Origin of the sequence: Bacillus sp. FSL L8-0099 (assembly GCF_038006385.1) — a bacterium.
GTDB lineage: Bacteria > Bacillota > Bacilli > Bacillales > Bacillaceae_G > Bacillus_A > Bacillus_A toyonensis.
Genome location: NZ_JBBOVC010000001.1, coordinates 3,678,274 through 3,793,616, shown reverse-complemented (window position 1 = coordinate 3,793,616; position 115,343 = coordinate 3,678,274). Strand labels below are relative to the sequence as shown.

Annotated in this window: 104 protein-coding genes, 6 pseudogenes and 1 riboswitch (1 of these 111 running past the window's edge); of the genes and pseudogenes, 91 read left to right on the top strand and 19 right to left on the bottom strand. The window is 35.0% G+C overall.

What is annotated here, in order from left to right; translation table 11 throughout:
- Positions 1-89 precede the first annotated feature (89 nt).
- From MHH42_RS19055 to MHH42_RS18950, 22 genes are all read left to right on the top strand, one after another.
- A complete protein-coding gene (locus MHH42_RS19055; protein WP_000512143.1) occupies positions 90-605 on the top strand; it encodes a DUF3231 family protein in 516 nt (171 codons plus the stop codon).
- A 563-nt stretch (positions 606-1,168) separates the two neighbouring features.
- Positions 1,169-1,342 (top strand): hypothetical protein, encoded by a 174-nt coding sequence (locus MHH42_RS19050; protein ID WP_340893870.1) that lies wholly within the window; start codon positions 1,169-1,171, stop codon positions 1,340-1,342.
- 57 nt (positions 1,343-1,399) lie between these two features.
- Positions 1,400-1,663: a hydrolase gene (locus tag MHH42_RS19045; RefSeq protein ID WP_097855439.1), complete on the top strand. Its 264-nt coding sequence runs from the start codon at positions 1,400-1,402 to the stop codon at positions 1,661-1,663.
- Positions 1,650-1,985: an HNH endonuclease gene (locus MHH42_RS19040; protein WP_340893867.1), complete on the top strand. Its 336-nt coding sequence runs from the start codon at positions 1,650-1,652 to the stop codon at positions 1,983-1,985. The genes MHH42_RS19045 and MHH42_RS19040 overlap by 14 nt, the downstream gene beginning before the upstream one ends.
- A gap of 123 nt (positions 1,986-2,108) precedes the next feature.
- Positions 2,109-2,420, top strand: coding sequence for a P27 family phage terminase small subunit (locus tag MHH42_RS19035; RefSeq protein ID WP_099003545.1), 312 nt, complete (start codon positions 2,109-2,111; stop codon positions 2,418-2,420).
- Entirely contained in the window at positions 2,417-4,084 is a 1,668-nt protein-coding gene (locus MHH42_RS19030; RefSeq protein ID WP_340893863.1) for a terminase TerL endonuclease subunit, read from the top strand. Before MHH42_RS19035 ends, MHH42_RS19030 begins: the two co-directional genes overlap by 4 nt.
- An 8-nt stretch (positions 4,085-4,092) precedes the next feature.
- The gene (locus MHH42_RS19025; protein ID WP_340893861.1) at positions 4,093-5,238 is read left to right on the top strand and encodes a phage portal protein; all 1,146 of its coding nucleotides are present in this window, start codon (positions 4,093-4,095) and stop codon (positions 5,236-5,238) included.
- Entirely contained in the window at positions 5,238-5,981 is a 744-nt protein-coding gene (locus MHH42_RS19020) for a head maturation protease, ClpP-related (protein ID WP_340893857.1), read from the top strand. The genes MHH42_RS19025 and MHH42_RS19020 overlap by 1 nt, the downstream gene beginning before the upstream one ends.
- Positions 5,982-5,984: 3 nt before the next feature.
- On the top strand, positions 5,985-7,139 hold the full coding sequence (locus MHH42_RS19015) for a phage major capsid protein (RefSeq protein WP_340893856.1): 1,155 nt from the start codon (positions 5,985-5,987) through the stop codon (positions 7,137-7,139).
- Between the two features lie 5 nt (positions 7,140-7,144).
- Positions 7,145-7,438, top strand: a complete 294-nt coding sequence (locus tag MHH42_RS19010) for a hypothetical protein (RefSeq protein ID WP_327944141.1) — start codon at positions 7,145-7,147, stop codon at positions 7,436-7,438.
- A gap of 1 nt (position 7,439) precedes the next feature.
- Positions 7,440-7,790: a phage head closure protein gene (locus tag MHH42_RS19005; RefSeq protein ID WP_340893853.1), complete on the top strand. Its 351-nt coding sequence runs from the start codon at positions 7,440-7,442 to the stop codon at positions 7,788-7,790.
- Between the two features lies 1 nt (position 7,791).
- Positions 7,792-8,136, top strand: coding sequence for an HK97 gp10 family phage protein (locus MHH42_RS19000; protein ID WP_340893851.1), 345 nt, complete (start codon positions 7,792-7,794; stop codon positions 8,134-8,136).
- The gene (locus MHH42_RS18995) at positions 8,133-8,462 is read left to right on the top strand and encodes a hypothetical protein (protein WP_340893850.1); all 330 of its coding nucleotides are present in this window, start codon (positions 8,133-8,135) and stop codon (positions 8,460-8,462) included. Before MHH42_RS19000 ends, MHH42_RS18995 begins: the two co-directional genes overlap by 4 nt.
- Positions 8,463-9,050 (top strand): major tail protein, encoded by a 588-nt coding sequence (locus MHH42_RS18990; protein ID WP_098100431.1) that lies wholly within the window; start codon positions 8,463-8,465, stop codon positions 9,048-9,050.
- Positions 9,051-9,054: 4 nt separating this feature from the next.
- Positions 9,055-9,417, top strand: a complete 363-nt coding sequence (locus tag MHH42_RS18985; protein WP_000415915.1) for a hypothetical protein — start codon at positions 9,055-9,057, stop codon at positions 9,415-9,417.
- Positions 9,418-9,648: 231 nt separating this feature from the next.
- Positions 9,649-13,269: a DUF2207 domain-containing protein gene (locus MHH42_RS18980; RefSeq protein ID WP_340893841.1), complete on the top strand. Its 3,621-nt coding sequence runs from the start codon at positions 9,649-9,651 to the stop codon at positions 13,267-13,269.
- 40 nt (positions 13,270-13,309) lie between these two features.
- Positions 13,310-14,767 carry a distal tail protein Dit gene (locus MHH42_RS18975; protein ID WP_340893838.1) on the top strand — a complete coding sequence of 486 codons (1,458 nt, stop codon included), beginning with the start codon at positions 13,310-13,312 and terminating at the stop codon, positions 14,765-14,767.
- Positions 14,764-19,230: a phage tail spike protein gene (locus MHH42_RS18970; RefSeq protein WP_340893837.1), complete on the top strand. Its 4,467-nt coding sequence runs from the start codon at positions 14,764-14,766 to the stop codon at positions 19,228-19,230. The genes MHH42_RS18975 and MHH42_RS18970 overlap by 4 nt, the downstream gene beginning before the upstream one ends.
- 14 nt (positions 19,231-19,244) lie before the next feature.
- A complete protein-coding gene (locus MHH42_RS18965) occupies positions 19,245-19,643 on the top strand; it encodes a hypothetical protein (protein WP_340893835.1) in 399 nt (132 codons plus the stop codon).
- A gap of 121 nt (positions 19,644-19,764) precedes the next feature.
- Positions 19,765-20,001: a hemolysin XhlA family protein gene (locus MHH42_RS18960; RefSeq protein WP_000398737.1), complete on the top strand. Its 237-nt coding sequence runs from the start codon at positions 19,765-19,767 to the stop codon at positions 19,999-20,001.
- Positions 20,001-20,240 carry a hypothetical protein gene (locus MHH42_RS18955; RefSeq protein WP_000461731.1) on the top strand — a complete coding sequence of 80 codons (240 nt, stop codon included), beginning with the start codon at positions 20,001-20,003 and terminating at the stop codon, positions 20,238-20,240. Before MHH42_RS18960 ends, MHH42_RS18955 begins: the two co-directional genes overlap by 1 nt.
- Entirely contained in the window at positions 20,237-21,301 is a 1,065-nt protein-coding gene (locus MHH42_RS18950; protein WP_340893827.1) for an N-acetylmuramoyl-L-alanine amidase, read from the top strand. The genes MHH42_RS18955 and MHH42_RS18950 overlap by 4 nt, the downstream gene beginning before the upstream one ends.
- Before the next feature lie 51 nt (positions 21,302-21,352).
- Here MHH42_RS18950 and MHH42_RS18945 read toward each other — a convergent pair whose 3' ends face one another.
- The 4 genes from MHH42_RS18945 to MHH42_RS18930 form a co-directional block, all read right to left on the bottom strand.
- Positions 21,353-21,853, bottom strand: a complete 501-nt coding sequence (locus MHH42_RS18945; RefSeq protein ID WP_060487547.1) for a hypothetical protein — start codon at positions 21,851-21,853, stop codon at positions 21,353-21,355.
- A gap of 264 nt (positions 21,854-22,117) precedes the next feature.
- Positions 22,118-22,615: a hypothetical protein gene (locus MHH42_RS18940; protein WP_000913819.1), complete on the bottom strand. Its 498-nt coding sequence runs from the start codon at positions 22,613-22,615 to the stop codon at positions 22,118-22,120.
- A gap of 649 nt (positions 22,616-23,264) precedes the next feature.
- A complete protein-coding gene (locus MHH42_RS18935) occupies positions 23,265-23,753 on the bottom strand; it encodes a hypothetical protein (protein WP_070173673.1) in 489 nt (162 codons plus the stop codon).
- A gap of 14 nt (positions 23,754-23,767) precedes the next feature.
- Positions 23,768-25,504 (bottom strand): zincin-like metallopeptidase toxin domain-containing protein, encoded by a 1,737-nt coding sequence (locus MHH42_RS18930; protein WP_070173672.1) that lies wholly within the window; start codon positions 25,502-25,504, stop codon positions 23,768-23,770.
- 237 nt (positions 25,505-25,741) lie between these two features.
- Between MHH42_RS18930 and spoVFB the strand changes: the two are divergent.
- The 35 genes and pseudogenes from spoVFB to mutL form a co-directional block, all read left to right on the top strand.
- Positions 25,742-25,930: pseudogene (spoVFB, locus tag MHH42_RS18925) on the top strand (dipicolinate synthase subunit B); the annotation flags it as partial.
- Between the two features lie 150 nt (positions 25,931-26,080).
- On the top strand, positions 26,081-27,127 hold the full coding sequence (gene asd, locus MHH42_RS18920; protein WP_000414844.1) for an aspartate-semialdehyde dehydrogenase: 1,047 nt from the start codon (positions 26,081-26,083) through the stop codon (positions 27,125-27,127).
- A 23-nt stretch (positions 27,128-27,150) separates the two neighbouring features.
- Entirely contained in the window at positions 27,151-28,383 is a 1,233-nt protein-coding gene (gene dapG, locus MHH42_RS18915) for an aspartate kinase (protein WP_000692465.1), read from the top strand.
- An 11-nt stretch (positions 28,384-28,394) separates the two neighbouring features.
- Positions 28,395-29,273, top strand: a complete 879-nt coding sequence (gene dapA / locus MHH42_RS18910; RefSeq protein ID WP_000564770.1) for a 4-hydroxy-tetrahydrodipicolinate synthase — start codon at positions 28,395-28,397, stop codon at positions 29,271-29,273.
- A gap of 604 nt (positions 29,274-29,877) precedes the next feature.
- Entirely contained in the window at positions 29,878-31,548 is a 1,671-nt protein-coding gene (locus tag MHH42_RS18905) for a ribonuclease J (protein ID WP_000823093.1), read from the top strand.
- A gap of 103 nt (positions 31,549-31,651) precedes the next feature.
- Positions 31,652-32,401, top strand: a complete 750-nt coding sequence (gene tepA, locus MHH42_RS18900) for a translocation-enhancing protein TepA (RefSeq protein ID WP_000139820.1) — start codon at positions 31,652-31,654, stop codon at positions 32,399-32,401.
- Positions 32,398-32,601: a YlzJ-like family protein gene (locus MHH42_RS18895; RefSeq protein ID WP_000605018.1), complete on the top strand. Its 204-nt coding sequence runs from the start codon at positions 32,398-32,400 to the stop codon at positions 32,599-32,601. The genes tepA and MHH42_RS18895 overlap by 4 nt, the downstream gene beginning before the upstream one ends.
- A 217-nt stretch (positions 32,602-32,818) precedes the next feature.
- Positions 32,819-35,203: a DNA translocase FtsK gene (locus MHH42_RS18890; protein WP_001118767.1), complete on the top strand. Its 2,385-nt coding sequence runs from the start codon at positions 32,819-32,821 to the stop codon at positions 35,201-35,203.
- Positions 35,204-35,407: 204 nt separating this feature from the next.
- Positions 35,408-35,509: riboswitch (purine riboswitch) on the top strand.
- 233 nt (positions 35,510-35,742) lie between these two features.
- A complete protein-coding gene (locus MHH42_RS18885) occupies positions 35,743-36,468 on the top strand; it encodes a GntR family transcriptional regulator (protein WP_000114182.1) in 726 nt (241 codons plus the stop codon).
- 90 nt (positions 36,469-36,558) lie between these two features.
- A complete protein-coding gene (locus tag MHH42_RS18880; RefSeq protein WP_000725766.1) occupies positions 36,559-37,644 on the top strand; it encodes a BMP family lipoprotein in 1,086 nt (361 codons plus the stop codon).
- 118 nt (positions 37,645-37,762) lie between these two features.
- Entirely contained in the window at positions 37,763-39,295 is a 1,533-nt protein-coding gene (locus tag MHH42_RS18875) for an ABC transporter ATP-binding protein (RefSeq protein ID WP_000456934.1), read from the top strand.
- Complete coding sequence (locus MHH42_RS18870) at positions 39,288-40,346, top strand: ABC transporter permease (protein ID WP_001085263.1); 1,059 nt, start codon at positions 39,288-39,290, stop codon at positions 40,344-40,346. Before MHH42_RS18875 ends, MHH42_RS18870 begins: the two co-directional genes overlap by 8 nt.
- Complete coding sequence (locus MHH42_RS18865) at positions 40,347-41,306, top strand: ABC transporter permease (protein WP_000008852.1); 960 nt, start codon at positions 40,347-40,349, stop codon at positions 41,304-41,306.
- A 209-nt stretch (positions 41,307-41,515) separates the two neighbouring features.
- Positions 41,516-42,790 (top strand): EF-P 5-aminopentanol modification-associated protein YfmF, encoded by a 1,275-nt coding sequence (gene yfmF, locus MHH42_RS18860; protein ID WP_000772425.1) that lies wholly within the window; start codon positions 41,516-41,518, stop codon positions 42,788-42,790.
- Positions 42,791-44,077 carry an EF-P 5-aminopentanol modification-associated protein YfmH gene (gene yfmH, locus MHH42_RS18855; protein WP_000411962.1) on the top strand — a complete coding sequence of 429 codons (1,287 nt, stop codon included), beginning with the start codon at positions 42,791-42,793 and terminating at the stop codon, positions 44,075-44,077.
- Positions 44,078-44,177: 100 nt separating this feature from the next.
- Positions 44,178-44,891, top strand: a complete 714-nt coding sequence (gene ymfI, locus MHH42_RS18850) for an elongation factor P 5-aminopentanone reductase (RefSeq protein ID WP_000759613.1) — start codon at positions 44,178-44,180, stop codon at positions 44,889-44,891.
- 75 nt (positions 44,892-44,966) lie between these two features.
- A complete protein-coding gene (locus tag MHH42_RS18845) occupies positions 44,967-45,215 on the top strand; it encodes a DUF3243 domain-containing protein (protein ID WP_000114447.1) in 249 nt (82 codons plus the stop codon).
- A 138-nt stretch (positions 45,216-45,353) separates the two neighbouring features.
- On the top strand, positions 45,354-46,139 hold the full coding sequence (locus MHH42_RS18840) for a DUF3388 domain-containing protein (RefSeq protein WP_000574107.1): 786 nt from the start codon (positions 45,354-45,356) through the stop codon (positions 46,137-46,139).
- 21 nt (positions 46,140-46,160) lie between these two features.
- Positions 46,161-47,075, top strand: coding sequence for a helix-turn-helix domain-containing protein (locus tag MHH42_RS18835; RefSeq protein ID WP_340893815.1), 915 nt, complete (start codon positions 46,161-46,163; stop codon positions 47,073-47,075).
- A 63-nt stretch (positions 47,076-47,138) separates the two neighbouring features.
- Positions 47,139-47,717 carry a CDP-diacylglycerol--glycerol-3-phosphate 3-phosphatidyltransferase gene (pgsA, locus tag MHH42_RS18830; protein ID WP_001052980.1) on the top strand — a complete coding sequence of 193 codons (579 nt, stop codon included), beginning with the start codon at positions 47,139-47,141 and terminating at the stop codon, positions 47,715-47,717.
- A gap of 20 nt (positions 47,718-47,737) precedes the next feature.
- Positions 47,738-48,976, top strand: a complete 1,239-nt coding sequence (gene cinA, locus MHH42_RS18825) for a competence/damage-inducible protein CinA (protein WP_097953975.1) — start codon at positions 47,738-47,740, stop codon at positions 48,974-48,976.
- 143 nt (positions 48,977-49,119) lie between these two features.
- Positions 49,120-49,728 (top strand): annotated as a pseudogene (recA, locus tag MHH42_RS18820) (recombinase RecA); the annotation flags it as partial.
- Positions 49,729-49,825: 97 nt separating this feature from the next.
- The gene (locus MHH42_RS18815; protein ID WP_340893812.1) at positions 49,826-50,449 is read left to right on the top strand and encodes a topoisomerase I; all 624 of its coding nucleotides are present in this window, start codon (positions 49,826-49,828) and stop codon (positions 50,447-50,449) included.
- A 268-nt stretch (positions 50,450-50,717) separates the two neighbouring features.
- A pseudogene (locus MHH42_RS18810) lies at positions 50,718-51,140 on the top strand (recombinase RecA); the annotation flags it as partial.
- Positions 51,141-51,622: 482 nt separating this feature from the next.
- Positions 51,623-53,185 (top strand): ribonuclease Y, encoded by a 1,563-nt coding sequence (gene rny, locus MHH42_RS18805; RefSeq protein ID WP_000204910.1) that lies wholly within the window; start codon positions 51,623-51,625, stop codon positions 53,183-53,185.
- Positions 53,186-53,332: 147 nt separating this feature from the next.
- Positions 53,333-54,127 carry a TIGR00282 family metallophosphoesterase gene (locus tag MHH42_RS18800; RefSeq protein ID WP_001221099.1) on the top strand — a complete coding sequence of 265 codons (795 nt, stop codon included), beginning with the start codon at positions 53,333-53,335 and terminating at the stop codon, positions 54,125-54,127.
- Between the two features lie 149 nt (positions 54,128-54,276).
- Complete coding sequence (gene spoVS, locus MHH42_RS18795) at positions 54,277-54,537, top strand: stage V sporulation protein SpoVS (protein ID WP_000404341.1); 261 nt, start codon at positions 54,277-54,279, stop codon at positions 54,535-54,537.
- Between the two features lie 58 nt (positions 54,538-54,595).
- Complete coding sequence (locus MHH42_RS18790; protein WP_340893811.1) at positions 54,596-55,519, top strand: dipeptidase; 924 nt, start codon at positions 54,596-54,598, stop codon at positions 55,517-55,519.
- A gap of 227 nt (positions 55,520-55,746) precedes the next feature.
- A complete protein-coding gene (locus tag MHH42_RS18785; RefSeq protein ID WP_000625412.1) occupies positions 55,747-57,504 on the top strand; it encodes a 2-oxoacid:acceptor oxidoreductase subunit alpha in 1,758 nt (585 codons plus the stop codon).
- Positions 57,491-58,357, top strand: a complete 867-nt coding sequence (locus MHH42_RS18780; RefSeq protein ID WP_000190161.1) for a 2-oxoacid:ferredoxin oxidoreductase subunit beta — start codon at positions 57,491-57,493, stop codon at positions 58,355-58,357. The genes MHH42_RS18785 and MHH42_RS18780 overlap by 14 nt, the downstream gene beginning before the upstream one ends.
- 431 nt (positions 58,358-58,788) lie before the next feature.
- Entirely contained in the window at positions 58,789-60,318 is a 1,530-nt protein-coding gene (gene miaB / locus MHH42_RS18775) for a tRNA (N6-isopentenyl adenosine(37)-C2)-methylthiotransferase MiaB (protein WP_001005380.1), read from the top strand.
- Positions 60,319-60,321: 3 nt separating this feature from the next.
- Positions 60,322-60,753, top strand: a complete 432-nt coding sequence (locus tag MHH42_RS18770; protein WP_000870465.1) for a RicAFT regulatory complex protein RicA family protein — start codon at positions 60,322-60,324, stop codon at positions 60,751-60,753.
- 127 nt (positions 60,754-60,880) lie between these two features.
- Positions 60,881-61,423 carry an outer spore coat protein CotE gene (gene cotE / locus MHH42_RS18765; RefSeq protein ID WP_001288802.1) on the top strand — a complete coding sequence of 181 codons (543 nt, stop codon included), beginning with the start codon at positions 60,881-60,883 and terminating at the stop codon, positions 61,421-61,423.
- 324 nt (positions 61,424-61,747) lie between these two features.
- The gene (mutS, locus tag MHH42_RS18760; RefSeq protein WP_016108974.1) at positions 61,748-64,420 is read left to right on the top strand and encodes a DNA mismatch repair protein MutS; all 2,673 of its coding nucleotides are present in this window, start codon (positions 61,748-61,750) and stop codon (positions 64,418-64,420) included.
- A gap of 8 nt (positions 64,421-64,428) precedes the next feature.
- Positions 64,429-66,372, top strand: coding sequence for a DNA mismatch repair endonuclease MutL (gene mutL / locus MHH42_RS18755; RefSeq protein WP_340893807.1), 1,944 nt, complete (start codon positions 64,429-64,431; stop codon positions 66,370-66,372).
- 278 nt (positions 66,373-66,650) lie between these two features.
- Here the strand turns inward: mutL and MHH42_RS18750 are convergent, their stop codons facing one another.
- The gene (locus MHH42_RS18750) at positions 66,651-66,842 is read right to left on the bottom strand and encodes a hypothetical protein (RefSeq protein ID WP_000461140.1); all 192 of its coding nucleotides are present in this window, start codon (positions 66,840-66,842) and stop codon (positions 66,651-66,653) included.
- 113 nt (positions 66,843-66,955) lie between these two features.
- Between MHH42_RS18750 and MHH42_RS18745 the strand changes: the two are divergent.
- Together MHH42_RS18745 and MHH42_RS18740 are read left to right on the top strand one after the other, a co-directional pair.
- Positions 66,956-67,093 (top strand): annotated as a pseudogene (locus tag MHH42_RS18745) (IS6 family transposase); the annotation flags it as partial.
- A gap of 331 nt (positions 67,094-67,424) precedes the next feature.
- On the top strand, positions 67,425-70,208 hold the full coding sequence (locus tag MHH42_RS18740; protein WP_340893806.1) for a dynamin family protein: 2,784 nt from the start codon (positions 67,425-67,427) through the stop codon (positions 70,206-70,208).
- 113 nt (positions 70,209-70,321) lie between these two features.
- Here MHH42_RS18740 and MHH42_RS18735 read toward each other — a convergent pair whose 3' ends face one another.
- The 3 genes from MHH42_RS18735 to MHH42_RS18725 form a co-directional block, all read right to left on the bottom strand.
- Positions 70,322-72,241 carry an LTA synthase family protein gene (locus MHH42_RS18735; protein WP_000791017.1) on the bottom strand — a complete coding sequence of 640 codons (1,920 nt, stop codon included), beginning with the start codon at positions 72,239-72,241 and terminating at the stop codon, positions 70,322-70,324.
- Positions 72,242-72,704: 463 nt separating this feature from the next.
- Complete coding sequence (locus MHH42_RS18730) at positions 72,705-74,042, bottom strand: NAD(FAD)-utilizing dehydrogenase (RefSeq protein WP_000272423.1); 1,338 nt, start codon at positions 74,040-74,042, stop codon at positions 72,705-72,707.
- 303 nt (positions 74,043-74,345) lie between these two features.
- The gene (locus MHH42_RS18725; protein ID WP_340893804.1) at positions 74,346-75,143 is read right to left on the bottom strand and encodes a cell wall hydrolase; all 798 of its coding nucleotides are present in this window, start codon (positions 75,141-75,143) and stop codon (positions 74,346-74,348) included.
- Positions 75,144-75,438: 295 nt separating this feature from the next.
- Between MHH42_RS18725 and MHH42_RS18720 the strand changes: the two genes are divergently transcribed.
- From MHH42_RS18720 to MHH42_RS18675, 10 genes and pseudogenes are all read left to right on the top strand, one after another.
- Positions 75,439-77,280, top strand: coding sequence for a S8 family peptidase (locus MHH42_RS18720; protein WP_098054473.1), 1,842 nt, complete (start codon positions 75,439-75,441; stop codon positions 77,278-77,280).
- 236 nt (positions 77,281-77,516) lie between these two features.
- Positions 77,517-78,503, top strand: coding sequence for a phosphatidylinositol-specific phospholipase C (locus MHH42_RS18715; protein WP_340893802.1), 987 nt, complete (start codon positions 77,517-77,519; stop codon positions 78,501-78,503).
- 34 nt (positions 78,504-78,537) lie between these two features.
- A pseudogene (locus MHH42_RS18710) lies at positions 78,538-78,651 on the top strand (GntR family transcriptional regulator); the annotation flags it as partial.
- A 224-nt stretch (positions 78,652-78,875) separates the two neighbouring features.
- Positions 78,876-79,067 (top strand): hypothetical protein, encoded by a 192-nt coding sequence (locus MHH42_RS18705; protein WP_000006467.1) that lies wholly within the window; start codon positions 78,876-78,878, stop codon positions 79,065-79,067.
- Between the two features lie 54 nt (positions 79,068-79,121).
- The gene (gene bshB2, locus MHH42_RS18700) at positions 79,122-79,802 is read left to right on the top strand and encodes a bacillithiol biosynthesis deacetylase BshB2 (protein WP_340894769.1); all 681 of its coding nucleotides are present in this window, start codon (positions 79,122-79,124) and stop codon (positions 79,800-79,802) included.
- 23 nt (positions 79,803-79,825) lie between these two features.
- On the top strand, positions 79,826-80,545 hold the full coding sequence (locus MHH42_RS18695) for an alpha/beta fold hydrolase (RefSeq protein WP_340893800.1): 720 nt from the start codon (positions 79,826-79,828) through the stop codon (positions 80,543-80,545).
- Between the two features lie 122 nt (positions 80,546-80,667).
- Positions 80,668-82,101 (top strand): MocR-like pyridoxine biosynthesis transcription factor PdxR, encoded by a 1,434-nt coding sequence (gene pdxR, locus MHH42_RS18690; RefSeq protein WP_000454969.1) that lies wholly within the window; start codon positions 80,668-80,670, stop codon positions 82,099-82,101.
- Between the two features lie 33 nt (positions 82,102-82,134).
- On the top strand, positions 82,135-82,491 hold the full coding sequence (locus tag MHH42_RS18685; protein WP_000878478.1) for a CidA/LrgA family holin-like protein: 357 nt from the start codon (positions 82,135-82,137) through the stop codon (positions 82,489-82,491).
- Between the two features lie 23 nt (positions 82,492-82,514).
- Positions 82,515-83,186, top strand: a complete 672-nt coding sequence (locus MHH42_RS18680; RefSeq protein WP_340893798.1) for an LrgB family protein — start codon at positions 82,515-82,517, stop codon at positions 83,184-83,186.
- Positions 83,187-83,242: 56 nt separating this feature from the next.
- Positions 83,243-83,668: a YfmQ family protein gene (locus MHH42_RS18675; RefSeq protein WP_000214609.1), complete on the top strand. Its 426-nt coding sequence runs from the start codon at positions 83,243-83,245 to the stop codon at positions 83,666-83,668.
- Between the two features lie 22 nt (positions 83,669-83,690).
- On the opposite strand, the gene MHH42_RS18670 is transcribed toward MHH42_RS18675, so the two are convergent.
- Together MHH42_RS18670 and MHH42_RS18665 are read right to left on the bottom strand one after the other, a co-directional pair.
- The gene (locus MHH42_RS18670; protein WP_131202366.1) at positions 83,691-84,092 is read right to left on the bottom strand and encodes a CBO0543 family protein; all 402 of its coding nucleotides are present in this window, start codon (positions 84,090-84,092) and stop codon (positions 83,691-83,693) included.
- On the bottom strand, positions 84,067-85,245 hold the full coding sequence (locus MHH42_RS18665) for a DUF2515 domain-containing protein (protein WP_000376156.1): 1,179 nt from the start codon (positions 85,243-85,245) through the stop codon (positions 84,067-84,069). The genes MHH42_RS18670 and MHH42_RS18665 overlap by 26 nt, the downstream gene beginning before the upstream one ends.
- A gap of 464 nt (positions 85,246-85,709) precedes the next feature.
- Between MHH42_RS18665 and MHH42_RS18660 the strand changes: the two genes are divergently transcribed.
- The 4 genes from MHH42_RS18660 to MHH42_RS18645 all read left to right on the top strand — a co-directional run bounded on the left by MHH42_RS18660 (position 85,710) and on the right by MHH42_RS18645 (position 89,059).
- On the top strand, positions 85,710-86,696 hold the full coding sequence (locus MHH42_RS18660) for a UDP-N-acetylglucosamine 4,6-dehydratase family protein (protein ID WP_016108964.1): 987 nt from the start codon (positions 85,710-85,712) through the stop codon (positions 86,694-86,696).
- Positions 86,693-87,604: an NAD-dependent epimerase/dehydratase family protein gene (locus MHH42_RS18655; RefSeq protein ID WP_016108963.1), complete on the top strand. Its 912-nt coding sequence runs from the start codon at positions 86,693-86,695 to the stop codon at positions 87,602-87,604. The genes MHH42_RS18660 and MHH42_RS18655 overlap by 4 nt, the downstream gene beginning before the upstream one ends.
- Positions 87,601-87,927 carry a DUF6572 domain-containing protein gene (locus tag MHH42_RS18650; protein ID WP_097854958.1) on the top strand — a complete coding sequence of 109 codons (327 nt, stop codon included), beginning with the start codon at positions 87,601-87,603 and terminating at the stop codon, positions 87,925-87,927. The genes MHH42_RS18655 and MHH42_RS18650 overlap by 4 nt, the downstream gene beginning before the upstream one ends.
- Before the next feature lie 67 nt (positions 87,928-87,994).
- Positions 87,995-89,059 (top strand): undecaprenyldiphospho-muramoylpentapeptide beta-N-acetylglucosaminyltransferase, encoded by a 1,065-nt coding sequence (locus MHH42_RS18645; protein ID WP_016108961.1) that lies wholly within the window; start codon positions 87,995-87,997, stop codon positions 89,057-89,059.
- A gap of 104 nt (positions 89,060-89,163) precedes the next feature.
- Here the strand turns inward: MHH42_RS18645 and MHH42_RS18640 are convergent, their stop codons facing one another.
- A complete protein-coding gene (locus tag MHH42_RS18640) occupies positions 89,164-91,884 on the bottom strand; it encodes a GGDEF domain-containing phosphodiesterase (protein ID WP_016108960.1) in 2,721 nt (906 codons plus the stop codon).
- A gap of 435 nt (positions 91,885-92,319) precedes the next feature.
- Here MHH42_RS18640 and MHH42_RS18635 point away from each other — a divergent pair, with 435 nt between their 5' ends.
- The 3 genes from MHH42_RS18635 to MHH42_RS18625 all read left to right on the top strand — a co-directional run bounded on the left by MHH42_RS18635 (position 92,320) and on the right by MHH42_RS18625 (position 94,450).
- Entirely contained in the window at positions 92,320-93,123 is an 804-nt protein-coding gene (locus MHH42_RS18635) for an alpha/beta fold hydrolase (RefSeq protein ID WP_016108959.1), read from the top strand.
- Positions 93,124-93,231: 108 nt separating this feature from the next.
- Entirely contained in the window at positions 93,232-93,807 is a 576-nt protein-coding gene (locus MHH42_RS18630; RefSeq protein WP_098226448.1) for a histidine phosphatase family protein, read from the top strand.
- Between the two features lie 325 nt (positions 93,808-94,132).
- The gene (locus MHH42_RS18625) at positions 94,133-94,450 is read left to right on the top strand and encodes a hypothetical protein (protein WP_016108957.1); all 318 of its coding nucleotides are present in this window, start codon (positions 94,133-94,135) and stop codon (positions 94,448-94,450) included.
- Between the two features lie 119 nt (positions 94,451-94,569).
- On the opposite strand, the gene MHH42_RS18620 is transcribed toward MHH42_RS18625, so the two are convergent.
- Positions 94,570-95,214 carry a YczE/YyaS/YitT family protein gene (locus MHH42_RS18620; protein ID WP_340893792.1) on the bottom strand — a complete coding sequence of 215 codons (645 nt, stop codon included), beginning with the start codon at positions 95,212-95,214 and terminating at the stop codon, positions 94,570-94,572.
- A gap of 196 nt (positions 95,215-95,410) precedes the next feature.
- On the opposite strand from MHH42_RS18620, the gene pepT reads away from it, so the two are divergent.
- Positions 95,411-96,643 carry a peptidase T gene (gene pepT, locus MHH42_RS18615; RefSeq protein WP_097854955.1) on the top strand — a complete coding sequence of 411 codons (1,233 nt, stop codon included), beginning with the start codon at positions 95,411-95,413 and terminating at the stop codon, positions 96,641-96,643.
- Between the two features lie 39 nt (positions 96,644-96,682).
- Here pepT and MHH42_RS18610 read toward each other — a convergent pair whose 3' ends face one another.
- The 3 genes from MHH42_RS18610 to MHH42_RS18600 are packed head-to-tail and all read right to left on the bottom strand — an operon-like array spanning position 96,683 to position 98,698.
- Entirely contained in the window at positions 96,683-97,594 is a 912-nt protein-coding gene (locus MHH42_RS18610; RefSeq protein ID WP_016108955.1) for a DNA-3-methyladenine glycosylase 2, read from the bottom strand.
- Complete coding sequence (locus tag MHH42_RS18605) at positions 97,591-98,121, bottom strand: methylated-DNA--[protein]-cysteine S-methyltransferase (RefSeq protein ID WP_001089819.1); 531 nt, start codon at positions 98,119-98,121, stop codon at positions 97,591-97,593. The genes MHH42_RS18610 and MHH42_RS18605 overlap by 4 nt, the downstream gene beginning before the upstream one ends.
- Positions 98,102-98,698 (bottom strand): bifunctional transcriptional activator/DNA repair enzyme AdaA, encoded by a 597-nt coding sequence (locus tag MHH42_RS18600; RefSeq protein ID WP_000551292.1) that lies wholly within the window; start codon positions 98,696-98,698, stop codon positions 98,102-98,104. The genes MHH42_RS18605 and MHH42_RS18600 overlap by 20 nt, the downstream gene beginning before the upstream one ends.
- Positions 98,699-98,852: 154 nt before the next feature.
- Here MHH42_RS18600 and MHH42_RS18595 point away from each other — a divergent pair, with 154 nt between their 5' ends.
- The 6 genes from MHH42_RS18595 to MHH42_RS18570 all read left to right on the top strand — a co-directional run bounded on the left by MHH42_RS18595 (position 98,853) and on the right by MHH42_RS18570 (position 104,599).
- On the top strand, positions 98,853-99,611 hold the full coding sequence (locus tag MHH42_RS18595) for an exodeoxyribonuclease III (protein ID WP_000767610.1): 759 nt from the start codon (positions 98,853-98,855) through the stop codon (positions 99,609-99,611).
- A gap of 303 nt (positions 99,612-99,914) precedes the next feature.
- Positions 99,915-100,880 (top strand): iron-hydroxamate ABC transporter substrate-binding protein, encoded by a 966-nt coding sequence (locus MHH42_RS18590; protein ID WP_001035500.1) that lies wholly within the window; start codon positions 99,915-99,917, stop codon positions 100,878-100,880.
- 27 nt (positions 100,881-100,907) lie between these two features.
- Entirely contained in the window at positions 100,908-101,915 is a 1,008-nt protein-coding gene (locus MHH42_RS18585; RefSeq protein WP_016108954.1) for a FecCD family ABC transporter permease, read from the top strand.
- Complete coding sequence (locus tag MHH42_RS18580; protein WP_016108953.1) at positions 101,908-102,930, top strand: FecCD family ABC transporter permease; 1,023 nt, start codon at positions 101,908-101,910, stop codon at positions 102,928-102,930. Before MHH42_RS18585 ends, MHH42_RS18580 begins: the two co-directional genes overlap by 8 nt.
- Positions 102,931-102,944: 14 nt before the next feature.
- Positions 102,945-103,766 carry an ABC transporter ATP-binding protein gene (locus MHH42_RS18575; RefSeq protein WP_340893788.1) on the top strand — a complete coding sequence of 274 codons (822 nt, stop codon included), beginning with the start codon at positions 102,945-102,947 and terminating at the stop codon, positions 103,764-103,766.
- A 14-nt stretch (positions 103,767-103,780) separates the two neighbouring features.
- Positions 103,781-104,599, top strand: coding sequence for an alpha/beta hydrolase (locus tag MHH42_RS18570; protein ID WP_001098325.1), 819 nt, complete (start codon positions 103,781-103,783; stop codon positions 104,597-104,599).
- A gap of 44 nt (positions 104,600-104,643) precedes the next feature.
- Here the strand turns inward: MHH42_RS18570 and MHH42_RS18565 are convergent, their stop codons facing one another.
- Complete coding sequence (locus MHH42_RS18565; protein ID WP_016108951.1) at positions 104,644-105,333, bottom strand: class I SAM-dependent methyltransferase; 690 nt, start codon at positions 105,331-105,333, stop codon at positions 104,644-104,646.
- A gap of 87 nt (positions 105,334-105,420) precedes the next feature.
- On the opposite strand from MHH42_RS18565, the gene MHH42_RS18560 reads away from it, so the two are divergent.
- The 6 genes from MHH42_RS18560 (at position 105,421) to MHH42_RS18535 (ending at position 111,290) form a co-directional block, all read left to right on the top strand.
- Entirely contained in the window at positions 105,421-106,491 is a 1,071-nt protein-coding gene (locus MHH42_RS18560; protein ID WP_340893785.1) for a helix-turn-helix transcriptional regulator, read from the top strand.
- Between the two features lie 308 nt (positions 106,492-106,799).
- Positions 106,800-107,027: a hypothetical protein gene (locus MHH42_RS18555; RefSeq protein ID WP_000849103.1), complete on the top strand. Its 228-nt coding sequence runs from the start codon at positions 106,800-106,802 to the stop codon at positions 107,025-107,027.
- A gap of 397 nt (positions 107,028-107,424) precedes the next feature.
- On the top strand, positions 107,425-107,727 hold the full coding sequence (locus MHH42_RS18550) for a metal-sensing transcriptional repressor (protein ID WP_000349642.1): 303 nt from the start codon (positions 107,425-107,427) through the stop codon (positions 107,725-107,727).
- Between the two features lie 204 nt (positions 107,728-107,931).
- Positions 107,932-108,138 (top strand): copper chaperone CopZ, encoded by a 207-nt coding sequence (gene copZ, locus MHH42_RS18545; RefSeq protein WP_000436968.1) that lies wholly within the window; start codon positions 107,932-107,934, stop codon positions 108,136-108,138.
- A gap of 95 nt (positions 108,139-108,233) precedes the next feature.
- Positions 108,234-110,651: a heavy metal translocating P-type ATPase gene (locus tag MHH42_RS18540; protein ID WP_016108949.1), complete on the top strand. Its 2,418-nt coding sequence runs from the start codon at positions 108,234-108,236 to the stop codon at positions 110,649-110,651.
- 171 nt (positions 110,652-110,822) lie between these two features.
- Positions 110,823-111,290: a GNAT family N-acetyltransferase gene (locus tag MHH42_RS18535; RefSeq protein WP_016108948.1), complete on the top strand. Its 468-nt coding sequence runs from the start codon at positions 110,823-110,825 to the stop codon at positions 111,288-111,290.
- A gap of 31 nt (positions 111,291-111,321) precedes the next feature.
- Here the strand turns inward: MHH42_RS18535 and MHH42_RS18530 are convergent, their stop codons facing one another.
- A complete protein-coding gene (locus MHH42_RS18530; RefSeq protein ID WP_001043903.1) occupies positions 111,322-111,594 on the bottom strand; it encodes an HU family DNA-binding protein in 273 nt (90 codons plus the stop codon).
- A 141-nt stretch (positions 111,595-111,735) separates the two neighbouring features.
- Positions 111,736-111,953, bottom strand: a pseudogene (locus MHH42_RS18525) (formate/nitrite transporter family protein); the annotation flags it as partial.
- 66 nt (positions 111,954-112,019) lie between these two features.
- On the opposite strand from MHH42_RS18525, the gene MHH42_RS18520 reads away from it, so the two are divergent.
- Positions 112,020-112,913, top strand: coding sequence for a metallophosphoesterase (locus tag MHH42_RS18520; RefSeq protein ID WP_001091710.1), 894 nt, complete (start codon positions 112,020-112,022; stop codon positions 112,911-112,913).
- Positions 112,914-113,025: 112 nt separating this feature from the next.
- Entirely contained in the window at positions 113,026-114,243 is a 1,218-nt protein-coding gene (locus tag MHH42_RS18515) for a M20 metallopeptidase family protein (RefSeq protein ID WP_016108947.1), read from the top strand.
- 57 nt (positions 114,244-114,300) lie between these two features.
- Here MHH42_RS18515 and MHH42_RS18510 read toward each other — a convergent pair whose 3' ends face one another.
- Positions 114,301-115,343, bottom strand: the 3' portion of a protein-coding gene (locus MHH42_RS18510; protein WP_340893781.1) for a chitinase. The gene runs 40 nt beyond the window's last position; 1,043 of the gene's 1,083 nt are visible here — the last part of the coding sequence; its start codon lies off the right edge, out of view; its stop codon occupies positions 114,301-114,303.

Here is a 115,343-nt window from a genome sequence, read left to right as displayed (position 1 = left end):
TTTCTTTAATCAAGAACATGATTGGGAAAATTTTTTCTATAGTAAGTATTGTTGCTAAAAGTCTAATTTCTTTAAGGAGGAATATTTTTATGGGTATTTTAAGTGGAAATCCACAAAATGAACCAATGCACTACGGAGAAGTCTTTGGGATTTGGAGTTATCTTGCAGCGGCACAAGGCGCGATTGCTGGATATCAAGTTCTTATTAACCATACAGGAGACGAGGATTTAAAGAAATTTTTAGAGAATCTTGTAGAGAATGATATTCAATCAGAAGTTGAAGAATTAAAAAATATCTTGAAATTGAATGGTGTTGCATTACCACCAGCACCTCCAGAAAGACCAGTTGCATCTATTGAAACGATTCCTCCTGGTGCTCGTATTAATGATGCAGAAATTGCAGCTAAAGTTTCTATGGATCTTGCTGCTGGGTTAGTAGCATGTAGTCAAGCTATGGGACAATCTCTTCGAGAAGATGTTGGAATGATGTTTGGTCAATTTCATATGAAAAAAGCACAAGCTGGAGCTATATTACTTCGTCTGAATAAGAAAAAAGGTTGGATTATTCCACCTCCATTACATGTTCTACAATCAGATCAAGCATAATAACTAAATGAAAATTCAATCTATTCTTTATGGCTGTTCAGTGAGGTAGTCTAGGAAAATAAATGTTATTAGTGAATTAAAATAAGTGGCAGAGTTATGACCGCTTTTTGGCAGTAAATGTGCCGGTTGTTTTGGATTTAGCATGTTATAGTTGTATTGTGAGTAGTGGCGGAAAACATTGCTCACAAAATTCCAGATAACTGAAAATGGATCGTCATGACCGGTGACGATGGTTGCAGATTGGATGACCAGTTGTTTCTTGATTCCACATGCAATTGCAATTTACGTTGTGTAAACGGAGAAGGGCTTTTGCTCTTCTTCCAGTTACTTAATATTGTGGGAAAGAATGAATGTAACGGTATTAAGTGATTGGAACAAGAATAAATACCGTATTTAAATAGTAATAACAAAAGATTTTGACGAAAGGGCAACTGGTGCACGGTTGCTCTTTCATTATGCAAAAATTGCATGAGTAGTGTCAGGATTGAAAGAATAGTATATTATCCTTCTCAATGTACATATTAAGTAAAGTATTTAATATCATACATAAAAGGCGGGGTAATATGAGTGAAAATAAGAAAAATGAAGAATTGAATAAGGTGAAGAAGTATTATTTTAATGAGGATAATCAGCCAGTAGCTGGCATAGAGTTAACTTTGCCGCCTGATATAGGAAGCATGTTAGACCCGAAATCAGATGATGATGATGATGAAAGTAGAGAAAGTAATAATGAATAAGTTAAATCTAAGCATCCATTCGGGTGCTTTTTATTTTGGTTAAGGAGTGAGGGGTAATTGGATAGCGTTTTAAACGATAGGATTGCTGCACTTGGTCTTATACCCATTGATAAGAAAGCATACATCAAATACCTTAAGCCTGATGAGAAGGCGTACAAGAAGGTTGGGATTGATGTTAATCGATTTAATTATTATAAGCTGTATGAACAGAAGCCAATGTTTTACTCTGTAGAATATCTCACGCAAACACCAATAAAAGATTTATTGGAAAGAGATAGAGAGAATCAAACACGCTGGGTAAAGACAGATGAAAGAATATAAAACCAAACAACAGAAGCGTAAGTTCTATGACAGTAGTGATTGGAAGAATACACGTGAACAAGTAAAGAAGCGTGACAACTATGAATGCCAGGAATGCAAGCGCAACGGCCGTGTTCAAACAGATATCAATGAGTACAGTGAGAGTGCAAAGCGTAAGAAGATACAGTTAGTTGTCCATCATATAAAAGAACTAGAATATTATCCAGAGCTTGCATTAGACATAGATAATCTCGAAACAGTCTGTGTGAATTGTCATAACAAAGAACATGGAAGAGTGTATGAAAAGAAACAAAATAAATGGGAACATGATGAGAAATGGTGAAAATAAAACAAAAATAACACCCCCCCTTAAAATATTTCAACAAAAATTCGTCTTAGGGGCACCGGAGGAGGGGGTTAACTGTCAGGTTTTTTTCGATTTTACGCACGTAAGGGGGGTGGGTAGATGGCTGTTAGTATCGTAAAGTTAAAAGAACAGCTTATGAATAGTATTGATATTGCGGATTTAGTTGAAGTTGAAAAGGTAGAAAGATACATTGATCTTGTAAAAGCATTTAGAAAAATAAATAAAACTATTAACAAAGAAGGCGAGTCCGTAACGATAAAAAACGGTTCCCAGGTTTTTGTTAAAGCCCACCCTCTTATAAGTGAGAGGAATAAAATTAACAGTTCTTTAATTGCGTTAGGAAGAGATATAAAGTTTATTGTTAAGACTGATGTGCCTAGTGGTGGCTATCGTAAAAGTGATCTAACATGATTAAACAGAAGTATGTGGATGGATATATTGAGCTTTATCGGAGTGGGAAAGTAAAGTTCAACAAAGAAAGAGAACTGTTAATTGATTATCTAGAAAAATATGTTTTAAACAGAGACGATTTGTATTTTGATGATGAAATGATCCAGGATTGTATCAACTTCGGTGAGAAGTGGTATTTTCCTTTGCAGCCATTTCAAAAATTTTTAATAGCATTCGTTTTTTTACTTTATAAGAAAAATGGTCGTGTATTTTATCGCAAGTTCCTGTGGATGTTAGGACGCGGTGGCGGTAAAAACGGTTTAATATCGGTTATTGCTCATTTTTTAATTAGTGAATTACATGGAATACCTGAATATAACATTTCCGTTGTTGCAAATAGTGAAGAACAAGCGAAAACAAGTCCTGATGAAGTAAAGAAAACTGTTCGCAGACATGAAACTTTAAGAAAGGCTTTTAAAGCAACCGAAACACAAACTACTTCAAGAGCTACTGCAAGTGTATTGAAGTTTAGAACATCAAACGGAGATACCAAAGATGGTTTACGAGATGGTGCGGTTGTTTTCGATGAAATACATCGATATGAAAGCAATAAAGATGTTCGCGTCCACATCAGCGGCTTGGGAAAAAGAAAGAATCCGCGTGAGTTTTATATTGGTACAGATGGATATGTACGTGATGGTTTCTTAGATAAATTAAAAGAAAAAGCAATGAAAGTTTTAAGAGGTGAAGCACGTCCAAACGCTGTTTTCCCCTTTATTTGTAAGCTTAATGATGAAAGAGAAGTTGATGATTTAGATAAATGGGAACTTGCGAATCCTATGTTGTCGAAGCCGTTAAGCGAATATGCTGAAGGCTTATTTGAAACTATGAAGGAAGAATATGAAGATTTAGAAGACGATCCAGACAACCGAATTGAATTCATGACAAAAAGAATGAATTTACCCGTTTCGGATTTAGAGCGTTCGGTTGCAAAGTGGGAAGAAATTGTTGCTACAAATCGTCCATTCCCTGATTTATATAGCCGCGAATGTATTGGAGCTTTAGATTTTGCAAGTATTAGAGATTTCGCTGCTTGTGGTCTTTTATTTAGGGTAGATGGTGAATATATTTTCAAAACTCATTCGTTTGTCCGAAAAGAGTTTGTCGATATTTACTATGGCTACTCTAAAAAAGCAAAGGAATTTAAAAAAGAGAAATATGCACCAATTAGAGAATGGGAAGAACAAGGTTTATTAACTGTTGTGGATGAACCAACGATTAATCCTCAACATATTGTCGATTGGTTTGTTGAAATGCGTGACTCTTACGGATTGAAAAAAATTATTGCCGATAATTTCCGTATGGAAGCAATAAGACCGTTATTAGAAGCGGAAGGATTTGAAATAGAAGTTATAAGAAATCCTAGAGCAATTCATAGTTTATTAGCTCCACGTATTGAAATGGCATTTGCAAATAAACAAATTGTTTTTGAGGATAATCCACTAATGCGTTGGTATACGCAAAATGTGTTGGTTGTCATCAAAGCTGATGGAAATAAAATATACGAAAAGAAAGAGCCTGTTCGTCGAAAAACAGATGGGTTTCAGTGTTTTGTTCATGCTCTTTATCGGGCGGATGAGATACAAGAAGCTACTGATTTTGTTATAGGCAATATTAAATTCTAATAAAGGGGGTGATAACCATTGGATGGTTAGGTTCAGTATTTAAAAGAAATAAAGAACTAGAATTCATGTTGGATCTGGACATAATAACTGATACAGCAAACAGGCTTCATATGAAACGATTGGCAATTGATACATGCGTTTCATTTTTAGGAAGGACGATTAGTCAATCTGAATTTAGAATAAGAAATGGTAAAGCATTTAAGAAGGATGAGCTTTATTATCGATTAAACGTAAGACCAAACAAGAATATGACCGCAAGTACCTTTTGGGAACGGTTTGTTCGAAAACTTATTTATGATAATGAGTGTTTAGTTATACAAGCAGATGATGGTGATTTACTTATTGCAGATGGATTTCAACATAATGAATACGCTGTGTTTGAAGATACTTTTACGGATGTAAGGGTAAAAGATTATACGTTTAAGAGAAGTTTTAAACAAAGCGAAGTTATTCATTTGAAGTATCGGAATGATAAATTAACCCCACTTATTGATGGGTTATTTGCAGATTATGGGGATTTGTTCGGCAGAATATTAAACTCTCAAAAACGTAAAAATCAAGTTCGCGGAACAGTTAATATGGATATGATTGGTGCTAAAACTGAGGAACAAATAGCAAAGTTACAAGAGTTTATAGATAACATGTATAAGTCAATTGGTTCGAAAGATATAGCTATTGTTCCACAGCAAAAAGGTATTAATTATAACGAGATATACAATGGTGTTGCAAATGGCCCAAGTGTGGAAGAAATCAATAAAGTAACAAATGGTTTCTTAAATCAAGTAGCTATGGCGATCGGTATTCCTATAGCTTTGATATATGGAGAAATGGCTGATGTAGAAAAGCAAACGAAAAATTATATGCTTTTCACAGTACGACCATTATTAAAAAAACTATCTGACGAAGCGAATGTTAAATTCTTCGAAATGAGTGAATATCTTTTGGGACAAAAAATTGAGGTTAAGGCTGTTTCCTATCAAAGTATATTCGATCTTGCCACAAGTATTGATAAACTCATTTCTTCAAGTGCATTTACAGGGAATGAAATTCGTTCAGAAGTAGATTATGAAGAGTCGGATGATCCAAACCTAAATATCCATCATATTACGAAGAACTATACAAAATTAAATGAATCTGAAGGGGGTGAAAAATAATGGATCATGTGAATATGAATAAGCTTTTGAATTTAAAACGAGATATTCGTTTTGAAGCTAAAGGTGAAAATGAATACAAATTAACTGTTTATGGGTCAATTGGTGGATGGTTTAGTGAAAATAATGCTGAAGCAGTAAGAAGAAAAATTCAAGATGTTAAAGCAGAAAAAATTCACGTTCATATTAATTCGGGTGGAGGTTCCGCGTTCGATGGTGTAGCAATTTGTAATCAGCTAAAGCAGCATAGTGCAGAAATTATAGTTCATATTGATGGTTGGGCAGCTAGTGCCGCATCTGTAATTGCAATGGCAGGAGACAGAATTATTATGCCTAGTAATACTATGATGATGATTCACCAAGCAAGTACCTTTGAATATGGGAATGCAGATCTTTTTGAAAAAACAGCACGAGATTTACGAAAGATTGATTCAGCTTTAGCAGGATCTTATAAGAAACGTTTTGTTGGAACAGATGAAGAATTAAAACAACTTTTAAAAGATGAAACTTGGCTAACAGCAGAGGAAGCGGTTGCTCTTGGTTTAGCTGATGAAATTGTGGATGAAATTGAAATTGATGATACGCAAGAAGATGAAGAAGTAGAAGTAGTAGAAAATTTCAAAGAGGATTTAGTAGCAAAGTACACGAAACAACCAAATAATCAAAATCCAAAAGAGCCTATTCAAAAGCCTGTTAATACAAAACAGAATTTGAGTACGCTCTTTTTAAATTTAGGGGGAAAATAGAATATGGTTATTAAGTTTAATAATTTTGAAGAGAAAAAACTAGCTTTTGCAAAAGCGACACAGGAAGGGACTCCAGAAGAACAAACAGCAGCATTAAATTCTATGATTGGAGCACTTGCCACAGATGTACGAGCAGATATATTAAATCAAGTGAGTGAATCAATGGTAGATCGTTCTATTATGCAATCTCGCGGTGCTAATGTACTAACAAGTGAAGAAATGAAGTTCTTTAATGCCGTTGTTGAAGAGGGTGGCTTTAAATCTACTGAAACTTTACCTAAAACGACTCAAGAACGTATTTTTGACGACTTAGTTCAAGGTCATCCGTTGCTAGAGCATATCGGTTTAGAGAACTTAGGAGCTGTGACGGAATTTATTTACGGAGATCCAGAGGGTGCAGCTGTATGGGGACCATTATTTGGTGATATTAAAGGGCAATTAAATGCTACATTCCGAAAAGAATCAATCACTCAACTGAAATTAACAGCATTTATTCCATTAGCAAATGATATGTTGAAGCTTGGTCCAGTATGGGTGGAACGATATGTTCGTACTATGATTACAGAAGCGATGTCAGTAGGTTTAGAACGTGGTTTTGTAGTAGGGACAGGTAAAGAAGAGCCTATTGGCTTATTAAAAGATCCTAGCGGAAGTGTAGTGAATGGAGTATATCCAGATAAAAAACCAGCAGGAACTTTAACGTTTGAACCAGGTCGTAAAACAATTAATGAATTAAAAGGCGTAGTTAAATTATTGGCTAAAAAATTAAATCCTGATGGTAAAACAGATGCAGATAGACCTAAAAATATTGCTGGGAAAGTAGTTATGGTAACAAATCCATTCGATACTTTTGACATTCAAGCAAATGCTACAATTCAAAATGCGGCAGGTGTATATGTAACGAGCTTACCTTTTAATCCAATCCCAACAGAATCTGTATTTGTACCTCAAGGACAAGTGGTGTTCTTTGTTAAAGGGGAGTACATTGCAGCAATGGGTGGAACAGAGCCAATCAAGAAGTATGAAGAAACATTAGCTTTAGAAGATGCAACACTTTATATTGCTAAACAACATGCTACAGGTAAACCAAAGGATAAATATACTTCACAAGTTTATACATTGAAACTTGGAGAAGTAACACCACCGACACAAGGATGATGTGAATGGATACAGTAATTTCAAATGAAATATTACAGCAATTCAAAGATAGGATGCACTTAGGTGACGATGAAGACGATAACTTAAAGCGCATTCTATCAACGTCTAATAAAGCATTATTAAGAGTTTGTGGTGATTATGATATTGACAATGACGAGGAGTTCAAAGAATTAGTCTTTGAACGTTCTCGTTATGTTTATAATGATGCCCTAGAGTATTTTGATAAGAATTTTTTAAGTCAGATTAATAGTTTAGGCATTGATAAAGCGTTAGAAGAAATCAAATTGGACGGTGATTAATATGCGTCCCTTTCAGTACAAAAAGCCACTGAATACAGGTGATTGTAGGAATCGAATTATTATTGAGCAATCTGTAGAAATAAAGGATGAATTAAATCAGCCAATCGCAACGGATTGGCAAGAAGTTAAAAAAGCATGGGCGATGATAAAAACGGTAAAAGGTTCGGAGTATATTGAAGCTTCAGCTTCACAGTCTACACGAATTTACCGGTTTGTAATTCCTTATACAGCAGGCGTTACAGAATTAATGCGAATCAATATGAAAGGTCGTATCTTTGACATTATCGAACCGCCAATGAATGATGATGAAATGCATCAAACATTAACTATTATCGCAAAGGAGCATACTTGATATGAATGATTTTGCGAGCGATCTTGCTAGAGAATTACAAAGATATGCGAATGTTGTGGAAGAAGAATTGTTAACCGCGCAAGAAGAAGTAGCCGATCTTGCTGTAAGTAAATTAAGACAAAGTGGTCCTAAAAAAACAGGTGCTTATCGCAAAGGATGGCGTAAGAAAAAAGAAGGTAATAGCGTTGTCGTCCACAATTCAAAAGGGCAATTAACACATCTTTTAGAAAAAGGACATGCAAAAGCTGGTGGCGGACGTGTTCCAGCTAAAGTGCATATTCGACCAGTGGAAGAGTATGTAATTGACGAATTGCCAAGACGTATCGAAAGGGCGGTTCAACAATGATATTAGGAGAATTAACAAAAATCCTTGAAGCTACAGGTTATCCTGTGGCTTATTCGCATTTCACAGCAACGCCAACTAATCCAGTTCCAGCGCCACCTTATATTTGCTTTCTTGTGGATGGATCAGCAAATTTAATGGCTGATAACAAAGTCTATCACAAGATAAATGATTTAAATATAGAGCTTTATACAACTAAAAAAGACTTAGTTGCAGAAGCCAAACTTGAACAAGTCCTAGACAATCATGAAATTCCTTATGACTCGTATGGGACTTTTATTGAATCTGAAAATATGTATCAAAAATTATATGAAACGAGGTTGATATAAATGAATGAAAACAAAGTAGCTTTTGGTTTAAAAAATGTCCATTATGCACTTTTCGATATTAAAGATGGTGTAGTTACATTTAGCGCACCGATTCCATTACCAGGTGCAGTTGAATTAACATTTGATCCACGAGGGGATCTAATTGAATTCTACGCGGATGACATGCTTTACTATGCAGCAAGTAATAACCAAGGTTACGATGGAACGCTATCTATTGCGACTATTCCAGAGCAATTTGCTGTTGATGCATTAGGAGAGGAATTAGACGAAGAAGACGGTGTGTTAAACGAATTAGCTGATGCAAAAGGGAAACCATTTGCATTATTATTTGAATTTGATGGTGATGTACGAGCAACACGCCACGTTATGTTTAACTGTTCAGCAAGTCGTCCGACACTTGCATCTAAAACGAAAACAAATTCAGCAGAGCCTAACACAAATGAACTTAAATTTGTATCAAGTCCTATTGATATTAACGGAAAACGTATGGTTAAAACGAAAACTACAACTAAATCAAAACAAGCCATTTATGATAATTGGTACAAAAAAGTATATACAAAAGTACCTGCATTACCAAAAGGAGCGTAAGTAGATGGAAAAGACGATTACAATAGACGGAAAACAAGTCAAGTTAAAAAGTACAGCGGCAACGGTTAAACGATATAAAGCACAATTCAGACGTAATTTATTTGCAGATATGATGGGGTTAGGAGCAATTAGTACTTTAACTTCACCAAATGGATCAGAACAACCAATCGATACATCTAATCTTGATTTAAGTAAAGTGGATTTTGAGCTTGTTTATGATTTGACCTGGTTATTTGCTAAAACGGCGGATTCAAATATTCCTGATCCTATGACGTGGCTGGATGGGTTTGAAGAATTCCCAATTGAAGAAATCATGCCAGACATAATGGAACTAGTTCAAGTTACTATGGGAGCAAAAAAAAAATAAAAGAAAACAATGGAGAGCAAGGGACATTCAGTGATGAAGAATTAACCACTGATTTGTTCCTTGCTCTTTGTTATAAAGCAAAATTAACGCATTGGGATTTAGAAACCATGACAATCGGTGATTGTTTTGATTACATTGCTGAGTTTGCTGAAATGGAGAATCCAGACAAAGAAAAAATTCGAAAAGCGAGTCAAAAAGACTTTGATTCATTCTAAGAAATGAGGTGAGAAAATGGCAGGAAGAATTAAAGGGATTACGATAGAAATCGGCGGGAATACTCAACCGTTACAAAATGCTTTAAAAGATGTAAATAAACAAAGTGATGCTTTGGCTAAAGAATTAAAAGATGTTGAGCGCTTATTAAAGTTTGATCCTGGTAATGTGGAAGCATTAGCGCAAAAACAAAAATTACTTACACAACAAATTGAAAATACAACACAGAAGTTAGATAAATTAAAAGCAGCAGAACAACAAGTACAAGCTCAATTCCAAAACGGAAAAATTTCCGAAGAACAATATCGTGCATTTAGGCGTGAAATTGAATTTACACAAGGTTCACTTGATGGTCTGAAAAATAAACTTGGAAATATGAAAGCTGAACAAGAAAATGTAGCGAGTTCAACAAGACAATTAGAAACGTTGTTTAGTGCTACAGGTAAAAGCGTTGATGATTTTGCAAGTGCATTAGGTAATCGTCTTGTAAATGCAATTAAAAGCGGAACAGCTACAAGTCGCCAATTAGAACAAGCAATTGGGATTATTGGTCGTGAAGCATTAGGAACTGAAGCGGATATTGAAAAATTACAAAGAGCGTTACGATCTGTGGATGCTGGCAATTCAATACAACAAGTTCGAAATGAATTAAGAGATTTACAGCAAGAAGCCCAAAGGACGGAAAGAGAATTCCAAGAATTAGATATTGGCTTAGAAAACGTTCTTGGTGCAATGGTAGCTGGTGGCGGAATTGCCGGGACAATCGAAAAAGCACTTGATATGTCTAAACTGAAAACAAAAATTGATATAAGTTTTGAAGTGCCTGACTCCTCGAAAAAATCGGTGGAAGAAGCTATTAGGAGTGTCACTACTTATGGAGTTGATGCTGAAGCATCTTTGGAGGGTGTGCGTAGGCAATGGGTCTTAAATAAGAATGTAAGTGATGAAGCGAATGCATCCATCGTAAAAGGTGCAGCAACAATTGCGCAATCCTATTCAGGATTAGATTTTACTGAATTAATTCAAGAGGTTAATGAAATAGGTAATGAATTAGGTATATCACAAGAAGGCGCTCTTGGTATGACAAACGCTTTACTTGGAATAGGCTTTCCACCTGAACAATTAGATATTATCGCTGAATATGGAGGGCAGCTAATACGAGCTGGATACAGTGCTGAAGAAGTCCAAGCAATAATGGAAGCTGGGGTTGAAACAGGAACATGGAATATCGATAATCTTTTAGATGGATTGAAAGAAGGGCGTATTAAAGCGGCTGAATTTGGCCAAGGTGTCGATAAAGCTATGAAAGAAACGTTAGAAGGTACTAATATTTCAGCTGAACAATTGCAAAAATGGGGGCAATCTGTAGCGAATGGTGGTAAAGAAGGCTCAGCCGCTATGTCAGAGATTGCAGCAGCTTTAGCCAATGTAGAAGATAAAACGAAGCGAAACGAGTTAGGTGTCAAACTTTTCGGCACAATGTGGGAAGATCAAGGTGACAACATAACATACGCGATACTTGGAGCCCAAAGTAAAGTAGTTGATTTTGATAAGAACCAGCAGAAATTAAATGAATCTATTAAGAAAATGGATGCTAATCCAGCTGTGAAATTTCAAAAAGCTATGCAAGATTTACAAGTTGCTCTCCAACCATTGCTAGGCGTTGTAGCCGATGTTATTTCTAAATTCGCTGAATGGATTTCTAATAATCCAGAGTTGGCAGCGACATTAGCAGCCGTAGCAACCGCTATTGGTATAATATCGGGTGCAATCATGGCACTTGCACCTATAGTCGTAACCGTAATGAGTTTTTTAGAAGTATCAGCATTGGTAGCAGCTGGGATTGTCGCCATTGTTCCAATTATCATAGCAGCTATTGTTGCTCTTGGTTTTGCTATTTATAAAAACTGGGACGATATCAAAACTTGGACAATAGAAACCTGGAATTCTATTAAAGAATATTTGATAGAACTTTGGGACGGTATCGTTCAATCATCTAGTGAAGCATGGAATTCATTTTTAGAAACAATGCATACATTCTTTGATCCAATAGGTCAATTTTTTAGTGATTTATGGACAGGTATAGGCGAGATATGTAGTACTACCTGGAATTCTATTGTTGAATTCTTTTCTGGAGCTTGGGCTTCATTCAGAGAAATGATGCATAGTTTCTTTGATCCGATAGGTGAATTCTTTAGTAACTTATGGTCCGGAATTGTGGAAACAGCGTCTTCCTGGTGGACTTCTTTAGTTACAACGGCTTCTGAATTGTGGGGAACACTCGTACAAGCTTGGCAAGACACTTGGAATACCATTGTTACCGTTTTAGATCCAATCATTTCATTGATTTCAACAGTTTTAGAAGCTGGGTGGCTACTTATTCAAGCTGGAGTACAAATTGCATGGGCGGCAATAAGTCAGTATATTATTCAACCGATTCAAGAAGCTTACAATTGGGTGAGTACAAAGATAGGTGAATTAGTTACTTGGCTTGGTACACAATGGGAAATTGCAAAAGCTGTGGCGCAAGTAGCATGGGGATTATTTAAACAATATATTATCCAGCCTGTACAGGAAGCTTGGAGCTTAGTGAAAGAGAAATTTAGTGATTTGATTTCTTGGTTAAGTTCACAGTGGGAACTTGCAAAATCATATACTCTTATGGCTTGGAACTTAGTAAAACAATATGTGATTCAACCTGTTCAAGAGTTGTGGAATACAACCAAGCAAAAGCTTTCTGAATTAGCTAATTGGATATTAAGTAATTGGGAAACGATAAAATCTTATACACTTACAGCTTGGAATTTAGTGAAGCAATACGTAATTGATTCGGTAACTGAAACGTATAATCAAGCCAAACAAAAATTTACTGACTTATATAATTCAGCTAAAGAAAAAATTGATTCTGTGAAAAATGCCGCACAAGAAAAATTTGATGCGGCTAAACGTAACATCATTGATCCAATCAAAGAAGCGGTTGGTAAGGTAGAAGAATTTATTGGAAAGATTAAGGGATTCTTTAGTGATTTAAAATTAAAAATCCCTAAACCTGAAATGCCATCAATGCCACACTTTAGCTTAGAAACTAGTACAAAAAATGTTTTAGGTAAAGACATTACTTATCCGTCAGGAATTGGCGTGAAATGGAATGCAAAAGGTGGTATCTTCACTAAACCAACTATCTTTGGAATGAATGGTGGAAACCTACAAGGCGCAGGAGAAGCAGGACGAGAAGCGGTGCTTCCCCTTAATAAGAAAACACTTGGAGATATTGGCGCAGGTATCGTAGCAGCCATGCCACGACAACAATTTGCTATGCCAGGAGAAATAAATCAATTAATGGGTGACATGAGCCGTATGATGGCTAGTTCTGTAAGTCAATTATCAGCCTTAAAGACTGTTATGAGTGGCGTGTATGGGAACATGTCAAATAGCAAACAGGCTATGACAAGTAGTGTATCAAATCAAGTAATTAATAACTCATTTGGATCATCTGGTGGCGGAGCAATTCCGATGCTTGGTGGTGATTTGGTTGTTGAAGTTCCTGTTGTTATAGAGGGGCGAGATGTGGCGCGTGGTACGTATCGATATACAACCGAGTACCAAGAAAGAGAAAAACAAAGAGACTCAGCCTTTTAGGTTTGGGTTTCTTTATTTTATAAAGAAATGAGGTGTCAACATGAGTTCTTTTACATTTAACAAAATACGTAAAGGCTTTATTCAAATTGCGAAAGGATGGAAAAGACCTACTTGGGCACCATTGAAACGAAATTTTCTAAACGTTCCAGGATATCCAGGCGCAAGATTGTTAAATACACAAACAGAAATGCGCGTTTTATCTATTCCGGTAGGAATTATAGTGCCTGATGGATCTAACTTAGAAAAGCTGAAAGAGGAAATTGCAAGTTGGCTAATAACAGATCAACCAACTGAACTTATTTTTGATGTAGAACCAAACAGAACGTATTTAGCAATTGTGGATGATAGCTTTGATCCAGATGAATTTGTAACACTTGGAATAGGAACGCTTAAATTTATTTGTCCAATGCCTTACAAATTAGGACCAATTCGAAACGCAAAAGCAAAACTAGAACCAAATAATATTATTAAAATGGATGCTTTGAATGAGGGAAGTGTGTTTTCAGAACCGAAATTCAAGATACAGGTAGAAAATCCGTCCACATTCATCGATATTATAAATAAAAATGGAAATCAACATTTTCGTATAGGATACCCAGTTAAGATAGATGAAACGCCAATAAGTCGGTATGAATTGGTTATGCATGATAAAGCGAATTCTCTAGTGGGTTGGACGGAAGCGGGAAAAGATTTCGTTTCAGATTATGGCATCGTAGCAGGGAAAATGATAGCGGATGGCGCACGTATCATGCCATCTGATTACGGTCAAGGGCAATTTTGGCACGGACCAGCAGTGAAAAGAAGCATTACAGGTGGACCGCTACAAGATTTCACACTTGATGCAATAGTTGAATGTCGAAACTTAAACCCCGCAACTATGGGACGTGTAGAACTTTATTTATTAGATGAGAACAGCGTTGTAGTCGGAAAAGTAGGTATGTTTGATGCATATAGAAATTCTAGCGAGAATTTTGGTGAAGTTATGGCGGGAAACGGTGACTACAATCATTTGATTATAGCGGAAACGGGTTATTATCGTACAACATGGAATGATTTTTATGGACGTCTACACATTGCACGAGTGGGAAATTATTGGCAAGGTGATATTGCTTTAATCGATGAAAAAGGAAATTACCATACAGAAAAATTTGCCCAATGGTGGGATACGGGCAATAGCTTTATGAAAAAAGTAGCTCAAATTGTTGTTCATATATGCTCGTTTAATGATGCACCATCATTAATTGCAGCTGTACATGATATTAAAGTGCAAAAAGTAAATAGCAATACAGAACGTCAAATACCTTATATTGTTCAAAAAGGAGATCTTGTAGAAATCGATTCATCGGATGCAAGTATTCGTATTAACGGAGCAGATGCGATAAATATAAAGGATTTTATGAGTGACTATATACGTATTGAAAAAGGAAAGAATGAAATCGAAATATCCCCAAACAACATTGGACAAGTAGATGTCACGTATAGGGAGCGTTACAGATGAGTAAAGCAAATAATCTATTACACATTGTGGATTTTAAAACAGAACAAATCATAGGTGTTATCAAAGAACAGGATTATTGGGATGATTTACGCCAATGGGAGCTTAAAGATAACAAAGATAAATTTGAGTTCACAACAGCTGATGGTACAAAGATAGCGGCATCACTTATACAACAGAACCTTGTCGTTAAACAAACTCGTGACGGTACTTTTGTTTCATACATTATTACAGAAGTAGAGCAAGATTCAACAGGTCGTCCAAAGAAGATTTATGCACTTGGTGAACATACAAAGCTAAAGAAAGCGACCGTAATTAAACCACAAACCTTACAAGCTACTACAGTCAACGAATCTACAGACTTTGCTTTACAAGGTACAGAATGGAAACGTGGGATTACTGAGTTTGTTGGTATACGTACCATTCATATTAAAGATTTTACAAATCCGCTTGATCTCTTAAAACAAATCGCATCTACGTTTGAACTTGAGATTCGTTTTAGAACAGAAATAATGGGATCTTTTATTGTCGGTCGGTATATAGATTTAATAAAAAAAGTAGGACGTGACAACGGAAAAGAATTCTTGTTAGGAAAAGATGTACAAGGCATCCGGCGTATTGAGAATAGTCAAGATGTAGTAACCGCTCTTGTAGGTGTTGGTCCACAAAATAGTGAAACTGGTGAATTTCTCACATTTGAAGAAATAAACAATGGCAAACTTTATGTAGGAAATAATGATGCCTTACAACGTTGGTCAAAAGATGGCAAGCATTTATTCGATATTTATTCACCGCAAACAGAAGATCAAGATATGACGAAGCAACGACTCAAACAGTTAACCGAAGCAGAATTAAAGAAGCGAATTGATAGTTCTACTTCATATGAAGTAAGTGCAGTAGCGCTTGAAAAAGTGTTTGGTTTATCTCATGAATCGGTTCGTAAAGGAGATACGGTACGAATAAAAGATACAGGGTTTAGTCCACCACTTTTCTTAGAAGCTAGGTTAATAGCAGCGGATGAATGCGACACCGATCCATCGAAAGATAAATATATCTTTGGTAATTATCGTGAAATCAAAGATACACGAAGCCTTATCGATAGGTTATATGCACAAATCATGGGTAGCTTATCAAATAAAGCGTCTAAAGAATTACTAGATATGCTAGATAAGAAACTTCAAGAAAACGTAAAAGAAACAGAAGTCATTCGAAAAGAGTCGGAAGCAGCAAAGAAAATTGCTGAACAAGTTGCTGAGAACCTTAAAAATAATACCGTTGATATTATTGAAGGCGTAAATCCACCAACAGCAAACTTAAAGGATAGAAAAACGTTGTGGCAAGATATCAGCAAAGGTAAGCCTGGTATTCTGAATTTGTGGAAGGATGGTAAATGGGATCCTGTTATTCCTGATGTGGAATCCGTTAAGAAAGAAACATTGGCCCAGGTAAGCAAAGATATTGAGGCTACCAAAAGCGAATTAAATCAAAAGGTTCAAGAAGCGCAAAAACAAGCAACAGGGCAATTTAATGAAGTGAAAGAAAGTTTACAAGGTGTTAGTCGTACCATTTCTGATGTGCAAAATAAACAGGGTGAAATTGATAAGAAGGTAACCAAGTTTGAGCAGGATTCTAACGGGTTTAAATTATCTATAGAATCGTTAACTAAAAAAGATACTGATATCAGCAATAAATTAAATACAGTCGAGCAAACTGTGGAAGGCACAAAAAAGACAATATCTGATGTGCAACAAACTGCAAATGATCTGAAGAAAACAACAACTGAAATTAAAGAACAAGCCGGGAAGATCAGTGAGAAATTAACAACTGTAGAAACAAAGGTCAATAACGATAAGGCTGGAGGGCGTAATCTTTTATTAGATTCAAATGTTAAATACGAAAAAACAGATTACTTAATCAATCAATATTCTCTAACTGAAAATTTCTCTACAGATGAGGAATATACTTTTGTAATTAAGGGCAGTGTCCTTCAAGGTCAAAAATTTGGAATTTGGCAGAATGGCGGTTCTAACAATGTTGGATATGCAACAAGTGTTTACGCTAATGGAATAACTTACGTAACTTTCAAAGCAGTTGCGGCTACGGGTGGAAATGAACGGAAGTTAAGTTTATATAACTCTCCAAGTAATACTACAAAAGCTGTTGTAGAATGGGTCGCTTTATATAAAGGGAACAAACCACAGGATTGGACGCCAGCTCCAGAAAACCAAGTAACAAACGATGAATTCACCAAGAAAGCAACCGAGATTGAAAAAAGTGTGAATGGAATCAAAGAAACAGTAACAAAAGTTGACAATAATCAAAGTGGATTTGATAAGCGTGTAACAGCAGTAGAGAAAACGGCTGAAGGTGTTTCTCAAAACGTTGGCAAGTTACAAGAAACACAAACGGCACAAGGTAAACAGATTTCTGATGCTCAATCTACAATCAAACAACATTCTGATGCACTTGAGATGGCTGTGAAAATGAAAGATGTTGAGAATTATGTTGGTGGTATTGGATCTATTAATGAGATTCGTGACGCTGGTTTTACTCAAGGGAATAAATACTGGGGTTGGGCTACTGGGCACTCTATAGATCCTAACCTAAAGTATAAAGGATACAATTCGTTTTCTATGAACACTACAGGACAAACCCAGGATGTATGGTGGGGTGCTTTTAGTCAATTTATAGATTGTTCTCCTAATGAAGATATTGTTACTTCTGCTTACTTTAACACTGATGGAAAAGTTCCAATTGATAATGGTGTATTTATCGAGTTGGAATTTTGGCAATCAAATAAAGCAACCCGAATTTCAACTGCTAGAGAAAGAGTTCAAATCATTAACAATACTTGGGTCAGAGCTATTTGTACAGCTAAAGCTCCGGCAGGAACTGGATTTGTAAGGTTTCGACCATACGTACAAAGAAATGGTAGAGCTTGGTTCTGTATGCCTATGCTGCAGCGAGGTAAAGTCGCTACAGAATTTTGGTTACATCCGAAAGATCAAACTGATGCTGATAAAATGATTGAAGATATTGCTAATAGAGTAGCTACTAAGGATTACGATAAAAAAGTAACAGAGTTAGAGAGAAGTATCAGCGCTACTGAAAAAGGCGTTTCAATTATTAGTGGAAAACAAGAAACGTTTATAAATGAGACGTATAATGCCTATGTAAAGAAAACAGAATCTAGGTTAGAAGTGTTAGATGAAGGGATTCTAGCACAGATTTTAAAGGATGGCATCATGACTTCTATCAATATGTCACCTGGTAAGATTACAATTGATGCCGAAAAACTTAATATTAATGCCGATACAATAGTTAAATGGCTAACAGCAAAAGGAATTGATGCTGATGTTATTAAAATCAGTGGTGATAAAGTAACAATTGATAAGAATGGTATTACAGCAAAAATGGCTGACTTCTTTTTTGAAGATGAGCGGGGACAGAAATTTTCAGTAACACCAAGGAAGAATCTCATTCCAGATCATGACTTTTCACACATTTCTTTTAATACTTTTAATAATTATTTTTTGAAGATTGAATACAGTCCTACATGGACAATTATGTCTAATCCATATATTGAGAAACCAGTGGTTAACAATTATGAGCCAATGGTTAATCCGATGCGGATAGATTTAGCAAACTGGATTCGATTTACTTTATTTGACGGGGTAAAGCCGGGGAAGAAATACACATTGTCGGCTCATTTCAGAGCAACTACCAATGATAATCGTGTAAACATTACAAACAAGCCAATCATGAGAGCGGTATTCGGTAAATATAACGGTGACACTCCCGTGGAGATTGGACGAGCATCAAAAACTTACGATGCACCAAGCATTCAAACTGGAAAAATAGTAAGATACGCTTTAACCTTCACTGTGCCGAGTAACTATGTAGAAGGAAATGGTTATGTTTATATTGATTTATTTGGCGAGGGGCTCTTAAATAATATGCAAGCAATTGCTGTATCAGGTGTTCAGTTGGTGGAAGGTGACGTTCCTTCCGTTTATAACTGGGATACAACACATGGAGAACTCGTAAACGGAACACTGCCTTTTTCTACAATTGCACTTGGTACAAGAGATAATACAATTCGGTACAATCATGTGAACAAATGGAACTATATGAATGCGCCACTTGAAATTATGAACAATGGTGAAATGATGGCACTCGTTGGAACTGATCGTGCGGGACTTAGTTTTTATCCCCGTGGCGGTGGAGAACGTAGAAGTTACATCGGTCACATTTACAACAATGAAAATAGATTCCGAATTGAATCAAAAGATCCTGTTGCAACGACACAATCAATTGAATGTAATGGGATTAACGTATGTGGTGGATACTTTGGTGCTAATGCAGGTTCTATTCATTATACAAATGGTAGCTTAGGTTTAGGGTGGTATTTTCATGATGGTAGATGGAATTATGTTGATTTCACAAATATGACTTCTAGAACATAGAGAGGGAGATGAGTATGAATCCAGACAAATTTATGCGTCCAATGCCACCTAATGAACAGTCACCATTCTTAGGTAGAGTAGTTGATTTGAAGAAAGGTGAAAATCAAGTCACCGTTAGCATTCCAAACGATATGCTAGAATTTTGCGGTATCAAGGAAGATACAAAAGTTGAAGTTTGGGGACTTCCTGATGGCACGTTGAATATGCGGATTGCTACTGCATGTGATTTATGTAATAAGGGCGGCAGAGTTTACGAGATTGAGCTTTTCGGTAAAGTAAGTCTTATCTGTGCCGAAGATTATGTAAAGCTAACTGGAAAGAGACCAGGGGCTTCTGATGAAGTAACAATTGAACATGTTGAGGAAGTAGAAAATAGAATGATAGAAGGAGCATTATCAGCAAATCAGTATTAACTAAATACATGTAAACAAGTAGGACAGCCATGAGCTGTTTTTAATTTTGAATAAAATACGGTTTTTATAACAAAGAGGAGCGATTTTGCTGCTCTTTTTACTTTGAAATGAGGTGGTCAAAGTGGAAGGGTTACAAGAAGTAAGAAGTGATGTTCAAGAAATCAAGCAAGATATCAAGGACATACGTTTAGAAATTAAAAGCTTAGAGATGCGAACAACTGGTAACGAAAAGGACATTATCAATATCAACAAACAGTTAGATAAAATTAGCGCTAATACTACCTGGATCTTACGACTTATTGTAGGTGGAATTATAGGCGCAGCACTCACTTTCTTAATGAAAGGAGGTGGTATGTAATGTTTGAAATTACTGTAATGATTGGAATTGTAGTTGGTCTTTCGCAAATCGGAAAAACAATTGGATTACAAACAAAATATGTTCCGCTATTGAATGTAACGCTTGGCATTGTGCTAGGCGTTTTATTTTTGGGTGGAGATATAAAAACAAATGTATTTCAAGGAATCATCATTGGACTGTCAGCAAGCGGATTATTTGATCACACAAAAATTATGAAAAAGGATGTTGATGAAAAATGAAAAAGACATTAAAACATATTTCTTCTGTAGTCTTTGCGGTTATTTTAGTTTTATCTATTGCAACAAGTGCTTTTGCTGATAGAACGCTTATTATTCCTGATTTACCGAAACAACCATACCGTTATGGCGTAGGTGCATATGAGGGTGTTGTAGCTCATTCTACAGCCACTCCAGAAGCGCCAGCTATTAACATTCAAAAATATGAGTCTCGTACATGGAGAAATGCATTTGTTCACTATGCAGTCGATTGGGACGAAACAATCCAAATCGCTGATACAAAGTACATTGCTTATGGCGGTGGACCTGCTGCGAATAAACGATTTGTCCACGTTGAATTATGTGAAACAGCAGACTATACAAAATTCAAACGTTCATATGAAAAGTATGTAAAAATTTTAGCGAAAATCTTGAAAGATAACAAGATATCTGTAGAAAAAGGATTGTGGACGCATAGCGATGTAACTCATCATCTTGGCGGTACAGATCATGAAGATCCAATTGACTACTTAAAGTCTCATGGCATTTCAGAAGCGCAATTCCGAGCTGATGTACAACGTGCATACAATAATGCTAGTGTTGATGTTTCTGTGCCTGAGAATCCATCTAAACCAGCTGAAGTTCCAACAGCAGTGACAGACGGGATTGCCTATATTGAAGGATACAACGTGAACTTACGTAAAGGACCAGGTACAAGCTATTCTAAGATTCGTCAGTTAAACAAGCCAGAATCCTACGTTGTATGGGCTGAAAAGGATGGTTGGTTAAATCTTGGTGGGGATCAGTGGATTAAGAACGATCCATCTTATGTGAAGTTTAATAAGAAAAGTACAGTGGATTCTTCTATTGTAGGGAAGCGTGTTGTTTCAAAAGTTAATAATCTACGTTTCTATGATGCTCCATCTTGGCAGGACAAAGATGTGGCTGGTTCTGTAGATGTAGGATTAGGATTTACAATTGATGCGAAGGTAACTGTTAATGGTTCACCACAATATAAAGTACACAATAGCAAAGGTAAAACATACTATGTAACTGCTAATGAATTTTATATCAGTATACATTAATAGAAAGAAAAAAGGGCTACTCGTAATGAGTAGCCCTTTTTTAACATCTCTTTATGCGTAACGAGAATTATATATCATAGTTACAACTTCCGCTCTTGTTGCAAATTCATTCCCGCGTGTACCATCAAAAATACCAAGTTTCTTTGCGCGTCTATCTGACCCACTGAATCCGGTTGCTGGATTCCATAATTTCATATATCCGGCCAATGATGATGCCATTGCAGCAGCCTCGCTACGAGTCACCCAGTTTGTCCCTCTAGACCCATCTGAATATCCATGTACTACAACAAAAGCTTGTGCGGAATTAAAATCATAGTCACTATGATATTTCCACTCTTTACGCATCATCATTAACCACATGTCTTGTCGAGTGGCTAGGCTGTCCCTCATATCAGCAGTAATAATTTTATTTTGAAGAGCCCAATTTATCTGTGGGTCTGCCCAATGTGCAGATGCTTCTTTTGGAGCAAATGTTGCGAAGCCCACTGATAGCGTAACAGCTGCAGCAGCAACAACCATAATTTTTTTGATTTTTTTTAACATCTTATCCATTCCTTCCCTATGTGTTTGTCACGTTTTTATATTATTATATTTAATTTTATTGGTAAATGGATATATTTGAATTTACGATATTCTTTTAGGAATAATTTATGAAGTTGAAAACAAAATGGAATTAAATTAAAGGCTATGAAAGGCTATGAAAGGCGGGTGGTATTAAGTTAAGTAAAACATACTATGTAACAGCAAATGAAGCTTATGTGTATGTGAAATAAAAAAAGAGTGCTCACATTATGAGCACTCTTTTTTCTATATCTCTTAATATAACCAGAAGAATTCGTGTCTGTAAAGTATAGTAATAACTTCAGCTCTTGTTGCAAAGTCGTTTCCACGAGTGCCGTCAAAAAGACCTCTAGCTTTTCCCCACGCATTTGCTTTACTGAATCCACCTTCAGGAGTCCATGCCTTGGTCCAATTATATTTTTGATAGATCATGCCTACCATTTCATTACGAGTAATCCAGTTAGTTCCACGAGATCCGTCAGAAATACCATTTCTTATTACAAACTGGCGCGCTTGTTCGTAAGAGAAATCCCGTTTCCCGCCATAATAACGAGAAAGTATTAACCAAGCATCTTGTCGAGTGGCTAGACTATCACGCATGTCAGATTTAAGATACCCTTCACTCATAGCCCAATTCATTTGTTTGTCTGCCCAATGTGCAGATGCTTCTTTTGGAGCAAATGTTGCGAAGCCTACTGATAGCGTAACAGCTGCAGCAGCAACAACCATAATTCTTTTAATTTTTTTTAACATCTTTTCCATTCCTCCCCTATGTGTTTGTCACGTGTGTTATATTAATATATTAAAATTATAAAGTAAATAGATATAATGGAATTTATGATATTCTTTTAGTAATAATTTGTGAAGTTGGTAAGAAAAATGGGATTATATATGAGAAGTGATTTCTTACAAAAGAATAGTTTTATGAACAAAAATTATTATCTGGTTCTATATGCAAATAATTATATATTGATTTTCATCTATATAAATGTTAGTGTAAATATACACCGTTTCTTATTTATCTATGAGTACTGTCTGTAGAACGAATAGAATAATTTGAAAAAAATCCCCTTTTGCACCTATATGCAGAAGGGGATTTTAATATTTATGAGATTTAAAATTTACTTTTAGATAATGCTTTAAGTACTGGCTTTACAAATAAACCTATTAAACGAAAGCCTTTAAATATAGATCGTACAACTTTCAAGGAATGTTCCTCCTAGTTGATGTTAATAAATGTATTATTATATAAAAAATAGAGATATAATAATTTTTCTTCCATTTATCTTGTTCTTTTAAATTCTTCTTTCCCTGCCCTTAGAATCTAGAAAAATAGCATAAAAACTAATTAAAAAAGACAATTATTCTATTTATAAAATTATCCACTAAATTATTACCTTAATTAATCTTTAGAATCCTCATCGCTCATAATATATTCAATATCTTCATCTGTAAATTCATTGTCTTTAAATACTGGATGCCCATTTGGATCGAGTATACCCATTACTTTTTTATCCCTATCAGACACTATTAGTGTATAGTCCTCCATAAGAAAAGGGTTTTTTGGTAAATCCACTAATATTCTCCAAGCTGGTCTTATATCATCGTTGTTTCTATTTTCTTTCTCAATTTTAAATGTATAAGCCTCATCAAAGAAAAGCTGGTTGATATCTTCATTAACTACCCCATCTAATTTATTTTTCTTATGATAATGTTTAGCAATTTCTATTGCTTCCTGAGGCTTTAACATCACATCTACAGTAATTTCATTTATTTTCCTATAATGTCTTGAAAAATCTTCTTGCTTTAATTTTATATAATTTTGAAATTCTTCAGTAGACAATTGTTTAAACTCTTCATCAGACATATTTTTATACTTATCTAAAGACATATAAAATTCTCCTTTTATTTATATTTCAATCTTAATCTTTCGATATATTCTATTGAATGGTCAATAGAAGCTTTATCAAATAAATGTTTATTTTTCATTACTTGTTCAAATACATATTCTTCTCTCTCTAACCTACTAAGATTCATATATTGCTCTTTTCCTATATCTAACCACTGCTCTGCATGAAAACCCTCATGATGCATATTTATGACGGATGGTTTTTTCTTTAAATATATATCCCCATTAACAAAATCAAACGCTGCTTCTACATTGTTTGGAAGAATTGTTCCTTTTTTATCTATATTAACTTTTATACCTAATTCTCCCCATTCCTTTTTATACGCTCGAATTTCCTTTCTAGTAGCTAAAGTTTCTCCAATTTCATTGGTTTGAATATTTACTTTTCTAAAATCCAAGTCAGCTCCGCTTGTTGCCTTATTAACTTCAGCTGTACTTTCAGCAAACTGATGAGTCAATAGTTTTTCTTTAGCTTGTTTAAGAGCATTGCTATCTGAGAAAGAGTCTACAATATTTCTGCCTGCATAAGCAAATTGATTTTTTGGCATTAGAATATTATTCAACATGTCAACGCTTTGCTTATACTTATCTAAAGTTATTACGTTTTTAGTACCTTGTATAAAGTTTACACTTTCACTAAGTTTTGAGGTTTTGTTCAACTTTGAAACTTCACCTAATTTTGGAATTTTATCTACACCTTTTGTTCCTACAAATAATTCAGCAATTGCTAATTTAACTTGCATCTCTACATTTCCAAACCATTTAGCTCTGCTATTCCAATCTCCATTTACAACATCTTGATTCCACGAATCAGAAATAGCTTGTTCTACAGCAGCAAATGTTTCGTCGATGTGAGAAAGAGCGTACACAGCACCCTCAACACTATCTATTGGATGTAAAATTGTGTTTAATATTCCTTTAAGTTCATCTAACACCGCTTCATTTTGCCCTTTTTTGTAGTTGTAATATTGCCCAATAAGGGGAGTGTTTTCTATCTGGTGAATAAACTTTTCGTACAACTGATCCATCGCTTCTACGTTATTTCCAACAGTATCTTTAAATTTATCGAACAACGATTCTTCTATAATACTACTTCCTTCAGAATGACGTTTTTTTTCTTCTGTAATCGCTTGGATAGAAGTTGTCCACTCCATATTCAACCCTTGCGTACTAAATGTACCACTTGCAGGACTAAAGCCTTTTCCACTTTGAACTTCCGCCAAACCCGTCGCAATGCTAGCGGCTAGTTGGAGTGCAGTATCATAATTATTACTAGAAGTATAATTAAATTCATATAGATGTTCTAATTTTTCTTGCAGTTTTTTCCTCATGACAGTAAAAAGATTCGCCATAGCGTCCATACCCGGGAGTGGCATAGCTTGATTGATGGCTTCTATACTTGTTTTCATTCGGTCAATTTCTCGAATTTGTTCTATTAACTCTTGTTCAACGACATCCGTGGAAGCGACTTGTGATTGGAATTGACTTGGAAAAGCATCATTCTGACGAATTAACTCTTCACACAGATAAATGATTCCTTGTGCTAAAGGACGAAAGGTTTGTACAAAAAATGATTTTGCACTGCTATATGTTTGTCCTTGTAACACAGTATCAATTGCAAAAGCGTCAATCGACTGAATCGCTTGTTCCATACCTTGAATGGTAGCCGTACATACAGCATTCATACTTTGTGTTTGGGCATGTACTTCCCCTAAATACATGTTTAAACTCAAAAATCTCCCCCCTTTTATTTCAATAAATAAATCATACCAATTAAAGGATATATATGGAAAAGTTCTACTTTAATAAACTCATTATCAAAGTAGAACTTTTCCATTTAATTACTACAGTACTGTCAAATTCGTTTATGGGTACCTGTGAAGAATATGGTATACAAAATAAATTTACAGCTTGTGAAATGATTATATAATAGAAGAAAAAAGAAATATTTATATTGTTATCACCCTGTTGGCGTCAACCTCATGCGCCTAATGGCCACAAAAAACATCTACTTCGTCCCATTCGGCCAAGACGCACCAGAGAAAAAACCGAACTCAATGGTAGCTCGTATGGAGCTACTGGAAGATACAGTATTAGAAGCGCTACAAGGAAAACAATTGCAACCGGTTGTCGTAGAAAAATTCAGATATATGAATTAAAAAACGAAAAAAAACGGACAATTTTTGATGAAACCATCATTCTTACTGTAGAATATGATAAAATTAACGTTATTAAGATTAGAAGGGGTATTGTATACTCCTTCTAATTCTAAGTTATAGAAGGATTGGTATCTAGAAAGGGGCATAGTGATGGAAAAGCAAAAAACTTTTCATGTCGCTGTAGTTGGAGCAACCGGCGCAGTTGGTGAACAAATGTTAAATACTTTAGAGAAACGAGAATTTCCAATCGGGAAATTAACGTTACTTTCATCTAAACGATCTGCAGGTAAGAAACTTGTATTTAAAGGCGAAGAATTTACAGTTCAAGAGGCGACTCCTGAAAGTTTTGAAGGAGTAGATATCGCACTATTTAGTGCTGGTGGATCTGTATCGAAACAATTAGCGCCAGAAGCAGCAAAGCGCGGTGCGATTGTTGTTGATAATACAAGTGCATTCCGTATGACAGAAAACGTGCCACTTGTTGTACCTGAAGTAAATGAAAACGACTTAAAAGAACATAATGGTATTATTGCAAATCCAAACTGTTCTACAATTCAAATGGTAGTAGCTCTTGAGCCAGTTCGTCAGCAATATGGTTTAAAACGAGTAATCGTTTCCACATATCAAGCTGTATCAGGTGCTGGTGCGGCAGCGATTGAAGAACTTCATGAACAATCACAAGCAATCTTAAATGGAGAAGAAGCTAAGGCGAATGTTTTACCTGTATCAGGTGATAAAAAACATTACCAAATTGCTTTTAATGCGATTCCACAGATTGATAAGTTCCAAGATAATGGATTTACATTTGAAGAAATGAAAATGATTAATGAAACGAAAAAAATTATGCATATGCCTGAATTAGAAGTAGCGGCAACATGCGTACGTTTACCAGTTGTATCAGGGCATTCTGAGTCTGTTTACATCGAAGTAGAAAAAGAAGGCGTAACAGTAGCAGAATTAAAGAGCTTACTTGCAAATGCAGAAGGTATTGTTCTGCAAGATAATCCAGAAGAGCAGTTATATCCAATGCCAGCTACTGCAGTAGGTAAAAACGAAGTATTCGTTGGAAGAATCCGTAAAGATTTAAATAACGATAAAGGATTCCATCTTTGGGTCGTATCTGATAACTTATTAAAAGGCGCTGCATGGAATTCTGTTCAAATTGCAGAGCGCTTAGTAAAATTACAATTAGTGTAAACGGCTAAGAGAAGGTGCAAAATATGAAAATAATTGTTCAAAAATTTGGTGGCACATCAGTACGTGATGAAAATGGACGTAAGCATGCGCTTCATCATATAAAAAAATCGTTAGCTGCTGGATATAAAGTAGTTACTGTCGTATCTGCTATGGGCCGTAAAGGTGAACCGTATGCAACGGATACGTTATTAAGTCTTGTAAATCAAGAGGAATCTACTATTTCTAAACGTGAGCAAGATTTATTATTATCATGTGGAGAGTTAATCTCTGCAATTGTTTTCTCTAATATGTTGAATGAGAACGGTATAAAAGCAGCGGCATTAAATGGTGCACAAGCTGGTTTTGTAACAAATGATGACTTTACGAATGCGAAAATCGTTGAAATGAATTGCGATCGTATACATGAAGAATTAGAAAATCTAGATGTAATCGTCGTTACAGGATTCCAAGGGCAAACGAAAAAAGGTGATACGACAACACTTGGACGCGGAGGTAGCGATACTTCAGCTTCAGCATTAGGTGTTGCGCTTCATGCTGAATTTATTGATATCTTCACAGATGTAGAAGGTGTTATGACTGCGGATCCTCGTATTGTAAAAGATGCACGTCATCTTCAAACGGTAACGTATAACGAAATTTGTAATATGGCTTACCAAGGTGCAAAAGTCGTTCATCCACGTGCGGTTGAAATTGCGATGCATGCAAAAGTACCGCTTCGTGTACGTTCTACGTATTCTGATAGCGAAGGTACGCTTATTGCAGCATACGATGGTGCTACAAAAGGGCAGGATGTAGAAGAACGTCCTGTTACAGGTATTGCCCACGTATCAAACGTAACGCAAATTAAAGTACTTGCAAAAGAAACGGCATATGATTTGCAACAACATGTATTTAAAGAAATGGCAAACGAAGGCATTAGTGTTGATTTAATTAACATTTCTCCTACTGGTGTAGCTTACACAGTAAATGATAATGTATCAGCTCGTGCTGTCGAAGTGTTGAAACAACTTGGATATGAGCCAATTGTGACAGAGCATTGTGCCAAAGTATCTATCGTTGGAGCTGGAATGGCAGGAATCCCAGGGGTTACTGCGAAAATCGTTACAGCTTTAGCAGAAAAAGGTATTCAAATTCTGCAATCGGCAGATAGTCATACGACAATTTGGGTTCTTGTAAAAGAAACTGATTTAGTGGAGGCTGTAAATGCATTACATAGTGCGTTTGAGCTTTCAAAAGAAAAGCAACTGGAACAATAAGGAGTGAGACCATGATAGATTTTGGGACAATTGCAACTGCGATGGTAACACCGTTTGATATAAACGGGAATATCGATTTTGCAAAGACAACGAAATTGGTAAATTATTTAATTGATAACGGTACAACAGCAATCGTGGTAGGAGGAACGACAGGTGAATCTCCTACATTAACTTCAGAAGAAAAAGTAGCGTTATATCGCCATGTCGTATCTGTTGTCGATAAAAGGGTGCCCGTAATCGCTGGAACAGGTAGCAATAATACACATGCCTCTGTTGACTTAACTAAAAAGGCAACAGAAGTTGGTGTTGATGCAGTTATGCTAGTAGCGCCGTATTATAACAAACCGAGTCAAGAAGGAATGTATCAGCACTTTAAAACGATTGCTGAAAGCACGCCACTTCCGGTTATGCTATATAACGTTCCAGGACGATCTATTGTACAAATCTCCGTTGATACAGTTGTTCGTTTATCAGAAATAGAAAACATTGTTGCGATTAAAGATGCAGGCGGCGATGTACTAACAATGACAGCAATCATTGAAAAAACAGCGGACGACTTTGCAGTATACAGCGGTGATGACGGTTTAACGTTACCGGCTATGGCGGTTGGAGCGAAAGGTATCGTTTCAGTAGCATCTCATGTTATCGGAAATGAAATGCAAGAAATGATTACAGCATTCCAAGCGGGAGAGTTTAAGAAGGCGCAAAAATTACATCAATTACTTGTAAGAGTAACGGATTCATTATTTATGGCACCAAGCCCAACGCCAGTAAAAACAGCGTTACAAATGGTTGGATTAGATGTAGGTTCTGTACGTTTACCGCTTCTTCCATTAACAGAAGAAGAAAGAGTAACGTTACAATCTGTAATGCAATCTATTCCTCGTTAATAAGAAATGACCTAGTGTGAAACTAGGTCATTTTTATTTAGATTAAATATACGTGAGTGGTAAAAACAGCATAGTTAATGAGGTGTAATAAGAAGGGGGCGGCATAATATTGGTTAGAAATTGATTATAGAGATCATGTGTTTTTAGTGAATAGCGCTTTATGTTTATATACAGAACATACATGTATATTTTTCCATTAATATCTTATATAAGTAGAAAAAAATAATAGGTGGTATATGGAAAAAAACCTCGCAAATTACAACCTCAATTTAGCTTCTTATATAGTCTTTCATATAATTTAACTTGTGTTCTATTTCTTGTATCAGGTATAATATGGCTAAGTAGCTTAGTACGGGTATGCTTAGCAAAATTGGAAGAAATTATAATTTAATTAAATTTTCATATCATATCGAATAAGATATTTGATTTATATAATGAAAGAGAGGTGAAACCTGGTTTAAAAAATATACAAGGACATGATATCGCATAACGGTAAGGACATTCGTCTTGGACGGTGAATATATGGTGGTTGTAGAGTTTCCCCTGGTGTCTCTACAATTTTAGTGAAATCAGTGTTTGCAAGATTTTTAAACCAGGCAACAACATGAAGAGAAAAGAGAATGAGTCTGTTAAAGTATTTGCTCTTGGTGGAGTAGGTGAAATCGGGAAAAACATGTACTGTGTTGAAATTGATTCTGAAATCTTTATTGTAGATGCAGGATTAATGTTCCCAGGAGATGAAATGTTTGGGATTGATATCGTTATTCCTGATATTACATACTTAGTGGAAAATCAAGAGCGAGTAAAAGGTTTATTTATTACTCACGGTCATGAAGATCATATTGGTGGAATTGTTTATGTACTTCGTAAATTATCTATTCCAGTGTATGCAACGAAATTAACGGTAGGACTTATACAAGAAAAACTTGGTGAAGCGGGCATGTTAGGCCGTGTGGACTTAAAAACAATCGATTCAAATTCAACAGTAGAGTTTAATACTACAACAGTGTCATTCTTTGGAACGACACATAGTATTCCGGATTCTGTTGGTGTTTGTTTCCATACATCAAAAGGTGCTGTAGTGTATACAGGAGACTTTAAATTTGATCAAACTCCAATTGGAAATAATGGAGCAGATCTTGGGAAAATGGCACAAATCGGAAATGAAGGCGTACTTTGCTTATTATCTGATAGTACAAACGCTGAGCGTCCAGGCTATACAGGTTCGGAAAAAGAAGTTGGTGTAGAAATTTCTAAAGTGTTCTACGGTGCAGAAGGTCGTATTATCGTTGCTTCATTTGCATCGAACGTACATCGTATTCAACAAGTATTTGACGCGGCTGCCGAAACAGGAAGAAAAGTAGCGGTAGTAGGACGTAGTATGGTGAAAGTAGTAGACATTGCAAGACGTCTTGGTTATTTAGATGTTCCAGAAGGTATGGTTATTTCATTACAAGAAGTAGACAACTTCCCAGAGAAAAAGGTAGCTATTTTAACGACAGGTAGTCAAGGGGAACCGATGGCAGCACTTTCTAGAATGGCGAAGCAAGCTCATAAACAAATTTCAATTCGTAAAGGTGATACTGTTATTATTGCAGCTTCTCCAATTCCGGGGAATGAAATATCTGTATCGAAAATTATTGATTTGTTATTTAGAGCTGGAGCTGAAGTTATTTATTACGGTGAAAGAAAAGTTCACGTTTCAGGTCATGGTAGTCAAGAAGAATTAAAACTAATGTTAAATTTAATGAAACCGAAGTATTTTGTACCCGTACATGGTGAGTTTCGTATGCAAAAAGCACATGCATATTTAGCTGAAGATGTAGGTATTACAAGAGAAAATATCTTTATCGTAGAAAAAGGCGATGTAATTGCTTTTGGTGATAATGAAGCAAACTTAGTTGGTAAAGTGCAAGCTGGTAATGTCTTAATTGATGGATTAGGTGTAGGTGACGTTGGTAATATCGTTCTTCGAGATAGAAAGATGTTATCTCAAGATGGAATATTAGTAGTTGTTGTAACACTTGGTAAAGATGAAAAGAAAATTATCTCTGGTCCAGAAATCATTTCACGTGGTTTTGTATATGTTCGTGAATCAGAAGCATTAATTGAGCGATCTACAGAGATTGTACGCATGATTGTTGAGCAATCAATTAAAGAATATTCAATTGAATGGTCTATGTTAAAACAAAATATTCGTGAATTATTAGGGCAGTTCTTGTACGAAGAGACAAAGAGAAAACCTATGATTTTACCGATTATTATGGAAGTGTAAAAAAGATCACCTTTGCGGGTGATCTTTTTTCTTTTTAAACCCTATCGAATGAAATTTATAACTTAAGAAATAATAGTTATATACGAGTGAAAGGGGATGCGATATGACAGAACGTGATCGTTATACAAATGAAGAAAAAGAAGCTGGGCCGAAAGAAGTTCCGAAAGAAGCTTCAATAGTGGAGAAAATTCAACAGCTTGGACAAACGAATGTGCCGCAAATGAATGAATCACGTATTCATTGCTTAACAATCATTGGACAGGTGGAAGGTCATGTTCAGTTGCCACCGCAAAATAAAACAACAAAATATGAGCACATTATCCCGCAAATTGTCGCGATTGAGCAAAATCCGAAAATTGAAGGTTTGCTTTTAATATTAAACACAGTTGGAGGAGACGTTGAAGCAGGGCTAGCGATTTCTGAGATGGTAGCTTCGCTTTCGAAACCGACGGTATCTCTTGTTTTAGGCGGAGGGCATTCGATTGGTGTACCAATTGCAGTTTCGACTGATTATTCATTTATTGCAGAAACAGCGACGATGACGATTCACCCAATTCGTTTAACCGGTCTTGTTATAGGTGTGCCGCAAACATTTGAGTATTTGGATAAAATGCAAGAAAGAGTCATTCGATTTGTGACGAAACATTCGAAAGTAACGGAAGATCGTTTTAAAGAACTTATGTTTGCGAAAGGGAATTTGACCCGAGATATTGGGACGAATGTAATTGGTGGAGATGCAGTGAAGTATGGTCTTATTGATGATGTGGGTGGCATTGGGAGTGCACTTCAAAAACTAAACGAATTAATAGAGGCTCGCGCAGATGATAATGCAGAAGGAACGATGCTACAATGATTCTATATACAATTATGCCAGAGCAACTTGTATACCCTGCCGATTATTCGCAATGTGAAAGTCAAAAAGTTGTAAATATACATGGTGTTGAATTGATGGTTTCTGAAGAGGAACATGGGTGTTATTCTATTGTGCGTGTGTTAAGTACGAATCCATTTCACTACTTAGAGTATGAGCCTGGTCAGAAAATAACCTTTTAGCAAAAAGAAGGATTTTGTTCAGAAGCTATGGTATAATATAAAAAACAAGACGGTTGAGCAGCCATGAGTAGGGGGCTGCTTTCTTCTGTTTATTTAACATTTTACAAGAAGTGTAAAAATAGAAGATATAAAGACCTGAAAGAATAGAGAAAACAGACATATAAGTAGAGTTTTTTAGATGTTGTCCTTATTTATATGTAGAACACGAGGTGAAGAAATGGCAAAACAAAAGCAAAGAGGGACGAAGGCAAAGGCAAGACGTACGATAAAGCCAACTCTATATTATGAAATCGTCGGTTTGGCTCTTTTTGCACTTTCAATCATTACGATTTTACAGCTAGGCGTTGTAGGGAAATCGTTTGTGTTATTTTTTCGCTTCTTCTTTGGTGAGTGGTACATAATTGGTGTGTTAGGTGTAATAGCTTTATCGGTTTCGTTTGTTATAAAACGTGGATGGCCGAACCTTTTAAATAAACGGTTAATCGGTTTTTATTTAATTGTATTGGCGATATTAATGTTCAGTCATATTACATTATTTAACCTTCTTACGAAAGATGGAGCAGTGCAAAATACTTCTGTTATTGTGAGTACGAAAGATAACTTCTTTCTTGAAATGAAAAAAGGGCCAGATAGCGTTCACTTAGGCGGTGGGATGTTTGGTGCGCTCATGTTCGCAACATGTTACTTCTTATTTGATGAAGTAGGAGCCTATATCATTGGGATTATTTTAGTTATTCTTGGAATACTTTGTATAACAAATAAGCATATTGGAGAAGTTCTTGCCCCGGTGGGTAGAATTCTTAGAAGTCAATTTCAAGTTATGCAAGGGGATTATAAAGATTGGCGATCAAAAAGGATTGCTGAACAAACAGAAAAGAAAAAAACAACAAGAAGTTCAAGACACGCACGTGCTGTGGAGCAAGAAGAAGTGATTGAGCCGATGGAAGAGATGCAAATTGATCCCCCCATTATTTCAAATTTCACTGAGAATTATCCTGTAAATGAAGAAGAGGGTAAACGGATGGAAGAAGAACATGTAACAGATCCAATTACTTCACCGTTTATTGAAGAAGCTCCACCTATTGAAGAGCCTAAGAAAAAGCGTGGAGAAAAAATTGTGGAATCTTTAGAGGCGGAAACAAGTGCCCCACCGATGCAATTTTCAAATGTTGAAAATAAAGATTATAAGCTTCCTTCGCTTGATATATTAAAGTTCCCAAAAAATAAGCAAGTTACAAATGAAAATGCGGAAATTTATGAAAATGCTCGTAAATTGGAACGTACATTCCAAAGTTTTGGTGTGAAAGCGAAAGTGACAAAAGTACACAGAGGTCCTGCAGTTACGAAGTATGAAGTGTATCCTGATATGGGAGTAAAGGTAAGTAAAATTGTTAGTTTAAGTGATGATTTAGCGCTTGCTTTAGCTGCGAAAGACATTCGTATTGAAGCGCCTATTCCCGGGAAATCAGCTGTAGGGATTGAAGTTCCGAACTCAGAAGTTTCTATGGTAACACTTAGGGAAGTGCTGGACTCTAAGGCTAATAATCATCCAGAAGAGAAGTTGTTAATTGGTCTTGGACGAGATATTACAGGTGAAGCTGTATTGGCCCGTTTAAATAAAATGCCCCATTTACTAGTAGCCGGTGCGACAGGTAGTGGGAAAAGTGTGTGTATTAACGGGATTATAGTTAGTATTTTAATGCGTGCAAAACCGCATGAAGTAAAATTAATGATGATCGATCCGAAAATGGTAGAGTTAAATGTATATAATGGTGTGCCCCATTTGTTAACACCAGTTGTAACTGATCCGAAAAAAGCATCGCAAGCTTTGAAAAAGGTTGTAAGTGAGATGGAACGCCGTTATGAGTTGTTTGCTCATAGTGGTACGCGGAATATTGAAGGGTATAACGATTATATTAAAGCGCATAATAATCAATCGGAAGCGAAACAACCTGAATTACCGTATATTGTAGTAATTGTGGATGAGTTAGCAGATTTAATGATGGTTGCTTCGTCGGATGTAGAGGATGCGATAATGCGCTTGGCACAAATGGCTCGTGCGGCTGGTATTCATTTAATTATTGCAACGCAGCGCCCATCGGTTGACGTTATTACAGGTGTTATTAAAGCGAATATTCCATCACGTATTGCATTCGCTGTATCTTCTCAAACGGATTCTCGTACAATTCTTGATGGTGGTGGCGCAGAGAAGCTGCTAGGTCGTGGAGATATGCTATTTATACCAATTGGTGCATCAAAGCCTGTTCGTGTACAAGGTGCATTTTTATCAGATGATGAAGTTGAGAGAGTTGTAGAATATGTTATTGGACAGCAAAAAGCACAATATCAAGAGGATATGATTCCACAAGATGTCCCTGAGACAAAGCAGCAAGTTGAAGATGAATTATACGATGAAGCAGTTCAGCTCGTAGTGGAAATGCAAACAGCGTCTGTTTCTATGTTGCAACGTAGGTTTAGAGTAGGTTATACGCGAGCTGCTCGTCTAATTGATGCAATGGAAATGAACGGTGTAGTAGGTCCATATGAGGGTAGTAAACCGAGAGAAGTGCTCATTAATGATGTACAAGAAAAAAGTTCTTAAAAAAAGCCTAATTGTTTTTGCAATTAGGCTTTTTTATATACTGTTTTTGTTATATACTATATTCAACAAGAAAGAAAGGGCTTACATTCAAGTCGATTCTTTAGAATACGAATGCTATGAGTGTGCCTTTTTATAAATGTTCGATATTCATTGTAGAAAAATGTTAAATTTTGTTGACACGTATGAGAGCAAGTGGTAAGATTACTTCGAAAAGAATCACTGCCTCATATAATCTTGGAGATAAGGTCCATAAGTTTCTACCTGGCAACCATGAATTGCTAGACTATGAGGGGAAAAGTGTGTAACAAAGGATGTAAGGGATCTTTGTGCCGAACTTTTTCTCGAAAAGAGGAATGTTTATGGTGCAAAGTTTTTTTTATGCATTAAAGAGTGAAAATTTCATCTAAAAAAATTATTAATATTTATTCGACAATTGTGTTTATTTTTAGTGATTAGTCATGTTTACTATGTTGTAAGTTGAAAAAAGAGAAAAGAAGTCTTACATCAGAGGTCGAATAATTGAAATGCGGGGGAGTCTTATGTCAGTAAAATCCGATAGTCGTCACCTATATTTACGGGTGATTGATCACATCAAAGAAAAAATTAAAGATGGGGCTTACAAAGAAAGACAAAAGCTGCCATCAGAGTTTGATTTAGCGAAAGAACTTGGCGTAAGTAGAGCTACTTTAAGGGAAGCATTGCGTATTTTAGAAGAAGAAAATGTTGTCATTCGTAGACATGGTGTAGGGACGTTTGTAAATGCAAAGCCATTATTTTCTTCTGGAATAGAACAACTTTCTAGTATTACAGATATGATTTCTAGTGTGGGGAAAACACCAGGAACAATCTTTTTATCATCATCTACAACAACTTTAACCGAAGAAGAAAAAGAGAAGTTTAATAGTGAAGATGGTTTTAATGCAGTGATGATTGAGCGTGTGCGTACAGCGGATGGGGAACCTGTTGTATATTGCATTGATAAACTTGCAAAAGAAATATTGCCGGATTTATCGGGCTACAATGAAGAATCATTACTTACAGTGATACATAATAACACGCATAAGCGCATAACGTATGCGGTTGCTCATATTGAGCCGATTGGTTACCATCCGAAAATCTCACCGATTTTAGAATGTGAGCCTGAAACAGCACTGCTTGTATTAAAACAAATGCACTATGATCAAAATGATGAGCCAATCTTATATTCTATTAATTACTTTAGAGCTGATAAGTTTAGCTTCCACGTATTAAGAAAACGTATGTAAGTAAGTTCCTTTTTAGGGAGGTGACAGCAAGAAGTAAGGGACAGCAGCGAAAGAAGAAATATATATATCATTTTAGGAGGGGTTTCTAGTATGAAGAAAAAAGCAGGTCTTTTATTATCATTAACATTAGCAGCAAGTACAGTTTTAGGTGCATGTGGTAACTCGGATAAAGCGAGCAGTGACAAGAAAGACAGTAAAGACAATAAAGATTTCAAAGTCGGTATGGTAACAGATGTTGGAGGCGTTGATGATAAATCATTCAACCAATCTTCTTGGGAAGGGCTAAAAAAGTTTGGTAAAGATAACGATTTAAAGGAAAAGACAAATTATCGTTACCTACAGTCTGAAAAAGAAGCAGATTATATTCCGAACTTAAAGAAATTTTCAAAAGATAAGTATGATTTATCTTTCGGAATTGGTTATAAATTAGAAGGTGCAATTAAAGAAGTAGCAAAAGAATCTCCAAAACAACAATTCGCAATCGTTGATACTGTTGTAGATGCACCAAACGTAACAAGCATTACATTTAAAGATCATGAAGGCTCATTCCTTGTAGGTGCGGTAGCAGCTATGTCAACGAAATCGAATAAAGTAGGATTTGTTGGTGGAATGAAGAGTGATTTAATTAGTAAATTCGAAAATGGATTTAAAGCTGGTGCAAAGGCAGTAAATCCAAATATTGAAATCGTATCTGAATATGCAGAAGCATTTGATAAACCTGAAAAAGGTACAGTTCTTGCTTCAGCAATGTATGGTCAAGGCGTAGATGTAATTTATCATGCTGCTGGTGGTACAGGTAATGGTGTATTCACTGAAGCGAAAAACCGTAAGAAAAAAGGTGAAAACGTTTGGGTAATCGGTGTTGACCGTGACCAAAACCAAGAAGGTATGCCTGAAAACGTAACATTAACTTCAATGGTAAAACGTGTAGATATCGCTGTTGAAAAAGTAGCACAAGAAGCGAAAGACGGTAAATTAAAAGGCGGTAAAATAGAAGCGTTTGGCTTAAAAGATGACGGCGTTGGTATTGCAAAAACAACTGACAACGTGAAAAAAGTTAACCCTGAAATTTTAACAAAAGTAGAAGAGTTTGAAAAGAAAATTACAGATGGTGCAATTAAAGTACCAGCTACAGATAAAGAGTATAAAGAATATGAAGCTTCTCTAAAAAAATAAATAGAGAAATAGCAAAGGTTAGTTCATAGAACTAACCTTTGTATGTATAAAACTTCCGAATTGCTTAATAAGTTAATAGTGTAATAGGGGAATGTTCCCTGTTAAAAGGAGGAACACAATGGAATACGTAATTGAGATGAATAACATTACGAAAGTATTCCCAGGCATTGTAGCGAATGATGATATTACGCTGCAAGTAAAGCAGGGAGAAATACATGCTTTACTTGGAGAAAATGGTGCAGGGAAATCCACATTGATGAATGTACTATTTGGTTTGTACCAGCCAGAACAAGGTGAAATTAAAATTAAAGGAAAAACTGTAAAGATTACAAATCCGAATATAGCAAATGACCTTGGTATTGGAATGGTACATCAGCACTTTATGCTTGTTCATAATTTTACAGTTACAGAGAATATTATTCTCGGAAACGAACCGAAGAAAAAAGGGAAAATTGCTGTTGAGGAAGCTGCTAAAGAAATTCAAAAACTGTCTGAACAATACGGTTTAGCTGTAGATCCATATGCGAAAATACAAGATATTTCTGTCGGTATGCAACAGCGTGTTGAGATTTTAAAAACACTTTACCGCGGGGCAGAAATTTTAATATTTGATGAACCGACAGCTGTGTTAACACCACAAGAAATTCATGAGCTAATTCAAATTATGAAAAAGCTTGTGCAAGAAGGGAAATCTATTGTTCTTATTACACATAAGTTGAAAGAAATTATGGAAGTTTGCGATCGTTGTACGATTATTCGTAAAGGAAAAGGGATTGGAACGGTTGACGTTGCAAATACGGATGAAAATAAACTTGCAGAATTAATGGTCGGACGTCAAGTGAATTTTAAAACAGAAAAAATAGACGCGAAGCCAAAAGAAGAGGTACTTTCAATTGCAAACCTTGTTGTTCACGATGCACGTCAACTACCGGCTGTAAAAGGCCTTGACTTAACTGTTCGTGCGGGGGAAATTGTTGGTATTGCAGGAATTGATGGAAACGGACAAAGTGAATTAATAGAAGCAATTACTGGTTTACGAAAAGTTGAGTCAGGTTCTATTGCAATTAAAGGGAAAGAAATAACAAATTGGCCTGTTAGAAAAATAACAGAAGAAGGAATTGGTCATATTCCAGAAGATCGTCATAAACACGGACTCGTTCTTGATTTTTCTGTTAGAGATAATATAGTTTTGCAAACGTACTATAAAAATCCGTTTTCAAAGAAAGGGATTTTAAATTTCAGCAAAATTACAGAAAAAGCAAAGGCACTTATTGAACAGTTTGATGTACGTACACCTAGTGAGCAAACGTTAGCTCGTGCACTATCTGGGGGAAATCAGCAAAAGGCAATTATTGCACGTGAAGTAGACCGTGATCCAGATTTATTAATTGCAGCACAGCCGACACGTGGTTTAGATGTAGGGGCAATTGAATTTATTCATAAGAGATTAATAGAGCAAAGAGATAAAGGAAAAGGTGTATTACTTTTATCACTAGAGTTAGAGGAAATTTTAAATGTTAGCGATCGAATTGCTGTTATTTATGAAGGAACAATTGTAGCAATAGTTGATGCGAAAGAAACGAATGAACAACAGCTTGGATTGTTAATGGCTGGAGGAACAAAGAAGGAGCAGGTGGGTACAAATGGCTAAAAAACTTTTAACAGAACGAACGATAAATATTTTAGTCCCAGTACTATCCGTTATTTTTGGCTTACTTGTAGGAGCGATTGTAATGCTAGTTAGTGGCTATGACCCAATTGTTGGTTATAGTGCACTTTGGACAGGCATGTTCGGCAGTCCAAGTGCGATTGGTGAAACACTTCGTACAATGATACCGCTTATTCTTGCTGGTTTATCGGTGGCGTTTGCATTTCGTACAGGTTTATTTAATATCGGGGTAGAGGGTCAATTGTTAGTTGGTTGGCTTGCAGCGGTTTGGTTCGGTTATGCAGTCTCGCTACCAGCTGTTCTTCACATTCCATTATCTATTTTATTCGCAGCGTTAGTAGGCGGAATCTGGGGTTTCATCCCTGGATATTTAAAGGGAAAGTTTCAAGTTAATGAAGTTATTGTAACAATTATGATGAACTATATCGCATTATATGTAACATATGATATTATTAAGCGCTTTTTACACGAGGGTAATGATAAAACGTACGACATTAAAGAGAGTGCGTCATTATCTTCAGACTGGCTTGCATCCATTACTGACGGTTCACGCCTTCACTGGGGAATTATAGTAGCAATTTTAATCGCTATTTTAATGTGGTTCTTATTAGATCGAACAACTTTAGGTTATGAATTAAAGTCGGTAGGATTTAATCAACATGCTTCTCAATATGCAGGGATGAAAGTTTCTCGTAATGTAGTATTTTCCATGACAATTGCTGGTGCGTTCGCAGGGATTGGTGGAGCGATGGAAGGATTAGGAACATTCCAAAGCATGACAGCGATGTCCTCCTTTACAGGGGTAGGGTTTGACGGGATTGCCGTAGCCTTACTTGGAGGAAATAATCCGTTTGGTATTATCCTTTCAGCTTTATTATTTGGTGGTTTGAAAAGTGCTTCCCCTCAAATGAACTTTGAGGCAGATGTGCCATCAGAGCTTATAAACGTAATTATTGCATGTATCATCTTCTTTGTTGCATGTAGTTATGTGTTAAGATGGGCGCTTACACGCATGAGCAAGGAGGGGAAATAAATGAGCTTTTTAGATATATTAGCCATTCTTGTGACGGGTACGTTATATACATCGGCACCTATAATTTTCACAGCACTAGGTGGTGTATTTAGTGAACGATCGGGTGTTGTAAATATCGGATTAGAAGGACTAATGCTATTTGGTGCATTTATTGGAGTTGTTACAAACTTATTAATGGGTGATACTTGGGGAACGATGACTCCGTGGATTGCGTTATTGTTTGCGGCAATTGGTAGTGGTTTATTTGCATTACTTCATGCAGTAGCATCTATTACATTCCGAGCGGATCAAGTTGTAAGTGGTGTAGCAATTAACTTCTTATCTCTTGGTTTAACAGTATTTGCAATTAAGAAGATCTTTGATAAAGGGCAGACTGACTTTATTCAGTACCGTATTGAAAAGATTGATATTCCAGGTCTTTCGGATATTCCGGTTATAGGGAAAATATTCTTTTCAAATGTACCAATAACGTCGTATATTGCGATTATTTTAGCATTTGTTGTTTGGTATGTTATTTATAAAACACCGTTTGGTCTTCGATTGCGTGCTGTTGGTGAACACCCAATGGCAGCGGATACGATGGGGATTAACGTATATAAAATGCGCTATATCGGCGTTTGTATATCAGGGGTGTTTGCCGGAATTGGTGGGGCGATTTTTGCAATGTCCATTTCTAATAACTTCTCAGGGGCAACTATTACAGGACAAGGTTTCTTAGCTTTAGCTGCTATGATCTTTGGGAAGTGGAATCCGCTAGGCGCACTGGGTGCAGCTCTATTCTTTGGTTTTGCTCAGTCTCTTAGTGTAACGGGTGGAACAATTCCTGTATTAGACCAGATTCCAAGTGTTTTATTAACGATATTACCGTATGTATTCACAATATTAGCACTTGTCGGTTTTGTAGGTCGTTCTGAAGCTCCGAAAGCATTAGGAACTCCTTATGAAAAAGGAAAACGATAAGTAATTTGTAAGTAGAAAAAAGCTCGCACATTAGTGTGAGCTTTTTTACATAGAATATATGTAATACGAAATTTTACTATGTTCCTTACATATTATAGTTTTTAGAAAAAGTCATTTGTAAGCATAATAAGGAAGAAAAATTGGTTTTTTATTTCTAAAAACTGTATATTGAAGAGGAATATTCCTATATACGTAAAGGAGGGCTATAAATGAAACTAATGGAACAACAATTACATGAGTTAGGTGGTTTGCGAGTACATATTATTCCGACTGATAAATATAAAACAAATACCTTTGTATTTCGTTTTAAAGCACCTTTAAATGAGGAGACGGTGACAGAGCGTGCCCTATTGCCATACGTATTGCAAAGTGCGACAGAAAAACTTCCTTCTGTAATTCGTCTTCGTCAATATTTAGAAGAATTATACGGATCTTCTTTGGGAGTAGATGTAAGTAAAAAAGGGGAAGACCATATCATCTCCATTTATGTAGACATTGCAAATGAAGTATATTTACACGATGCACCACCGTTATTTGAAAAAGCGCTTTCTATGTTATCGGATATTGTTTTACATCCAGCAACAGAGGGGAATAGTTTCCTACCTTCTATTGTAGAAAGTGAAAAAAGAGCGCTTTTGCAGAGAATTGAAGCTACTTATGATGATAAAATGCGCTATGCAAATGAGCGTTTAATCGAAGAAATGTGCAAAGTAGAACCGTATCGATTAAGTGCAAATGGAAAAAAAGAGAGTGTTACTTCTATTACAAATGAAAGTTTGTATCAATATTATCAAAAGGTGTTAGCGGAAGATGAAATGGATCTATATATTATTGGTGATATTTCAGAAAACGCAGTTGATCTTGTAAGTAAGTATTTTTCTATTACAGCGCGTCCCGTGAGAGAAAGAAATGTACTCCTTCATAAGCGCAATAATGAAGAAAAAGAAGTTGTTGAAAAACAAGAATTAAAACAAAGTAAATTACACATTGGTTATCGTACGTTTGTCACATATAAAGATGAAGATTATTTCGCACTGCAATTGTTCAATGGGCTATTTGGAGGTTTTTCTCATTCGAAGTTATTCGTAAATGTCCGTGAAAAGAATAGTTTAGCGTACTATGCAGCATCAAGATTTGAAAGTCATAAAGGCTTGTTGTTTGTTATGTCAGGGATTGAAGCAAAAAATTATGAAAAGGCAGTTGAAATTATTAAAGAACAAATGCTTGCGATGCAAAATGGTGATTTTTCTGAAGAAGAGATGCATCAAACGAAAAGTGTCATTCAAAATCAAATATTAGAAGCAATTGATACGCCACGTGGATTTGTGGAAATGCTATATCATGGTATTATTTCAGATCGTACACGTCCAGTTGAAGAATGGCTAACAGGTATAGAAAGTGTGACGAAAGAAGAGATTGTGAAAGTTGCTAAAAATATTGAACTAGATACAATTTACTTTTTACAAGGAACGGAGGGAGAATAAATGGAGAAGATTGTTTATGAGCAATTAAAAGAGACGCTCTATTATGAAAAACTTCCGAATGGATTAGATGTATATGTTTTACCGAAGCAAGGATTTAATAAAACATTTGCAACGTTTACGACAAAGTATGGTTCTATGGATAATACATTCGTACCATTAGGTAAAGAAGAAATGATTCGTGTACCTGACGGAATTGCGCATTTTCTTGAGCATAAATTATTTGAAAAAGAAGATCACGATGCTTTTCAATTGTTTAGTAAACAAGGAGCATCGGCAAATGCTTTCACATCCTTTACAAGAACAGCTTATCTTTTTTCATGCACATCAAATGTAGAACAAAATTTAAATACGTTGTTAAATTTCGTACAAGAGCCTTACTTCTCTGAAAAAACTGTTGAAAAAGAAAAGGGGATTATCGGACAGGAAATTCAAATGTATCAAGATAATCCAGATTGGCGCTTATACTTTGGATTAATTGATAGCTTGTTTGTAAAGCACCCCATTAAAATTGATATTGCAGGGACAATCGAGTCTATTAGTAAAATTACGAAAGACCTATTATATGAATGCTACGAAACATTTTATCATCCGAGCAATATGTTACTATTTGTTGTTGGTGCAATTGATCCAGAGGAAACAATGGACTTAGTGCGTGAAAATCAAGCGAAAAAAGATTATAAAAATCAGCCGGAAATTGTACGTTCATTTGAAGATGAACCAAATGAGGTAAATGAAAAGAAGAAAATCATTTCAATGCCTGTACAAACACCGAAATGTTTAGTCGGTATTAAAGCGACAAATTTAAAAGAAAAAGGGAAAGCTCTTTTAAAACAAGAAATCGCGCTTACGTTACTTTTAGATTATTTATTTGGAAAAAGCTCCGTTCATTACGAATCGTTATATAATGAAGGGCTTATTGATGATTCGTTCTCGTATGATTATACGGAAGAGAATAACTTCGGTTTTGCAATGGTTGGCGGTGATACGAAGCAACCGGATGAATTGGAAAAGCGTTTGAAAGATATTTTATTAAACACAAATTATGATCAATTAGATGAGGCAGCATTAGAACGAGTAAAGAAAAAGAAAATTGGTGGCTTTTTACGCTCGTTGAATTCACCGGAATATATTGCAAATCAATTTACGCGATATGCGTTTAATGAATCTAGCTTGTTTGATGCATTGACTGAATTAGAAAGTCTAACTGTTCAAGATTTACAAGAAGTAGCGAAATTATTATTATCAGAAGAAAAAATGAGCGTTTGTCAAGTTTTACCGAAAAAATAAAATTTAAAAGATACTCTCATCTTATCATTGATAAATTGTAAGATGAGGGTATTATTTAGTTATATGAAAAATGAGCTTGTAGAGATAAGAGAGGGTAATTATGAAAAAGTATGCATTAGTAACTGGAGGGAGCGGAGGGATTGGCTCTGCTATTTCAAAACAATTAATTCAAGATGGATATACTGTATATGTTCATTACAATAACAGTGAAGAGAAGGTAAATGAGTTACAGAAGGAATGGGGTGAAGTGATTCCTGTTCAAGCGGATTTAGCTTCTAATGATGGGGCAGAGCAGTTGTGGGGACAAATTGAACATCCTATTGATGTTATCGTATACGCAGCTGGGAAGAGTATCTTTGGATTAGTGACAGATGTAACAAATGATGAGTTGAATTATATGGTAGAACTTCAAGTTAAGAGTGTATATAAATTACTATCAATGGCACTTCCACCTATGATTGGGCGGAGAAGTGGAAATATTGTAGTTGTTTCATCTATATGGGGGCAAATAGGGGCTTCTTGTGAAGTGTTATATTCAATGGTAAAGGGAGCACAAAATTCATATGTGAAAGCTTTAGCAAAAGAGGTTTCTTTAAGTGGATTGCGTGTGAATGCAGTAGCACCAGGTGCAATTGAAACGGAAATGTTAAGTGTCTTTTCTGAAGAAGATAAGATTGGCATTGCTGAAGAGATACCATTAGGCAGAATAGGTTTACCAGAAGAGGTAGCAAAGACAGTTTCATTTCTCGTATCACCAGGAGCATCTTACATAACTGGACAAATTATCGGTGTGAATGGTGGCTGGCATTGTTAAAAAATTCTTACATAAAAAATGAAAAGTTGCACAAATTAAGCATGATTTTATTACTCAATAGTGAGGTGCTTAATTATGTCAGTGTTAGATAATTTTGATCAGTGGAAGAGCTTTTTAGGAGAACGTTTAGAACAAGCGGAAGGAAAAGGGCTTAATAATGGTGCCGTATCAGATATGGCATTTCGTGTTGGCGATTATTTAGCAAATGAAGTAGAAGCGCGTAACGATCAAGAAAAATTATTGTCTGAGCTTTGGAAAGTTGCTGATGAACAAGAGCAGCATACAATCGCAAATTTAATGGTTAAGTTTGTACAACATAAGTAAAAGTAGAGAGGAGATTCTCCTCTCTACTTTTTTTGTATAATAATTACACGGGAGAGATTATACATTTAGCTTCCCTATTAAGGTGAAATCATATAATATAGTACGTAGGTGTAAAGTAAGCAAGGGGAGTGATCTTGGATGATTGAATGGTATTTTGAATATGAAATACATAAAAACCGACCTGGCTTGCTTGGTGACGTTTCTTCGTTAATCGGTATGCTCGGCATTAATATTGTCACAATTAATGGTGTTGATAATGCACGACGTGGGTTACTCCTTATGTGTGATAATCAAGAGCAGATCTCTAGACTTGAATCAATTTTAAATACGATGGATAACATAACGGTAACGAAATATCGTCCGCCAAAGCTAAGGGATAAACTAGCGGTTAGACATGGTAGGTACATACAACGAGATGCAGATGACAAGAAAACATTTCGTTTTGTGCGTGATGAATTAGGATTACTTGTAGACTTTATGGCGGAAATCATGAAAAAAGAAGGCCATAAACTAATTGGGATACGAGGAATGCCTCGTGTCGGAAAAACAGAATCCATTGTTGCCGCAAGTGTTTGTGCAAATAAACGATGGTTATTTGTATCATCTACTCTCATTAAACAAACTGTTCGTAGTCAATTGATTGAAGATGAGTATAGCGATGACAATATTTTCATCCTAGATGGAATTGTGTCAACAAAGCGTGCCAATGAAAGGCATTGGCAACTCGTTCGTGAAATTATGAGATTGCCTGCAACGAAAGTTGTGGAACATCCTGATGTATTTGTGAGTCAGTCAGAATACACATTGGATGATTTTGATTATATTATCGAGTTACGTAACGATTATGATGAAGAAATTCAATATAATTTAGTAGATGAAATTGAGCAAGGTACGCAAAATAATTTCTCTATGTTCGACTTTTAAAGAAATATTGAGGTGTTAGTAGTGACAGAATTAGGACAAAAGCTGAAAGAAGCAAGAGAAGCAAAAGGCTTGTCTATTGATCAGCTGCATGAGATTACAAAAATTCAAAAACGCCATTTAGTAGCGATTGAAGAAGGCAATTATGACGTATTGCCAGGAGCTTTTTATGCACGTGCATTCATTAAACAATACGCAGATGCGGCTGGATTAAATGGAGAGGAACTGCTTGTAGAATATCAGAGTACGATACCACAATCTGAAAATCGTGATGTTCCACAAGTATCAACTGGACAAAAAACACAAGAAACAATGCAAAAATCTTCATCATTGCCAATGGCAGATCATATGCCGAAAATCTTAATTGCATTGTTAGTAATCGCATTTGGAGTCGTAGTTTGGTTTGTTATTCAAGCACTGACTGGTAAAGATGACGGACGAGTTCCGGCTACTCAAAGTGAGAAAATTGAAGTTAAAAAAGCAGAAAATTCTCCGCTAGATACGAAGAAAGATGAAGCGAAAGCGGAAGAACCAAAGAAAGAAGAACCAAAGAAAGAAGAGCCAAAAAAAGAAGAGCCAAAGAAAGAGGAACCAACTGGACAACAAGAAGTAAAAGTAGTTGAAACAAGTGGTAAGGTATCTACTTTGGAAATTCATAATAATAAAACATTAGAACTGGAAATTTCAGCGAAGGGTACAAGTTATGTAGATGTTAAGGACGATGCGGGTAATGAAATTCTAAACACTACAGTACAAAGTGGTCAAACAGAAAAACGAGATTTATCAACAGCAAAAGAAGTGCGACTTAATATTGGAAATGCAACGAATGTTGAAGTTAAACTGAATGGCCAAGTGGTCGCTTACCCATTGGATCCAGAAAAAGAACTTCACCAAAGATTGGTGATAAAAAACCAAGGGGTAGAGCAACCTGCACAATAACAGTCATCGCTTCGATGACTTTTTTCAATGAACAAATGTTTTTGATATGATGGAGGAATAGCTGTGAATTTACCAAATAAAATTACAATATCTAGAATCTTCTTAATCCCAGTTTTTATGGTAATTATGTTAGCACCCTTTGATTGGGGTTCATACACAATTGGTGATGTAGATCTACCAATTCAACACTTAGTAGGGGCGCTTATCTTTATTATTGCCTCAGCTACAGATTGGATTGATGGACATTACGCAAGAAAGTATAATCTTGTAACAAACTTAGGGAAATTCCTTGACCCGTTAGCAGATAAATTACTTGTTTCGGCAGCACTTATCACATTAGTCGAGATGGGATCTGTACCAGCTTGGATCGTTATAGTAATTATAAGCCGTGAGTTTGCTGTGACAGGTTTACGACTTGTACTTGCTGGAACAGGGGAAGTCGTTGCAGCGAATCAATTAGGGAAAATTAAAACATGGACACAAATTATCGCGATTGCGGCATACTTATTACACGATGTACCTTTAAATTTAATCCATATTCCAGTTGCTGATATCTTTATATGGATTGCATTAATTTTTACTGTTATTTCAGGATGGGATTATTTCTGGAAAAATAGAGCTGCTTTTGTAAACTCAAAATAGAAGTTTATGGGGGAATTGGGATGAATGCTGAAATTATTGCGGTTGGAACGGAATTATTACTTGGACAAATTGCAAATACAAACGCCCAGTTTTTATCTGAAAAGTTAGCTTCAATTGGCATTAATGTGTACTACCATACTGTAGTTGGAGATAATAACAAACGATTACAGCAGGCGATTGAAGTTGCAGCAGAACGTGCGGACATGCTTATTTTTACAGGTGGATTAGGCCCGACAAAAGATGATTTGACGAAGGAAACAATTGCGTCTAGCTTAGGGGAAGAGCTTGTATATGACGAAAATGCATTAGCATTAATAAGCGATTATTTTAAGCGTACAGGTCGTGAGTTCACTGAAAATAATAAAAAGCAGGCACTCGTTTTGAATGGAGCAACTGTATTTGCAAATGATCACGGTATGGCACCTGGTATGGGTTTAAATAAGAACGGAAAAGTTTATATTTTATTACCAGGACCACCGAAAGAAATGAGGCCAATGTATGTAAGTTATGTAGAGCCTTTTTTACGTAACTTTACAACAGGAGAAAACATTTATTCTCGCGTGCTTCGCTTCTTCGGAATTGGGGAATCTCAATTAGAGGTGAAAGTTCAAGATTTAATTGATGGACAAACGAACCCGACAATCGCCCCGCTTGCGAATGATGGAGAAGTAACATTACGTTTAACTGCGAAGCATCAAAATGCTCATGAAGCGGAGAAACTCATTCAGCATATGGAAGATTTGATTTTAGAAAGAGTAGGAGAATTTTTCTACGGGTATGACCAAGAGTTTCTGCACTATAAGGCGATAGAGTTATTGAAGAAAAAAGGATTAACTTTAGCGTGTGCAGAAAGTTTAACAGGTGGTCTCTTCGGTAATCAAGTAACAGAAAGTGCTGGTGTGTCTTCAGTATTTAAAGGCGGTGTCATTTGTTATCATAATGATGTGAAGCAACATGTTTTACATGTACCTGAGGAAGTGTTGTCTACTGACGGTGCAGTTAGTAAAGAATGTGCTCGTTATCTTGCTGAAAATGTTAAAGAATTATTAAAAGCGGATATCGGAATTAGTTTCACTGGGGTAGCAGGACCAGATGCTTCAGAACATAAAGAGCCGGGAACAGTATTTGTTGGATTGGCGATTAAAGATGAACCAACTGTAGTCTTTCCTCTAAATTTAAGCGGAAGTCGTCAACAAATTAGGGAACGCTCAGCAAAATATGGGTTTTATCATTTGTATAAAAAGCTAGAAGAGATATAAGTCTCTTCTAGCTTTTTTTAATGGTTAAATGCAGTTTTATGTAATGGAAAATAAAAAATCGAATAAATGTTCGATTTTTGTTGGCAAATTGAATTGAAAATAGGTATAATAAGATTAGCAATTCAGTTAAGGAGGAATTTTGAATGAGTGATCGTCAAGCGGCATTAGATATGGCGTTAAAACAAATAGAGAAGCAATTCGGTAAAGGTTCAATTATGAAATTAGGAGAACAAGCGGAGCGTAGAATTTCTACAATTTCAAGTGGTTCTTTAGCACTTGATGTGGCACTAGGGGTAGGCGGATACCCACGTGGCCGTATTATTGAAATTTACGGACCTGAAAGTTCAGGTAAAACAACAGTTTCATTACATGCAATCGCTGAAGTACAGCGTCAAGGTGGACAAGCAGCGTTTATTGATGCGGAGCATGCAATGGATCCTGTATATGCACAAAAATTAGGCGTTAACATAGATGAATTACTATTATCACAGCCTGATACAGGGGAGCAAGGACTAGAAATCGCAGAAGCACTTGTACGAAGTGGCGCGGTTGACATTATCGTAATTGACTCTGTAGCAGCTCTTGTACCGAAAGCAGAGATCGAAGGAGACATGGGTGACTCACACGTAGGTTTACAAGCACGTTTAATGTCACAAGCACTTCGTAAGCTTTCAGGTGCAATCAATAAATCAAAAACAATCGCAATCTTTATCAACCAAATTCGTGAAAAAGTTGGGGTTATGTTCGGAAATCAACTACAAGTTGCTTAATCAAAGTAATGTACTTGAGTCTTTATTTGTCTTCTTCGACTAAGTCTTTATAAGGGATTTCTTATAGGGAGAGATTAAAGTGGCAGTGACAATTGGAAATAGAACTTATCGAAACATAGAACAATGGCAAGTGGATTTTATTGTGACACATGCGGATAGAAAATTGAAAGATATAGGTAAAGAAATTAATCTTGATGAAAGGCGAGTAGGTGAAATATTAAAGTTACTCGGAATTAAAAGAACCAGACATAGAAAGATTTACTTGCCTAAAACCGCAGAAGTTGAACAAGAATTGAAAAATCCATATTTATCACATGTTGAAATTGCTATTAAGTATGGCGTATCCGATACATGTGTTGCTAAAAGGAGAAAAGAGCTTAATGTAAAGGTCAGAAAGAAAAATTATGATACTTTATTGGAACAAAAGGTTGAACAGATGTTGTTAAGTTTAGATCTGGCGTTCATTAAGCAAAAAAGAATCGATAAGTGGTCTATTGATTTCTACTTAGGTAGAAAATATTGTTTAGATGTCCATGGGAAATGGGCACACTCACTCAAAAAAATAAAAGAACGAGATAAAAGAAAACTTTTATTTATGGAAGAGGGCTGCTATAAATATCTTGTTATACATGAGGAAAAGTTAGCAAATAAAGAAAAAGTCTTGCAAAAGATTAAGGAGTTTACCATGGGTTTCCCTTGCTAGTGATAGCATGTTAAAAAACCTTGTGAACCTTATTGCCTAAGGGTGTAACTATCCATATAGTTGCTAACGGTGAAGCCCACCATTATTTAGGGTAATACCGTGCCAAGCTCCATAGTGATATGGGGAAGGTGTAGAGACTACCGAAAAGGACTTTTAGTTAACTGAGTAGGGTACGGCAGATGATAGGCTACTGCTGGAAGTGCAAGGCTCTCTGTAAAGAGATGAAGAGATAGTCCGGACTATAGAGATGGAAAATCTATAGATAGTGCCAGAAACAACTCCAGGTGGTCGTGCGTTGAAATTCTATTCAACAGTTCGTCTTGAAGTACGTCGTGCTGAGCAATTAAAACAAGGTAACGACATCGTTGGTAATAAAACGAAAGTAAAAGTAGTGAAAAATAAAGTAGCACCACCATTCCGTGTTGCTGAAGTTGATATTATGTACGGAGAAGGTATTTCAAGAGAAGGTGAAATCTTAGATATGGCTTCTGAACTTGATATCGTTCAAAAGAGTGGTGCTTGGTACTCGTATAATGAAGAACGTTTAGGACAAGGTCGTGAAAATTCAAAACAATTCTTAAAAGAGAATACGGATTTAAGAGAAGAAATTGCCTTCTTTGTTCGTGATCATCACGGAATTGGTGAAGACTCAGGTGTGGAAGACACGGAAGATTCAACTCTTCAAGATTAAAAAATAAAAGACACGGTCCCGTGTCTTTTATTTTTTTACCTTCTATTAAAATCGTGTATATCGCAGTAGTTAAAAAATTTTTTTGACTCAAACGGGATGTGTAAAGAGGGATATTCATATGTTTTAAGGGAATAAAATGGTATTTACTAAGGTTTTCCAGGATAATATGCTATCAATTTTTCAAATTCAGATAACATTCAGGACTGAAGGTAAAGAAAGTAAAAGTAGACAACGCTTGACAATGAAAATTCCGATAGATACAATGAGAATGTATATTTTTTCTTATATACGATATACTCTTCTCAAGAAGAGAAGTAATATTCGGAGTAAGGTTTAAATCTTGCCGAAATAATAATATGACATTTTAATTGTGAAATGAAGAAAGTCCCTTAAAAAAGCGGGACGACGGTCTTTGCTGTATGTTGTAATTCAATGTACATGCCGACAGTCTTTTTTCATTCATAGCAAGGGGAGGTGAAATCATGACGAGTACAGTTTGGATACTCATCTCCATTTTGCTTGCAACAGTCGGTGCAGTTGTTGGCTTTTTTGTTCGAAAGTCTATTGCTGAAGCGAAGATTAATGGTGCGGCTAATGAAGCGAGACGTATTTTAGACGAAGCGAATCGTGATGCTGAAGCACTTAAGAAAGAAGCGCTTTTAGAAGCAAAGGATGAAATTCATACACTTCGTACAGAAGCTGAATTAGAAATTCGTGACCGTAGAAGCGAATTACAAAAACAAGAAAATCGTTTAATGCAAAAAGAAGAGAACCTTGATCGTAAAGACGAAACGCTCGATAAACGCGAGCAGCAGTTAGAGAAGAAAGAGGATTCTCTTGTAGCGAGACAACAACAGATTGAAGAGTTGGAAAGCAAAGTGGGAGAGTTAGTTCAAAAGCAACAAACAGAATTAGAGCGCATTTCCAATCTGACACGCGAACAAGCGAAAGCAATTATTCTTGGTAAAGTAGAAAGTGAAGTTTCTCATGAAATCGCTGTTATGGTAAAAGAAAGTGAAGTTCGCGCGAAAGAAGAAGCGGATAAGAAAGCAAAAGAGATTTTATCTCTTGCAATGCAAAGATGTGCAGCTGATCATGTTGCTGAAACAACCGTTTCGGTTGTAAATCTTCCAAATGACGAAATGAAGGGACGTATTATCGGGCGTGAAGGTCGTAATATTCGTACGTTAGAAACGTTAACGGGTATTGACTTAATTATCGATGATACACCAGAGGCAGTAATCCTTTCTGGATTCGACCCAATTCGTCGTGAAACAGCTCGTATCGCTCTTGATAAACTAGTACAGGACGGACGTATTCACCCAGCGCGTATTGAAGAGATGGTCGAAAAATCAAGACGTGAAGTGGACGAGTATATTCGCGAAGTCGGAGAGCAAACAACGTTTGAAGTGGGTGTTCACGGATTACATCCAGATTTAATTAAGATTTTAGGTCGTTTGAAATACCGTACAAGTTACGGACAAAACGTCTTAAAACACTCTATGGAAGTTGCATATTTAACGGGACTTATGGCAGCAGAGCTTGGTGAGGATGAAAAACTAGCAAGACGTGCAGGTCTATTACATGATATCGGGAAAGCTATTGATCATGAAGTAGAAGGTAGTCACGTTGAAATTGGTGTTGAACTCGCGACGAAATATAAAGAGCATCCTGTAGTTATAAACAGTATTGCATCTCACCATGGTGACACAGAACCAACTTCTATCATTGCAGTTTTAGTTGCAGCAGCAGATGCATTATCAGCTGCAAGACCGGGAGCTCGTAGTGAAACGCTTGAAAACTACATTCGTCGTCTTGAAAAGTTAGAAGAGATTTCAGAGTCTTATGAAGGCGTTGAAAAATCATTCGCAATTCAAGCAGGACGTGAAGTTCGTATTCTGGTAAAACCAGATACAATCGATGACTTAGAAGCTCATCGTTTAGCTCGTGATATTCGAAAACGTATTGAAAATGAACTGGATTACCCAGGACATATTAAAGTAACTGTTATTCGTGAAACACGTGCAGTGGAATACGCAAAATAAAGTGGTGAAACACCACTTTATTTTTTTGTGTTGGAATTGGATAAAATAAAGAAAATCAAGTGAAACAAACTTATAATAAATTTGTTGTAAGGAAATTGCTTGAAGTTATAGTAATAAAAAATGTAGTACATAGAAAGGGTAAGACATATGAGAATATTATTTGTTGGGGATGTAGTAGGATCTCCTGGTAGAAGTATGATTCAACAATACGTACCGGCGTTAAAGAAAAAATATACACCTACAGTAACAATCATTAATGGAGAAAATGCAGCAGGTGGGCGTGGTATTACAGAAAAAATTTATCGAAACTTTTTAGAGTGCGGCGCACAAGCGGTTACACTTGGAAACCATGCTTGGGATAATCGTGAGGTATTTGAATTTATTGATGATGCAAAATATCTTGCAAGACCAGCTAACTTCCCAGAAGGAACACCGGGAAAAGGTCTTATATTTGTGAATTGTAATGGAACAGAAGTTGCAGTTATTAACTTACAAGGGCGTACGTTCCTTCCTCCGATTGATTGTCCATTTCGAAAAGTGGATGAATTAATTAACATTGCGAAAAAACGTACGAATATTATCTTTGTTGATTTTCATGCGGAAACTACAAGTGAAAAACAAGCGCTCGGTTGGTATGTAGATGGTCGTGCTACAGCGGTAGTAGGTACACATACTCATGTACCTACAGCAGATAATCGTATTTTACCAAGCGGAACAGCATACATTACAGATGTTGGTATGACAGGCCCGTATGACGGAATTTTAGGTATGGATAGAGAAGCGGTCTTGAAGAAGTTTTTAACAAACTTACCGGTAAGATTTGAAGTGACGAATGGTAGAACACAATTAAGTGCAGTGCTAATTGATGTGGATCCAAATACAGGAAAAGCAAAGAAAATTGAGCGCATTTTAATTAATGACGATCAACCATTTTTTGAGTAAATCTCCGTAAAGATTTAGATAAGTTATTATATTTTAATTTTTTAGAAAAATTACGAAAATTTAGCAGGAATACGCGCCATTCCTCGTGAATATAAGTTAAAGTGATATAATTGCTAATACTTTTTAAAGAAACGAGGAGGAAACGCGGAATGGAAATATTAAAAGTTAAAGCAACGTCGGTCCCTAATTCTGTAGCTGGTGCACTTGCAGGTGTTATTCGCGAACGCGGAACAGCAGAAATTCAAGCTATTGGTGCAGGTGCATTGAACCAAGCGGTAAAGGCAGTAGCAATTGCAAGAGGGTTTGTAGCGCCTAGTGGTTTGGATTTGATTTGTATCCCAGCGTTTACAGATATTATGATTGATGGGGAAGAGCGTACAGCAATAAAATTAATTGTAGAACCTCGTTAAGTTTAAACAACCTGTTTGCAGTATGCAAACAGGTTATTTTTATAGTGGAGGAATGAAAATGAAAATTTTTGATGCTCATTGTGATGTACTCTTACAGTTATGGATTGCAAAGGGGAAAAAGAATTTTAAAAATGATTCACAATTACATATTACATTTGAACAATTAAAGAAAAGAAAAGGAAGTATACAATGTTTTGCTATATATGTGCCAGAAACAGTAGCATATGAAAAACGTTTTGAAGCGGCATTACAAATGATAGATATTTTTTATAATGAAATTTTATCGCTACCAGGTGTGAAGTTGATCCGAACGAAAGCTGATATAAGTATGTTAAAACAGGACGAGATTGGAGCTCTTTTAACATTAGAAGGATGCGAAGCAATTGGAAAAGAAGCGATGAAATTACGTTTGTTTTATCAATTAGGTGTACGTTCCTTTGGATTAACATGGAACTATGCGAATTTGTTAGCTGATGGGGCGCTAGAGACACGTGGAGCAGGCTTAACTACTTTCGGTAGACAAGTTGTACAAGAACTTAATACGTTACATGTATGGACCGATCTGTCCCATTTAAATGAGAGAAGTTTTTGGGATGTGATAGAAATTGCAAATAATCCTATTGCATCTCACTCAAATTGCTATAAACTGTGTGACCATCCACGTAATTTAAATGAGGAACAAATTCAATTCCTTATAAAGCGAAATGGCATGATTGGTGTCACTTTTGTACCTCAGTTTCTTACAAATGAAAAACAAGCGAATATTACAGATATAATAAAACATATCGATTATATTTGTTCGCTAGGTGGAGAAAACAACATAGGGTTTGGTTCAGATTTTGATGGGATTTTAGAAACAGTTGTAAATGTATCGGTGTATGAAGATTATGAAAATGTAATTAATGAACTATATAAACACTATGCTGCATCAACTGTAGAACGATTTTTGTATGATAACTTTGTTGAACATATAAGTTTTTAAGTGTTTTGTTTTAAAAATTCAGAAAAATTAAAATAAATCCAATTGATATTATTGCTTTTTTTAGGACCTAATACTAGAATGAAAAACGAAATAGCTTTATACTTAAGATTCAGGGAAATCAGAAGAGGCATAATTTGCGTCCGTTGTAGTTTATTTGCATAAAAAATGCTAAACTAATACTGTAAAAAAATACACTACAATGAATGCAGCCAAAAGGGGTGTAGGAGATGATTAGTCAACTTTCATGGAAAGTTGGAGGCCAACAAGGTGAAGGAATTGAAAGTACAGGGGAAATCTTCTGTATAGCATTAAACCGATTAGGATATTACCTATACGGTTACCGCCACTTCTCATCACGTATAAAAGGCGGCCATACAAATAATAAAATTCGCGTAAGTACAACAGAAGTACGTGCGATCTCAGATGACTTAGATATTTTAATTGCTTTTGATCAAGAAACAATTGATTTTAACTTCCACGAACTACGTCCAGGCGGAATTGTCGTTGCGGATGCGAAATTTAATCCAACAATACCTGACAATACAGATGTAAATTTATATGTGATACCGTTTACAGATATTGCTTCAGAATTAGGTACATCATTAATGAAAAACATGGTTGCTGTTGGAGCATCAAGTGCGGTATTAGGTTTAGACGAAACAGCTTATTTGGATGTTGTTGAAGAAATCTTTGGTCGTAAAGGAGAGCAAGTCGTTCAAAAGAATATGGACGCAATTAAACGTGGCTCTCAATATATGAAAGAATTGCTAGGTGAGAAAGTAAACATGATGCAGCTTGAAAAAGCTGATGGTAAGAAACGCATGTTTATGATTGGAAACGATGCAATCGCATTTGGTGCGGTAGCTGGTGGCGCTCGTTTTATGTCAGCATATCCAATCACACCTGCATCTGAAATTATGGAATACTTAATTAAAAAATTGCCTAAAGTCGGCGGAACAGTAATCCAAACTGAGGATGAAATCGCAGCTTGTACAATGGCAATTGGCGCAAACTATGCTGGTGTTCGTACATTAACAGCATCTGCAGGGCCTGGTCTTTCTTTAATGATGGAAGCGATTGGGTTAGCAGGTATTACAGAAACACCGCTAGTAATTGTTGATACGCAACGTGGTGGTCCAAGTACGGGGTTACCAACGAAACAAGAGCAGTCTGATTTAATGGCGATGATTTACGGTACGCATGGTGAAATTCCAAAAATCGTAATGGCGCCAAGTACAGTGGAAGAAGCTTTCTATGATATTGTAGAAGCGTTTAACTTAGCTGAAGAATATCAAGTGCCTGTTATTTTCTTAACAGATTTACAGCTTTCTTTAGGTAAACAAACCGTAGAACCGCTTACGTTAGATAAAGTGGAAATTCGTCGCGGTAAGCTGGATTTAGAAGCAGAATTACCAGAACGTGAAAATAAAGCATACTTCAAGCGTTATGAAGTAACAGAAGATGGCGTTTCACCACGTGTTTTACCTGGTATGAAAAATGGTATTCACCATGTTACAGGTGTAGAACATGATGAAACTGGTAAACCATCTGAATCGGCAATAAACCGTAAAGATCAAATGGACAAACGTTTCCGTAAAATGGAGAACTTGAAGTTTAATACCCCTGTTTATAAAAATGTTAAGCATGAGGAAGCAGATGTATTGCTTGTTGGATTTAATTCAACTCGTGGTGCGATCGAAGAGGCAATGGAGCGTTTAGAACAAGAGGGTATGAAAGTAAACCATGCTCAAATCCGTTTAATTCACCCGTTCCCGAAAGCTGAAATCGATCCACTTGTGAAAAATGCAAAACGTGTTGTAGTTGTAGAAAACAACGCGACTGGTCAGCTTGCTAACATTATGAAAATGAATCTTGGTAGTGGTGAGAAAATTTCTAGTCTTTTAAAATATGATGGAAACCCATTCTTGCCAAAAGAGATTTACAACGAATGCAAAAAAGGGGTTGTATTAAATGGCAACATTTAAGGACTTTCGTAACAGTGTAAAACCAAACTGGTGCCCAGGTTGCGGAGACTTTTCGGTGCAAGCTGCAATTCAGCGTGCGGCAGCTAACGTTGGCTTAAATCCAGATGAACTTGCTGTTGTTTCTGGTATTGGTTGTTCAGGTCGTATATCAGGTTATATTAATTCATATGGTGTGCATAGTATTCATGGACGTGCCCTTCCGATTGCACAAGGTGTGAAAATGGCAAATCGTGATTTAACAGTTATCGCATCAGGTGGTGACGGTGATGGATTTGCGATTGGTATGGGACATACAATCCATTCTATTCGTAGAAACATTGACATTACGTATATAGTAATGGATAACCAAATTTACGGATTAACAAAAGGCCAAACTTCACCACGTAGTGAAGCTGGATTTAAAACGAAAAGTACACCACAAGGTTCGATTGAACCATCATTAAATGTTATGGAAATGGCATTAACAGCTGGTGCAACATTTGTGGCGCAAAGCTTTTCAAGTGATTTAAAAGAATTAACGCAAATTATTGAAGCTGGTATTAACCATAAAGGGTTCTCATTAATTAATGTATTTAGTCCATGTGTTACTTATAATAAAGTAAATACGTACGATTGGTTCAAAGAGAACTTAACGAAACTAAGTACAGTAGAGGGATATGATCCATCTAATCGCATGATGGCTATGCAAACATTAATGGAAAATAACGGATTAGTAACAGGTTTAATTTATCAAAATACTGCGCAACCATCATATCAAGAACTTGTAAAAGGCTATAGTGAAAAGCCATTAGTACAAGCTGATTTAAATATGGATCAGAAAATGTTTGATGAGCTTGTTGCTGAATTTATGTAACGATTAGAAGGTTGCCATTTGGCAACCTTTTTTTACTGAATAAAAAATATAGGATAGCTTTGTTTACTTAGAAAATTCAGAATGGTAAAATAATATAAGGATCGTTGTATGGAAATGGCAAGTTCATTGCTTATGAAATGTAAGATAAGGCAGGTCCTATTCCTTGTCAAAATTGGCTAAACGCTTCATACTATGGTAATGTGTATAGGGATAAAGCAATATGCTTTTGGGTAGGACAAGATGAAATAATAAAAAGGGAATGTCTATTTGTGTGGGGAAGACTTCATTCTTACGGATGATTAGATCGATTACTCAAGTTTCAAAGGACAAGTTATCTCTCAATCAAGCTATCTAACCATTTTTAAGGTGGGTCTAAGCGCATTAAAATAGACTACAGAGTGTGTATAGTTAAGGGTGAAAGGAGATTACCGATGAACGAGCAACAACGATTAGCAAGTCAACAAGCAAATTCCTCTACGAAAAAAGAAGAGAAAGATTATAGCAAATACTTTGAAAGCGTATATCAACCACCTTCCTTAAAAGATGCCAAAAAGCGTGGAAAAGAAGAAGTTAAAATTGAACGGGATTTTGGCTTACCTGAAGAGTTTCGTAATTTTGGTGCAGGAAGAAAGTTTTATATTCGTACATATGGGTGTCAAATGAATGAGCATGATACGGAAGTAATGGCAGGTATTTTCACAACACTTGGATATGAACCGACATTTTCAACTGAAGATGCAGATGTAGTTTTATTAAACACTTGTGCAATTCGTGAAAACGCTGAAAATAAAGTGTTTGGTGAACTTGGTCATTTAAAATCATTAAAACGTAGAAATCCGGACCTTTTAATTGGTGTATGTGGTTGTATGTCTCAAGAGGAATCTGTTGTAAATAAAATCATGCAAAAAAATCAGCATGTAGATATGGTATTTGGCACGCATAATATTCATAGATTACCGTACATTCTAAAAGATGCAATGTTCTCGAAGGAGACGGTAGTTGAAGTTTGGTCAAAAGAAGGAGACGTAATTGAAAACCTTCCGAAAGTACGTCGTGGCGATATTAAAGCTTGGGTAAATATTATGTATGGCTGTGATAAATTCTGTACATATTGTATTGTACCGTATACACGCGGAAAAGAGCGAAGCAGGCGTCCAGAAGATATTATTCAAGAGATTCGTCATTTAGCTGCGAATGGTTATAAAGAAATTACGCTACTTGGACAGAACGTAAATGCATATGGTAAAGACTTTGAAGATTTAGAATACGGTCTTGGCGATTTAATGGACGAACTTCGTAAAGTTGATATTGCCCGTATTCGTTTTACAACGAGTCATCCACGTGATTTCGATGACCACTTAATTGAAGTGCTTGGAAAAGGTGGAAATCTAGTGGAACATATTCACTTACCAGTTCAATCTGGAAGCACAGATATGTTGAAAATTATGGCACGTAAATATTCACGTGAACATTATTTAGAACTTGTAAGAAAAATTAAAGAAACAATTCCAAGCGCAGTATTAACAACTGATATTATCGTCGGTTTCCCAAATGAAACAGATGAGCAATTTGAAGAAACGATGTCGTTATATCGTGAAGTAGGATTTGATACTGCATTTACATTTATTTATTCCCCGCGAGAAGGTACACCAGCTGCAAAAATGAAAGATAATGTGCCTATGGAAGTAAAGAAAGAACGACTACAACGATTAAACACACTCGTAAATGGGTTGGCAGTTGAAAAAAATAATCGTTATAAAGGTCAAGTTGTAGAAGTGTTAGTTGATGGGGAAAGTAAAAATAATCCGGAAGTACTTGCAGGTTATACTCGTACGAATAAACTTGTAAACTTCGTCGCTTCAAAATCTTTAATTGGTCAGCTTGTGAAAGTAAAAATAACGGAAGCAAAAACTTGGTCTCTTAACGGGGAATTAGTTGAGGAACCGATTGAGGTGAAATAATAGATGAAAGTATATACGAAAGACGAAATTGTAGAGCAAGCGAAAGAATTAGCGAAAATGATTTCTGAAACAGAAGAAGTTGATTTTTTTAAGAAAGCAGAGGCGCAAATTCATAAAAATGAAAATGTAAAGCACGCAATTGATGAAATTAAAGCATTGCAAAAACAAGCAGTTAACTTGCAACATTACGGGAAGTGGGAAGCTTTGAAAAAAGTAGAAGCTGAAATTGATGCACTTCAAGATAAGTTAGACAATATTCCAGTTGTGCAGGAGTTTAAATCTTCACAAACATATGTAAATGACTTACTACAGTTAGTTGCGAGTACCATTTCTAATAATGTTACAGATGAAATATTAGTTTCAACTGGCGGCGATGTACTTAAGGGTGAAACTGGTGCGGCGGTAGAAAGTAAAAAAGGAAATTGTGGTTGTTAAAGAGATGTCATATTGACATCTCTTTTTTTTTAGTGGATTAAACGTAAGTTCTTCCCAAAAAAAGAATGACACATTCCGCTATTGTCACGCATATGATTAAGTGAATAGTGATTGAGGAGGGTTACGAATGTCCGAATTTAGAGAGATTATTACAAAAGCAGTGGTTGGAAAAGGACGTAAGTATACAAAGTCAACGCATACATGTGAATCGAATAATGAGCCAACAAGTATTTTAGGGTGCTGGGTAATTAACCACTCGTACGAAGCGAGAAAGAATGGAAAACATGTAGAAATTGAAGGTTTCTATGATGTGAACACTTGGTATTCGTTTGATGGCAATACAAAGACTGAAGTTGTAACAGAACGTGTGAACTACACTGACGAAGTAAGCATTGGTTATCGTGATAAGAACTTCTCTGGTGACGATTTAGAAATTATTGCTCGTGTCATTCAACCGCCAAATTGTTTAGAAGCTCTTGTATCGCCAAATGGGAATAAAATTGTTGTAACTGTAGAACGTGAATTTGTAACAGAAGTAGTTGGAGAAACAAAAATTTGTGTAAGTGTAAATCCTGAAGGTTGTGTAGAATCAGATGAGGATTTCCAAGTCGATGATGATGAGTTTGAAGAATTAGATCCGAACTTTATCGTTGACGCAGAAGAAGAGTAATAGAAAGCTAGGGAGAAGTTCTTCCTAGCTTTTTACTTTACATAAGTGGTGCTGAATGAACATGAATCTTTATGAAATATGTTATAATGAAGAAAGACTCCTGAAATAGGAGAGATGGATGTCCGTGAAGTGTGACATATTTAAAGTGAAACTTTAATCAGTGGGGGGATCCCCACTGATTATTAGTTGAACCAATCGGGATTTTACGGGCAGTTGATCTCCCACCTAACTTCTTTGTTCCAGCCGATTTTTGAGGTGGGAATCTTACTGCCCGTTAATGCGGGATGAATATAGATTATTATGTAAAAATTATGGAGGAAAGACATGACGCAATATACGCCTATGATACAGCAATACTTAAAGGTTAAGGCAGACTATCAAGATGCCTTTTTATTTTTCCGATTAGGTGATTTTTATGAAATGTTCTTTGAAGATGCGGTTAAAGCAGCTCATGAACTTGAAATTACATTAACGAGCCGAGATGGTGGTAGTAGTGATCGTATACCGATGTGCGGTGTACCGCATCATGCAGCTAAAAATTATATTGAACAACTTGTTGAAAAAGGATATAAAGTAGCTGTTTGTGAGCAAGTGGAAGATCCAAAAACAGCTAAAGGTGTAGTACGTCGTGAAGTAGTACAACTAATTACGCCAGGAACGATGATGGAAGGGCGTACAATAGACGAGAAAGAGAATAACTTTTTAGCAGCATTAACACATTTCGAAGATGGATCTTATGCGCTAGCTTGTAATGACTTAACGACTGGACAAAATACAGTGACGTTGTTAACAGGTTCAGTAGAAGATATTTTATTAGAGGTGTATGCAACTGGTTCGAAAGAAATTGTTGTAGATTCTACATTTTCAAAAGATGAATTAAATAAATTAACTGAAACATTAAAAATGACGATTTCGTATGAAGATGCAACAACGATTCCGGAAGGGTTAGAACATCTTGTGAAAAATGTTTCACAAGCAAAGTTACTTAAAGCGATTGGACGCTTATTTAACTATGTGATAAGAACACAAAAACGTTCGTTAGATCATTTGCAACCAGTAGAAATTTATTATACAAATCAATTTATGAAAATTGATGTGCACTCAAAACGTAATTTAGAGTTAACTGAGACTCTTCGTACGAAAGAAAAAACAGGCTCACTATTATGGCTATTAGATAAAACGAAAACAGCTATGGGTGGCCGTATGTTAAAACAGTGGATGGAACGTCCGCTTATCCAGAAAGAGAAAGTGGAAGAACGTTTAGAAATGGTAGAAACATTTGTAAATGATTACTTCTTACGTGAAGATTTAAAAGAAAAGCTAAAAGAAGTATATGATTTAGAGCGTTTAGCAGGGAAAGTTGCATTTGGTAATGTAAATGCACGGGACTTATTACAGTTAAGACGTTCTTTACTTCAAGTACCAGCTATTTTAGAAGCGATTAGTCTTTTAGATAATGCTTATGCAGCAAGGTTAATTCAAGGTGCGGATCCATGTGAGAGCTTAACTGAATTACTAGGAAGAAGTATTCAGGAAAACCCACCACTTTCTATTAAAGATGGAGATATTATTAAAGGCGGTTATAATGACAAGCTTGATCAATATCGTTACGTGAGCAAAAATGGGAAAACGTGGATCGCGGAGCTTGAAAAACGAGAGCGTGATATTACAGGGGTTAAATCATTAAAAATTGGATACAACCGTATTTTCGGCTACTACATTGAAGTGACGAAGGCGAATCTTGCAGCGCTTCCAGAAGGGCGCTATGAGCGAAAACAGACGCTTGCTAATGCTGAGCGTTTCATTACAGATGAACTGAAAGAAAAAGAAACGTTAATTTTAGAAGCAGAAGAGAAAATTGTACAACTGGAATATGATTTATTTACAGCACTTCGTGAAGAAGTAAAAGTATTCATTCCGAAATTACAACATTTAGCGAAAGTAATTAGTGAATTAGATGTACTACAAAGCTTTGCGACTGTAAGTGAAGAAGAGCAGTTTGTAAAACCTGTGCTAACAACGAAGCGTGAAATCTTTATTAAAGATGGTCGCCATCCTGTCGTTGAAAAAGTATTGAACGGGAAATTGTATGTACCAAATGATTGTATTATGCCAGAGAAGATGGATGTCTTTTTAATTACAGGACCGAACATGTCTGGTAAAAGTACGTATATGAGACAATTAGCACTTGTTACTGTTATGTCACAAATTGGTTGTTTCGTACCAGCGACAGAAGCTGTATTACCTGTATTCGATCAAATCTTTACGAGAATTGGTGCAGCGGATGATTTAATTTCAGGTCAAAGTACATTTATGGTTGAAATGTTAGAAGCGAAAAATGCGATTGCAAATGCGTCAGAAAGAAGTTTAATTTTATTTGATGAAATTGGACGCGGTACATCAACGTATGATGGTATGGCGCTTGCACAAGCAATCATTGAACATATTCATGACCAAATTGGTGCAAAAACATTATTCTCTACGCATTATCATGAATTAACGGTGCTAGAAGAAAGTTTAGATCAACTGAAAAATGTACATGTTTCAGCTATTGAAGAGAATGGAAAAGTAGTCTTCCTTCATAAAATTCAAGATGGAGCAGCCGATAAAAGTTACGGAATTCACGTTGCGCAACTTGCTGAGCTTCCAGATAGCTTAATCGCTCGTGCAAAAGAAGTGTTAGCGCAACTAGAAGGACAAGAAGAAATTATTATTCCAAAGCGTGTAGAAGTAAAGGTACAAGAAGTTGTTCCAGAACCTGTAGTTGTAAAAGAAGAATTGGCAGAAATACAAGAAAAGAAAGAAGAGACTGAAGAAGAGTCACAACTATCTTTCTTTGGAGGAGACCAATCTTCAAAAAAACAAGACAAGCCTGTGCTTGATCAAAAAGAAAGCGCAGTACTTGCGCAAATTAAAAAAATTGATTTACTAGATATGACGCCTTTAGAAGCGATGAACGAACTGTATCGCTTACAGAAAAAGTTAAAGAAAGGATGAGTAAGTAGATGGGAAAAATTCGCAAACTCGATGACCAACTCTCTAACTTAATTGCGGCAGGGGAAGTAGTAGAGCGCCCTGCCTCAGTCGTAAAAGAACTTGTGGAAAATTCTATCGATGCGAATAGTACATCTATTGAAATCCACTTAGAAGAAGCTGGTTTATCAAAAATTCGCATCATTGATAATGGAGATGGCATTGCCGAAGAAGATTGTATCGTCGCCTTTGAACGACATGCGACGAGCAAAATTAAAGATGAAAACGATCTGTTCCGTATAAGAACGCTCGGATTCCGCGGTGAGGCATTGCCAAGTATTGCCTCAGTTAGTGAATTGGAATTAATCACTAGCACAGGTGAGGCGCCGGGTACCCACCTTATCATTAAAGGTGGAGACATTATAAAACAAGAAAAAACAGCGAGCCGAAAAGGAACGGATATTACAGTACAAAACTTATTCTTTAATACACCAGCGCGTCTTAAATATATGAAAACAATTCATACAGAGCTTGGGAATATTACAGATATCGTGTATCGTATTGCAATGTCACATCCAGAAGTATCGTTAAGACTGTTTCATAATGAAAAGAAATTGCTTCATACATCCGGAAATGGTGATGTAAGGCAAGTACTTGCATCAATTTATAGCATTCAAGTTGCGAAGAAGCTTATTCCAATTGAAGCTGAATCTTTAGATTTCACAATTAAAGGGTATGTAACATTACCAGAAGTAACGCGAGCGTCTCGTAACTATATGTCAACGATCGTAAATGGCCGTTACGTGCGAAATTTCGTATTAATGAAAGCAGTTCAGCAAGGATACCATACATTACTGCCAGTTGGACGATATCCAATCGGCTTCTTATCGATTGAAATGGACCCAATGCTTGTTGATGTTAACGTACATCCAGCAAAATTAGAAGTTCGATTTAGTAAAGAACAAGAATTGCTAAAGCTTATCGAAGAAACATTGCAAGCTGTATTTAAAAAAATACAGCTCATTCCAGATGCAGGCGTAACAACGAAGAAAAAAGAAAAAGACGAAAGTGTGCAAGAACAGTTCCAGTTTGAGCATACAAAGCCGAAAGAACCACAGATGCCAAACATCGTTTTACCGACTGACATGGATGAAAAACAAGAAGAACGAACAACTGTGAAACAACCAGCGCAGCTTTGGCAACCGGCGAAGCGAGAATGGCAACCACCACAGTCGCTCGTAAGAGAAGAGCAAAGTTGGCAGCCATCCTCTAAACCGATAATCGAAGAACCGATTCGAGAAGAGAAATCGTGGAACAGTAACGATGACGACTTTGAATTAGAGGAATTGGAAGAAGAGGTCGGGGAAATAAAAGAGATTGAAATGAACGGTAACGATTTACCACCGCTTTATCCAATTGGACAAATGCACGGAACATATATTTTCGCTCAAAATGATAATGGGTTATATATGATTGATCAACATGCCGCACAGGAACGTATTAATTATGAGTACTTCCGTGATAAAGTAGGACGAGTAGCGCAAGAAGTACAAGAACTACTTGTACCGTACCGTATTGACCTATCTCTTACTGAATTTTTACGTGTCGAAGAGCAACTAGAAGAACTTAAAAAAGTCGGCCTATTTTTGGAACAATTCGGCCATCAATCTTTTATTGTTCGCTCGCATCCAACGTGGTTCCCGAAAGGACAAGAAACAGAAATCATTGATGAGATGATGGAGCAAGTTGTTAAACTAAAAAAAGTTGATATTAAAAAGTTGCGTGAAGAAGCAGCCATTATGATGAGCTGTAAAGCATCTATCAAGGCAAATCAATATTTAACGAACGATCAAATATTTGCTTTACTTGAAGAACTTCGTACAACAACAAATCCATACACATGCCCGCACGGGAGACCGATTCTTGTACATCATTCTACTTATGAGTTGGAGAAGATGTTTAAGAGGGTTATGTAGGGATACTAAAATTAGATATTAAAAGGGAGCAACAGTAAATGTTGCTCCCTTTTAATATGTAGAGTTAATTGTTAAACGAAAATAAGGTGGATTGATTTTACAGTTTATTTCTAGACTAAGTAAGCTTTAATTTATCTATGTATAAAAAAGCGCCGTATATCAGCACTTTTTAAAGGTACGTAAATTGTATAATAAAGATTTCTACATTATTAAACATATAACTATGCATGGCCAAATATTGATTCTTATTTGGTTAATTGTTATAAGGATCTATAGGATTATTTGTTTTTATTATTATTATTATTAATTTTTTCAGTATATAAAACCTGCTCTTTATAATGCTTTTTAATTGGGAAGTTATGTGTACCTGTGCCGTTCTTGAATTTTTTATCAATGGGGTTCTTTAGAGGGACTGTTGTAGTTTCAGTAAATTCATATGGGTAATTTATTTTAGATTTATCTTCAAACATGAAAATGCCTCCTTTTTAGGATTTCCTGAATTCTTTACTATAACATGATATGCATATAGAGTTTTTTTGGACTAGTTATTTATATAGGTTAGAACAATTTAATTACATAACTACTGAAATATTTTAAAGGAAAACAATTTGAGAGAGGTATTGTAATGATAGCCGTTCACTATTATTGTTGTTTAAGTTATCGTGGTGTGTTTGAAATTCTGAAAGGACGTAGCATATTGGTCTATCTAATAACCATTATGTGGTGAGTTTTTTTATTTATCGGTGAAACAAACAATGCATATATATTCGTTATAGATTGTTTTTATAATGTAATATATATATAGTTTTCCTGATAATATAATGCGGAATATTATAGTGTTATTAGGTTATTAGGAACACTTAATGTTGTTTCACAACTGAAAGGGAATTGAAAAAGAACTGAAACTTTTCTCATAAAAATTCAATCTTACTTGAAAAATGAAAGGAAAATGAAATTTTCCAAAAGAAATTCTTTGTTAAGATAAAAAGCATACATAAAAAAAGTATTGACATATCTTAAAAGTGTGTTTTCAAGATATAGTGGGGGAAAAGATGAGAATAGAAAAACAATTAATAAAAAAGATGTATTATGAAACATTCCTAATGGAGAATGAAACAAAACCACCTCTTGACGTACTTGGGGAAGTTTATGTAAACGAAGAAAAACATGAAATTTCCGATGGGTCTTATATTCGTTTTGCACAAGGTGAATTTTATTATCACCATCAAGATTTTGAATCAGCTATTTTCAAATGGGAGAAAGTTGGCAACGAACTAGCACCATGGGCACAAAAAAACATTGCGGATGCTTACTTTGAACTAAACCGACTATCAGTTGCTGAAGAGGTTTATACTTCCATTACTACTGATAACAAAATATTGATGACTGAAATTGGACTGCAATTACTTTCTCTTTACATCGAGCAAAATAATTTTGACTCAGCTTTCGCTGTAATTAAAGAGGCGGTTTCTTTAAATCCCGATTATCCGAATGTCACCAAAATTGCCCGTTCTTTTTATGAAGAACAGCAAGATTTTGATAGTGCAGTAGAGCTTGCTGTGAATGAGCTGGTTCGAACAGAATCTTATCCTTGGTTTGAGGTGCTAAAAGGGTATATCGATAAAGGATTTACTAAAAATATTTCACCAGACTATTTTCATGAAGTATTAGTTACATTAAATCATGTAGATCAAGTGCAATTTACACAAATTGTATCATCACTTTGGAACAGTTATAAAAATGAACAAAATTACTTATTATGGCTTAACACAATAAATGAGTTTTTCTTACATATCGAAATACATTCGTCCGATATATGGGACAAAATTTCTTCTCTTTACGAAGAAACGTATTTTGAATTAATTCAAGGCCAATATACGCTTAGACAATTACATGATATCATTCCAAATCTGTTAACAAATTGGTTAAAGGTAGTCAATTCTTCTTATGCTGTATTTCCATCAGCAGCTGTATTGGCATGGGATGAGATTTTCCCTTCCAAAATAGATGCAGCAAATATAAAAAATGCAGAAAACCTACTGTTGTATTCTATTAATCATGTGGATGGCTTAGAGTATAGTTTACATCTTTTTGAATCTATTACACAGTGGGCACAAAAGCATGATATAGAAATGGGTCACCGATTTAGATGGTTAGTTAGCGAACTTGCAGATTTAAGAACAAATCGTATTTTAGTAACGGGCACTTCAGGAAATGGAAAAACTGCATTTATTAACTCTATAGTAGGAGAAAATATATTAGAAAACTCAATTTCAAATGTAGTGGTTTTAAAAAATGATGCTCATACAGAAATTAACGCTATAACAGACTCAGCAATTACAACAACTGAGAATTTCTCTGATTACCATGATATGATGTCTTTACACCACCAAACGTATAGAGATAGAGCGTGTGTTGAATTTAAACTACCATGCAAATTTTTAAGTGAAAATAAACTTACATTTGTAGTTACACCTGGCTTTAATAGAAATAACGATACTAGAGATGAGATATTTGAATACCTGAATTCTGTAGACGAATTATTGTTCGTATTGAATGCGGATTCACCTTTTACTGACAAAGAACGTGACATTCTATTAAGTATTCAAGAACATACACCAAATCTACAAATTCATTTCTTATTAAATAAAATCGATAACATTTACAGTGAAGCAGAAGTAAAAAGAGTTTTACATGATACGCAAGCGAGAATAAACGCGTATTTCCCGCAAGCGAGACTTTTCCCTTACTCTTCGTTATATACAAGTAATCAACAACTAAATGATTTAACTGAGTTTATTCGTTTTAACTTTAACTATAAAAATATCGATGCAGATCGTACTGAAAAGCTATTGTTTTTCATTCGAAAAACAATTACATACCTTTTAGATAAACGCGTTGAGAAGGAAAACAATCTAGTGGATGCTATGAATTGGAATGAAGATATGTTAGTTAAATTAAATGGTAGTATTAATAATCTTACTGCTTTTGAGAGGGAAAAAATTCATATCATTACACAATCGTATCGTACAATGAAAACAGAAATTACGAATGGTCTTACTGAACATATTCCGAAGCTACTGCAGAGTTGTTCTGATTTAATCAGTGAAGAAAGCGATTTTGGAAACATTGAAATGGAACTAAATACAGCAATGAACGAAAGAGTACACAAATATTTAGAACAAACTGTATTACCTAACTTTGCTCGTTCTATGCAAAATTGGATTGAAACTTCTAATAATGAGTTACTTCAAAGTCAATCGCACTTAGAAGAACTCAGTGAAGGACTTAATTCTTTATTTGGAGAAAATCGAATACAATTAGAATGTGACTTTAAAGTGCTTGATGACTGGCGCAGAGATACTGATAGAATGACGACTAGAATACAAATGGAAGAAGTAAATATTTTACGCCGATTTACGCCAGCGCAATTTTTACTGAAAAGTGCCGGTAAATTATTTGGGGTTCTTCCAAAGAATAGATCTATGCTATATAACAAATATAAACAGTATATAGAAAATGAAGATTATACAGAAGTAACGGCTTCTATTATGAAGAAATTTTTCTTGCAATTTGATCTGTTTGAAAATACACAAGAGCGGGATATTAATATGTTCTTTAGAAATCCATTTAACTCCTTGAAACAAGCTGTAGAAAATACGCAGTTAGAAATACAAGAAAAACAAGAGATATTACATAAAATGAAATCAAATCCTGAAGTGTATCATGATTCTATAACGCTCTTTGAATTGAGATTACGTCAATGTGAAGTAATCTTAAATATAGGTGAGTATAATGCCTATACAGATTTAAATTTAGAAACAAGCATAGAATAAACGTAAAACAACTCCAAAAGTGGATTTTGGAGTTGTTTTTTTGTTTATATCCGTTGTTATAAGAGGGGAAAAAGGGAGCAACCGTAATGAGTTGCTCCTTTCGCATATATAGATTATTTTTCAGTTTCTTTAATTTTAGTTTTTACTTCGCCAGTTTTAATTTTATTACTTTCTGAGAAACGTAATAAATCGCCTTCAATAATTTTGTCAGACATACGTAATTCATTTTGTGCACGGTTAATGAGTGCTTGAGCTTCTTTTTTTGGTAAATCTACAATTTCACCTGTTATGCGGTCATAAAAAGTGTTGTTTTTGTATGCATATTTGTCTGTAACGAAGCTACCATCACGTAAAACAACAAATCCTGTATATTCATCTGAAAACATATCGTGACCAAAACGGATATCGTTCGTAGTATCAATCCCTAATAAATTTAGAATAGTAGGTTTCACATCAATTTGTCCCGTAGGCTTTGAAATCGTTTGACCTTTTGTTTGTCCAGGGATATGAATATATAAAGGTGTACGTTGTAAATGTAAAGTATCAAATTCTGTTATTTGATCTTTTTCTAAAAACTGCGCCATTGCACGGTTATGTTTTTCAGAAATGCCATAATGATCACCGTATAATACAATAATAGAATCATCATAAAGCCCTTCGGCCTTTAAACGCTCAATAAAGTTTTTAATGGATTCATCTAAGTAACGTGATGTTACGATGTAACGATCAAATACGCCATTACCAGAGTTATATGGTTCAATGAATTTTGTGTCTTCATCATACGTAAATGGATAATGGTTTGTTAAAGTAAGGAAACGAGCGTAAAATGGTTGATCAATCGTTTTTAACATATCTACTGATTGATCAAAGTATTCTATATCTTTTAATCCCCAATTTAAATTTGTTTCGGGCGTGATTTTGTAATCAAGTTCATTATAGTAACGATCATAACCAAGAGCTGAGTACATAATGTTACGATTCCAAAATGTTGCGTTATTCGCATGGAATACAGAAGTGAAATAACCTTGTTCACGTAAAATTTCTGGAGTTGCAGTATAATCATTGTTTCCGTGTGTGAAGAATACAGCTCCACGGTTTAATGGATACAACGATGTATCTATTAGAAATTCAGAATCGGATGTTTTTCCTTGTCCAGTTTGGTGGAAAAAGTTATCAAAGTAATAGCTTTCATTTATGAATTCATTCAAGAAAGGTGTAACTTCTTGACCATTGACGGATGCTCCTATTAAAAAGGTTTGCAAGGATTCAAGAGTAACGACAATTACATTTTTTCCTTTCGCTGCGCCAAACATATTAGGATTTGGTTCACTTTGGGTTGCTTTTACGTAGTTTTCAGTTTCTTGTAATTTACTACTATCAGCGAGTGCCTTTTGTGATCCTGCTTTTGCTTGCAGCGTTAAATCATATATTTGGTGAGTGTATAGTCCTAAATTTTTGACAAGCATTACTCGGTCGAAGGATCTCGTTAATAATTCAGGGCGTTCTTTTTCTGCAAGATGCAGATTTGCAGAAAATACAGCAATTGTTAAGGCGAAATATAGTAAGCGTGTAGAATGTGTTACACGTTCTGTTTTAAAGACCAATGTCTTCTTTTTTAATAAAATAAAGAAGAAAATAATGTCTACGAATGCGAGTATAATTTTGTAGTTCAATATTTCTATAATACTACCGCCTAATTGGCCAAAGTTTGATGTTTGTCCAAGTACTGGTAACGTAACGAAATCACTATAAAAATCATAGAACATTACATTTCCGACAAGTACGATCGTTAATAAGAAATTAATACATAGCGCTATATAATTTCGCTTTTCACCAGTTGCAAATAATGCTAATCCAACAAATGCTAACGATGCAGCGAGAGGACTAATAAACAAAATAAGCTCTTGTGTAGAAGACTCAATTTTTAAATCAAAACTGAATCGCGTAATAAGATATGTTTTTAACCATACTGCTAAAGCAATTATGATAACAAAGCTTATATTTTGCATTTGTAAATTTATTTTATTCTTCATTTTTACACCTTCTTTATAAAATTTATTTAACTAAGGTTATATGTTATATTTTTATAACTATTATAGTAGGGTGAACCATTTAAATGATGTTTTCTAATGGTAATAATTTGCAGTGTTCCTATACATACAATGGGGAATTTAAATGCGAAGCAGAAAAAGTCATATTTGTAGTGAAAGTGACTTATAGACATCCTAACATATTAAACACTATGATGATGTTACAAAATATCGAACAAATGAAAGTGAAAAGGAATAGACGCTTTTTAAACTATTGACATTCAATGAGTTGGAATTTGAATAAAAGGTGAGTTTAAAGTAAACGGTTATATGAAAAACTACATTCTACATAGAATGTAGTTTTTCATATATCCCGTAAAATCATGCTTCTTTGTAGGATAATCATTTCATTAAGTAAAGTGGTGGTGAAACGTAAAACGTTTGACTAGTAGTGTAATGAAAGAGTTCACATATCAGATAAATATTTTCCAACATATAGACCACTTGCAGCTGCTTGAGATAATGAATGAGTAACACCTGAACAATCTCCAACTAAAAATAGCCCATTCATACTTGTTTCAAAATGGTTATTGATTTTTATCGTAGGGGCATAGAACTTTCCATCTATTCCATATAATAAAGTATCTTTATCGATAGGTTCTTGGATAAAATGTTCTAAGCGTAATAAAAATTCTTTGAGTCCGTCAATATATAATGGAGGAATTTCTTTATGCAAATCTCCATAATCTCCGTGTAGTGTAGGTTGTATACGATTATGTTTCATATCTTTTTCCATTGTAGGTTGTTTCTTTAATAAGTCCTCTAAGCGCTGTATAACAATCCGATCTCGTCCTTGATTAATGCCTTTAATAATTGAGTTTGCATATATATTGGCGTCTTTAAGAGTTGGGAAATAGCGCGGGATAAACAAAGTGAAATTTAAGTTAGGAGTGCCAGTTCCTTGCTCTCGAAAATTTTGACCGTCAGGCATAACTAAACCTTCTTCGTACTTTCGAATAATGCGTCCTTTTGGATTCATACAGTAAGTAGTTGCTGTGAAATTTTCACCTTGATAAGAAAGTTTCGTTTCAAAAGTATCTTTTAATATAGAACGTAATTGATGTTCTTTCATTTCTACTCTAATCCCTAAGTCTACACGTGTTTGTTCCTGAGAAATATTTAGAGAAGTGCACATTTCTTTTAACCAATCTGCCCCAGAGCGCCCCGTTGCAAATACGAGTTGCTTAGATTGAACTGTTCCTTGATTTGTAGTTATATTAAAATGATCTTTCTGTTTCATAATATGCTCTACATCTATATGAAATTGGATATTTATTTTCGTAAGTAAAAATTCATAGAGTTGCTGAAAAATGGTACTGGAAATTGTAGTACCAAGATGCCTTACTTCTGTTGTTAACATTTGTAAACCACAAGTTGCAGCTTTCTTAGTGAGATTTACATTTTCTGTAGAATATTTTGAAACTGAATTTCCACCAAACTGACATAGAATTTCATCTACTTCAGCCATGAGTTGCATAAAACCTTCTTTACCTACTTTTTGTTCGAGTTCTCCTCCAAATCCATTTGTATAATTAAATTTTCCTTCAGACTTTCCTAAGCCACCAAAACCGAAATATTTATCACATATGTTACAGTCACACGTTTTTCCTTGATCTAAAGGACAATTTCGATGTTCTAGCGGTTTACCTTTATCAAGAATTAAAATGTTTTTGTTACTTTTGGCTAATGAATAAGCCATAAAAATGCTACTTACTCCAGCGCCGATAATTGTAACATCATACATATTCTTTCACCTGCTAACGAATAGTTTGTTTACTATTTTCCTAGTGTATAACACTTTTATGAAGTTAAGAAATAGCTTTTATGAATAAAGAAAAAGTTTTTGAACTTTATACTTTTTCAATTTCTCTAAGTGGTGGATGAAGTATAAATGTTTTTATTTGAACGGAGATATCGTTTTAAATAATCACTTTTTCATATGATTCATAAAAGTCTACATATAAAAAGAACGGACCTTTTCAGTAAAAAGGTCTGTTCATCATTTGAAAAAGTTGTTAAGTGCATAAATTAGAAGGGAAGTATAGTTTTATTTAGCGAAGGCATGGTTACCGATTACTGCTACTGTTTGACGTGTCGTAATCCATTTGTCTGTTGATGTTTTTGGGTTGTAGAAATAAAGCCAATCAGAATGTATTCCCTTTGTGGAGATAGCCTCTTCTACAGCCATTTTTGCTTCAGCGCTTGCAGGCTGATTAATTCTTCCATCTGTAACAGGAGTAAATGCATATCCGTATTTAATAGGTTCATAAATAACGCCTGTTATTGTATTTGGGAACCCTTTTGCATTTACTCGATTTAGGATAACTTTTGCTACAGCTACTTTTCCTTTATATGATTCGCCACCAGCTTCAGCGGTAACTAAGCGTGTCATTAAGTCTTTTTCTTTTTCGGAAATACTGGAATTAATTTTCAAATGTTGCCCTGTATAAAGCTTGTTACCGATTGTGTTGTTAATTTGTTTTATAGATTGAACGGTTACGTTGTAGCGCTTTGCTATCGTTTCTAATGAATCTCCCGGTTGTACTTGGTAAATAATTTGTCCAGAAGTGTTCGTAGTTTTTTCGTTTTGATGAACTGTAACCTCATTTGATTTCATAGATCCTGGAATATGTAACTGTTCTCCAATAAAAGCTTGATCGTTTCCTTTATTATTCGCTTGTTTAATGGCTTGTATGGAAACTCCATATTGTTTACTAATGCCCCAAAGTGTATCATTCTTTTTTACTGTATGAATGGTGGAAGCTTCAGCTGTACTTTGATTACATACGAATGTAAGTGCTACTGCAGATAAAGGAATTATATGTTTTAGTTTTAATAATTTCATTGTAAATCCTCCTAATAAAGTAAGGTATAACTGTTGCATAATGTAATTCAGAATATGGGAATATAAATATTTTAATGTAAGTATATTAGCACATATAAAATAAATAATCATTATAAGTTTTTTATTTACATCCATATAGGATTCAAATATGAAATATTGCATATGAAAATACATTGAAGTTCATATTGCTGCTTACTATAATTTATTTAGTAGAAAGGTAATATGTTATAGAAATGAAATCATTATAGATTAATATAACGATTATTAATTGTTATGAATTAGGAGGATTTATGTAATGAAAATGTTTCAAAGAGTAGGTGTTTCAGCTGTGATCGTCTCAACATTTTTAGGAATAGGGGACAGTGTTAATATTGTAACTGCTGATTCTATAGAACAGCAGAGTAAATTAGGGATAGAACAAGAAACAGATAAACAAATCATTGTAAAATTCAGTGCAGATTTGAAATTACCATATGAAGATGGTATTGAAAAACAGATACAATCTGAAACGAACGATAAAGTATTAGAAGATTTTTTGGCAGAATATCCAGATGTAACATTTACTCGTCTATTCACATCTGTAAGTCCGGAAGAAATACAAAATCTTGAAGTGAAAGCACCTAATAATGTATCTACAAGCCTATTAAACTACTATATTCTTCAAACCAAAAATGATGGGCGTGAAGAAACACTAGTAGATAAGTTAAAAGCATCTTCTTTAATAGAAGATGTGTATATGAAGAAACAAGAAAAAATAATACCGCCTGAAGTGAAACAATTAAGTGTATCTCTTACTCCTAATAATAATCCTAGATTTAATAAACAAGGTTATCTTGAAGCAGCACCATACGGTATTAATGCACCCTTCGCCTGGGGCGTTCAAGGCGGTAATGGAAATGATGTAACCTTTGTTGATATGGAATATGGTTGGTTATTAAATCATGAGGATTTAGTACATCGAAATATTGAATTGATGTCTGGAAGAAATATAGATCAACATGTCGGTCATGGGACGTCTGTACTAGGAATTGTATCATCTGAAGATAATGAAGTAGGGAATATTGGGATTGCACCAAAAGCGAAAGCAAAAGTGATTTCTCAAATAAGAGATAACGGACAGTATAATACAGCTGATGCAATATTAAGTGCTGTAAATCATTTAGAAGCTGGGGATGTTTTATTATTAGAGGCACAAGCTTCTTTTGATGGATATGGTGATAAATATTTACCTGTTGAAGTACAACCAGATATCTTTGATGCAATTCGTGCGGGTACAGATAAGGGTGTTGTAATTATAGAGGCTGGAGCAAATGGTTGGAATGATTTAGATCAATTTAAAGATAGAAATGGTAAACAAGTTTTAAATCGTAATAGTAAAGATTTTAAAGATTCGGGTGCAATTATGGTAGGAGCGGGTTCTTCATCTTTCCCTCATGAACGTATGTGGTTTTCGAATTATGGAAGCCGTATTGATGTGTATGGCTGGGGAGAAAACGTAGATACAACTACAGCTGAGCAAAGTAGAAGTGCTGTAAATCTTTATACATCCAGCTTTAGTGGCACGTCTAGTGCTTCGCCTATTATTGCTGGAGCAGCGACTTTAGTACAAAGTATTGCTAAAGAAAATGTAGGACAACCATATAGACCAAGTGAATTGAGAACGATATTAAGTAACCATAACACTGGAACGAAGTCTAAAGATCCATATTCAGATAAAATTGGTGTTTTACCGGATTTGAAGTCTATCCTAGTAAATTTAGGGTATGAACGAAGAGAACTAAACGGTGGGAATGAGTTACAAGTAACAGAAAATGAACCAAATAATGAACCTAAACAGGCAAATAAAATTAACTTTCATACACCAATGAAAGGGACACTACATAATCGTGATAACGTAGATGTATTTACTTTCCAAATTGACTCGCCAGAAACTATTAATATCTCTCTACTAAATGAAAAAAATATTGGAATGACATGGGTACTTCATCATGAATCGGATGTAAATAACTATGTAGCATATGGTGAAAATGAAGGAAATGTAGTTAAAGGAACCTATAATGCAAAGCCAGGTAAATATTATTTATATGTCTATAAGTATGAGAATAAAGATGGTTCATATGTATTAAATATAAAATAATCGAAAGGAACTTCAGATGAAGTTCCTTTCGATTATTTTAATTCAGGATACGTGAATGTTTTTTTACTTTATCTCGCAATTTGTCGGCAGTAAGAATTCCACCTCGTATTCGTCCGATTAGTTAAACGTTACTTCTATGCAATATTTCATATTTATGAAATGTCATTTATTTTTTACTCACCAGATTATATTATATTCAATAAGTTTGATGTAAAACAGAAAAGGGAGGAATAATAATGAACAATAAGAAGTTTATTTTGAAGTTATTCATATGTAGTATGGTACTTAGCGCCTTTGTATTTGCTTTCAATGATAAGAAAACCGTTGCAGCTAGCTCTATTAATGAGCTTGAAAATTGGTCTAGATGGATGAAACCTATAAATGATGACATACCGTTAGCACGAATTTCAATTCCAGGAACACATGATAGTGGAACGTTCAAGTTGCAAAATCCGATAAAGCAAGTGTGGGGAATGACGCAAGAATATGATTTTCGTTATCAAATGGATCATGGAGCTAGAATTTTTGATATAAGAGGGCGTTTAACAGATGATAATACGATAGTTCTTCATCATGGGCCATTATATCTTTATGTAACACTGCACGAATTTATAAACGAAGCGAAACAATTTTTAAAAGATAATCCAAGTGAAACGATTATTATGTCTTTAAAAAAAGAGTATGAGGATATGAAAGGGGCGGAAAGCTCATTTAGTAGTACGTTTGAGAAAAATTATTTTCGTGATCCAATCTTTTTAAAAACAGAAGGGAATATAAAGCTTGGAGATGCTCGTGGGAAAATTGTATTACTAAAAAGATATAGTGGTAGTAATGAATCTGGGGGATATAATAATTTCTATTGGCCAGACAATGAGACGTTTACCTCAACTATAAATCAAAATGTAAATGTAACAGTACAAGATAAATATAAAGTGAGTTATGATGAGAAAATAAACGCTATTAAAGATACATTAAATGAAACGATTAACAATAGTGAAGATGTTAATCATCTATATATTAATTTTACAAGCTTGTCTTCTGGTGGTACAGCATGGAATAGTCCATATTATTATGCGTCCTACATAAATCCTGAAATTGCAAATTATATGAAGCAAAAGAATCCTACGAGAGTGGGCTGGATAATACAAGATTATATAAATGAAAAATGGTCACCATTACTTTATCAAGAAGTTATAAGAGCGAATAAGTCACTTGTAAAATAGTAAATATGGTCATAGTAAGAAGCGGTGAAATACGTCGCTTCTTATTGAAAATACAGTTTATCTTGTAAATGGAACAATTTTCGAGCTATCGCAATCAATGTTTCATTATGAAAAGACGAAACTTTTAAATCGGATTAATTTTAAGTGAAAAATGAATACAAATAACCTTTTGAAAAAGCGACTGATCTAAGTGATTAGTTGCTTTTTATTTTGAAGTGGATGAGCAAAAAAACATAAAAGTGGTTGGTCCGTTTTTTACAAACATCCATTATGATAAGAGAAGAAAGGTAGTATTTTTTGATGCTTTAAAGAGAAAGTTTTTCATTGAAGTTTTTAATTAAAATAGACTGGCCTTAGAGAGGTGAAAATACAATGAGTTTTGCAATTTCACTAGTAGTTATTATTGTAATTGTATCGCTGTTTGGGACCGTACTAGTTGCACGAAATGTGGAGGAGAATTACGGCAAGTCTACAAAGAGAAATGTGAAAAACTTATCGACTATCTATATTATCCTTCTTTTCGTTCTACTTGTTGGGGTAACGTGGTATGCGGTAGTGATTTAATAACTTTTTAAAGGAACACATTCATATTGTGTATGATGGAGGAGTAGCACTTTGATAAAAAATGAGCGCCACGTTTTAATTGTTTTTCCGCATCCAGATGATGAATCATATTGCGTGGCTGGAACAATTTTAGCTTATGCTCAGCAGAATGTTCCTCTTACGTATGTTTGTTTAACGCTTGGCGAAATGGGGAGAGCGATGGGAAACCCTCCTTTTGCAACACGTGAATCATTATATGCTACAAGAGAGAAAGAACTAAAGAGCGCAACTAATATTTTAGGGATTAAAGATTTACGTATGATGGGATATCGTGATAAGACGCTTGAATTTGAAACTCCTGGAGAATTAAGAAGTGTAATACAAAATTGTGTGGAAGAATTGAATCCTTCGTTAGTCATTTCTTTTTATCCGGGATATGCAGTTCATCCAGATCATAATGCAACAGGAGAAGCAGTAGCCAGGGCGTTAGCTAATATTCCGGAAAATAAGAGGCCAACATTTTATGCTGTAGCTTTTTCAAATAATCATGAAGCAGAAATAGGGCCACCAAGTTTTAAAAATGGAGTAAAAGAATATGTTCCCAAAAAGTTGGACGCATTGCAAGCACATGCATCACAATTTGCGACTAAGGTAGCGGAACTGAAAAGAGAGTATGAAGATGGTGTTCCGGAAACAGTCGAGTGGTTAGAGAGAGAACCGTTTTGGATATACCCGTTCAAAGATAAAAATAAGTGATGCTATAGCTGAAGGTGATGAATATGTATTTTGAATATAAGAATCGAAAGGTTTTTTATAATATAGAAGGATCGGGTCCCGTCATATTGTTTTTACACGGTCTTGGAGGAAACGCAAATAATTGGTTATATCAAAGGCGATATTTCAAGGGGAATTGGACAGTGATTTCAATAGATTTACCTGGGCATGGGAAATCTGAAGGACTAGAAATTAACTTTAAAGAATACGCAAATGTTTTGTATGAGTTATGCAATTATTTAAAGCTACAAAAAGTAGTCATTTGTGGTCTTTCAAAAGGGGCTAGAGTAGGAATTGATTTTGCTATACAATATCCAAGCTTTGTTTCTAGCTTAATTGTTGTAAATGCATTTCCTTATTTGGAACTAAAGGATCGTAAAGAGCGACTTGAAGTATATGATTTACTTAGCTTACAGGATAACGGAAAAACATGGGCGGATACATTATTGAAGGCGATGGGAGTAGCAGATAATGAAGGGATTGTCCGGGGATTTTATCAATCTTTACAGTCTATTAACCCATTGCATATTCAAAGATTATTTGCTGAATTAGTTGATTATGATCAGAGACCGTTTCTTGCAAATATTTCATATCCTGTTTTAATAATAAGAGGGGGAAATGATGATTTTGTCCCTGAGAAATATGTAAGAGAGTTTGAAATACATTTAAAAAATACGACTTTCATTGAGTTTGAAAATAGTGGACATTTACCTTATTTAGAGTAGCCAACTAGCTTTAATATGACGGTAGAAACATTTTTAAATCATGTGCTTAATTAATACGATTGTTACAGTGAATACTGTTATTAATAAGTAAAGGATAGTTCGTTTTGAGAGGAGGGAACTAGATGGAATGGAAACCAAATCGTGCAGATAAGACACCTGTATATAAACAAATTGCTGATTATATTGAAAGGGGTATTTCTTCAGGTGAATTTCCTTCTGATAGCAAGTTACCTTCTGAGCGTATGCTAGCAAAGGAATTACAAGTGAACCGGAGCACAATAGTAGCTGCATATGAAGAGTTAAAATCACTTGGAGTAGTAGAACGGCAAAAAGGAAGCGGAACTCGGGTGAATACAGACATATGGGGTGTGTCACATAAACGAATACCGAACTGGGGGAGGTACGTTGAGGATGGATCGTTCTTACCTAACGTACCACTTGTTCAACAAATTCGAACGGAAACACAAAAAGATGACTTAATTAATTTAGCGAGTGGAGAATTGTCACCAGAATTAATTCCGAGCGATAGATTTCGAACGATTTTGTCGGAGAAAACATTTATGGAAAACCTCGGTTATGACCATCCACTTGGAAATGAGATGTTGAGAAAAACAATTGCAGTACATGTTCAGCAATACAAACAAATTGAATCAGAATCAAGCTCGATTCTGATTACATCTGGAGCACAACAGGCACTTAATCTTATCGTTCAATGCTTATTAAAACCGGGCGATGCCATTGCAATTGAAGATCCTTCGTATTGTTTCTCGCTTCCCATGTTTAAATCGGCCGGTTTAAATATATTCCATTTACCTGTTGATGAGCATGGAATGAATCCAGATGACTTAATCGATTTGCACAAAAAGCATCGTATTCGTATGGTGTTTTTGAATCCGGATTATCAAAATCCGACCGGTACTGTGCTTTCATTAGCGAGGCGTAAAAAGATTTTAGAACTGTCTTCTGAATTCGGTATACCGATTGTAGAGGATGATCCATATAGTTTAACTTCTTTTAATGGAGAAGTGAATCCAACATTAAAATCAATGGATCAGAATGGGAATGTTCTTTATATAAGTTCATTATCAAAAATTGTTGCGTCAGGATTACGTATTGGCTGGGTAATTGGTCCTACGCGCGTAATAGAACGTTTAGCAGATGCGAAGCAACAAGTTGATTTTGGTCATAGTGTATTTACACAGTGGGTAGCAAATCAATTTTTAGAATCAGAAGATTTTCATACGCATATTACAATGCTTCGTGGACAATTGAAACAAAGAAGAGATGAGTTAATTAGAAAGCTTGAAGAAATATTAGGGGACCGCGTTGAATTTTTTGTTCCAGAGGGTGGAATACATGTATGGTGCAAAGTACAAGGAACGTTTGATGAATATCATTTATTAGGTGAATCTATACGGAATGGTGTAGCATTTGTCCCTGGAAGTGTTTTAGGTTCTAAAAGTGAATATATTCGTTTTACTTTTGGGAGAGTAAATGTAGAACAAATCCAACTTGGAATTACGAGGTTTGCGGAAACGCTAAACGAAATTTCATAATAGTGATGCGTAATATTGGAATGAGGGGAAGAAATGAAGTACGTAACACTTTTACTTCAAGTAGGCGTGCTATATATGTTTAGCTTAGCTGGTACGTGGATTCAGGGAATATTCCATCTATCGATGCCAGGAAGTTTAATAGGAATGTTAATGCTGTTCCTACTCCTTTCTACTCGTATTTTACCATTAAAGTGGTTTGAGTTAGGAGCAGAAAAGTTAATCTTATTTTTACCGTTATTTCTAATTCCTTCGACAACAGGATTAATGGAATATGGATCTTTTCTTTTAAGTAAGGGAAGTATTATATTCCTTTTAGTTGTTGCAAGTACGGTAGTAACATTGATTGTTTCAGGGTATGTAAGTCAATTATTAGTAACATTCAAAAAATAAAATCGACAAGGTGCACGATTCAAATGGTCTTAATACTTATTACTGTAGTCATATATTTAGTTGCGACAAAGCTGTATAAAAAATATACGTTTCCATTTATGTTACCAGTATTAACAGTTACAGCAATTATGATTTGCTTATTTCTGATGTTTGGCATTTCTCATCATGAGTATAAGGAAAATGGTGGGGACGTTCTTTCAGGCTTTTTGAGTCCTGCAATTGTAGCGTTAGCCATACCTCTATTTAAAGAACGAAAGATACTTATGAAAAACTTTTTATCGATACTTATTGGCGTATTGATAGGTATAGTGGCTTTAACGAGTATGAATGTAGTGATTGGTGGGATTTTGAATATAGATAAGGAATTTATACTAACAACTCTTCCGCAATTAGCGACAATGCCAATTGCCATTTCATTAGCGGATCAAATTGGTGGTATTCCAACTATGACTTCTAGTTTTGTAGTTGTTGCAGGAATAACAGGTGCTATTATCGGACCGACAGTACTTAAGTTTTTCCGGATAACAAGTACGATTGGAAAAGGAGTGGGGATGGGCTGCGCATCACATATTATCGGTGTGAGTCGACTCGTGAAGGAAGGCGAGAAAGAAGCGACTATCGGTTCAGTAACGATGATTGTAACAGGAATACTCATTAGTGTATTAATACCTTATGGAACGAAATTTATATTTTAAAAGTTATAATAAGAAGTATAATGCTACTTATTTTAAAATGTATGGAGATGATAAAAGTGACAACATGGTTTATAGTTACATTATTTATTTTTGGTGCCATTAAAGTTCTAGTTTCTAGTATGCCAACTTCTGTTGTAGAATCCATTATTAGTAGATTTGAATTACATCAAAAACTTGATGAAGAACATACGACTGTATCGCTAGATGGAAAGAATATAGAGGGCGAAATGAAACTGCAAGTTATAAATGATTTTAACGAGGCTTTATTTTTAGATAAACATTATTTTCCGCCACAAGGTGAAGGCACGCCGATAATCATTGAAACGAAAAAAGGAAAAAGAGTAATTACGTTATCGATATATAGTTATGAAGAACATGTTGATGTAATAAGGCAATATAAGAAGAAAGTTGTTGCCTATCGTTTACGTTCTAAAAGTCTTCAAACGTTTGCACCATTAGCAGTAACTGAAGAGTATGCTTAAGAAGAGACCTATAATGGTCTCTTTATTTTTGTATCCAATTATATACTTTCCAAATAAAAGAAAGGAACACCATATAACCAAATAAAGAATATGTATGGTTCCAGTCTGCACTATGTATAAATAAACCTAAACCTTCAGCAACTTGTTCAAAAATGCTAGCACAAATACCTATGGAAATAATAAATATAGTTCTAGAAACGGCAGATAATGTTTTTGAAATTTGTATGAAAATGATTGTTAAAATCGGTAGTACAAACAACGTAAAGCCAATGTTAACTGAGAATATGGATGGGAAGGGCCTAACTGGAAAGAAATATATGTGCTTATGGACAAAGAAAGCATCTAAGTAAGTTCCGATAATTGAAGAGAGTAAGATTGTAACTGCTAATGCTAGAAAATTATTCTTCTTCTCGAAGGAGGACATTTTTCTTTGCGAGAATTGCCAGTTCAATTTTTTCGAGTGTTTTGCAGTAGTCTTCTGTAATTTGTCCATTCATATTTTCCTCCTTATCCACTAAGTAATTTACAACTTGCCAGTCCGTAAACCAATCTTCACTTTCAACTTCTTCATGCTTCATATCTCGCCATGCATAGATGAGTGCAGGGCTGTATATACGATATGCGCCACTACGCAACTGGCATTTCTTTATTCGGCGTTTATAAAACTCACGGGAAAAAGATTCATTTACACTTGAAAATAAATGAGGCCAGTAATCTTTCCTTGAGCCTGTATGTGGATGATGCTCGGCCCAATATATGATTTGAGATAAAATATGTGTATCTCGAAATAATAATGAATACAATCTTTTTCCAATTAAGATTCGTTCATGCAAGGAAGTAAAATGTTTCATTGTATCGCCAATTAATAAAGTTTTTTGATTTGTATTATTTTCGTAGAAAGGGAAAAGGATATGATTAAACTGAAAGAAATCAAAGAGTTTAAATCCGATACTATTGAGTACGGTCTTTTGAAAGTGTGCATTTTGAATCACTCTTTTTTCTAAGTAGTTTTGCTCATTAATAATAGTTGCGATTGCTAATGTTTTTTTGTTCCCAGTTTTCCAAAAATCGTTCCACATCGTTTCCATAAATGTAGAAACATTTAGGTGAGGGAGAAGATGAAATAGCTTTTTTGCTTTTTTAACACTTTGTTCATAAAGTAAAAATTGAGGATATACATCTTGAAAAATGAGCCAATTCCCTCTTTCTAAAAAAGAAAAAAATGTAATTTGATCTTTCTCTGATAAAAGTTTCGTATATAAGTCTCCTTTTAAATCAGTCATATTCCAACCACCGTTACGTGATACCATATGCCCAAGTAGTGCCCAATGTATTTCTGGATATCGAATGTAAAATTGGTAGTATGCGCGTGTTCTCGTAACATTATTTTTATTTAGTTGTTCTGTCTGTATTTTTATATTGTTGATGATGAATTGTTCTTCTTTCGTTAATGTATACATGGTGTCAGAATGAATGAGTTTGCTTTTTTGTTTCAATTCATTTTTTACATCAAATAGGGAGAGAGGCAGTGCTTTGGAAGGTCCGTTATATGTATGATTTGAATTGCTTCGGTCCATTCCGTTACCTCCCTTCTTCATAAGTTTAAACGTGATTATTGGCTATGAATCATTCTATTTATCCCGCTATTTGCCGGGCAGTAAGATCCCCACCTCAAAATTCAGTGGAAGCAAAGAAGTTCAGTGGAGGTCGGGCTGCCCGTAAAAGCCCGATTGGTGAGGGCTGATAATCAGTGGGGGATGAACCCCCCCCCACTAAATAAAGTTTCACTTTATTTTATTACAAGTATAAGAAATAAATGAGCGGTGTTTTTTACAAGGAATTTATTTATCATGCAAATAGTATAAAAAATCTTACCGTTATGAAGCGAAAAGAAAAACAGAAACTATGCTTAATAGTTTCTGTTTTTTTATTTTGTCAATTTAATGTAACAAATGACAATTATGATTTGAATCAATTGAAAATAATTCAATAGCTTTTAATAAATACAATTTTTATGAAATGTACAGCAGGAGGAAAAGAAATGCTTAATAAAATAATTTTAATTACTGGTGGTACAGGTTCGTGGGGACATGAACTTATAAAACAATTATTAGAAAAATCACCGAAAGAAATTAGAATTTTTTCAAGGAATGAAACGGTTCAGTTTGAAATGCAGCAACAGTTTATAAATGAAACTAGATTAAAATTTATCATTGGAGATATTCGTGATAAAGACCAACTCGTTTATGCTTGCCAAGATGTACATTATGTATTCCATCTTGCAGCATTAAAACATGTTCCAGTATGTGAGTATTATCCTTATGAAGCTATAAAAACAAATATACATGGTACGCAAAATGTAATTGAAGCATCTATCCAGATGCAAGTTGAGAAAGTTATATATGTTTCAACAGATAAAGCAGCGGATCCATCAAATACGTATGGGATGACAAAAGCAATTGGTGAAAAATTAATGGTTCATGCGAATGTGCAAACGAAGAAAACAAAATTCATTTGTGTTCGTGGAGGAAATGTTTTAGGGACGAGCGGAAGTGTAGTGCCGCTTTTTAAAAAGCAAATTAAGAAGTCTTCACAAATAGGAATTACCGATGTAAATATGACTAGGTTTTTCTTAACGATTGAAGATGCTGTTCGGTTGTTATTTAAAGCAGCATTTGACGGAAGAGGAGGGGAGATCTTTGTCATGAAAATGCCGGCATGTAAAATCACAGATTTAGCAAAGGTGTTGATCGAAGATTCGAAAAAAGAAAACGTGAAGATAAAAGAAGTAGGGATAAGGCCAGGTGAAAAATTAAGTGAAATGCTTTTATCTGAAGTAGAGAGTAAAACAAGTATAAGTTTTGATCAAAATTATTTTGTGGTACTACCGACTATTCCTATAGAGGGACTTCAAGAATATTATGCTAGTTATCCGCTTGTGGATGTGAAGAGTTTTAGTTCTCAACAAGACTTACTTGCAAAAGATGAGGTGAAACAAATGCTATTAAAAGGAGGATTTCTACGATGAAAAAAAATGCAAGCCTTTTAATAACTGGTGCAAATGGTTTCACAGGTCGACATGCTTGCCAATATTTTTTAGAGCAGGGCTTTCATGTAATTCCTATGTTTCAAAACCGTCCACATAGAGAAAACATCGGAAATAGTATTACTTGTGATTTAACTAATAAGAGCGAAGTAATGAAGGTAATGAAACAAATAAAACCAGACTATGTATTGCATTTAGCAGGAAGAAATTCAGTTATAGAATCTTGGACAGCTTCTCTTGAATACATGGAGGTTAATGTAATAGGGACTTTGTATTTATTAGAAGCGATTAAGCAGGAAGCTTCGCATTGTAAAACATTAGTTATAGGATCTGCATTGCAAGCAGATAGTATGAATAACATAAAAGTTTCAAATCCATATAGTTTAAGTAAAACGATGCAAGTCATTATTGCAGAGGCTTGGGGCGGATTAATGGATTCAAATATTATCATTGCAAAGCCCTCAAACTTAATTGGTCCAGGAGAATCGAATGGCATTTGTTCGATTCTCGCAAAAAAAATGATAGATATAGAATCGGATAGAAGTAAAGCGATTATTGAAGTAAACAGTTTGAAAGATAGTAGGGATTTTCTAGATGTACGTGATGCGGTTAAAGCGTATCATGTGTTATTACGTAATGGTATAAATGGGAAACAATATAATATTGGATCAGGAGTGAGACGATCTTTATTAGATGTACTAGAACAATATAAAAGATTAACACAGCTCCATTTTACTATAAAAGAAACAGAGAATAGTGGAAGCAGCTCAAATGAGAGCTTAGTAATAGAGGATATAAAAAAGTTAGGTTGGATCCCAGAAATTCAATTTCATCAATCATTAAAAGATGTACTTGAATATGCGAAGTGCAGTGACATCTGCATGCAATGAAAAATAAAAAAGGGTGTAAGAAGTATATGAATGTGAATGGTTATGAAGCAATAAATAATCAAAATACACTATTTCTTTCGATTGTCGATACGCTGGATTGGAAAGATGAAGAAGCGCATGTTTTGCACATCTATGAGGCGATAAATAAATGTCGAGCATACGTGGAAAAGGTTAATCGGAAAAATCCAGCAGTAGAGACGGGAATTAGGCCTGTAATCCAAGTCTTTACTCAGTGTGAATGTAGTGAGTATGGAAATGATTTTTATGAACTTATCAAAGATCTTTTGCAAGATATAGGATTTGAGTTAAATATTTACAAATAGTAAGTTTACTTACATGTAATAGGTTGATATAAAGCAAGATTTTTAATGATAAAGGTGGATATAAGTTATGAATAAAAAGATTCTCTTTACTGGGGGCGGTACAGCAGGACACGTTATGATTAATATGGTATTGATTCCTAAATTTATGGAAAAAGGATGGAGAGTTGAGTATATTGGATCTCAAAATGGAATTGAAAAGTTATTAGTTCAAAATGTTAAGTACAATAGTATTTCAACGGGGAAACTTCGGAGATATTGGGATTGGGAGAACTTTAAAGATCCTTTTAAAATTATAAAAGGCTGCTTACAAAGTTATAAATTAATTAAGAAAGTGAAGCCAGACGTTATCTTTTCGGCAGGAGGATTTGTTTCAGTTCCTGTAGTTATAGGGGCATGGTTAAATCATGTACCAATCGTAATACGTGAGCCAGACAGTACGTTAGGGTTAGCAAATAAAATAGCATTGCCTTTTGCTACAAAACTATGCACAACATTTCCTCATACAGGGGAGAGTGTAAGTAACGAGAAAAAAGTTTATGTAGGACCAATTGTAAGGGAAGAAATTGAGAGAGGTAACGTATTACGAGGAAGAAGTTATTGTGAATTTCAGCAAGATAAGCCAGTATTGTTAATTATGGGTGGGAGTCAAGGTGCTAAGTGGATAAATGATATGGTAAGGAAAAGTTTAGATACATTATTATTAAGTTTTAATATTGTTCATATGTGTGGTAAAGGAAAGGTGGATTCATCTATTGGCATGGAAGGTTATATGCAATTTGAATATATAGGGGAAGAATTGCCGCATATATTGAATATGGCAAGTGTTGTCGTTTCCAGAGCGGGTTCTACTGCTATTTCTGAATTGTTATTTTTGAAGAAACCGATGTTGCTTATCCCGTTAACTAACGGTTCCAGTAGAGGGGATCAAGTTTTAAATGCTGACTATTTTTCTAGGCAAGGGTATGCGGAAGTTTTACTTCAAGACAGAGCAAGTAATAGTACATTTACACATGCAGTAAACCGGCTATATGCAAATAAGGAGAGATATGTTCAAAACATGAATGGATATAAGAAAACAAATGATGAGGGGATTCATCATTTAATAGATTTAATAAATGAAGTGGTGAAATAATAGAAAGTTAAATAGAAAAACAAAAGGAAAAAAGGTATCTTCTTTCCTTTTGTTTTTCAAATTCATTATTATGTAGCCTATTATATTCTGTATAGAGCTATATACTATAGACGAATACCGTTTTTTAACAGCTTAGTAAATGCATTAGAATAAATAGGTTTACTGTAATAGTAACCTTGAATAAACTGACATTTATTTTTTTGAAGGAAATTCACGTGTTCTTTCGTTTCTACACCTTCAGCGATAACCGACATCTCTAATGTATGTGCTAATGTGATGATTGTTTTAATGATTTCCATTCCATCTTCACACGTTTCAGACATTGTCATAAATTCCCTCGGGATTTTTAAAGTATCGATTGGATATAAAGGTAAGTAAGCAAGCGAAGAATAGCCTGTACCAAAGTCGTCGATTGAAATGTGAATTCCTAAATTTTTTAGTGTACGTAGTTTTATTAATGTTTCTCTTTCATCCATCATTGCAATTCGTTCTGTTAATTCAAGATCGAGAGAACTTGCTGGTAAGCCTGTAGTTGCTAAAGTAGATGAAATAGACTTTACAAAATCTTCTTGTTCAAATTCTTTAGCAGATAAATTTACTCCTATTTTTAAATGAGAATACCCGAGTGCATGCCAACGTTTCATTTGCTCACAAGCTTGTTGTAATGTCCATTTTCCTATTGGAATAATTTGTAGTGTTTCTTCAGCAATAGGAATAAATTCGTATGGAGAAATAACACCTAATTCGGGATGGTTCCATCTGATCAAAGCTTCAGCACCGATAATTTTGTTAGATTCACTGTCAACTTGAGGTTGATATAAAAGGAATAATTCTTCATTTTGAAGTGCGTTTGGTAAATCTTTCTCTAATCGTAATCGTCTTTCGATTTTTTTAGCGATTACATCGTCATAAATAGAGACTGAATTAAGCTCTTTTTCTTTCGCATCATACATTGCGACATTAGCGTTTTTCAAAAGTGTAGAGGCATCGATTCCAGAATGTGGATAAATAGCGATACCAATACTAAGTGATACATTTAATTTTTGTTCATGTATGACAAATGGTTTTTTCATACTTTCAAATAATTCGTTACATAACTGAAATAAGGAATCATGGTCAGTATAGTTTTCAATTAAGATTGTAAATTCATCGCCACCGATTCTTGATACATAAGTATGTGATGGAAGACATGATTGGAATCGCTGTGCCACTTCTTCTAATATGTAATCACCTGACGAATGCCCAAGTGTATCGTTAATTGCTTTAAAGCGGTCTAAATCTAAATATAATAATGCAAACTCACTATTTATTGTTTGAGCATTCTTTATAACTTTTCTTAATTTCTTATGGAAATAGGCTCGATTCCCAATTTTCGTTACAGTATCGTGGAATGCTAAATATTTTATTTCTTCTTGTTGTTTTTTTTGTGCGGTAATATCCTTTACCATAATATAGCTTCCTGAAATTTGTCCATCTATCATAATAGGGACGATGGTAACGTATAAAAAATAAATAAAACCATCTTTATATTGAGAACTAAGTTGTAAGGATGCCGATTTTTGTTGTTTAACTTTTTCTAATGCAGTTAACAGTTTGTGTTTATCTTCATCTAAAATGATCGAGAAACATGTCTCACCGAGTAACTCGTTTGTTGGTGCTCCGAGTAGGACGCTTCCTGCCTTATTTACATTTAAGAATACTCCATTTAAATCAATTGTAAAAATGGGGTCAGGATGATATTCATATAATGATTCGAATTTTTGCTGTTTCTGAGATAGAGCCTCTGACTTATGGACTAAATCAGAAGTCCTTAAAGTAACTTTATCTTCTAGTTGAGCATTAAATGCTTGTAGACGTTTTGTTAGAGTAGCATTTTGCATACCCACAATAGAATGTCGAATAAGTACAAAAACAAAAGCGATACAATTTCCTGTAATGAGAGTGGAAGATGATGTTTGTTCTTTTAACGTAAACCCGATTAGTATTGCGACGGCCAGATAGGGAAATACGACTAAAATCTTTTTCCCTAATCTAGGGTGTACAGTAAAATAATTTTTATTGTTATTATAATCGTCTGAAATGGAAGCAGCTATTGCGATAAGTAATATAGGTACTCTATATAAAAGACGTAATAGCGTTATAGTATCATTTGCTAAATAGCTATATAGGTAGAAATAAATATAGTTAAAAGTTGCAGAACTTATTAATACAAAAATAAAAATATAAATTTTCCGTTTGGAATTAAAAACAGTTGGACGGAAAAAGAGACTAACACTTAGTAGAAGAAATAATAGGTCTGCAATTGGATATAGAAAGGAAAGAAAAATATCTCCCAGTGAAAGGGAAAATATATTTAAATCTGGCTGATTAAATAAATACCATTCTAATGTGAATACGGAAATGAGTACTATGCATAGATCACAAATAAAGAATGCCTTTTCCCATTTGTTGCATTCTTTTAAGATTTTATAGCAGAAAGCGATAAGGCAGAAGAATAGAAAAAACATGTAAAATACATCAGAAACAGTAAAACGATATATTGGAATCTCAAAAAAGTTATCTTGATACGTATATACTATTTTTCCTAATAAAAAACTACCAATTGCTATTGTGATACATATCCAAAAAGGATTTGAACTAACCTTTTTAGAATATATAGAGTAAATTAGTGATACAAATGTAATGGCTTCAATGATGAGTGAAGCGAAGCGTACATTGAAATTTGAAAAATGAGTAGGGAACAGAAAGAAAAACATAAAATAGATTGAATAGCATACTAACGTTGTAATTAATATGCATAGTTGTAAATTTTTATTTAATTTCAATAAAATCACCTTCTTTAATTATGCACTATATTCGTAATATCTATACATAATAATATTACTTAAGGATTGTATCAGATTTCCATATAAAAAGCATGCTAATAAGAAAAGAATTGAAGAGTGTAATACTTCTTAAAATTGAAAAAGTATTGCGTTCAATAATTTTTAGTTTATAAGGAATATAGATAGAATTTGTATATTTAGTCATCCTTTAGATTTTAAAGGTTTTTTAGTGATTTGCAAGCAGAGATGCAACATTACATATAAAATGACAAGGGACTTCCTTCTAGGTTATAAAACGAAAGGGAAGACTTGCTGTTTTATAATCTGAAAATTTATAATTGAAAATCAGTTCTAGAAAGTAATAAGATAAGAAGGTATGATTTTGTGGGTTTGATAGTGTTGCCATTAAAACTATAAAAAGAGGGTGAACTTTTAATGTTATGTCGAATTAAAGATGTAGAAATATACTACGAAATTGTTGGAGAGGGGAAACCAGTCCTTATTATACATGGCTGTGCCCCTGATCATAGGTTAATGCAAAGATGTATGGAATCAGTATTTCAGAAATATGAAGGATATCAAAAAATTTATATTGATTTACCTGGCATGGGAAAATCGAATGTTCCAGATTGGATAAATAGTTCAGACCATATATTAGAAGTACTTATTGCATTTATTGAGGAGATTATTTCTACTGAAAAATTCTTATTGGTAGGAGAATCGTACGGAGGGTATTTGGCTAGAGGGATACTCTCAAAGATGTCTGAGAAGGTGAATGGATTATTGTTAGTATGTCCTGTTGTTGTAGCACAACCAAAAGAAAGACTTTTACCGGATAAACAGGTGCTTGTACGAGACGAGGAGTTTTTAAATACGCTCACTTCTATCGAAAGAGAAGAATTTTGCGATTTGGCAGTGGTAGCAAATGAATATACATATACACGATTCAAAGAAGAAATTAAGCCAGGATTAGATGTTGCTAATTATGAATTTATTGAAAGGTTGCAAAAGAATTACCCTCTTACTATAGATTTTCACCGTAAGAAATATGAGAAACCCGTTCTTTTATTAGCTGGAAGACAAGATATAACGGTAGGGTATCAAGATATTATAGGAATGATTGAAAATTATCCAAGAGCGACATTAGCTGTGTTAGACACGGCAGGACATAATTTGCAAATTGAACAGCCTGAACTATTTGAGAGTTTAGTAGGAGAGTGGATTAGAAGAACAACTTAGCAAAGTGTATAAAGTATATTAAAGGGGAATAAATTAATATTGCGATTACGCCTAAGTTTTTGGATGGGACAGATTAACGTGATGTATAAACAATCTTAAGGAGGAATTATGAGTACATTTATTTACATGGTTAGACATGGTGAATCACTTAAAATAGAGGGGAATGAAAGAACACGTGGATTATCTGAGAAAGGAAATTTAGATACTCATAGAGTAACTGAGATATTAAAAACAGAGGGAATTGATACTTTCATTTCAAGTCCGTATAAGAGAGCTATGTTAACGATAGAAGAGGCAGCTAATTTCTATGAAAAAGAAATAGTAGTATATGAAAATCTTAAAGAGTGTCGATTTGCAAGTGAGGATCAGATTATATTAGACAAAGAGGTGTATCCACTTGTAAAGAAGATGTTCTCTAATCCGGACTTTGCACGAACGGAAGGAGAGTCATATGCGGATTGTCAGAGAAGAGTAGTGAAAGTATTAAAAGAAATCTTAATCGATTTTCAAGGGCGCAAAATTGTAATTGGTACACATGGGCTTGCCATGACATTGATGATGAACTATTTTGATAAGCAATATGGGCTTGAATTTTTAATGAATACAGCAAAACCGGATATATATAAGATGGAATTTAAAGAAGAACAATTAATGAACGTAGAGAGATTATGGAAAGCGGAATAAAATTGGTTGCATGGATTTTGCTGTAAAAGTTACTTTTATAGCAAAATCTTTTTTATTTGAATAGAAAGCATCTTTATCAACTATTTTTAGAATGTTACATCAATAAGTAATTATTCAGTATTTGAATAAATTATGGGAAAATTGGTTTAAGGAAACCATTTTAAATATGACAAAACTCCAAACATTGGATTTATATTCAATAGAAGAAAAAGATGTAGAATTTTGTCTTGTTGTACGTGTTTACTTTTTATTCCGTTACATATAGGCTTTGTGGTGTAAGGGGGAGACATCGCCTTTGCGCTACATTTAGAAGGAGGTCATTGTGATGAAAAAGATGAGAAAATTTGCGGGAGTAGCTTTAGCGGGGACAATTGGATTAAGTGGACTACTTTTTTTAGAACCAAGTATAAGTGCTGCAGAAACATCGCAAGTGCAAGAGGAGAATTTTAATGCGATTCATGTAAAGATGAATCAAAGTGAGCAGTATTTATTGAGTGGTAGAAGTATTGATGTTCTTTCGGGAGATAAAGAAGCAATTCAGTTAAATAAATACACAATTAGTTTTAGTAAACCTGGCGAGTATGTGATTAGGGTAAATGGTTGTGTTTATGACGATATCTATACTTTTACTGTGAGTGAGTAGTATATACTCTTATATTGTGAGATAAAAAAAGAAACACCCTATTTGCGGTGAGAATCGTAAATAGGGTGAATTATTTGTTAGAAAGTTAATGAAAAGAGCAATAGGTATTTAGTTGTGTTTTATATATTTTCATTAATTTGCTCTTTATTTTTGTTATGTAAAGTGTGTAAAAGTGTTTGAAATACTGTAAATGATTGCTGAAAGATTGGACTTTGAATAAAAGTGTATAGAAACGTTACGATGAAAACAGGACCTCCTAGCATATATCCAATAACTAATACAACGCATTCTACTATGATTCTAGCACGGCTAATAGACAGTCCCGTTTTGTCGGAAATAGTAAGCATGAATCCATCGCGAGGTCCAGCACCAATTCCAGCCGCAACATACATACCTCCCCCAATACCTGTGATTGCAAAACCGGAAAATAAGATGAGTAAGTTTATCCATAAATAATGAGTAGCGTTTGGAAGGATATTTGATTGTAAGAAAAAGTCCATAATAGGACCGATAAGCAGTGCATTTAAAAATGTGCCTACGTTTATATATTTTCGATCTACTAGTAAAGAAATGAGAACGAGACATAATCCACATATGACACTCCACGTACCAATGGTCCATCCAAATCTTTGGTAGAGGGCCATATTTAAAACTTCCCAAGGATGCAAACCGAGAAATTTAACTTTGACTGCAAGAGCGTTTCCAAGGCCAAAGAAAATTAATCCTAAGAAAAAAAGAAAATAGCGAAAGAGAGTTAGCCTCATCTTTAAAACCTCCCATATTTTATAATTATGTATGTTACCTGTTACGGTTTTAATGTACAAATATTATGCCTTTTTAGCATTCGTTTAAAATTGTTAACAATGTAAATGAAATATACATCTTCACAGTCAAAACAGTTAAAATATTTCGTTTTAAGGATTATAATGGAGAGAGAAACAGAAAAGGGAGTGAACGAACTTGAAACAAGAACTTATTGAAAGATTTACGAGATATGTAAAAATTGATACCCAATCAAATGAAGAAAGCCATACAGTGCCAACAACACCTGGACAAATTGAATTTGGTAAATTATTAGTTGAAGAGTTAAAAGAAATTGGGTTAACAGAAGTAACGATGGATGACAATGGTTATGTAATGGCAACACTTCCCGCTAATACGGACAAGGATGTGCCTGTAATCGGATTTTTAGCCCATTTAGATACGGCAACAGACTTTACGGGGAAAAACGTAAAACCACAAATTCATGAAAATTTTGATGGTCATGCAATTACGTTAAATGAAGAGCTAAATGTTGTTTTAACACCAGAGCAGTTCCCGGAATTACCATCATATAAAGGACATACGATTATTACAACTGATGGTACAACACTTCTAGGTGCAGATGATAAAGCTGGTCTTACAGAAATTATGGTTGCAATGAACCATTTAATACATAATCCGCAAATTAAGCATGGGAAAATAAGAGTAGCATTTACACCGGATGAAGAAATTGGTCGTGGGCCAGCGCATTTTGATGTAGAAACGTTTGGTGCATCATTCGCTTACACGATGGATGGAGGTCCATTAGGTGGTTTAGAGTATGAAAGTTTTAATGCTGCAGGTGCTAAGTTAACGTTTAACGGAACGAATACACATCCTGGAACAGCGAAAAATAAAATGCGTAACGCAACGAAACTTGCTATGGAGTTTAACGGGCATTTACCAGTAGAAGAGGCGCCAGAATATACAGAAGGCTATGAAGGGTTCTATCATTTACTTTCTTTAAATGGTGATGTTGAGCAAAGTAAAGCGTATTACATTATTCGAGATTTTGATCGTGAAAATTTTGAGACACGTAAAAATAACGTTGAAAATATTGTGAAGCAAATGCAAGAGAAGTATGGGCAAAATGCGGTCGTTTTAGAAATGAATGATCAATATTATAACATGCTTGAAAAAATTGAACCGGTAAGAGAAATTGTTGATATTGCATATGAAGCGATGAAAAGTTTAAATATCGAACCGAACATTCACCCGATTCGCGGTGGAACAGATGGATCACAATTATCATATATGGGATTACCGACGCCAAATATTTTCACTGGTGGTGAAAACTACCACGGTAAATTTGAGTATGTTTCGGTAGATACTATGGAAAAAGCTGTTCAAGTTATTGTAGAAATCGCAAGACGATTTGAAGAACAAGCTTAGACAAGAACCAAGTAGTACGAATGTGCTACTTGGTTCTTTTTAATATAGCACGCGCCACAAATAAAAAGTTGCATAAGATTCCCAATTTGTCCAGTTTGCCGCAAAGTCTTTTATTTCATTTTTAGTCGGTTTATTTTCGGAACATGTAATAAATTTAATTGCATTATGCAGACCAACATCATCAATTGGAAAGGCTGAAGGGAAGCGTAAACAGCGCATTAAAACATAGTGGGCAGTCCACGGTCCTATACCATGGATAGCGGTTAATTGTTTTTCAGCAATTTTTACATCTTGTGTTTGTAGTAACGATTCTTTTGATAGTTTCCCTTCTGTAATAAGCCTCGCAATACCGATTAAATATTCACATTTTCTAGTCGTCATTTTAAATTTTTTAAGATCCTCTACATGTAAATTTGCAATTGTTTCAGGTGATGGGAATATCCTATGTTTTCTATCGTTCCATTTTACGTAACTTCCAAATTGTTCAACTAATCTTCTTTTTAGCGTATAAGCATATGCGAGGTTAATTTGTTGACCGATAATTCCCCAGGAAAGTGCTTCAAATAAATCTGGAATACCTAATGTGCGAAGCCCATAATAATCTTGAATAGGGCCTTGAAGGAGTGGGTCATGTTTAGCTAATGTATAAAAAGGAGCTAAATCGGTAGTGAAATCAAACCACTCTATTACGTAGTTAGCTACAGCATCACATACCCATTTTTCAGAGTTATAGGATTCTCCTAAAAAACGTATTTGAATATTTCCGTCAGTATTTATACTAATTTCAACTAAAGGGTTTACATGTTCAACAGGAATGACTTTATAAATTTTGTTATCTTCAATGTGAAACATACATTCATTGTTAGAACGTGATAGATAGCGTAAGTTTTCTTGGAAATTAAATTCTTTTGGAGCTGCTAAAGTCAATGCGTTATTATATTCTGCTGTCATATGAATTCCACCTGTAATTTTTCTAATGTGAGCAATTCTTTTTTCATTTCTAATCCGCCTCTAAAACCAGTTAGTTTTCCATCTTTTCCTATAACGCGATGGCAAGGAATCGTAATGAGAAGAGGGTTGGCGGCAATAGCAGAAGCAACGGCACGCACAGCTGTAGGTTTTTGAATTCTTTCTGCAATTTCTGAATAAGAATAGGTCTTCCCGTAAGGAATTTCACGTACCGTATTCCAAACGGATAATTGAAAAGCAGTTCCGTAAGCATCGATAGGGAAAGTAAAAGTTTCACGCTTGTTTTCTAAATACTCGATAATTTCTTTCGTATATGTTTGCATGTAATCTGGATTGCAAGTCAATATATGTTGGGGCTTTTTTTTTCTAGCCCATATATTTAGTTCTTCAAAGTTTGCGTCTTGTGATCCAATAAAACAAATTCCATTTTCAGTTGCCGCAATATGAAAGCACCAATTTTTATGTGTAAGTAGCGTCCAATATATAGATTTATTTTTGTAGGAATTCATTATTGTCTCCCTCTTTCATTACGTTCTTTTTTCGATATTCAGTAGGAGTAAATCCAGTTTTCGTTTTAAATAAAGTTGCGAAATACTCTTGGTTTTCTATCCCGACAGCAGTACTAATTTCCTTAACGGATTGCTTTGTATGTGAAAGATATTCCGTCGCTTTCACAATCCTGAATTGCTGTATATATTCCATTGGGCTAATTCCTGTTATTCTTTTGAAAGTGCGTTGTAAATGAAAGGGACTACCGTGGCACATTTCCGCCAGTATGTCGAGAGTTAATGCTTCGTCAAAATGCTTTGCAATATACTCTTTAATTTGTACTACCCACTCTTCATTTGGTAAAGTGATCCCATTTGGTTTACAACGTTTGCACGGACGAAAATTTTCATGCAATGCTTGTTCTGCATGAAGAAAAATTCGTACATTGTTTTGATTCGGTATTCTTGATTTACACGATGGTCGGCAAAAGATACCAGTTGATTTCACAGCATAAAAGAATTTGTTGTCATAGGAAGAATCATTATGAATAATTGCTTGCCAATACTCACTTGTTAACGTAAATCCTTCATTGTGCAAAGAACATCACCTCTGAAATTAGTATAACCTGAATAAAGTGCGTATGTACGTATTCAAAAATGTAAGAGCAAGATTACAAAGATGAAAATATGATTGTTTTTCTATTTTGTGATAGCATGAACTTTGAAAGTGAACAGCAAGAGGAGGATTATAAGTGAAGTTAATTTCATGGAATGTAAATGGTTTACGTGCAGTTATCGCAAAAGGTGGATTTTTAGAATACCTTGAGGAATCTAATGCAGATATATTTTGTCTACAAGAAATTAAATTACAGAGTGGACAAATTGATTTAAATCCAGAGGGATATTATACATATTGGAATTATGCTGTGAAAAAAGGCTATTCAGGAACGGCAATTTTTACGAAAAAAGAACCGCTTTCTGTTACGTACGGTTTAGGCATTGAAGAGCATGATCAAGAAGGAAGAGTCATTACTTTAGAATTCGAAGATTTTTACATGATAACGTTATACACGCCAAACTCAAAACGAGGATTAGAGCGTTTAGATTACAGAATGGAATGGGAAGATGATTTCAGGACTTATATAAAGCAATTAGATGAAAAGAAACCAGTTGTTTTCTGTGGAGATTTAAATGTTGCTCATAAAGAAATAGATTTAAAAAATCCAAAAAGTAACCGTAAAAACCCTGGATTTTCTGATGAGGAAAGGGAGAAGTTTACACGTATTTTAGAAGAAGGATTTGTTGATACGTATCGTCACCTTTATCCTAATCAGGAAGGCGCATACTCTTGGTGGTCCTATCGTATGGGAGCAAGAGCGAAAAATATCGGATGGCGTTTAGATTATTTTGTTGTCTCTGAAAGAATAAAAGGGCAAATAACAGATGCGAAAATTAACAGTGAAATAATGGGATCAGACCATTGCCCAGTTGAATTACATATAAATTTCTAAAAAAAGAAGTATCTCGCTAATAATAGGCGGATACTTCTTTTTAATTCAGTTTGTTAAAATTTTTCAAATCATTCTTGAAATAATTGCATATTAAATATATACTTAGTAACGATAATCATTATCAGTGAAAAGGGTTATCAATGGATGAAGTGTGAAAGAATTATAGTTTAGGGGAAGTGAACGAGAATGAGTTCCGGATAAAATTATTAATCTAATGAATTATATGCATGGAACAAGTTTCATGTAGTTAAGTTTTTATATAAAAATAATCTATTTACAGGTTTCGAGAGGAGATATATAAAGATGAACAAGAAGTTATTTACGTTAGGGATGGTTACAGTTTTAAGTGTAGGGTTAGCGGCATGTAATAGTGCGGATAAAACTTCAGGGGAGCAAAAGCAACAGACAAAAGCTACGGAAACGAAAAAAGACGAAAAGCGAAAAATTACATATTTAGGTAAAGAATATACAGTGCCAGCAAAAGTAGATAAAATTGCGACAGCTAGTTTAGAGTCAATGGAAGATGCGGCCGTACTTGGAATTAAACCAGTTGGTGCGATTACTGTAGGTGGTAAATTACCAAAGTATCTTGAAAAAGATTTAGAGGGTGCAAAATCTGTTGGTGAGAAAATGCAACCGAATTTTGAAACATTACTTCAATTAAAACCAGATGTTATTACATCAAGTACGAAATTCCCAGCAGAAACAGCTGAAAAGTTTACAAAAGTAGCTCCGACGTTCCCGGTATCACACGTTTCAACAAATTGGGAGGATAACTTAAAGTTAATGGGAGAATTAACTGGTAAAAAAGATAAAGCAGAAAAGATTATTAAAGATTACAATGCGGACGCTGAAAAAGCAAAAGCAAAACTAGGAGATAAGTTAAAAGACAAAAAAGTACTTGTCGTTAGACTAAGAGCAAACGAATTATTCCTATATCCTGAAGGTGTATACTTTAACCCTGTCATTTATAAAGATCTTGGACTAACTGCTCCAGAACAATTGAAAACTGTAAAAGCACAAGAGAAAATTTCATTTGAAAAACTTGCTGAACTTAACCCGGATTATATTTTCTTACAATACGAGGCAAGTGAAAATAAAAACCCGAAAGTACTAGAAGAAATTGAAAGCAATCCAATTTGGCAAAGTATGAATGCTGCGAAAGAAAAGAAAGTATTTGTAAACGTTGTGGATCCAATGGCACAAGGTGGTACAGCTTGGAGTAAAACAGCATTCTTAAAAGAAGCAGTGAAAAATTTATCTAAATAATACAATAAGTAAGGTGCGTTGAATGATATGCAGAAAACAAATGCAGTACCAGTAACTATATTATGTATAGCACCCATACTCATCTTAGCTACAGTTATACTTTCTATTTTGTATGGTGCGAAAAGTATTGATGCTGAAACAGTGTGGAACGCATTATTTCATTTTGATTCAAGCGATGTAAATCATAATATTATTATTACTTCACGTTTACCAAGGGTAGTTGCAGCTCTTTTAGTCGGAGCATTTCTAGCCATATCAGGAGCACTTATGCAGGGGATGACAAGAAACTATCTTGCATCCCCTTCTATTATGGGTGTGACGGATGGTGCAGCCTTTGTTATTACACTATGTATGATTTTTTTTCCAGGAATGTCATCAATCGGTATGGTTTTATGTTCAATGATTGGTTCTGCACTAGGGGCCGGTATCGTGTTTGGTTTTGGCTCACTTCTTCAAAATGGCTTATCTCCTGTTAGGTTAGCAATTATAGGGACAGTTATTGGAACATTTTTAAGCAGTGTATCAGCTGCGATGGCTTCGTATTTCCAAATCTCTCAAAATGTTAGTTTTTGGTTTAATGCAAAGTTAGACCAAGTGGACCCTAATATAATTAAAATCACGATACCTTTTGGGATAATTGGGATAGTTTTAGCGCTGTTAATAGCGAAATCTATTACCATTCTTTCTTTAGGAGAAGAAGTTTCTATTAATCTAGGGCAGCGTACAAAACTAGTAAAAGCGATGGCAATTTTATCAGTAATTTTTTTAACAGGAACAGCAGTTGCTTTAGTAGGAAAAGTTGGTTTTGTAGGCTTAATTATTCCACACATTACTCGCTTTATTATTGGGGTAGATTATAAGTGGATTTTACCATGTGCGGGTGTTATTGGTGGAGTTTTCTTAGCTTTATGTGATGTATTAAGTAGATTTGTAAACTATCCATTTGAAACGCCAATTGGAGTCGTTACATCTTTAATTGGGATTCCTTTCTTCCTTTATTTAATCCGTACAAGAGGAGGAGAGAGACATGCTTAAAAGTTCAAGTCAACGTTTTGGAATGACGATGGGGATTATTATATTTTTAATACTATGTGCCATTTATATTAGTTTAACGAATGGAACGTTTGATATTACGATTACAGATGTATTTAAAACACTTTTTAGAATAGATCCGTTACCAGAGCATGATTTAGTTATTTTTGAGTTTCGTCTTCCGCGCATTGTAATTGCTGGATTAGTAGGATTAGGATTAGGCGTTGCGGGTGCTGTAATTCAAGGGATTACGAGAAATGGTTTGGCGGACCCAGGTATTTTAGGAGTAAATGCCGGAGCAGGTACAGCTATCGTCATTTTTATGTTTTTCTTTCAAGGACAATTAAAGAGCACAGACTGGATTTCTATAATGATGATGCCGATGTTTGGCCTAGTTGGTGGATTAGGTGCAGCCATTATAATCTATCTGTTTTCTTGGAAAAACGGTAAGTTAGATTCGCAGCGACTTTTGTTAACAGGGATTGCAATCGGTTCAGGGTTTGGCGCATTCTCTATGTATTTATCACTCAAAATGAAATCATCTGATTTTGAGATGGCTGCAGTTTGGGTGTCTGGAAGCATATATAGTGCAAACTGGAAGTATATTATTGCTATGTTACCGTGGCTTATCATTTTAATTCCACTTATACAGAAGAAAGCTTATTTATTAGATTTATTTCAATTGGAAGAAACGAGTATTACGAGTTTAGGTGTTTCAGTAGAAAGAGAGAAATCAATTTTACTATTAAGTAGTATCGGACTTGTGAGCGCATGTGTTGCTGTTTCAGGAAGTATTGGTTTCATCGGACTAATGGCACCGCATATAGCGAAAAGACTTGTTGGTATTCAGCATAAGCATATCATTCCTACGTGCGGAGTAATCGGAATGTTTCTTGTAATTGCTTCAGACTTTATTGCAAAAACAGTTTTCAAACCTGTAGAGTTACCAGTTGGAATCGTTATTTCTATTGTCGGTGTACCGTATTTCTTATATTTACTTTATAAGGCGAAAGCGTAAGAGGAGGAATAAAAGTGAGTATTTTAAGTGCAAAAAATTTAGAAACGAGTTATGAAAAACTTACAGTGTTTCGCGATTTAAATGTGGAAATACAAGAAGGAAAAGTAACGACAATTATAGGGCCAAACGGGTGCGGTAAATCAACACTATTAAAAACGATGGGACGAATTTTAAAGCAAAAAAGCGGAAAAGTTTATTTGCAAGGACAGGATTTAAATACAATTCCAACGAAAGAAATTGCCAAGCTGTTAGCCTTACTTCCGCAAACTCCGATTGCACCAGGAGAGCTTAAAGTAGAAGAATTAATTTCTTATGGACGCTATCCACATCGAAATAACGTAAACAAGTTAACCTCAAAAGATAAAAAAATGATTGATTGGGCATTAGATATAACGAAAACTTCAGAATTTAGAACGAGACAAATTGCAAATTTATCAGGTGGTCAACGACAAAAGGTATGGCTAGCGATGGCTTTAGCGCAAGAGACAGAAGTGTTGCTATTAGATGAACCGACTACATATCTTGATATGTCTCACCAATTAGATGTATTGCAAATTGTAGAAAAGTTAAATAGAGAACATAATTGTACGATTGTAATGGTATTGCATGATATTAACCACGCAGCAAGGTTTTCCGATGAAATTATTGCAATGAAAGATGGGGAAATTGTTACAACTGGTAGTCCAGAAGAAATTATTACAAATGAAGTATTAAAAGAAGTATTTCATATTGATGCGCGTGTCATGATTGACCCGTATAATGGGGCTCCTGTTTGTTTCGGTTATGATAGTGTTGTATCTCAAGAAGAAAAAGTAGAAATATATGTAACGAGTTAAAAGGGGGAGATAGGGTGAATACTACTATTGAAAAACAGCAGATTATTACATCTAATACAGAACAGTGGAAAATGTATTCAAAAGTAGAGGGTAAGGAATATCAAATTCATATTTCAAAGCCGAGGCAACCAGCACCGGATTCAGGATACCCTGTCATATACGTATTAGATGGCAATGCCTTTTTTCAAACATTTCATGAAGCGGTTAAAATACAATCAGTAAGGGCTGAAAAAACAGGTGTTTCACCAGCCGTTATAGTAGGTATCGGTTATCCAATTGAAGGAGCATTTTCAGGAGAAGAAAGATGCTATGATTTTACACCTAGCGTAATTTCAAAAGATGCTCCTTTAAAACCAGACGGTAAACCGTGGCCTAAAACAGGAGGAGCACATAACTTCTTTACTTTTATTGAAGAAGAAGTTAAACCGCAAATTGAAAAAAGTTTTGCGATTGATAAAGGAAAACAAACGTTATTTGGGCATTCGCTAGGTGGCCTATTTGCTTTACACATACTATTTACAAACGTAAATGCCTTTCAAAATTATTTTATTAGTAGTCCATCTATTTGGTGGAATAACCGATCTGTACTTGAAAAAGAAGAGAACCTTATAAATGAATTAAACAATGCTAAGTTTGAAACAGGGGTATTCCTTACAGTTGGGTCACTAGAACGAGAGCATATGGTTGTAGGTGCAAATGAATTATCAGAGCGACTTCTCCAAGTAACACATGATAAACTTAAATTTAAGTTTTATGAAGCGGAAGGGGAGAATCACGCATCTGTTGTCCCAACGTCTTTAAGTAAAGGATTGCGATTTATTAGTCAAGTGTAGAAGAAGTATATGAAAAAAGGTAAGCGATTGCTTACCTTTTTTCATTATTGTTTTATTGCTACGTATCCATCAATTAAAAAGCTAGTGAAAAAGCGATTGATTTGAGTAAATCCACATTCCTCCATAATAGCAAGTAGATTATTTTCGGAAATAGGAAATATGTCTGTTTCAAAAGAATTTTCAAATCGGTCCCAATCTTCTAATGGAATTTGATTTTGTATCATGTAGTTTTGCCAAGCATTCAATTGTGCACAAAACATACTTGTATGGGGTACACCATTTATTGTAGAGAGAAAGAATGGAGCACCAGGTTTTAAACGCCTACTAATTTCATGAAGAAGCTCTTTTTTCTCCTCAATAGTTGGGATGAAATGAAGAACAAGCATACAAGTAGCGGTGTCAAATAACGAATTTGGTAATAATGAATGGACAGTTCCATGTACGAAGTGAATTTGATTCTGTACGCCTTCGTTTTCAATTCTTTTTTTAGCTAACTGTATCATGCTTTCAGATGGATCAACACCTGTAAAAGATAAATTGCTATTTTGTTTACCTATTGAGAGTATTTCTTGTCCACCTCCAGCACCTATAACTAGTAAATTCGGATTGATATGTTCTTTAGGGAGTGTAGTAAACAAGAAATGATTTATCATGTCGTATAGGGTGTAGTAGCTTGGGATTTTTAATGGAATTCTTTGTTCATATGAACTTACGGTAGTATCATTCCAATTCATTTTTGACCTCCTTAGTATATGTGCTATAGCTTTATTATGAAATAAATGTATGAAGGTGAACAATCCCATAAATCTGGGGGGAAGAGGATGTATGAAAAAACAACGAAAGAAATTACAATGGTAGCGAATCGTATAAGTTCTATAAGGACATTTCAAAAGTCATTTCTCCACTTGATTCGTAAAGTCATTGATTTTGAAGCCGCTTGTTTTACAATTATAGACCCAATTTCTTTTTTATCTACTGGGGCATTTACGGATGCAAGTGTTGAAAAGATTCATCCACAATTGTTTATGAATGAATTTCTAGAAGATGATTTTAATAAATTTAAATATTTATCAGAACACTCACCTCATGTTGCTGCTCTTAGTATGGCGACAAATGGTGAGCAAAAGAAAAGTTCTAGATACCGAAATATTTTACAACCAGCAAGTTTTGGAGATGAATTAAGGGGCGTTTGTATAAGTAAGGGGAAATGTTTTGGGCATCTTAGTTTATTTCGAGGGAGTACCAGTCCCGTTTTTCATATCGAGGATTGTAAGTACTTAGCAACGATAGTCCCAATTGCTGGAGAGGCTTTAAAAAAGGCATTTTCTATACCTTTTTTAGAAGAGAAGGTGATAGGGACAGGCACGATTATATTAAGTGAGGATTTTAATTTATTATATTCGAATCAAGATGGCAGCGATTGGCTCTCAAATCTTAGAAAGTATGAACAGTTAAATTTAAAAGAAATACCAAGGCTAATACGAGCAGTTTGTTCAAAAGTTAAGGCTACCGAATATAATGTAGATTGCATACGGAGAGAAGAAAAAGTTTGTATACCTTTAGCCTATGGACATTTTCTAATCATTCGGGCCAGTAAGTTAGAATGTACAAGTAGTTTTCAGGGTGGTTATGTTGTTCTTTTCGAAAGAGCAAGACCAGAAGAAATCTTTCCACTTATTATGGAAGTTTATAGTTTTACAACACGTGAGAAGCAAGTAATACGTAAAATTCTTACAGGTATGTCGACAAAGGAATTAGCCCAAGAACTGTGTATATCTATATACACAGTACAAGATCATTTAAAATCCATTTTTGAAAAGATTGGGGTAAGTAGTAGAAATGAACTTGTGTGGGAGGTTTTTTCGAAATTTTGCTTTGATGTTGATAAATAAAAATAAAACAAGTCTACTAAAACCACATGAAGTACGGTGGATGAGTTATAAAATAGGGCTGAAAAAAGGTTATGGATGAAACATTCCATAACCTTTTTTCATAAGTAGAATTGTCCTTTTTGAAAGTTTTGTTTCAACTTTTCGTCTAAAGAGACAAAAAGTTGTCACATTTTCGTCACAATTAGCATAAACATAAAATAGACGAAATGAACTTATTTCCAAAAAGGCTTGATTCATTTAAATCAAGAGGAATAGAGCTGAAAAAGCGCGGATTAAAAGTTCACTATATTCTCAAGGAGGTAGATCGTATGAAAACTATTCTTGCTATCGCTGGACTGATTTGGGTTCTATCACATGGCATCCCAATTTATGAAGGAGAACAAATTCGCAGTGCTCTGAATAAAAATTTTAATGAATATCATATCATTGATCGGCAAGATAATGTTGTGACAGTTCGAGTGAATGATTGTTTTCATACGGTGACCGTTGAAGGAACTTCAGTAGTGAATGATACAAAAGTATGTGATCAGCAATAACTATATATAGGAAGAAAAAAGTCTCAATTTAAACGTGTGAAGATTGAGGCTTTTATATTTGTAGGCGAATAATAAGCGGGGATGGACAATCCCCGCTTATTATTGTTTCAATTTATCCCGCTATTTGCCGGGCAGGCTACCAGTAAAAGCCCGATTGGGGAGTGCTAATTAAAGTTTCACTTTATTGGATTTTGATTGGAGATATAATGATTTTTTTACAAAAAGGAAAGGGTATAATAAAAATTGAGACTGAGAAGCTAATAATGTGTTAAGAATAATCATAAAGTGGAAATATACTCATATGGGGTATCATACATAGATATTTAATGCTATAATTAGTATACTCATAAAAGCAATTGTTTTATTGGATGAAGAGAAATTTTAAGAAGGTGATAATATGGATCATAAAGAGCATGAATCAGTAACACATAGATCAGAAAAAGAAAAAGAGCAAATTATAAATAGATTGAAGAGAATCGAAGGACAAGTTCGTGGTATTCAAAATATGATTGAAAATGATCGTTATTGCGTTGATATTTTAGTGCAAATTTCAGCGATTAATGCAGCGATGAAAAAAGTAGGAATGGGTGTCTTAAAAAATCATACGAGTCATTGTGTTTCAGGAGCTATTAAAAATGGAAATGGTGACGAAGCAATTGAAGAATTAATGACAGTATTTGAACGTTTTTCAAAAGCGTAAAAACAAGCTAGTATGTAACTGGCTTGTTTTTTTTGTTTACCCGTATATTGGATTTAGGTGTATTGTAGTGAAAAAGTGTGTGTAAAATAAACGTTTAGAAAATAATTGAAAAATCATGATACAAAACCATTGATTACCTTAGGGGGGTATGGTAAGATGTAGTTGTGATTAACAAACAATGAAGAAACAAGAGGAGGATTTTAAATGGAACAGTTAACATTAAAAGTTGAAGGTATGTCTTGTGGACATTGTGTAAACTCTATCGAAAGCAGTGTGAAAGAGCTAAACGGTGTTGAACAAGTGAAGGTTCAATTAGCAGAAGGAACTGTTGAAGTTACTATTGACTCATCTGCTATAACATTAAAAGATATCGTTGCTGTAATCGAAGATCAAGGATACGATGTTCAATAATTATTTTTAGATATGGAAATAAATCGTACTTTAAACGAAGTACGATTTATTTTGCTAATAATTATACCTTATAAGGGTATATAGAGGTGAGAGACATGAATGAACAAAAAGAGGCCAATCTTCAAATATCAGGAATGACATGTGCAGCATGTGCCAATAGAATTGAAAAAGGTCTGAAAAAAATAGAAGGTGTTCATGATGCAAATGTAAATTTTGCACTTGAAAAAACAAAAATAATGTACGATCCAACTAAAACAAATCCGCAACACTTTAAAGAAAAAGTTGAATCGTTAGGATATGGAATTGTAAGTGATAAAGCTGAATTTACTGTTTCAGGAATGACATGTGCAGCATGTGCGAATAGAGTTGAAAAGCGTTTAAATAAGTTAGATGGTGTGAACAAAGCGACGGTTAATTTCGCTTTAGAGTCGGCAACGGTAGACTTTAATCCTGATGAAGTCAGTGTAAATGAAATGAAGAGTACGATTACAAAGTTAGGATATAAATTAGAAGTGAAATCAGATGAGCAAGATGGATCAACAGATCATCGCTTACAAGAAATTGAACGACAAAAGAAGAAATTTATTATTTCGTTTATTTTATCATTCCCGTTATTGTGGGCAATGGTGAGTCATTTCTCATTTACATCGTTTATTTATTTACCTGATATGCTAATGAACCCTTGGGTACAGCTAGCCCTTGCAACTCCTGTTCAATTTATCATTGGTGGACAGTTTTATATTGGAGCTTATAAAGCGTTACGTAATAAAAGTGCGAATATGGATGTTCTCGTGGCACTTGGAACGTCGGCCGCTTATTTCTATAGTGTATATTTAAGTATTCAATCTATTGGTTCTTCGGAACATATGACAGATTTATATTTTGAAACGAGTGCGGTACTTATTACATTAATTATTTTAGGTAAATTATTTGAAGCAAAGGCAAAGGGACGTTCATCAGAAGCAATTAAAAAGTTAATGGGATTACAAGCGAAAACAGCTACAGTTGTGCGAGATGGAACAGAAATGAAGATTTTAATCGAAGAAGTGGTAGCTGGTGATATCGTTTATGTAAAACCTGGTGAAAAAATACCAGTTGATGGAGAAATTGTAGAAGGAAAATCTGCGATTGATGAATCGATGTTAACGGGTGAAAGTATTCCAGTTGATAAAACAATTGGAGATGTAGTAATTGGTTCTACAATAAATAAAAATGGATTTTTAAAAGTTAAAGCAACTAAGGTAGGTAGAGATACGGCATTAGCTCAAATTATTAAAGTAGTAGAAGAAGCGCAAGGATCGAAAGCGCCTATTCAACGGGTAGCTGATCAAATTTCTGGTATTTTCGTACCGGTTGTAGTTGTAATTGCTATTATTACATTTGCAGTGTGGATGATATTTGTTACACCTGGTGATTTTGGCGGAGCGCTTGAGAAAATGATAGCAGTACTTGTTATCGCTTGCCCATGTGCGTTAGGTCTTGCGACACCTACATCTATTATGGCTGGATCAGGAAGATCAGCTGAGTATGGTATTTTATTTAAAGGTGGAGAGCATTTAGAAGCAACGCACCGATTAGATACGGTTATTTTAGACAAAACGGGTACTGTGACAAATGGGAAGCCAGTGTTAACAGATATAATTGTAGCAGATGGATTCCATGAAGAAGAAATACTACGTTTAGTAGGAGCGGCAGAAAAAAATTCTGAACATCCACTTGCAGAAGCGATAGTAGAAGGAATTAAAGAAAAGAAAATTGATATACCAAGTTCGGAAACATTTGAAGCAATTCCTGGGTTCGGTATTGAATCGATTGTTGAAGGGAAACAATTATTAATTGGTACACGTCGATTAATGACGAAGTTTAATATTGATATTGAAGAAGTTTCTAAATCGATGGAAGAGCTAGAGCGAGAAGGAAAAACAGCAATGTTAATAGCGATAGATAAGGAGTATGCTGGAATAGTTGCTGTTGCGGATACTGTAAAAGATACTTCAAAAGCAGCTATCGCACGGCTTAAGAAAATGGGTCTAGACGTTGTTATGATTACAGGGGATAATACACAAACTGCTCAGGCAATTGCAGGGCAAGTTGGTATTGATCACGTAATTGCAGAAGTATTGCCAGAAGGAAAAGCAGAAGAAGTGAAAAAACTGCAAGCGCAAGGTAAGAAAGTAGCGATGGTTGGAGATGGAATAAATGATGCTCCAGCTCTTGCTACAGCAGACATTGGTATGGCAATTGGAACAGGAACGGATGTAGCGATGGAAGCAGCGGATATTACGTTAATCCGTGGTGATTTAAATAGTATTGCCGATGCAATTTTTATGAGTAAAATGACGATTAGAAATATTAAGCAAAACCTATTCTGGGCGTTAGCTTATAATGGCTTAGGGATCCCAATTGCAGCATTAGGTTTCTTAGCACCTTGGGTTGCAGGGGCGGCGATGGCATTTAGCTCGGTATCAGTCGTATTAAATGCACTAAGATTGCAAAGAGTGAAATTAAAATAATAAAAATTTTAATTTATAGAGTAATTGAAAATGCTTTTATACAAAAAAACAATACTTTGAATAAGTGTTGTTTTTTTGTTTGTATAAAAAGAAAAAAGGTATAATAAAGCAGCAATATTGAATCTTATTATAGTAGAAAGCCGAGTGTTAGTTTAGTAAGGAGACTCATATATGTTAACGGATATTATAATTAGGACATTCCAGAAAGAGGATTTAGAAACAGTATTACAATTGTTCTATGAAACAGTTCATACGGTGAATGCAAGAGATTATAACGAGTTACAGCTACAGGCATGGGCGCCAAAGCGACTAGATAGAGAAAGATGGCTACAGTCTTTAGAAAAGAATATTTGTTACGTTGCTGAGTATAGAGGTGTGATAGTGGGGTTTGGGGATTATAATGATGAGCATTACATAGATCGCTTATTTACGCATAAAGATTATCAAGGAAAAGGGGTAGCTTCATACATATTACAGAAGTTAGAAAAAGAAGCAGTGAACTTAGGGCACGGGGATATATATACAGAGGCGAGTATTACAGCAAAATCTTTCTTTGAAAGGAAAGGTTTTATTTGCATAAAGGAACAAAAAAAACAGCACAATGGTCAGAATTTTATCAATTATGTTATGAAAAAATAGCCTTCTCATAAACGAGAAGGCTATTTTTTCATTATTTTACAGCTTCTTTTAGTTCTTTACCAGCTTTGAAAGCAGGTACTTTAGAAGCTGCGATTTGCATTTCTTCACCAGTTTGTGGGTTACGGCCTGTACGAGCAGCTCTTTCACGAACTTCGAATGTACCGAATCCGATAAGTTGTACTTTTTCACCAGCAGCTAAAGCGTTAGTGATTGATTCTACTACAGTTTGTACAACTACAGTAGCTTCTTTTTGAGAAATCTCAGCATTTTGTGCAACGTTTTTAATTAATTCTGTTTTATTCATGTTTTTCACCTCATATGTAAATAATGCTATTTAAGTTGTTATTATAACGTATAAAACATTCGAGAACAAGTGTACGTAGATATATTCACGAAAAAAATGAAATTTGTAATATTTTTTAGGCCTACTTTATAACCATTCCATTTAAGCGGATATAGATTTGTTCTGTATTTCAGTCTTCTCTTTATTTGTAGGTAGTTTCTTATTATAAGATATGAAATAAGGTAGTTCTACAAAATACATACCGCCTACTAAATTCCCAAAGAAAACAAGAAGTTTGGGAAATATTCAATCCAAGTTACATGACCGGTAAAAATTGCAGCTGGGATAACAAACATATTTGCTACAACGTGTTGAAACCCAAATTTTTTTCATGTTGTCACCTCAATGTAACAAAAGGATTTTAAACTACATCTAGAGGTGAAAACATGAATACGCATCATGTAAAAAAAGAACAAAAAAAATCAATCTTAAAGAAACTTATTATAAGTTTCATAAGTATAGTAATGATTCCAGTAAGCTTGTATTTCTATGCGACAGAAATAGAACGAAAACTAATAACAGTTACGTGGAATGAAATAGAAGCCCCGACGATTCCTAAAGAGTTTAATAATAAAAAAATATTGCAATTCTCAGATGTACATTTAGGACCAGAGTTTACATTGAAACAACTAGAAAATTTGGTTGAGAAGATGAATGAATTGCATCCAGATATAGTAGTTTTCACAGGAGATTTAATAGATAAGTTTGGATCTTATAGTGCGGAAAAAGATGAAGCGAAGGTTATTTTGCAGAAAATTAATGCTCCCTTAGGGAAATATGCTGTGTTTGGGAATCATGATAGGGGCGGGGGTGGTAGTGTGTTTTATAAAAAGTATATGGAGGAAGCTGGTTTTTCTGTATTAGTAAATGAAGTGCAGAAAATTAAAGTGGGAAACGGCAAATATATTACAATATCAGGTTTGGATGATTTCTTATTAGGGAAGCCGCAAATAGACGCGACTTTAAAACATGTAAGGCAACAAGATTTCAATATGCTATTAGTACATGAGCCGGATGTTGTAGACAAAGTAGCTTGTTATCCAGTTGATTTTCAAGTTTCAGGGCATAGTCACGGAGGACAAGTTCAAATTCCTTTTATAGGTCCATTAATTACTACAAAATTAGCTGAGAGCTATGTTGAAGGTATGTATGAATTAGAAGGGAAGAATAAGCCGTTACATTTATACGTAAATCGAGGTATTGGGACAACCCGAATGCCGGTTAGATTTTGGAGTGTACCTGAACTTTCAGTATTTGTGTTGAAGCAAAATAGTAATTAGACGATTCTAGAATAGTAGGAGGACTTTCAGAGAAAGTTCTCCTTTTTATTGATTAAATACAGAATGTTATGTAAATTAAATTTAAAGTGTTAAAAAAGAAAGGGGAATTTCTATGATAGAAACATGGCATAAAGAGTTGGAAAGTTTGTATAACCAAATGGTTTCGTGGCGAAGAGATTTTCATCAATACCCAGAGCTATCGTTTCAAGAAATAGAAACACCGAAAAAAATAGCTGCAATCTTAAAAAGTTTTCATATTGATGTGAAAACAGATGTCGGGGGAAGAGGAATCATCGGCGTAATTGAAGGTGGGAAATCTGGGAAGACAATCGCGTTGCGTGCTGATTTTGATGCACTACCTATTCAAGATGAAAAGAAAGTTTCATATAAATCAAAGGTTCCGGGCGTAATGCACGCTTGTGGCCATGATGGACATACAGCAACACTTTTAGGAGTTGCAAAAATATTAAGTGATCATAGAGACCAGCTTTCTGGAAAAATAGTTCTTATACACCAACATGCAGAAGAGAAAGAGCCTGGCGGGGCTATCGCTATGATTGAGGATGGTTGTTTAGAAGGAGTAGATGTTGTTTTTGGTACGCATGTATCTTCTCAAATGCCTGTAGGAATTGTTGGTGCGAAAGCAGGAGCAATGATGGCGGCAGCTGATTCTTTTGAGGTGAAGGTTCAAGGGCGAGGTGGTCACGGAGGTATGCCACATCATACTGTAGATGCTATTATTGTTGCAACACAAATTATTAACCAGTTGCAACTGTTAGTTAGTAGAAAAGTCGATCCACTTCAATCCGTAGTTTTAACAGTTGGTACATTCCATGCTGGTCAAGCGGATAATATTATTGCGGATACTGCTACGTTTACAGGAACCATTCGAACGTTAGATCCTGAAGTAAGAGAATATATGGAGAAGGAATTTAGACGAGTTGTTGAGGGGATTTGTCAGTCTCTTCAGGCTGAAGTTAATATTCAATATAAACGTGGCTATCCAATATTAATAAATCATGTAGAGGAAACGAGTCATTTTATGGAGGTTGCAGAATGTGATCTTGGAAGAGAAAGGGTCATTGAAGTGCCGCCGATTATGGGTGGTGAAGATTTTGCATACTACTTAGAGCATGTTCCAGGAGCATTTTTCTTCACAGGTGCGGGTAATGAAGAAATAGGAGCAACGTATCCGCATCATCATCCTCAATTTGATTTTGATGAACGTGCAATGTTAGTTGGTGGGAAGTTACTTTTAAGTCTCGTAAATAGCTATTTACGAAATGGAGATGAATCTCTTCGTACTGTAGATATGGATGTGAAAAAGTAATTTACATAAATAAAAAACAGCAATAGGTTACTTTATATAACCTATTGCTGTTTTTTATTATTTTTGCAAAGGAATAGCATCAAAATATGTTCTGTAGTTATTGGAGAATTCAAAGTTGTTTTTTGCATCCCAATTAATGGACCAAGACATTAGACCACGAAATGCAGGGTAGCCATTTTGATTAGAAAGCTTATACTTTCCTCCGAAAGGAACGCCTTTAATGATATAATCTAAAGCTTTTTTCATTTCAGTTGGAGAAATATACCCGCCACTTGGAGCTGCTGCTGGTACCGCCGGAAGTCCAATCATTACTTGATCTGAACGAAGAGCGGGGAAAATATTATTTGGATTACCGCCTACAGGAAAGCCATGTAAGAGCATATCTGCCATCGCGACCTCGTAGTCTGCGGTTCCTTGATTATAATTATTACCGTCCATCCCAATGCCGCTACCAGCATTATAGTGTTGAACGTGAATATAAGTTAGTTTGTCTTTCACTCCGTAAATAATTGGTAAATATGCACCCCATATGCTTCCATATGCGCTATACCCGCCTTGAACATAAGCTGTTTCAGGGGCCATGCTTAATAGGAAATCTGGACCGTAATGGTCTGAAATCGTTCGAATTGCTGAGATAAGATTCACGATTTGAGGAGTTGTTGGGTTTTTAAAATTAGTGTCATTGCCGTTTAAGTAAATACCTGATTCAAGGTCAATATCTATTCCATCAAAACCGTATTTATCGATTAGAGATTGTATGGAATTAATAAAACGTTGTTTAGCGGCATTGTCAGGAAGTAAAACGACTCCATTTTGTCCACCTATTGAAAGAACTACTTTTTTTCCTTTACTTTTTAAATAGGAAATATCAGATTTGAACTCTGCATCTGTACCATACACAGGGGAAAATTCAACAGTGGAACGATCACCACCAGTTTCACCGAAAGATACATTTATTACATCCCATTTTGGTGAAACATCTTTTAATTTAATAATGCCAGTACCGTTATCAAAGTTATGCCAATATCCAACGAGTAATTTTGATCCTAAATTGTTTGCTGCTTTTGTTTGGAAGGGGGCTAGCGGTAGCAGTAAGAAAA

What these genes read in the sequence shown, in the direction of transcription:
- MHH42_RS19055 (WP_000512143.1), top strand. Translation starts at nt 90, where the DNA reads ATGGGTATTTTAAGTGGAAATCCACAAAATGAACCAATGCACTACGGA.
- MHH42_RS19050 (WP_340893870.1), top strand. Translation starts at nt 1,169, where the DNA reads ATGAGTGAAAATAAGAAAAATGAAGAATTGAATAAGGTGAAGAAGTAT.
- MHH42_RS19040 (WP_340893867.1), top strand. Translation starts at nt 1,650, where the DNA reads ATGAAAGAATATAAAACCAAACAACAGAAGCGTAAGTTCTATGACAGT.
- MHH42_RS19035 (WP_099003545.1), top strand. Translation starts at nt 2,109, where the DNA reads ATGGCTGTTAGTATCGTAAAGTTAAAAGAACAGCTTATGAATAGTATT.
- MHH42_RS19030 (WP_340893863.1), top strand. Translation starts at nt 2,417, where the DNA reads ATGATTAAACAGAAGTATGTGGATGGATATATTGAGCTTTATCGGAGT.
- MHH42_RS19020 (WP_340893857.1), top strand. Translation starts at nt 5,238, where the DNA reads ATGGATCATGTGAATATGAATAAGCTTTTGAATTTAAAACGAGATATT.
- MHH42_RS19015 (WP_340893856.1), top strand. Translation starts at nt 5,985, where the DNA reads ATGGTTATTAAGTTTAATAATTTTGAAGAGAAAAAACTAGCTTTTGCA.
- MHH42_RS19010 (WP_327944141.1), top strand. Translation starts at nt 7,145, where the DNA reads ATGGATACAGTAATTTCAAATGAAATATTACAGCAATTCAAAGATAGG.
- MHH42_RS19005 (WP_340893853.1), top strand. Translation starts at nt 7,440, where the DNA reads ATGCGTCCCTTTCAGTACAAAAAGCCACTGAATACAGGTGATTGTAGG.
- MHH42_RS19000 (WP_340893851.1), top strand. Translation starts at nt 7,792, where the DNA reads ATGAATGATTTTGCGAGCGATCTTGCTAGAGAATTACAAAGATATGCG.
- MHH42_RS18995 (WP_340893850.1), top strand. Translation starts at nt 8,133, where the DNA reads ATGATATTAGGAGAATTAACAAAAATCCTTGAAGCTACAGGTTATCCT.
- MHH42_RS18990 (WP_098100431.1), top strand. Translation starts at nt 8,463, where the DNA reads ATGAATGAAAACAAAGTAGCTTTTGGTTTAAAAAATGTCCATTATGCA.
- MHH42_RS18985 (WP_000415915.1), top strand. Translation starts at nt 9,055, where the DNA reads ATGGAAAAGACGATTACAATAGACGGAAAACAAGTCAAGTTAAAAAGT.
- MHH42_RS18980 (WP_340893841.1), top strand. Translation starts at nt 9,649, where the DNA reads ATGGCAGGAAGAATTAAAGGGATTACGATAGAAATCGGCGGGAATACT.
- MHH42_RS18975 (WP_340893838.1), top strand. Translation starts at nt 13,310, where the DNA reads ATGAGTTCTTTTACATTTAACAAAATACGTAAAGGCTTTATTCAAATT.
- MHH42_RS18970 (WP_340893837.1), top strand. Translation starts at nt 14,764, where the DNA reads ATGAGTAAAGCAAATAATCTATTACACATTGTGGATTTTAAAACAGAA.
- MHH42_RS18965 (WP_340893835.1), top strand. Translation starts at nt 19,245, where the DNA reads ATGAATCCAGACAAATTTATGCGTCCAATGCCACCTAATGAACAGTCA.
- MHH42_RS18955 (WP_000461731.1), top strand. Translation starts at nt 20,001, where the DNA reads ATGTTTGAAATTACTGTAATGATTGGAATTGTAGTTGGTCTTTCGCAA.
- MHH42_RS18950 (WP_340893827.1), top strand. Translation starts at nt 20,237, where the DNA reads ATGAAAAAGACATTAAAACATATTTCTTCTGTAGTCTTTGCGGTTATT.
- MHH42_RS18945 (WP_060487547.1), bottom strand. Translation starts at nt 21,853, where the DNA reads ATGGATAAGATGTTAAAAAAAATCAAAAAAATTATGGTTGTTGCTGCT.
- MHH42_RS18940 (WP_000913819.1), bottom strand. Translation starts at nt 22,615, where the DNA reads ATGTTAAAAAAAATTAAAAGAATTATGGTTGTTGCTGCTGCAGCTGTT.
- MHH42_RS18935 (WP_070173673.1), bottom strand. Translation starts at nt 23,753, where the DNA reads ATGTCTTTAGATAAGTATAAAAATATGTCTGATGAAGAGTTTAAACAA.
- asd (WP_000414844.1), top strand. Translation starts at nt 26,081, where the DNA reads ATGGAAAAGCAAAAAACTTTTCATGTCGCTGTAGTTGGAGCAACCGGC.
- dapG (WP_000692465.1), top strand. Translation starts at nt 27,151, where the DNA reads ATGAAAATAATTGTTCAAAAATTTGGTGGCACATCAGTACGTGATGAA.
- dapA (WP_000564770.1), top strand. Translation starts at nt 28,395, where the DNA reads ATGATAGATTTTGGGACAATTGCAACTGCGATGGTAACACCGTTTGAT.
- MHH42_RS18905 (WP_000823093.1), top strand. Translation starts at nt 29,878, where the DNA reads ATGAAGAGAAAAGAGAATGAGTCTGTTAAAGTATTTGCTCTTGGTGGA.
- tepA (WP_000139820.1), top strand. Translation starts at nt 31,652, where the DNA reads ATGACAGAACGTGATCGTTATACAAATGAAGAAAAAGAAGCTGGGCCG.
- MHH42_RS18895 (WP_000605018.1), top strand. Translation starts at nt 32,398, where the DNA reads ATGATTCTATATACAATTATGCCAGAGCAACTTGTATACCCTGCCGAT.
- MHH42_RS18890 (WP_001118767.1), top strand. Translation starts at nt 32,819, where the DNA reads ATGGCAAAACAAAAGCAAAGAGGGACGAAGGCAAAGGCAAGACGTACG.
- MHH42_RS18885 (WP_000114182.1), top strand. Translation starts at nt 35,743, where the DNA reads ATGTCAGTAAAATCCGATAGTCGTCACCTATATTTACGGGTGATTGAT.
- MHH42_RS18880 (WP_000725766.1), top strand. Translation starts at nt 36,559, where the DNA reads ATGAAGAAAAAAGCAGGTCTTTTATTATCATTAACATTAGCAGCAAGT.
- MHH42_RS18875 (WP_000456934.1), top strand. Translation starts at nt 37,763, where the DNA reads ATGGAATACGTAATTGAGATGAATAACATTACGAAAGTATTCCCAGGC.
- MHH42_RS18870 (WP_001085263.1), top strand. Translation starts at nt 39,288, where the DNA reads ATGGCTAAAAAACTTTTAACAGAACGAACGATAAATATTTTAGTCCCA.
- MHH42_RS18865 (WP_000008852.1), top strand. Translation starts at nt 40,347, where the DNA reads ATGAGCTTTTTAGATATATTAGCCATTCTTGTGACGGGTACGTTATAT.
- yfmF (WP_000772425.1), top strand. Translation starts at nt 41,516, where the DNA reads ATGAAACTAATGGAACAACAATTACATGAGTTAGGTGGTTTGCGAGTA.
- yfmH (WP_000411962.1), top strand. Translation starts at nt 42,791, where the DNA reads ATGGAGAAGATTGTTTATGAGCAATTAAAAGAGACGCTCTATTATGAA.
- ymfI (WP_000759613.1), top strand. Translation starts at nt 44,178, where the DNA reads ATGAAAAAGTATGCATTAGTAACTGGAGGGAGCGGAGGGATTGGCTCT.
- MHH42_RS18845 (WP_000114447.1), top strand. Translation starts at nt 44,967, where the DNA reads ATGTCAGTGTTAGATAATTTTGATCAGTGGAAGAGCTTTTTAGGAGAA.
- MHH42_RS18840 (WP_000574107.1), top strand. Translation starts at nt 45,354, where the DNA reads ATGATTGAATGGTATTTTGAATATGAAATACATAAAAACCGACCTGGC.
- cinA (WP_097953975.1), top strand. Translation starts at nt 47,738, where the DNA reads ATGAATGCTGAAATTATTGCGGTTGGAACGGAATTATTACTTGGACAA.
- rny (WP_000204910.1), top strand. Translation starts at nt 51,623, where the DNA reads ATGACGAGTACAGTTTGGATACTCATCTCCATTTTGCTTGCAACAGTC.
- MHH42_RS18800 (WP_001221099.1), top strand. Translation starts at nt 53,333, where the DNA reads ATGAGAATATTATTTGTTGGGGATGTAGTAGGATCTCCTGGTAGAAGT.
- spoVS (WP_000404341.1), top strand. Translation starts at nt 54,277, where the DNA reads ATGGAAATATTAAAAGTTAAAGCAACGTCGGTCCCTAATTCTGTAGCT.
- MHH42_RS18790 (WP_340893811.1), top strand. Translation starts at nt 54,596, where the DNA reads ATGAAAATTTTTGATGCTCATTGTGATGTACTCTTACAGTTATGGATT.
- MHH42_RS18785 (WP_000625412.1), top strand. Translation starts at nt 55,747, where the DNA reads ATGATTAGTCAACTTTCATGGAAAGTTGGAGGCCAACAAGGTGAAGGA.
- MHH42_RS18780 (WP_000190161.1), top strand. Translation starts at nt 57,491, where the DNA reads ATGGCAACATTTAAGGACTTTCGTAACAGTGTAAAACCAAACTGGTGC.
- miaB (WP_001005380.1), top strand. Translation starts at nt 58,789, where the DNA reads ATGAACGAGCAACAACGATTAGCAAGTCAACAAGCAAATTCCTCTACG.
- MHH42_RS18770 (WP_000870465.1), top strand. Translation starts at nt 60,322, where the DNA reads ATGAAAGTATATACGAAAGACGAAATTGTAGAGCAAGCGAAAGAATTA.
- cotE (WP_001288802.1), top strand. Translation starts at nt 60,881, where the DNA reads ATGTCCGAATTTAGAGAGATTATTACAAAAGCAGTGGTTGGAAAAGGA.
- mutS (WP_016108974.1), top strand. Translation starts at nt 61,748, where the DNA reads ATGACGCAATATACGCCTATGATACAGCAATACTTAAAGGTTAAGGCA.
- mutL (WP_340893807.1), top strand. Translation starts at nt 64,429, where the DNA reads ATGGGAAAAATTCGCAAACTCGATGACCAACTCTCTAACTTAATTGCG.
- MHH42_RS18750 (WP_000461140.1), bottom strand. Translation starts at nt 66,842, where the DNA reads ATGTTTGAAGATAAATCTAAAATAAATTACCCATATGAATTTACTGAA.
- MHH42_RS18740 (WP_340893806.1), top strand. Translation starts at nt 67,425, where the DNA reads ATGAGAATAGAAAAACAATTAATAAAAAAGATGTATTATGAAACATTC.
- MHH42_RS18735 (WP_000791017.1), bottom strand. Translation starts at nt 72,241, where the DNA reads ATGAAGAATAAAATAAATTTACAAATGCAAAATATAAGCTTTGTTATC.
- MHH42_RS18730 (WP_000272423.1), bottom strand. Translation starts at nt 74,042, where the DNA reads ATGTATGATGTTACAATTATCGGCGCTGGAGTAAGTAGCATTTTTATG.
- MHH42_RS18725 (WP_340893804.1), bottom strand. Translation starts at nt 75,143, where the DNA reads ATGAAATTATTAAAACTAAAACATATAATTCCTTTATCTGCAGTAGCA.
- MHH42_RS18720 (WP_098054473.1), top strand. Translation starts at nt 75,439, where the DNA reads ATGAAAATGTTTCAAAGAGTAGGTGTTTCAGCTGTGATCGTCTCAACA.
- MHH42_RS18715 (WP_340893802.1), top strand. Translation starts at nt 77,517, where the DNA reads ATGAACAATAAGAAGTTTATTTTGAAGTTATTCATATGTAGTATGGTA.
- MHH42_RS18705 (WP_000006467.1), top strand. Translation starts at nt 78,876, where the DNA reads ATGAGTTTTGCAATTTCACTAGTAGTTATTATTGTAATTGTATCGCTG.
- MHH42_RS18695 (WP_340893800.1), top strand. Translation starts at nt 79,826, where the DNA reads ATGTATTTTGAATATAAGAATCGAAAGGTTTTTTATAATATAGAAGGA.
- pdxR (WP_000454969.1), top strand. Translation starts at nt 80,668, where the DNA reads ATGGAATGGAAACCAAATCGTGCAGATAAGACACCTGTATATAAACAA.
- MHH42_RS18685 (WP_000878478.1), top strand. Translation starts at nt 82,135, where the DNA reads ATGAAGTACGTAACACTTTTACTTCAAGTAGGCGTGCTATATATGTTT.
- MHH42_RS18680 (WP_340893798.1), top strand. Translation starts at nt 82,515, where the DNA reads ATGGTCTTAATACTTATTACTGTAGTCATATATTTAGTTGCGACAAAG.
- MHH42_RS18670 (WP_131202366.1), bottom strand. Translation starts at nt 84,092, where the DNA reads ATGTCCTCCTTCGAGAAGAAGAATAATTTTCTAGCATTAGCAGTTACA.
- MHH42_RS18665 (WP_000376156.1), bottom strand. Translation starts at nt 85,245, where the DNA reads ATGGACCGAAGCAATTCAAATCATACATATAACGGACCTTCCAAAGCA.
- MHH42_RS18660 (WP_016108964.1), top strand. Translation starts at nt 85,710, where the DNA reads ATGCTTAATAAAATAATTTTAATTACTGGTGGTACAGGTTCGTGGGGA.
- MHH42_RS18655 (WP_016108963.1), top strand. Translation starts at nt 86,693, where the DNA reads ATGAAAAAAAATGCAAGCCTTTTAATAACTGGTGCAAATGGTTTCACA.
- MHH42_RS18650 (WP_097854958.1), top strand. Translation starts at nt 87,601, where the DNA reads ATGAAAAATAAAAAAGGGTGTAAGAAGTATATGAATGTGAATGGTTAT.
- MHH42_RS18645 (WP_016108961.1), top strand. Translation starts at nt 87,995, where the DNA reads ATGAATAAAAAGATTCTCTTTACTGGGGGCGGTACAGCAGGACACGTT.
- MHH42_RS18635 (WP_016108959.1), top strand. Translation starts at nt 92,320, where the DNA reads ATGTTATGTCGAATTAAAGATGTAGAAATATACTACGAAATTGTTGGA.
- MHH42_RS18630 (WP_098226448.1), top strand. Translation starts at nt 93,232, where the DNA reads ATGAGTACATTTATTTACATGGTTAGACATGGTGAATCACTTAAAATA.
- MHH42_RS18625 (WP_016108957.1), top strand. Translation starts at nt 94,133, where the DNA reads ATGAAAAAGATGAGAAAATTTGCGGGAGTAGCTTTAGCGGGGACAATT.
- MHH42_RS18620 (WP_340893792.1), bottom strand. Translation starts at nt 95,214, where the DNA reads ATGAGGCTAACTCTCTTTCGCTATTTTCTTTTTTTCTTAGGATTAATT.
- MHH42_RS18610 (WP_016108955.1), bottom strand. Translation starts at nt 97,594, where the DNA reads ATGACAGCAGAATATAATAACGCATTGACTTTAGCAGCTCCAAAAGAA.
- MHH42_RS18605 (WP_001089819.1), bottom strand. Translation starts at nt 98,121, where the DNA reads ATGAATTCCTACAAAAATAAATCTATATATTGGACGCTACTTACACAT.
- MHH42_RS18590 (WP_001035500.1), top strand. Translation starts at nt 99,915, where the DNA reads ATGAACAAGAAGTTATTTACGTTAGGGATGGTTACAGTTTTAAGTGTA.
- MHH42_RS18585 (WP_016108954.1), top strand. Translation starts at nt 100,908, where the DNA reads ATGCAGAAAACAAATGCAGTACCAGTAACTATATTATGTATAGCACCC.
- MHH42_RS18580 (WP_016108953.1), top strand. Translation starts at nt 101,908, where the DNA reads ATGCTTAAAAGTTCAAGTCAACGTTTTGGAATGACGATGGGGATTATT.
- MHH42_RS18565 (WP_016108951.1), bottom strand. Translation starts at nt 105,333, where the DNA reads ATGAATTGGAATGATACTACCGTAAGTTCATATGAACAAAGAATTCCA.
- MHH42_RS18560 (WP_340893785.1), top strand. Translation starts at nt 105,421, where the DNA reads ATGTATGAAAAAACAACGAAAGAAATTACAATGGTAGCGAATCGTATA.
- MHH42_RS18555 (WP_000849103.1), top strand. Translation starts at nt 106,800, where the DNA reads ATGAAAACTATTCTTGCTATCGCTGGACTGATTTGGGTTCTATCACAT.
- MHH42_RS18550 (WP_000349642.1), top strand. Translation starts at nt 107,425, where the DNA reads ATGGATCATAAAGAGCATGAATCAGTAACACATAGATCAGAAAAAGAA.
- copZ (WP_000436968.1), top strand. Translation starts at nt 107,932, where the DNA reads ATGGAACAGTTAACATTAAAAGTTGAAGGTATGTCTTGTGGACATTGT.
- MHH42_RS18540 (WP_016108949.1), top strand. Translation starts at nt 108,234, where the DNA reads ATGAATGAACAAAAAGAGGCCAATCTTCAAATATCAGGAATGACATGT.
- MHH42_RS18535 (WP_016108948.1), top strand. Translation starts at nt 110,823, where the DNA reads ATGTTAACGGATATTATAATTAGGACATTCCAGAAAGAGGATTTAGAA.
- MHH42_RS18530 (WP_001043903.1), bottom strand. Translation starts at nt 111,594, where the DNA reads ATGAATAAAACAGAATTAATTAAAAACGTTGCACAAAATGCTGAGATT.
- MHH42_RS18520 (WP_001091710.1), top strand. Translation starts at nt 112,020, where the DNA reads ATGAATACGCATCATGTAAAAAAAGAACAAAAAAAATCAATCTTAAAG.
- MHH42_RS18515 (WP_016108947.1), top strand. Translation starts at nt 113,026, where the DNA reads ATGATAGAAACATGGCATAAAGAGTTGGAAAGTTTGTATAACCAAATG.